The 109,735-nt window shown below is 63.5% G+C and carries 101 protein-coding genes and 1 tRNA gene (1 of these 102 cut by a window edge); 47 read left to right on the top strand and 55 right to left on the bottom strand.

Going from position 1 to position 109,735, the window contains the following annotated elements; genetic code table 11:
* The coding region (locus F2P44_RS15110; protein WP_187363323.1) for a pilin at nucleotides 1-350 on the top strand (350 nt) is incomplete at its 5' end.
* 125 nt (nucleotides 351-475) lie between these two features.
* Complete coding sequence (locus tag F2P44_RS15105; protein ID WP_223165039.1) at nucleotides 476-1,111, top strand: pilin; 636 nt, start codon at nucleotides 476-478, stop codon at nucleotides 1,109-1,111.
* 126 nt (nucleotides 1,112-1,237) lie between these two features.
* Here F2P44_RS15105 and moaC read toward each other — a convergent pair whose 3' ends face one another.
* Nucleotides 1,238-1,738, bottom strand: coding sequence for a cyclic pyranopterin monophosphate synthase MoaC (gene moaC, locus F2P44_RS15100; RefSeq protein ID WP_167087729.1), 501 nt, complete (start codon nucleotides 1,736-1,738; stop codon nucleotides 1,238-1,240).
* 146 nt (nucleotides 1,739-1,884) lie between these two features.
* On the opposite strand from moaC, the gene F2P44_RS15095 reads away from it, so the two are divergent.
* On the top strand, nucleotides 1,885-3,420 hold the full coding sequence (locus tag F2P44_RS15095; protein ID WP_167087772.1) for a M48 family metalloprotease: 1,536 nt from the start codon (nucleotides 1,885-1,887) through the stop codon (nucleotides 3,418-3,420).
* Nucleotides 3,421-3,503: 83 nt separating this feature from the next.
* Here the strand turns inward: F2P44_RS15095 and F2P44_RS15090 are convergent, their stop codons facing one another.
* From F2P44_RS15090 to F2P44_RS15070, 5 genes are all read right to left on the bottom strand, one after another.
* On the bottom strand, nucleotides 3,504-4,529 hold the full coding sequence (locus tag F2P44_RS15090; protein ID WP_167087727.1) for an Rpn family recombination-promoting nuclease/putative transposase: 1,026 nt from the start codon (nucleotides 4,527-4,529) through the stop codon (nucleotides 3,504-3,506).
* Nucleotides 4,530-4,668: 139 nt separating this feature from the next.
* Nucleotides 4,669-5,256 (bottom strand): DUF2946 family protein, encoded by a 588-nt coding sequence (locus F2P44_RS15085; protein WP_167087725.1) that lies wholly within the window; start codon nucleotides 5,254-5,256, stop codon nucleotides 4,669-4,671.
* Nucleotides 5,249-6,241 (bottom strand): YheT family hydrolase, encoded by a 993-nt coding sequence (locus tag F2P44_RS15080; RefSeq protein WP_167087770.1) that lies wholly within the window; start codon nucleotides 6,239-6,241, stop codon nucleotides 5,249-5,251. The genes F2P44_RS15085 and F2P44_RS15080 overlap by 8 nt, the downstream gene beginning before the upstream one ends.
* 62 nt (nucleotides 6,242-6,303) lie before the next feature.
* Nucleotides 6,304-6,729, bottom strand: coding sequence for a YybH family protein (locus F2P44_RS15075; RefSeq protein WP_167087723.1), 426 nt, complete (start codon nucleotides 6,727-6,729; stop codon nucleotides 6,304-6,306).
* Between the two features lie 49 nt (nucleotides 6,730-6,778).
* Nucleotides 6,779-6,973, bottom strand: a complete 195-nt coding sequence (locus F2P44_RS15070) for a zinc-finger domain-containing protein (RefSeq protein WP_099874977.1) — start codon at nucleotides 6,971-6,973, stop codon at nucleotides 6,779-6,781.
* Nucleotides 6,974-7,185: 212 nt separating this feature from the next.
* Between F2P44_RS15070 and F2P44_RS15065 the strand changes: the two genes are divergently transcribed.
* The 13 genes from F2P44_RS15065 (at nucleotide 7,186) to F2P44_RS15005 (ending at nucleotide 20,204) form a co-directional block, all read left to right on the top strand.
* Nucleotides 7,186-7,956: an AzlC family ABC transporter permease gene (locus tag F2P44_RS15065; RefSeq protein WP_167087722.1), complete on the top strand. Its 771-nt coding sequence runs from the start codon at nucleotides 7,186-7,188 to the stop codon at nucleotides 7,954-7,956.
* Entirely contained in the window at nucleotides 7,949-8,278 is a 330-nt protein-coding gene (locus F2P44_RS15060; protein ID WP_167087720.1) for an AzlD domain-containing protein, read from the top strand. The genes F2P44_RS15065 and F2P44_RS15060 overlap by 8 nt, the downstream gene beginning before the upstream one ends.
* Nucleotides 8,279-8,340: 62 nt before the next feature.
* Nucleotides 8,341-9,546 (top strand): phosphoglycerate kinase, encoded by a 1,206-nt coding sequence (locus tag F2P44_RS15055; RefSeq protein ID WP_167087718.1) that lies wholly within the window; start codon nucleotides 8,341-8,343, stop codon nucleotides 9,544-9,546.
* 48 nt (nucleotides 9,547-9,594) lie between these two features.
* Nucleotides 9,595-11,043, top strand: coding sequence for a pyruvate kinase (pyk, locus tag F2P44_RS15050; RefSeq protein WP_167087716.1), 1,449 nt, complete (start codon nucleotides 9,595-9,597; stop codon nucleotides 11,041-11,043).
* A 155-nt stretch (nucleotides 11,044-11,198) separates the two neighbouring features.
* Nucleotides 11,199-12,263 carry a class II fructose-bisphosphate aldolase gene (gene fba, locus F2P44_RS15045; RefSeq protein WP_166877905.1) on the top strand — a complete coding sequence of 355 codons (1,065 nt, stop codon included), beginning with the start codon at nucleotides 11,199-11,201 and terminating at the stop codon, nucleotides 12,261-12,263.
* Between the two features lie 107 nt (nucleotides 12,264-12,370).
* Nucleotides 12,371-12,730 carry a GFA family protein gene (locus tag F2P44_RS15040; protein WP_167087714.1) on the top strand — a complete coding sequence of 120 codons (360 nt, stop codon included), beginning with the start codon at nucleotides 12,371-12,373 and terminating at the stop codon, nucleotides 12,728-12,730.
* Between the two features lie 17 nt (nucleotides 12,731-12,747).
* Complete coding sequence (locus F2P44_RS15035) at nucleotides 12,748-13,644, top strand: phosphoribosylaminoimidazolesuccinocarboxamide synthase (RefSeq protein ID WP_167087712.1); 897 nt, start codon at nucleotides 12,748-12,750, stop codon at nucleotides 13,642-13,644.
* A 2-nt stretch (nucleotides 13,645-13,646) separates the two neighbouring features.
* Nucleotides 13,647-14,147 (top strand): 5-(carboxyamino)imidazole ribonucleotide mutase, encoded by a 501-nt coding sequence (gene purE, locus F2P44_RS15030; RefSeq protein WP_167087768.1) that lies wholly within the window; start codon nucleotides 13,647-13,649, stop codon nucleotides 14,145-14,147.
* Nucleotides 14,148-14,149: 2 nt separating this feature from the next.
* On the top strand, nucleotides 14,150-15,337 hold the full coding sequence (locus tag F2P44_RS15025; protein WP_370662696.1) for a 5-(carboxyamino)imidazole ribonucleotide synthase: 1,188 nt from the start codon (nucleotides 14,150-14,152) through the stop codon (nucleotides 15,335-15,337).
* The gene (locus tag F2P44_RS15020) at nucleotides 15,334-16,365 is read left to right on the top strand and encodes an L-threonylcarbamoyladenylate synthase (protein WP_167087709.1); all 1,032 of its coding nucleotides are present in this window, start codon (nucleotides 15,334-15,336) and stop codon (nucleotides 16,363-16,365) included. Before F2P44_RS15025 ends, F2P44_RS15020 begins: the two co-directional genes overlap by 4 nt.
* Nucleotides 16,366-16,374: 9 nt before the next feature.
* Nucleotides 16,375-17,928, top strand: coding sequence for an alpha/beta hydrolase family protein (locus tag F2P44_RS15015; protein WP_167087707.1), 1,554 nt, complete (start codon nucleotides 16,375-16,377; stop codon nucleotides 17,926-17,928).
* Between the two features lie 201 nt (nucleotides 17,929-18,129).
* Complete coding sequence (locus tag F2P44_RS15010) at nucleotides 18,130-19,488, top strand: SGNH/GDSL hydrolase family protein (RefSeq protein ID WP_167087705.1); 1,359 nt, start codon at nucleotides 18,130-18,132, stop codon at nucleotides 19,486-19,488.
* A gap of 35 nt (nucleotides 19,489-19,523) precedes the next feature.
* Complete coding sequence (locus F2P44_RS15005) at nucleotides 19,524-20,204, top strand: OmpW/AlkL family protein (RefSeq protein WP_187363322.1); 681 nt, start codon at nucleotides 19,524-19,526, stop codon at nucleotides 20,202-20,204.
* Between the two features lie 46 nt (nucleotides 20,205-20,250).
* Here F2P44_RS15005 and F2P44_RS15000 read toward each other — a convergent pair whose 3' ends face one another.
* From F2P44_RS15000 to F2P44_RS14990, 3 genes are all read right to left on the bottom strand, one after another.
* On the bottom strand, nucleotides 20,251-20,553 hold the full coding sequence (locus F2P44_RS15000) for a hypothetical protein (protein ID WP_167087703.1): 303 nt from the start codon (nucleotides 20,551-20,553) through the stop codon (nucleotides 20,251-20,253).
* A gap of 255 nt (nucleotides 20,554-20,808) precedes the next feature.
* On the bottom strand, nucleotides 20,809-22,005 hold the full coding sequence (locus tag F2P44_RS14995; RefSeq protein ID WP_167087701.1) for an acyl-CoA dehydrogenase: 1,197 nt from the start codon (nucleotides 22,003-22,005) through the stop codon (nucleotides 20,809-20,811).
* A gap of 94 nt (nucleotides 22,006-22,099) precedes the next feature.
* On the bottom strand, nucleotides 22,100-22,609 hold the full coding sequence (locus F2P44_RS14990; RefSeq protein ID WP_167087700.1) for a flavin reductase family protein: 510 nt from the start codon (nucleotides 22,607-22,609) through the stop codon (nucleotides 22,100-22,102).
* A 142-nt stretch (nucleotides 22,610-22,751) separates the two neighbouring features.
* Here F2P44_RS14990 and msrA point away from each other — a divergent pair, with 142 nt between their 5' ends.
* The 6 genes from msrA (at nucleotide 22,752) to F2P44_RS14960 (ending at nucleotide 28,880) form a co-directional block, all read left to right on the top strand.
* Complete coding sequence (gene msrA / locus F2P44_RS14985) at nucleotides 22,752-23,291, top strand: peptide-methionine (S)-S-oxide reductase MsrA (protein ID WP_167087698.1); 540 nt, start codon at nucleotides 22,752-22,754, stop codon at nucleotides 23,289-23,291.
* A 36-nt stretch (nucleotides 23,292-23,327) separates the two neighbouring features.
* A complete protein-coding gene (locus tag F2P44_RS14980; RefSeq protein ID WP_167087696.1) occupies nucleotides 23,328-24,410 on the top strand; it encodes an HD domain-containing phosphohydrolase in 1,083 nt (360 codons plus the stop codon).
* Nucleotides 24,411-24,414: 4 nt separating this feature from the next.
* A complete protein-coding gene (locus tag F2P44_RS14975) occupies nucleotides 24,415-26,691 on the top strand; it encodes a hybrid sensor histidine kinase/response regulator (protein WP_229423561.1) in 2,277 nt (758 codons plus the stop codon).
* Between the two features lie 294 nt (nucleotides 26,692-26,985).
* Nucleotides 26,986-27,774, top strand: a complete 789-nt coding sequence (locus F2P44_RS14970) for a collagen-like domain-containing protein (RefSeq protein ID WP_223165038.1) — start codon at nucleotides 26,986-26,988, stop codon at nucleotides 27,772-27,774.
* A 168-nt stretch (nucleotides 27,775-27,942) separates the two neighbouring features.
* Nucleotides 27,943-28,500, top strand: a complete 558-nt coding sequence (locus F2P44_RS14965) for a DUF6445 family protein (RefSeq protein ID WP_167087692.1) — start codon at nucleotides 27,943-27,945, stop codon at nucleotides 28,498-28,500.
* Nucleotides 28,501-28,526: 26 nt separating this feature from the next.
* Entirely contained in the window at nucleotides 28,527-28,880 is a 354-nt protein-coding gene (locus F2P44_RS14960; protein ID WP_167087690.1) for a hypothetical protein, read from the top strand.
* Between the two features lie 181 nt (nucleotides 28,881-29,061).
* On the opposite strand, the gene F2P44_RS14955 is transcribed toward F2P44_RS14960, so the two are convergent.
* Both F2P44_RS14955 and pdxH read right to left on the bottom strand, forming a co-directional pair.
* Nucleotides 29,062-30,282 carry a class I SAM-dependent methyltransferase gene (locus F2P44_RS14955; RefSeq protein WP_167087689.1) on the bottom strand — a complete coding sequence of 407 codons (1,221 nt, stop codon included), beginning with the start codon at nucleotides 30,280-30,282 and terminating at the stop codon, nucleotides 29,062-29,064.
* Between the two features lie 48 nt (nucleotides 30,283-30,330).
* Complete coding sequence (gene pdxH / locus F2P44_RS14950; RefSeq protein ID WP_167087688.1) at nucleotides 30,331-31,536, bottom strand: pyridoxamine 5'-phosphate oxidase; 1,206 nt, start codon at nucleotides 31,534-31,536, stop codon at nucleotides 30,331-30,333.
* 249 nt (nucleotides 31,537-31,785) lie between these two features.
* Between pdxH and F2P44_RS14945 the strand changes: the two genes are divergently transcribed.
* The 4 genes from F2P44_RS14945 to F2P44_RS14930 all read left to right on the top strand — a co-directional run bounded on the left by F2P44_RS14945 (nucleotide 31,786) and on the right by F2P44_RS14930 (nucleotide 35,324).
* The gene (locus tag F2P44_RS14945; protein WP_167087687.1) at nucleotides 31,786-32,640 is read left to right on the top strand and encodes a tRNA threonylcarbamoyladenosine dehydratase; all 855 of its coding nucleotides are present in this window, start codon (nucleotides 31,786-31,788) and stop codon (nucleotides 32,638-32,640) included.
* 50 nt (nucleotides 32,641-32,690) lie between these two features.
* Nucleotides 32,691-33,248 carry an FKBP-type peptidyl-prolyl cis-trans isomerase gene (locus F2P44_RS14940; RefSeq protein ID WP_229423560.1) on the top strand — a complete coding sequence of 186 codons (558 nt, stop codon included), beginning with the start codon at nucleotides 32,691-32,693 and terminating at the stop codon, nucleotides 33,246-33,248.
* 28 nt (nucleotides 33,249-33,276) lie between these two features.
* Complete coding sequence (gene cysK, locus F2P44_RS14935; RefSeq protein ID WP_167087686.1) at nucleotides 33,277-34,209, top strand: cysteine synthase A; 933 nt, start codon at nucleotides 33,277-33,279, stop codon at nucleotides 34,207-34,209.
* 362 nt (nucleotides 34,210-34,571) lie between these two features.
* Nucleotides 34,572-35,324 (top strand): substrate-binding periplasmic protein, encoded by a 753-nt coding sequence (locus F2P44_RS14930; protein WP_167087684.1) that lies wholly within the window; start codon nucleotides 34,572-34,574, stop codon nucleotides 35,322-35,324.
* 63 nt (nucleotides 35,325-35,387) lie between these two features.
* On the opposite strand, the gene F2P44_RS14925 is transcribed toward F2P44_RS14930, so the two are convergent.
* The 5 genes from F2P44_RS14925 to F2P44_RS14905 all read right to left on the bottom strand — a co-directional run bounded on the left by F2P44_RS14925 (nucleotide 35,388) and on the right by F2P44_RS14905 (nucleotide 38,643).
* Complete coding sequence (locus F2P44_RS14925; protein WP_167087682.1) at nucleotides 35,388-36,416, bottom strand: cation diffusion facilitator family transporter; 1,029 nt, start codon at nucleotides 36,414-36,416, stop codon at nucleotides 35,388-35,390.
* The gene (locus F2P44_RS14920) at nucleotides 36,413-36,730 is read right to left on the bottom strand and encodes an ArsR/SmtB family transcription factor (RefSeq protein WP_167087680.1); all 318 of its coding nucleotides are present in this window, start codon (nucleotides 36,728-36,730) and stop codon (nucleotides 36,413-36,415) included. The genes F2P44_RS14925 and F2P44_RS14920 overlap by 4 nt, the downstream gene beginning before the upstream one ends.
* A 69-nt stretch (nucleotides 36,731-36,799) precedes the next feature.
* Complete coding sequence (locus tag F2P44_RS14915; RefSeq protein WP_167087678.1) at nucleotides 36,800-37,324, bottom strand: hypothetical protein; 525 nt, start codon at nucleotides 37,322-37,324, stop codon at nucleotides 36,800-36,802.
* 6 nt (nucleotides 37,325-37,330) lie between these two features.
* The gene (locus tag F2P44_RS14910; RefSeq protein WP_167087676.1) at nucleotides 37,331-38,059 is read right to left on the bottom strand and encodes a nucleotide-binding protein; all 729 of its coding nucleotides are present in this window, start codon (nucleotides 38,057-38,059) and stop codon (nucleotides 37,331-37,333) included.
* Nucleotides 38,060-38,160: 101 nt separating this feature from the next.
* Complete coding sequence (locus F2P44_RS14905; protein WP_167087674.1) at nucleotides 38,161-38,643, bottom strand: CinA family protein; 483 nt, start codon at nucleotides 38,641-38,643, stop codon at nucleotides 38,161-38,163.
* A 324-nt stretch (nucleotides 38,644-38,967) separates the two neighbouring features.
* Between F2P44_RS14905 and F2P44_RS14900 the strand changes: the two genes are divergently transcribed.
* The 3 genes from F2P44_RS14900 to F2P44_RS14890 are packed head-to-tail and all read left to right on the top strand — an operon-like array spanning nucleotide 38,968 to nucleotide 44,158.
* On the top strand, nucleotides 38,968-39,552 hold the full coding sequence (locus tag F2P44_RS14900) for a TOL_0243 family YfiR-like periplasmic protein (protein WP_167087672.1): 585 nt from the start codon (nucleotides 38,968-38,970) through the stop codon (nucleotides 39,550-39,552).
* Nucleotides 39,549-41,576, top strand: a complete 2,028-nt coding sequence (locus F2P44_RS14895) for a sensor histidine kinase, YfiR-like protein-associated (protein ID WP_167087670.1) — start codon at nucleotides 39,549-39,551, stop codon at nucleotides 41,574-41,576. The genes F2P44_RS14900 and F2P44_RS14895 overlap by 4 nt, the downstream gene beginning before the upstream one ends.
* Entirely contained in the window at nucleotides 41,573-44,158 is a 2,586-nt protein-coding gene (locus tag F2P44_RS14890) for an EAL domain-containing protein (RefSeq protein WP_167087668.1), read from the top strand. The genes F2P44_RS14895 and F2P44_RS14890 overlap by 4 nt, the downstream gene beginning before the upstream one ends.
* Before the next feature lie 59 nt (nucleotides 44,159-44,217).
* Here the strand turns inward: F2P44_RS14890 and thiL are convergent, their stop codons facing one another.
* From thiL to F2P44_RS14875, 3 genes are read right to left on the bottom strand one after another with little or no spacing between them, the layout of a single operon-like run.
* A complete protein-coding gene (gene thiL / locus F2P44_RS14885; RefSeq protein WP_167087759.1) occupies nucleotides 44,218-45,186 on the bottom strand; it encodes a thiamine-phosphate kinase in 969 nt (322 codons plus the stop codon).
* A 38-nt stretch (nucleotides 45,187-45,224) separates the two neighbouring features.
* Nucleotides 45,225-45,836: a hypothetical protein gene (locus F2P44_RS14880; protein WP_167087666.1), complete on the bottom strand. Its 612-nt coding sequence runs from the start codon at nucleotides 45,834-45,836 to the stop codon at nucleotides 45,225-45,227.
* A 36-nt stretch (nucleotides 45,837-45,872) separates the two neighbouring features.
* Nucleotides 45,873-46,433, bottom strand: a complete 561-nt coding sequence (locus F2P44_RS14875; protein WP_167087664.1) for a hypothetical protein — start codon at nucleotides 46,431-46,433, stop codon at nucleotides 45,873-45,875.
* Nucleotides 46,434-46,753: 320 nt separating this feature from the next.
* Here F2P44_RS14875 and F2P44_RS14870 point away from each other — a divergent pair, with 320 nt between their 5' ends.
* From F2P44_RS14870 to F2P44_RS14845, 6 genes are all read left to right on the top strand, one after another.
* Nucleotides 46,754-49,066 (top strand): NADP-dependent malic enzyme, encoded by a 2,313-nt coding sequence (locus tag F2P44_RS14870; protein WP_167087662.1) that lies wholly within the window; start codon nucleotides 46,754-46,756, stop codon nucleotides 49,064-49,066.
* A 338-nt stretch (nucleotides 49,067-49,404) separates the two neighbouring features.
* On the top strand, nucleotides 49,405-50,451 hold the full coding sequence (gmd, locus tag F2P44_RS14865) for a GDP-mannose 4,6-dehydratase (RefSeq protein WP_167087660.1): 1,047 nt from the start codon (nucleotides 49,405-49,407) through the stop codon (nucleotides 50,449-50,451).
* A 10-nt stretch (nucleotides 50,452-50,461) separates the two neighbouring features.
* A complete protein-coding gene (locus F2P44_RS14860) occupies nucleotides 50,462-51,397 on the top strand; it encodes a GDP-mannose 4,6-dehydratase (RefSeq protein ID WP_370662695.1) in 936 nt (311 codons plus the stop codon).
* Nucleotides 51,394-52,527 carry a glycosyltransferase family 4 protein gene (locus F2P44_RS14855; protein WP_370662694.1) on the top strand — a complete coding sequence of 378 codons (1,134 nt, stop codon included), beginning with the start codon at nucleotides 51,394-51,396 and terminating at the stop codon, nucleotides 52,525-52,527. The genes F2P44_RS14860 and F2P44_RS14855 overlap by 4 nt, the downstream gene beginning before the upstream one ends.
* Nucleotides 52,528-52,558: 31 nt before the next feature.
* Nucleotides 52,559-53,704: a glycosyltransferase family 4 protein gene (locus F2P44_RS14850; RefSeq protein ID WP_167087656.1), complete on the top strand. Its 1,146-nt coding sequence runs from the start codon at nucleotides 52,559-52,561 to the stop codon at nucleotides 53,702-53,704.
* Between the two features lie 319 nt (nucleotides 53,705-54,023).
* Nucleotides 54,024-54,809, top strand: coding sequence for a substrate-binding periplasmic protein (locus F2P44_RS14845; RefSeq protein WP_167087654.1), 786 nt, complete (start codon nucleotides 54,024-54,026; stop codon nucleotides 54,807-54,809).
* Nucleotides 54,810-55,216: 407 nt separating this feature from the next.
* Here F2P44_RS14845 and F2P44_RS14840 read toward each other — a convergent pair whose 3' ends face one another.
* From F2P44_RS14840 to F2P44_RS14715, 26 genes are all read right to left on the bottom strand, one after another.
* A complete protein-coding gene (locus F2P44_RS14840; RefSeq protein ID WP_167087652.1) occupies nucleotides 55,217-56,257 on the bottom strand; it encodes an RNA methyltransferase in 1,041 nt (346 codons plus the stop codon).
* A gap of 84 nt (nucleotides 56,258-56,341) precedes the next feature.
* Complete coding sequence (locus tag F2P44_RS14835; protein ID WP_167087650.1) at nucleotides 56,342-57,304, bottom strand: hypothetical protein; 963 nt, start codon at nucleotides 57,302-57,304, stop codon at nucleotides 56,342-56,344.
* A 91-nt stretch (nucleotides 57,305-57,395) separates the two neighbouring features.
* Nucleotides 57,396-58,190 carry a hypothetical protein gene (locus F2P44_RS14830; protein ID WP_167087648.1) on the bottom strand — a complete coding sequence of 265 codons (795 nt, stop codon included), beginning with the start codon at nucleotides 58,188-58,190 and terminating at the stop codon, nucleotides 57,396-57,398.
* 38 nt (nucleotides 58,191-58,228) lie between these two features.
* The gene (locus F2P44_RS14825; RefSeq protein WP_167087646.1) at nucleotides 58,229-58,750 is read right to left on the bottom strand and encodes a curlin; all 522 of its coding nucleotides are present in this window, start codon (nucleotides 58,748-58,750) and stop codon (nucleotides 58,229-58,231) included.
* Nucleotides 58,747-59,631: a CsgG/HfaB family protein gene (locus tag F2P44_RS14820; protein ID WP_167087644.1), complete on the bottom strand. Its 885-nt coding sequence runs from the start codon at nucleotides 59,629-59,631 to the stop codon at nucleotides 58,747-58,749. Before F2P44_RS14820 ends, F2P44_RS14825 begins: the two co-directional genes overlap by 4 nt.
* Nucleotides 59,628-60,059, bottom strand: coding sequence for a curli assembly protein CsgF (locus F2P44_RS14815; RefSeq protein WP_167087642.1), 432 nt, complete (start codon nucleotides 60,057-60,059; stop codon nucleotides 59,628-59,630). The genes F2P44_RS14820 and F2P44_RS14815 overlap by 4 nt, the downstream gene beginning before the upstream one ends.
* 50 nt (nucleotides 60,060-60,109) lie before the next feature.
* Entirely contained in the window at nucleotides 60,110-60,568 is a 459-nt protein-coding gene (locus tag F2P44_RS14810) for a CsgE family curli-type amyloid fiber assembly protein (protein WP_167087640.1), read from the bottom strand.
* Nucleotides 60,569-61,020: 452 nt separating this feature from the next.
* A complete protein-coding gene (locus tag F2P44_RS14805; protein ID WP_167087638.1) occupies nucleotides 61,021-62,139 on the bottom strand; it encodes a PEP-CTERM sorting domain-containing protein in 1,119 nt (372 codons plus the stop codon).
* A 1,497-nt stretch (nucleotides 62,140-63,636) separates the two neighbouring features.
* A complete protein-coding gene (locus tag F2P44_RS14800) occupies nucleotides 63,637-64,437 on the bottom strand; it encodes an AP2/ERF family transcription factor (protein WP_167087636.1) in 801 nt (266 codons plus the stop codon).
* An 85-nt stretch (nucleotides 64,438-64,522) separates the two neighbouring features.
* Nucleotides 64,523-64,927, bottom strand: a complete 405-nt coding sequence (locus tag F2P44_RS14795; RefSeq protein WP_167087635.1) for a thioredoxin family protein — start codon at nucleotides 64,925-64,927, stop codon at nucleotides 64,523-64,525.
* Complete coding sequence (locus tag F2P44_RS14790; RefSeq protein ID WP_167087633.1) at nucleotides 64,924-66,267, bottom strand: HEAT repeat domain-containing protein; 1,344 nt, start codon at nucleotides 66,265-66,267, stop codon at nucleotides 64,924-64,926. Before F2P44_RS14790 ends, F2P44_RS14795 begins: the two co-directional genes overlap by 4 nt.
* A 95-nt stretch (nucleotides 66,268-66,362) precedes the next feature.
* Nucleotides 66,363-67,397: a beta propeller repeat protein gene (locus tag F2P44_RS35095; protein ID WP_223165037.1), complete on the bottom strand. Its 1,035-nt coding sequence runs from the start codon at nucleotides 67,395-67,397 to the stop codon at nucleotides 66,363-66,365.
* Nucleotides 67,398-67,407: 10 nt separating this feature from the next.
* Entirely contained in the window at nucleotides 67,408-68,664 is a 1,257-nt protein-coding gene (locus F2P44_RS14780) for an HNH/endonuclease VII fold toxin-2 domain-containing protein (RefSeq protein WP_167087631.1), read from the bottom strand.
* A gap of 10 nt (nucleotides 68,665-68,674) precedes the next feature.
* A complete protein-coding gene (locus tag F2P44_RS14775) occupies nucleotides 68,675-69,061 on the bottom strand; it encodes a DUF4150 domain-containing protein (RefSeq protein WP_167087629.1) in 387 nt (128 codons plus the stop codon).
* 1 nt (nucleotide 69,062) lies between these two features.
* Nucleotides 69,063-70,166, bottom strand: coding sequence for a hypothetical protein (locus F2P44_RS14770; RefSeq protein WP_167087627.1), 1,104 nt, complete (start codon nucleotides 70,164-70,166; stop codon nucleotides 69,063-69,065).
* Entirely contained in the window at nucleotides 70,163-71,290 is a 1,128-nt protein-coding gene (locus F2P44_RS14765; protein ID WP_167087625.1) for a DUF2169 family type VI secretion system accessory protein, read from the bottom strand. The genes F2P44_RS14770 and F2P44_RS14765 overlap by 4 nt, the downstream gene beginning before the upstream one ends.
* A gap of 14 nt (nucleotides 71,291-71,304) precedes the next feature.
* Nucleotides 71,305-71,835, bottom strand: a complete 531-nt coding sequence (locus tag F2P44_RS14760) for a DUF6484 domain-containing protein (RefSeq protein ID WP_229423559.1) — start codon at nucleotides 71,833-71,835, stop codon at nucleotides 71,305-71,307.
* Nucleotides 71,835-74,096 carry a type VI secretion system Vgr family protein gene (locus tag F2P44_RS14755; protein ID WP_167087623.1) on the bottom strand — a complete coding sequence of 754 codons (2,262 nt, stop codon included), beginning with the start codon at nucleotides 74,094-74,096 and terminating at the stop codon, nucleotides 71,835-71,837. Before F2P44_RS14755 ends, F2P44_RS14760 begins: the two co-directional genes overlap by 1 nt.
* An 879-nt stretch (nucleotides 74,097-74,975) precedes the next feature.
* The gene (locus tag F2P44_RS14750) at nucleotides 74,976-75,500 is read right to left on the bottom strand and encodes a hypothetical protein (RefSeq protein WP_167087621.1); all 525 of its coding nucleotides are present in this window, start codon (nucleotides 75,498-75,500) and stop codon (nucleotides 74,976-74,978) included.
* Entirely contained in the window at nucleotides 75,500-77,953 is a 2,454-nt protein-coding gene (locus F2P44_RS14745) for a DUF3987 domain-containing protein (protein ID WP_167087620.1), read from the bottom strand. The genes F2P44_RS14750 and F2P44_RS14745 overlap by 1 nt, the downstream gene beginning before the upstream one ends.
* Before the next feature lie 14 nt (nucleotides 77,954-77,967).
* Entirely contained in the window at nucleotides 77,968-78,258 is a 291-nt protein-coding gene (locus F2P44_RS14740) for a hypothetical protein (RefSeq protein WP_167087618.1), read from the bottom strand.
* Complete coding sequence (locus F2P44_RS14735) at nucleotides 78,255-78,527, bottom strand: hypothetical protein (protein ID WP_167087616.1); 273 nt, start codon at nucleotides 78,525-78,527, stop codon at nucleotides 78,255-78,257. The genes F2P44_RS14740 and F2P44_RS14735 overlap by 4 nt, the downstream gene beginning before the upstream one ends.
* A 422-nt stretch (nucleotides 78,528-78,949) precedes the next feature.
* A complete protein-coding gene (locus F2P44_RS14730; protein ID WP_167087614.1) occupies nucleotides 78,950-79,171 on the bottom strand; it encodes a helix-turn-helix transcriptional regulator in 222 nt (73 codons plus the stop codon).
* A gap of 169 nt (nucleotides 79,172-79,340) precedes the next feature.
* Complete coding sequence (locus tag F2P44_RS14725; RefSeq protein ID WP_167087612.1) at nucleotides 79,341-80,108, bottom strand: hypothetical protein; 768 nt, start codon at nucleotides 80,106-80,108, stop codon at nucleotides 79,341-79,343.
* 1 nt (nucleotide 80,109) lies between these two features.
* Complete coding sequence (locus F2P44_RS14720) at nucleotides 80,110-81,303, bottom strand: tyrosine-type recombinase/integrase (protein WP_167087610.1); 1,194 nt, start codon at nucleotides 81,301-81,303, stop codon at nucleotides 80,110-80,112.
* A 177-nt stretch (nucleotides 81,304-81,480) separates the two neighbouring features.
* A tRNA-Leu gene (locus F2P44_RS14715) sits at nucleotides 81,481-81,567 on the bottom strand.
* A 146-nt stretch (nucleotides 81,568-81,713) separates the two neighbouring features.
* Between F2P44_RS14715 and F2P44_RS14710 the strand changes: the two genes are divergently transcribed.
* Complete coding sequence (locus F2P44_RS14710) at nucleotides 81,714-83,678, top strand: APC family permease (RefSeq protein ID WP_167087608.1); 1,965 nt, start codon at nucleotides 81,714-81,716, stop codon at nucleotides 83,676-83,678.
* Nucleotides 83,679-83,702: 24 nt separating this feature from the next.
* Here F2P44_RS14710 and F2P44_RS14705 read toward each other — a convergent pair whose 3' ends face one another.
* Nucleotides 83,703-84,170 carry a hypothetical protein gene (locus tag F2P44_RS14705; RefSeq protein WP_167087606.1) on the bottom strand — a complete coding sequence of 156 codons (468 nt, stop codon included), beginning with the start codon at nucleotides 84,168-84,170 and terminating at the stop codon, nucleotides 83,703-83,705.
* 387 nt (nucleotides 84,171-84,557) lie between these two features.
* Here F2P44_RS14705 and F2P44_RS14700 point away from each other — a divergent pair, with 387 nt between their 5' ends.
* Complete coding sequence (locus F2P44_RS14700) at nucleotides 84,558-85,622, top strand: DUF418 domain-containing protein (protein WP_167087604.1); 1,065 nt, start codon at nucleotides 84,558-84,560, stop codon at nucleotides 85,620-85,622.
* A 233-nt stretch (nucleotides 85,623-85,855) separates the two neighbouring features.
* Here the strand turns inward: F2P44_RS14700 and F2P44_RS14695 are convergent, their stop codons facing one another.
* The 7 genes from F2P44_RS14695 to hutC form a co-directional block, all read right to left on the bottom strand.
* Nucleotides 85,856-87,577, bottom strand: a complete 1,722-nt coding sequence (locus F2P44_RS14695) for an ArnT family glycosyltransferase (protein ID WP_167087602.1) — start codon at nucleotides 87,575-87,577, stop codon at nucleotides 85,856-85,858.
* A 93-nt stretch (nucleotides 87,578-87,670) separates the two neighbouring features.
* On the bottom strand, nucleotides 87,671-87,940 hold the full coding sequence (locus tag F2P44_RS14690; protein ID WP_054268338.1) for a type B 50S ribosomal protein L31: 270 nt from the start codon (nucleotides 87,938-87,940) through the stop codon (nucleotides 87,671-87,673).
* A gap of 320 nt (nucleotides 87,941-88,260) precedes the next feature.
* On the bottom strand, nucleotides 88,261-89,523 hold the full coding sequence (gene rho / locus F2P44_RS14685) for a transcription termination factor Rho (protein WP_054268339.1): 1,263 nt from the start codon (nucleotides 89,521-89,523) through the stop codon (nucleotides 88,261-88,263).
* A 149-nt stretch (nucleotides 89,524-89,672) separates the two neighbouring features.
* Nucleotides 89,673-89,999, bottom strand: coding sequence for a thioredoxin TrxA (gene trxA / locus F2P44_RS14680; RefSeq protein WP_167087600.1), 327 nt, complete (start codon nucleotides 89,997-89,999; stop codon nucleotides 89,673-89,675).
* Between the two features lie 180 nt (nucleotides 90,000-90,179).
* Complete coding sequence (locus F2P44_RS14675; protein WP_167087597.1) at nucleotides 90,180-90,662, bottom strand: response regulator; 483 nt, start codon at nucleotides 90,660-90,662, stop codon at nucleotides 90,180-90,182.
* 108 nt (nucleotides 90,663-90,770) lie between these two features.
* On the bottom strand, nucleotides 90,771-94,628 hold the full coding sequence (locus F2P44_RS14670) for an ABC transporter substrate-binding protein (protein ID WP_167087595.1): 3,858 nt from the start codon (nucleotides 94,626-94,628) through the stop codon (nucleotides 90,771-90,773).
* Nucleotides 94,629-94,766: 138 nt separating this feature from the next.
* Entirely contained in the window at nucleotides 94,767-95,486 is a 720-nt protein-coding gene (gene hutC, locus F2P44_RS14665) for a histidine utilization transcriptional repressor HutC (protein WP_167087593.1), read from the bottom strand.
* A 156-nt stretch (nucleotides 95,487-95,642) separates the two neighbouring features.
* On the opposite strand from hutC, the gene ada reads away from it, so the two are divergent.
* Together ada and F2P44_RS14655 are read left to right on the top strand one after the other, a co-directional pair.
* Entirely contained in the window at nucleotides 95,643-96,770 is a 1,128-nt protein-coding gene (gene ada / locus F2P44_RS14660; protein ID WP_167087591.1) for a bifunctional DNA-binding transcriptional regulator/O6-methylguanine-DNA methyltransferase Ada, read from the top strand.
* Nucleotides 96,767-97,459, top strand: a complete 693-nt coding sequence (locus F2P44_RS14655) for a 2OG-Fe(II) oxygenase (RefSeq protein WP_167087589.1) — start codon at nucleotides 96,767-96,769, stop codon at nucleotides 97,457-97,459. Before ada ends, F2P44_RS14655 begins: the two co-directional genes overlap by 4 nt.
* A 113-nt stretch (nucleotides 97,460-97,572) precedes the next feature.
* Here the strand turns inward: F2P44_RS14655 and F2P44_RS14650 are convergent, their stop codons facing one another.
* Entirely contained in the window at nucleotides 97,573-98,256 is a 684-nt protein-coding gene (locus tag F2P44_RS14650) for a transposase (protein ID WP_167087587.1), read from the bottom strand.
* A gap of 392 nt (nucleotides 98,257-98,648) precedes the next feature.
* Between F2P44_RS14650 and F2P44_RS14645 the strand changes: the two genes are divergently transcribed.
* The 8 genes from F2P44_RS14645 to F2P44_RS14610 all read left to right on the top strand — a co-directional run bounded on the left by F2P44_RS14645 (nucleotide 98,649) and on the right by F2P44_RS14610 (nucleotide 109,339).
* Nucleotides 98,649-100,328 carry an amidohydrolase gene (locus F2P44_RS14645; RefSeq protein WP_229423558.1) on the top strand — a complete coding sequence of 560 codons (1,680 nt, stop codon included), beginning with the start codon at nucleotides 98,649-98,651 and terminating at the stop codon, nucleotides 100,326-100,328.
* A gap of 129 nt (nucleotides 100,329-100,457) precedes the next feature.
* Complete coding sequence (hutU, locus tag F2P44_RS14640) at nucleotides 100,458-102,170, top strand: urocanate hydratase (protein WP_167087583.1); 1,713 nt, start codon at nucleotides 100,458-100,460, stop codon at nucleotides 102,168-102,170.
* A 34-nt stretch (nucleotides 102,171-102,204) separates the two neighbouring features.
* Nucleotides 102,205-103,770: a histidine ammonia-lyase gene (hutH, locus tag F2P44_RS14635; RefSeq protein ID WP_167087581.1), complete on the top strand. Its 1,566-nt coding sequence runs from the start codon at nucleotides 102,205-102,207 to the stop codon at nucleotides 103,768-103,770.
* Between the two features lie 40 nt (nucleotides 103,771-103,810).
* Nucleotides 103,811-104,599, top strand: coding sequence for an N-formylglutamate deformylase (gene hutG, locus F2P44_RS14630; protein WP_167087579.1), 789 nt, complete (start codon nucleotides 103,811-103,813; stop codon nucleotides 104,597-104,599).
* Entirely contained in the window at nucleotides 104,596-105,969 is a 1,374-nt protein-coding gene (locus F2P44_RS14625) for a formimidoylglutamate deiminase (RefSeq protein WP_167087577.1), read from the top strand. The genes hutG and F2P44_RS14625 overlap by 4 nt, the downstream gene beginning before the upstream one ends.
* Nucleotides 105,966-106,550: a HutD/Ves family protein gene (locus F2P44_RS14620; protein WP_167087575.1), complete on the top strand. Its 585-nt coding sequence runs from the start codon at nucleotides 105,966-105,968 to the stop codon at nucleotides 106,548-106,550. Before F2P44_RS14625 ends, F2P44_RS14620 begins: the two co-directional genes overlap by 4 nt.
* A 3-nt stretch (nucleotides 106,551-106,553) precedes the next feature.
* Nucleotides 106,554-107,825, top strand: a complete 1,272-nt coding sequence (gene hutI / locus F2P44_RS14615; RefSeq protein WP_167087573.1) for an imidazolonepropionase — start codon at nucleotides 106,554-106,556, stop codon at nucleotides 107,823-107,825.
* 17 nt (nucleotides 107,826-107,842) lie between these two features.
* Nucleotides 107,843-109,339 (top strand): ABC transporter permease/substrate-binding protein, encoded by a 1,497-nt coding sequence (locus F2P44_RS14610; RefSeq protein ID WP_167087571.1) that lies wholly within the window; start codon nucleotides 107,843-107,845, stop codon nucleotides 109,337-109,339.
* A gap of 239 nt (nucleotides 109,340-109,578) precedes the next feature.
* On the opposite strand, the gene F2P44_RS14605 is transcribed toward F2P44_RS14610, so the two are convergent.
* Nucleotides 109,579-109,735, bottom strand: the 3' portion of a protein-coding gene (locus tag F2P44_RS14605) for a GNAT family N-acetyltransferase (protein WP_167087569.1). Its footprint extends 335 nt past the window's final position; only the last 157 of its 492 coding nucleotides appear in the window; its start codon lies beyond the right edge, outside the window — the gene reads right to left on this strand; it ends in the stop codon at nucleotides 109,579-109,581.

Here is a 109,735-nt window from a genome sequence, read left to right as displayed (position 1 = left end):
CGGTAGCCCTTCCGGCGTACCAGGATTACGTGGCGAAGACGAAAGTGACCGCGGCGGCAGACGAAGCAGCCGGCGGCAGAACCGGTATCGATACCGAGGTGATGCAAAGCCCCAATCTGAGTGCCGCTGCGGCCATGCAGGCCACCAAAATGCAGGCCGAATCGATCAATTGCACGATCACCACGACGGCCGCAACTGCCGGGGTTGTCGACCTCAGCTGCACCATCAAAGGCGGTCCCGCCTCGGTGACAGGGAAAACCGTCACCTGGTCGCGCGCCACGAGCGGCAACTGGACCTGCAAAGCCATCGGCATCGCTGCCGAGCATACCACCCCGTCGTGTCCACCGTGATGTAAGTAATCACGTAAGGAAGTCCAGTGCGCCATCCGGCAAGCACTGGGCTGGGCTGACCAGCCTTCGTCCTCGCGTTTGCCGCCCGGCTCCGGGCCGTTCGTATCAAACTCCCTCACTGATTGTTGAACTACCTGCGCCCGCCCCAGGTCGAACAGGTTCGCCTGTCGAGTATCGCTTGGCAGGCTGCTTTTCCTGAGCAAGTTCTCGCTCAAACGCCATCCTTTGTTTCACTGCCGGCGCTTCCGCTCGCCCAAGGCGAGTGTCGCGCCGTATCTCAATGCATGTCACTTCATTGGAGCAGCAACATGAAATCAATACACTCAGTCCATTGTCTTCCGCAACGCGGCTTCACCCTGATTGAACTGATGATTGTCGTCGCCATTCTCGCTATCCTGGCGGCCATCGCCTTGCCTATGTACCAGGACTATGTGGCCAAGGCGAAAGTGGGCGCGGCCATCGCCGAAGCGGCCGGCGGCAAAGTCGGCATCGATACCGAAATCATCATGACGCCCACCATGGACGCTACTAAAACCATGGCGGCCACCAGGTTCAGCAAACCGGAAACGCCGAACTGCACACTCAGCGTCGAGGCGGCAAATGAAGGTAAGGCTGGCATCACGTGCGTGATCAAAGGCGGTCCTGCCGGGGTGGCAGGCAAAAAAATCACCTGGTCGCGCGACGTCAAAGGCGCCTGGACATGCGAAGCGGAGGGTATCGTCGCTGAATATACCAGCGCCACCTGCCCGCTCAAAACCTAGGTCATGTGCTGGCGCCGGGGACCATGGCGGCATAGGTCAGGTTTTGTGGCGCTGTGGAATGGCGCGGCGTGAGATCGCTGAACAGTACGCCGTCAGCGAACTTTCTTTTGCCCGGTGGGACACGCGCTATTCATCAATCGCGGCATGCCAGTCGCCCGACTTGCCGCCCTGTTTTTCCAGCACCCGCACATTGGTCATCACCATGCCGCGATCGACCGCCTTGCACATGTCGTAAATCGTCAGCAGGCCGACCTGGACGGCAGTGAGCGCTTCCATCTCGACGCCCGTCTTGCCGACCGTTTCCACCTGGGCGCGGCAATGCACGCTGCTGGCCGCCTGGTCGACCTCGAAATCGACCGCGACCCGGGTAATGGCCAGCGGATGGCACAAGGGCACCAGCTCGCTGGTCTTCTTGGCGCCCATGATGGCGGCGATGCGCGCGATGCCGAGCACGTCGCCCTTTTTTGCGCTGCCCGACACCACCAGCGCCATCGTTTCCGGCTTCATGCGGATGGTGCCCGCGGCCACCGCGATGCGGTGGGTATCGCTTTTGTTGGCGACGTCGACCATATGGGCCTGGCCGGTGGCGTCGAAATGGGTAAGCTGGTCGTTCTGGGAGGTTGTCATCGGGTCGAAAGAGGGTAGTAGGGATTACAAAAAACGTCAGGCCACGCGTGCTGCTGCGGGGTGATCGCAGTTGCGGTTATCATAGCACCGTGAAATCCAAAACCGCTCCAGCCACCATGCGCCCGCCGCGCCGTCTCAAGGCGGGCATGCTGCTATCCGTCGCCCTGATGTCGGCGCTGGGCGGCCTGGCGCATCCGGCCGCCGCCCAGGCCAATCTGAACACCACCAGCCTGCCGACCCTGGGCGACACCGCGCGCGAAGACCTCTCGCCGGTGCTCGAACGGCGGCTGGGCGAAGAAATCATGCGCGACATTAAGCGCGACCACGATTTCCTCGACGACGATCCGATTCTCGAATACCTCAACGCATTCGGCGGCGGCCTGGTCGCCTCCTACCCGGGGGCGCGCGGCGAGACCAATGCCGATTTCTATTTCTTCGCCGTGCGCGATCCCATGCTGAACGCCTTCGCGCTGCCCGGCGGCTTCATTGCCGTGCACTCGGCGCTGCTGCTGGCGGCCCAGACCGAATCCGAACTGGCCTCGGTCATGTCGCACGAAATCGGCCACGTGGCCCAGCGCCACATTGCGCGCATGCTGGGCCAGCAAAAGCAGGATGCCCTGATTCCCCTGGCGGCCATGATCCTGGCCGCGCTCGCGTCCAAGGGCGGCGCGGATGCCGCGATCGGCGTGTTCATGGGCGGGCAGGGCTTGCAGATCCAGCGCCAGCTCAATTTCAGCCGCGACGCCGAGCGCGAGGCCGACCGCATCGGTTTCCAGATCATGGCCGCGGGCGGTTACGACACGTCCGGCATGGTGGCCTTCTTCGGCCGCATGCAGGCGGCCAGTCGGGTCTACAGCGACCTGATGCCGGCCTACCTGCGCAGCCACCCGCTCACTTCCGAACGCATTTCCGACATCCAGGCGCGCATCCGCGAAACGCCTTACCGCCAGCGCGTCGACAGCCTGGAGTTTCACCTGGTGCGTGCGCGCGCCCGCGTGCTGCAAGATGAAAGCACCCAGGGACGGGTGGAAGCGGCCGCGTTTTTCGACGCCCAGCTGACCCAGCAAAGCCGCCAGCAGCAAGCCGGCGCGCAGTACGGCCTGGCCTTCCTGGCGCTCAAAAAAGGCGAACTGGCCCAGGCCCAGAGCTGGCTCGACAAAGCGCGCGGCACCATGCGTCCGGCCGAAGGGGCCGTGTTTTCGACCGGGCAAGCCAGTTCCGATGGCGCCGCCATGTTCGCCAGCATGGCGCTGGAAATCAAGCTCGCGCCCGGCCAGCCGGCGCTGGTCAAACAGCAGGCGCTCAAGGATGCGGACCAGGCGCACCTGCGTTATCCGCTCTCGCGCGGCATTGCGCGCCAGTACGCCGATGCGATGATCGTCAACGGCAAGCTCGACGAGGCCGCGCGCTTCCTGCGCGACCAGGTGCAGCTGTACCGCGAAGAACCGAAATTGCATGAGCTGCTGGCCAAGACCTACGCGGCGCAGGGCAAGATCGCCTTGCAGCACCTGGCCTTGGCTGAATCGTACGCGCTCAGCGGCGGCATGCTGGCCGCGCTCGACCAATTGACCATCGCGCGCAAGGCCAGCGACGCCTCGTTCTACGACATGGCCGTGATCGATGCGCGCGAACGCGAATTGCAGGCGCGCCGGCGTGAAGAGTTAAAGGAAGCGAAGAAGTAAGGAAATACAGGCCGACGCGGGCCTGAAGCCAGGCGCCTTCAGGCTCGGCCATTCACGGGGCGGAAACGATGGCTTGTCTGGCTTCAGCCCGACTGCCCTTGAGTGGGTACCGTATCATCGCCAAATATCGCTGGCAGGCTGGGCGCGTTGACGCTGTGTTCGATCCATTGATGAAGTTCAGTTTCCGATGCTTGGTCAATGCGTTGCATGGTCAATTCCGGCAAGACGCCAAACTTGATGCGCAACAGGCTTCCCACTACCTCGCGCAGTGCTGCTATTTGCCCTTCGGCCTTACCTTCAGCCTTACCTTTCGCCATGCCTTCGGCGCTTCCTTTTTGAAAGCCGATCTCCTCGAATTCTTCGGCCCACGTTTCAAATTTACGTCCCATGTCAGCAACCTCCTTGACACTGTTACATGTGAATGCCCCCGATTTGCCGGGTCTGCGCGCCAGCAGGTGGTTCACCCATACCTCGACCGAACGCCGCAGGCTGTCTTGAGGCGCTTCGTGGAACCAGGCCGTCAACGCAGGGGCGACCTTCCTTAGGACATCGGGCGCGCTCGAAAGTTCCAGCCGAAACAGCAGCGCCAGCAAGGTCGCGTTCGTTTCCAGTGCGGTGGCCTCCAGGCGCTGCTGGTCGATCAGCACGTAGCGCTGGGCCGGCTGCAGCGCCGCCAGCTCGGCGGGCGCTTGCATGAGGAGTCCGGCCAGGTCCATGCTGGCGCTCCAGTGCGGCAGGCCGTTGTAGAACACCAGCGGCAGCACCGGCGGCAACAGCAAGCCAGGGGACAATGCGTGACGCTTGACCAGGTCCTGGTACAGCAAGCCGATATAGGTTTGCATGCGCAGCGCCATCCAGCGGTCCACGCCGGACTGGCATTCCAGGAGGATGTACACGTAGAGAAACTCGTCGCCCAGCCGCACGCGCCAGACGATATCGTCCTCGCGGGCCGACAAGCGCTCGCTCACATACGCCGGATTGACCCGCTCGAAGGCCGACAGCGGGATCTCGTCGAACAGCTTGGTGGAAGTAAAGCCGGTGATCAGTTCGCGCACCAGCTCCGGGTGGGCGAACAGCGAACGGTATCCGAGGTCGTGAGGGGCGGGCATGGCGCATTGTAGCCAGCGTCCCTGCGCTGCCTTTGCGCTGCATCAGGCGTGCGCGGCGCAGCCGCTCCACCGTCATGCCAGCATCGGCGCCACTTCCGGCAGTGGCGGGAGTAAGGGCTCGGCTATTGACGCCGCCGGCTTACGGCGCTGGCATCCTGACAAAGTGCAGCTGCGTCGCCACCTGCGCGCGCGCGATCGGTTCGACCGGCACCGCCAGGTCCTTGTAGCGCAGCGTCAGCGTGCCCGCGCCGCCTTCCAGCCAGCCCATCAGCGCTTCGTCGGACGCGCCGATGCCGTCGATGTCCAAGGCCCCCATCAACTGCGCCACGTCGCGGTCATCGACCTGCGCGATCTTGCCGGCGGAAGATACGATCAGCTCGCCACTTTCCGTCATCCACGCCTGCTCGATCGCATCGAGCGCCTCGCCCGTGTGCAGTACCAGCCCATGCGCCGGATCGGTACGCGCAATGAACGGCGTCGCTTCCAGGTTGACGAACACGCGCTGCGGCCCGTTCTGGAAATACCAGCAGCCGCGCTCGTCGGCCATGTAGTTGCGGTTGATGAAACCGAGCAGCGCCGTCTGCACCACCTTGTCGCCGGGCAGGTTCAGATGCTGGGCCCGTTCGTCGCGCATGCGCCAGGCGCCGCGCGCATCGAGTGCCAGCCAGCCGTAGCAATGCGGCACGTCCGGCCATTTGGCCATCGCTTTTTTAACAATATCATCCATGGGCGGCAGCTTCGCATAGTTCGTCCGCGTTTGGCGCGCGCGTCGCGCCATGCGACGCGCCAGGCGACGCGCTATGCGACGCGCCAGGCGAAGCCTGTACCGCGTCGAAAAAACGCAGGATGCGGCGCGGCAGCCAGTCCAGCCGTCCCGGCAGATTACCGGCCGCGAAACCCACATGCCCGCCATGCTCCGGATACTCCAGCGTCACCGCGCGCGATGCCGTCGTCGGCAGATACTTCCCCGGCAAGAACGGATCGTTGCGCGCATTGAGCACCAGGGTCGGGACCGTGATATCGCCCAGCACGTGCCTGGCGCTGGCGCGATCCCAGTAATCGTCGGTATCGCGATAGCCGTGCAGCGGCGCCGTGACCACGTTATCGAAGGCGTACAAATCACGCGCGGCCAGCAGCGCGTCGCGCTCGAACAGCCCCGGAAACTGCGCCAGCTTGGCCAGGCACTTGGGCTTGAGCGTCTTGAGGAACATGCGCGTGTAAATCATGTTCAGCCCTGACGACAGCGACTCGCCCCCGCGCGCCAGGTCGAGCGGCGCCGACACCGCCACCGCCGCATCGACGATCTCGGCCTGATGCTGCGATTCTCCCAGCCAGCGCAGCAGCGCGTTGCCGCCCAGCGAGACGCCGGCCGCGTACAGCTTGCCGGCGCCACGTTCACGCAAACGCCGCACAATCCAGTCGACTTCGCCCGCGTCGCCCGAATGATAAAAACGCGGCGCCCGGTTCGGTTCGCCCGAGCAGCCGCGAAAGTGCGGCACCGCGCCCGACCAGCCGCGCGCGGCGATGGCTGCCATCAAGGCCCGCGCATAGTGGCTGGCGGACGAGCCTTCCAGCCCGTGGAACAGCACCACCAGGGGCTTGCCCGGTTCGCCATCGACAAAATCGACATCGACGAAGTCGCCGTCCGGCGCCTCCCAGCGTTCGCGCCGGAATGCCACCGCCGGGCGCGCAATGGCCACGGCCGGATACATGGTTTGCAGATGCCCGCCGGGCAGCCAGAAGGGCGTTGTATAGGAGTTCGGCACCGGTGCAATCAGTGCAGGCTGGAAGCGGGATGCTCGTGCGCCGGCACCGCGCCGGGCGCGACCGACACATGGCGCAGCACGATGCGCCAGCCCTGCGGCGTCTTGATATACACATTGGTGGCCAGCAGATGGGCCGGCTCGCTGCCGCTCGAGGTCACGCCTTCGATGACGGTGTGCACCGAACTCATCAAATTATGCGTCTCGTGCAGCTGCGACGGCCGGATCTGCAGGGCGCCCCGCTCCAGGATCGCTTCCCACGATGCCTGGATCGCCGCATGTCCATGCAGGCGCGGCCCGCCCGGATGGATGCAGACGATCTCCTCGTCATCGGCCCACAGCTGCATCAGCGCGTCGACATCCCCGCGGTTGAGCGCTTCATAGAACGCGGCTTCGACCTCGGCCGCGCTACCGTTGAGTTGTTTGCGTCGTTTCATGCGGCCTCGGCAAAGTGTGGGGGGAGGGGGCCGGGCAGGACCGTGATGCTTAGTGGTGCGCCATCACCGTGCCCGGCTTCAGGCGGTATTCGGTGCCGCAGTACGGACACTTGGCCAGGCCATCATGGCCAAAATCGAGGAAGACGCGCGGATGCGACGACCACAGCGTCATCGCCGGATTCGGGCAATGGGCTGGCAAGTCTTTGTCGCCGAGTTCTACCGCAGGCGTTTTCGTGGCGTTCATGGATTCTCCGTCAGGCATGCAAAACCTCGATTTTAGCGGATTCGGGCAATTAGCCGAAATGATCGGTAAAATACTCCTACCAAATTACGGCCGCGTTCGCTAGTTTCCCTATGAAAACATGCATACCGGCGCTCACCCTGATTGCGCTTCATGCCAGACCGCATTGTTTCATTTCTACCCCTTGCCCGATCTAGTTGTGGCAAGAAAACCACATGAATGACGTGACTCCGCCCCCGGCCGCGCTGCGTCCTGCCGATGAGGACCGGGCCATCTGGCGCGAAGCGTTCAAGACCGGCCTGCCGACCCTGTTCGGCATCGGTGCATGGGGTTTGGTGGTCGGCATTGCGATGGTCAAGAGCGGCCTGACGGTGCCGCAAGCGCTGGGCATGACCCTGATCGTCTTCGGCGGTTCGGCCCAACTGGCCTCGCTCCCCCTGATCGCGGCCGATGCGCCGATCTGGGTGGTATTTGCCACCGCGCTGGTGGTCAACCTGCGTTTCGTCATCTTTTCCGCCTTGCTGGCGCCCCATTTTGCCCACCTGCCATGGCAAAAGCGCTTTTTGCTCGGCTATACGGCGGGCGACCTGACCGTGGCGCTGTTCCTGCAGCGCTTCCCCAGCGAAGAACCGGCCCACGGCAAAGTGTCTTATCTCAAGGGCTTGCTGTATCCCAACTGGGTCTCCTGGCAAGTCGGCTCGATCGCCGGCGTGTTCCTGGGCAGCGCGGTCCCGACCGAGTGGGGCCTGGGCTTTGCCGGCACCCTGGCCATTCTCTGCATCATGATTCCGTTGACCATCAACCGCGCGGCCCTGTGCGGCGTGCTGGTGGCGGGCGCCACCGCCGTGCTGGCTTACGAATTGCCCTACAAACTGGGCTTGCTGGCCGCCGTCCTGCTTGGCATGCTGACCGCCATGACGGTCCAGGAACTGAACGAAAAACGCACGCGGAAAGCCCTCGCCGCCAAGGGGGAACCCCATGTCTGACGTCGAAATCTGGATCACCATCGTGGCCCTGGCCTTTGCCACCGCCGCCACGCGCAGCTCGTTCTGGCTGATCGGCCACCATATCACCATCCCCAAGCGGGTCCAGGAAATGCTGCGCTTCGCCCCGGCCTGCGCGCTGGCGGCCATCATCGCGCCCGACCTGTTCCTGGGCAACACCGGCCAGTTGCAACTGGGCCTGGATAACTTCAAACTGATCGCCGGACTGGCCGCGACCGGCTATTACCTGCTGCGAAGAAATATGCTTGAAACCATCATTTTCGGCATGCTGTTCTTTACAGCCTTGCGTATCTGCTTACAGTAGGGTTTTCGGGCTGGGCTTGCGGTAAAATAGCGTTCTTTCATCATTTGACTCGTGGATCGCCAATGCACGCTGTTCTCAATTTCACCCGTTTGCAAGACCTGATCGACCAACACGCCCTGCAGGGCAAGCGCGTGTTCATCCGCGCCGACCTGAACGTGCCGCAGGACGACGCCGGCAACATCACCGAAGACACCCGCATCCGCGCCTCCGTGCCGGCGATTGCCGCCGCCATCAAGGCGGGCGCCGCCGTCATGGTCACCTCGCACCTGGGCCGTCCGACGGAAGGCGAATTCAAGCCGGAAGACAGCCTGGCGCCGGTCGCCGCGCGCCTGGCCGAACTGCTGGGCCAGCCGGTGGAGCTCAAGCAAGACTGGGTCGATGGCGTCGATGTTGCGCCGGGCCAGGTCGTGCTGCTCGAAAACTGCCGCGTCAACAAGGGTGAAAAGAAGAACGCGGATGAACTGGCCCAAAAGATGGCCAAGCTGTGCGATATCTATGTGAACGATGCCTTCGGCACCGCCCACCGCGCCGAAGCGACCACCCACGGCATCGCGAAATTTGCGCCGGTGGTGTGCGCCGGCCCGCTGCTGGCCGCCGAACTGGACGCGCTGGGCAAGGCGCTGGGCGCTCCCAACCGTCCGCTGCTGGCCATCGTGGCCGGTTCCAAGGTCTCGTCCAAGCTGTCGATCCTCAAGGCGCTGGCCGACAAGGTCGACCAGCTGATCGTCGGCGGCGGCATCGCCAACACCTTCATGAAAGCCGTCGGCCTGAACATCGGCAAGTCGCTGGCCGAAGCCGACCTGGTCGCGGAAGCGAAAGCCATCATCGACATGATGGCCGCGCGCGGCGCCCAGGTGCCGATTCCCGTGGACGTGGTGTGCGCCAAGGAATTTTCGCCAACGGCGGTGGCCACCGTCAAGGATGTGGCGGATGTGGCTGATGATGACATGATCCTCGACATCGGCCCCAAAACGGCCGCCATGCTGGCCGCACAGATCGCCAAGGCCGGCACCATCGTCTGGAACGGCCCGGTCGGCGTGTTCGAATTCGACCAGTTCGGCGAAGGCACCAAGACGCTGGCGCTGGCCATTGCCGATTCCAATGCCTTTTCGATCGCCGGCGGCGGCGACACCCTGGCCGCGATTGCAAAATACGCGATCAGCGATAAAATCGGCTATATCTCCACGGGCGGTGGCGCCTTCCTCGAATTCCTCGAAGGAAAAACCTTGCCGGCAGTTGAAATCCTGTTACAACGCAGTTCCCAGTAAGCCCACAGCGCAGCCTTCCCGGCTGCGCTTTCACTTCAAGGACACTCTATGTTTCGTGGTACCAAGATCGTCGCAACGATTGGCCCGGCTTCGACCGATTTCGATATTCTCGTCCGCATGATCGAAGCGGGTGTCGATGTCGTCCGGCTGAATTTTTCGCATGGCAAGGCGCAGGACCACATCGACCGCGCCAACCTGGTGCGGCGCGCCGCCGCCCAGTGCGGGCGCGAAGTGGCGATCATGGCGGACATGCAGGGTCCCAAGATTCGTGTAGGTAAATTTGAACAGGGCAAGATTTTCCTGGAAAACGGCGAGAAATTCATCCTCGACGCCAAGTGGGGCGAGAACGGCGAACTGGGCAACCAGGAACGCGTCGGCCTCGACTACAAAGCCTTGCCGCGCGACGTGCGTCCCGGCGACAAGCTCTTGCTCAACGATGGCTTGATCGTGCTGGTGGTCGAACGCATCCTCGGCCACGAGATTTTCACCGTGGTCAAAGTCGGCGGCGAACTGTCCAACAACAAGGGCATCAACCGCCAGGGCGGCGGCCTGACCGCGCCGGCACTGACCGCCAAGGACATGGAAGACATCAAGACGGCCATGAGTTTCCAGGCCGACTATCTCGCCATTTCCTTCCCAAAAAGCGCGACCGACATGGAAATGGCGCGCCAGCTGGCCAATATCGCCGGCGAGCCGTTCCACCACAAGCCGATGATGATCGCCAAGATCGAGCGCGCCGAAGCGATTCCTGTGCTGCAGGAAATCCTGGACGCCTCCGACGGCATCATGGTCGCCCGCGGCGACCTGGCCGTGGAAGTCGGCAACGCCGCCGTGCCGGCGCTGCAAAAACGCATGATCCGCATGGCGCGCGAATCGAACAAGCTGGCCATCACCGCCACCCAGATGATGGAATCGATGATCGTCAACGCCGTGCCGACCCGCGCCGAAGTGTCCGACGTCGCCAACGCTGTGCTCGACGGCACCGATGCGGTGATGACCTCGGCCGAAACCGCCTCCGGCCGCTACCCGATCGAAACCGTCGAAATGATGGCTGCGATCTGCCTGGAAGCCGAGCAGTCCGAGTACAACAAGCTCGACGCCGACTTCCTCAACGTCACGTTTACCCGCATCGACCAGTCGATCGCCTACGGTGCCCTGTTCACCGCGCATCACTTGCGCGTGAAAGCCATCGTGGCCCTGACCGAGTCCGGTTCGACCGCATTGTGGATGAGCCGTCACAGCATCGACACGCCGATCTACGCGCTCACGCCGAGCACTACCACGCACCGCAAGGCTTCGCTGTACCGCAATGTGCGCGCCTACAACCTGATGCAGGAAGGCGATAGCAGTGCTGTGCTGAAACAGGCGGAGGACTTGATGGTCGCCAAAGGAATCGTCAAAAAAGGTGACATGATCGTCGTCACCTGGGGCGAGCCGATGGGGCAGGTCGGCGGCACCAATGCGCTCAAGATCGTGCGCGTCGGCGAGTTTGGTTAATTGATCGCCGCGCCCCTCGTGGGCGCGGCATGCATTGAATATGCGGCCGCGGCTGAATCACAGCCCCGCCGCCGTTGCCCACCAGCGTTGCGCGCTACCCGCGCGGTCTGCGCTCCCGTGGCAGCACACCGGTTTCTATTGTTTGGAGTATTACCATGTCCCTCGTATCCATGCGTCAACTGCTGGACCATGCCGCCGAAAACGGTTATGGCCTGCCTGCGTTTAACGTCAACAACCTCGAACAGGTGCAGGCCATCATGGCTGCCGCCGACGCGGTCGGCTCGCCCGTCATCATGCAAGCGTCCGCTGGCGCCCGCAAGTATGCCGGCGAAGCGTTCCTGCGCCACCTGATCGACGCCGCTGTCGAAGCGTATCCGCACATTCCGGTCGTCATGCACCAGGATCACGGCCAGTCGCCGGCGGTCTGCATGACCGCGATCCGCTCCGGCTTCACCTCGGTGATGATGGACGGTTCGCTCGAAGCCGACGGCAAGAGCGTCGCTTCCTACGAGTACAACGTCGATGTCTCGCGTGAAGTGGTGAAATTCGCGCACTCGATCGGCGTGACCGTCGAAGCCGAACTGGGCGTGCTCGGTTCGCTCGAAACCATGAAGGGCGACAAGGAAGACGGCCACGGCGCCGACGGCCTGATGACCCGCGAACAGTTGCTGACCGACGTGGCGCAAGCCGCCGACTTCGTGCAGCGCACCCAGTGCGACGCGCTGGCGATCGCCATCGGCACCTCGCACGGCGCCTACAAGTTTACGCGCAAGCCGACCGGCGATATCCTCGCCATCGACCGCATCAAGGAAATCCACGCGCGCATCCCCAACACCCACCTGGTGATGCACGGTTCCTCGTCGGTGCCGCAAGAACTGCTGGCCATCATCCGCGAATTCGGCGGCGACATGAAGGAAACCTACGGCGTGCCGATCGAAGAAATCCAGGAAGGCATCCGTCATGGCGTTCGCAAGATCAACATCGACACCGATATCCGCCTGGCGATGACCGCGGCCGTGCGCAAGTACATGTTCGAGAACCCATCCAAGTTCGACCCGCGCGACTTCCTCAAGCCTGCGCGTGAAGCGGCGACCGAGATTTGCAAGGCGCGCTTCCTCTCGTTCGGCTGCGAAGGCCAGGCGGCAAAGATCAAGGTCATGACCATGGACCAGATGGCCGAGCGTTACAAAAAAGGCGAGCTGGCCCAGATCGTGAAGTAAACTGCAGGATGTTTTGCAGTACGAATACACCGTAACACCCGCACGCGCCTTTGGGCGCGTGTGTTTTTGTCCTGTCATTATCGCTGTTTTTTTGACCATCTTTCATCATGTACACAGGCAGCTGCCTCTGCGGCGCGGTCCGCTACGAAATCCACGGTGACGTTGACCACGCCACTATCTGCTGGTGCACCATGTGCCAGAAGCAGCATGGTGCGGCCAACGGCCCCTATGCCAACGTGGCTTCCTCGGCACTGCGCATCGTCGCCGGTGCCGCCGGGATCACGCGCTACGCCTCGTCACCCGGTGTCGAACGCGCGTTCTGCAGCGTGTGCGGCGCCAACCTGACCTGGCAGATGGCCGAGCACAGCAGCCGTATCGCCGTCACCCTCGGCACCTTCGACACGCCCTACGAAGGCCTGGTGACAGATGAATTGCATACCGATAGCAAGCCGGGCTGGCTGCCCTAACCACCTCAAGGATTCACATGTCTGGCGTTCTCGAAACAAACCTGAAGTCCCTGCCTTTCCTGCACCGTGGGAAAGTGCGCGACATTTACGCCGTCGGCGACGACAAATTGCTGGTCATCCAGACCGACCGCCTGTCCGCCTTCGACGTCATTTTGAATGAGCCGATCCCCGAAAAGGGCAAGATCCTGACGGCCATGTCCAATTTCTGGTTCGCCAAGTACAAGGACTTGATGCCCAACCACGATACCGGCATCGATCCAGTCTCGCTGGTCTCGCCTGAAGAGCGCGAGCAGGTCGAAGGACGCGCCATCGTGGTCAGGAAAATGACCCCGCTGGGCATCGAAGCCATCGTGCGCGGTTACCTGATCGGTTCCGGCTGGAAGGATTACCAGAAAACCGGCAAGGTCTGCGGCATCGACTTGCCGGCCGGCCTGCAGGAAGCGCAAAAATTGCCGAACGTGCTGTTTACGCCATCGACCAAGGCCCCGGCCGGCGCCCATGACGAAAACATTTCGTTCGACGAAGCCCAGAAGATCGTCGGCGCCGACATCGCCACCCAGGTGCGCGACTACGCGATCAAGCTCTACACCGCGGCCGCCGAATACGCCGCCACGCGCGGCATCATCATCGCCGACACCAAGTTCGAATTCGGCCTGGATGAGCACGGCACCGTGCACCTGATCGATGAAATCCTCACCCCGGACTCGTCGCGCTTCTGGCCGATGTCGAGCTACCAGGTCGGCATGTCGCCGCCGTCGTACGACAAGCAGTTCGTGCGCGATTACCTGGAAACCCTGACCGACTGGAACAAGGCCGCGCCGGCCCCGGCCGTGCCGGATGAGGTGATCGCCAACACCCGCGCCAAATACGTCGAAGCGCTCGAGCGCCTGACCGGCGAAACGCTGAAGGCTTGATGATGAGCACTCCAGAAAACAAACCGTTGGTGGGCATCGTCATGGGTTCTTCGTCGGACTGGGAAGTCATGCAGCACGCCGTCAACATGCTCAAGGACTTCGGCGTGCCGTTCGAAGCCCAGGTTGTCTCGGCCCACCGCATGCCCGATGAGATGTTCGCCTACGCCGACAGCGCCCGTGCGCGCGGCCTGCGCGCCATCATCGCCGGCGCCGGCGGCGCCGCCCATTTGCCGGGCATGATCGCGGCCAAGACCATCGTGCCGGTGCTCGGCGTGCCGGTGCCGTCGCGCTATCTGTCGGGCAAGGATTCCCTGCTGTCCATCGTGCAGATGCCAAAGGGCATTCCGGTGGCCACCTTCGCCATCGGTGAAGCGGGCGCGGCCAATGCGGCGCTGGCCGCCGTTGCCATGCTGGCTTGCACCGACGACGCCCTGGCCGCGCAGCTGGAACAATTCCGCGCGCGCCAGACCGCCGCTGCCAAGGCTTCGGTCCTGCCGGTATGACGATGCAGCATTCTCCATCGCATTCTCCTTTCCTGCCGCCGGCCCGGCTCGGCGTGATGGGCGGCGGCCAGCTCGGTCGCATGTTCGTGCACGCCGCCCAGGCCATGGGTTTCAAGGTGGCCGTGCTGGAAGCGGCGCCCGACAGTCCCGCCGGGCACGCCGCCGACAGCCTGATCGCGGCCGATTACAGCGACACAACGGCGCTGGCCCAGCTGGGCCAGTCCTGCGTGGCCGTGACTACCGAATTCGAAAACGTGCCTGCCGACAGCCTGCGCTTGCTGGCGACCCACGCCTTTGTCGCTCCGGGCGCCGACTGCGTGGCGATCGCCCAGGACCGGATTGCCGAAAAGCGTTTCCTGGCGGGTTGCGCGGCGCGTTCCGGGGTGCCCCCGGCGCCGCACAAGACCATCGCCGCCCTGGACGATATCGACAGCATCGAGGATTTGCTGCTGCCGGGCATCCTCAAGACCGTGCGCATGGGCTACGACGGCAAGGGCCAGGCCGTGGTCCGCACCCGTGACGATGTCCGCGCGGCATTCAATGCCATGGGCGGCGTCACCTGCCTGCTCGAAAAAATGCTGCCGCTGGCCTACGAAGTGTCGGTCCTGACCGCGCGCGGCGCCGATGGCGAGTCGGTGGTCTACCCGATCGCCGAAAACGTGCACCGCGACGGCATTCTGTTCACCACCACCGTACCCGGACCGAATGTGTCGTTTGATAGCGCCGCCAAAGCCCAGCATGCCGCCAAGGTCATCGTCGACGAACTGGCCTATGTGGGCGTGCTGTGCATCGAATTTTTCGTGCTCACCGACGGCTCGCTGGTGGTCAACGAAATGGCGCCGCGTCCCCACAACAGCGGCCACTACACGATGGATGCCTGCGTCACCAGCCAGTTCGCGCAGCAGGTACGCGCGATGGCGCGCTTGCCGCTGGGCGAAGTGCGCCAGCATTCGCCGGCCGTCATGCTCAATCTGCTCGGTGACATCTGGTTCGCGCCTGGTTCGGACACCCCGTCCGAACCGGCCTGGGCCGAGCTGCTGGCGCTGCCCGGCGCCTGCCTCCACCTGTACGGCAAGGAAGCGGCGCGGCGCGGCCGCAAGATGGGCCATGTGACCTTCATCGCGCCGACCCTGGCACAAGCCCAGGCCCAGCTGGCCGCCGCCTGCGCCATTCTCGGCATCGCGGCATGACGGGCGCTGCGCTCGACCTGGCCGCGATCGCGCAAGCCGCCCGCCTGCTGGAGCAGGGCCGACTGGTGGCCCTGCCGACCGAAACCGTCTACGGCCTGGGTGCCGACGCCGAGAACCCGGACGCCGTGGCCCGCATCTACCAGGCCAAGGGCCGTCCGCAAGACCACCCGGTCATCGTGCATGTCGCGCCCGGTGCCGACCTGGGCTACTGGGCGACTGACATTCCCGCCGAAGCGCAGCAATTGGCGGCCGCCTTCTGGCCCGGCCCCCTGACCATGATCCTCAAGCGCGCTCCGAATATTCCGGACGCCGTCTCGGGCGGCCAGGATACGGTCGGCCTGCGCTGCCCCTCGCACCCGGTCGCCATCGCGCTGCTGCAAGCGTTCAAGGGCGGCAGGGGAGGGGTGGCCGCGCCGTCGGCCAACAAATTCGGCCATGTCAGCCCGACCACGGCCCAGCATGTCATCGACGAGTTCGGCGCTGACGGCACGGTCGACGCCGTGCTCGACGGTGGACAGAGCGCGGTCGGGATCGAGTCGACCATCGTCGACCTGTCGCGCCTGGCGACGCACGGCCCGGTGCTGCTGCGTCCCGGCCACATCAGCGCCGAAGCGATCGCCGCCGTGATCGACGCGCTGCCGGCAGCCCCCGACGCGGCTGCCCCGCGCGCTTCCGGCACCCTGGAATCGCACTACGCGCCGCACACGCCGGTGGCCATGCAAGCCAGCGCCGAGATTGCCGGCACCCTCGCACGATTGAAGAACGCGGGAAAAAATGTCGCTTTGATACACTACTCGCACTTCCCGGATGTGTTCGCTGAGAGTCAGTTACCCACAAGCCCGGAAGGTTTCGCACACGCCCTGTACGCGGCGCTGCGCGCGATGGATACGGCCGGGGCCGACCTGATACTGGTCGAAGCACCGCCTCAGGACGATGCCTGGCTGGGCGTAAACGACCGTTTGCGCCGCGCCGCGCACGGATCGACTGGCATCGTGCACGGCCTGCTCAACCACGAACCATTTTCCTGACGGACTAATATGCGCCTCGCTTTCGCTGCCCTCCTCACCCTATCATTAACGGCTTGTGGAGGCGGCGACGACGCGCCTGCCCCGACGCCGGCCCCAACTCCCACGCCGACCCCAACTCCCACGCCGACACCTACCCCAACGCCGACGCCGGCGCCGGCGCGCGGCAGCGTGATCGGTGGCGGCGCGTCGGTGATGCCGGTCAGCGCCAACGGCGTCAACATCACGACCCTGGAGCCGGCCGTGTTCGGCAAACTGCTCGACTCGCTGGCAAGCGGCACCACCGCCCTCACGGGCGACCTCACCTGTGCCGTGACGACCTACAAGGTGCGCTACAACACCGTCGGCGGCATCAGCGAGGCGACCGACGCCAGCACCGCCATCATGGTGCCATCCGGCAGCGATCCCGCATGCAGCGGCGCGCGCCCGGTGCTGCTGTACGCGCACGGCACCAGCGCCGACCGGAACTACGACATGGCGACCTTGACCGGTACCGAATCGCGCCTGATCGCCGCCATGTTCGCCGCGCGCGGGTACATCGTGGTCGCGCCCAACTACGCCGGCTACGACAGCTCGACCCTGGCCTATCATCCCTACCTCGACGCGGCCCAGCAATCGAACGACATGATCGACGGCCTGCGCGCCGCGCGCAGCGTGTTCGGCGCCATCAAGACGGCCGACTCCGGCAAACTGTTTGTGACCGGCTACTCGCAGGGCGGTTACGTGGCCGTCGCCACCCAGCGTGCCATGCAGAGCCTGGCTGGCGAATTCAAGGTCACGGCGGCGGCCGGCATGTCCGGTCCGTATGCGCTGGGCCAGTTCGGTGACGAGATGTTCACCGGCAAGCCAGGCAAGGGCGCCACCGGCTTCCTGCCGGCGCTGATCAATGCCGGCCAGCGTGCCAACGCCGGCGTGTACGGCGCCGCCAGCGACCTGTACGAAGCCCCGTTTGCCGCCGCGGTCGACAAATTTGCCAGCGGCGCCATCAGCGTGGAAGAATTGCTCAAGTCCCCGGGCTGGCCCGACAATGCCCTGTTCGCCAAGGATTCGCTGCCGCAGGCGGATGGCTACGCCGACTACTTCGGCACTGGCAACCTGTTCAAGACCAGCTACCGCAACGCCTACCTGGCCGATCTGAAAGCCCATCCGTGCAACGTCACGGCCGGCGCGCCGCTGGCTTGCGCGCCCGAGCATCCGCTGCGCAAACTGTTCGTCAAGAACGACTTGCGCACCTTCGCCCCTGCCGCGCCGCTGCTGCTGTGCGGCGGGCATGAAGACCGCACCGTGGCGTACATGAATACGCGTGCCGCGACCGACTATTTCCGCGCCGGCAGTGGCGCTGCGCTGGTCACCGAAGTCGATGTCGACGATACCCCGGGCAGCACCGATCTCTACCGCTCGGTAAAAGTCAACTTCGCCACCGCCAAGCTGGCCGTCAAGCTCGACGCCATCAAGGAGGGCAAATCGGGCGAGCGCGCCGTGGCCGACAGCTACCACGCCGGCCTGGTGGCGCCGTTTTGCCTGAGCGCCGCGCGCGGTTTTTTCAACGCCGCGCTGGCGCCTTGAGCAGTGCGTAAATTACAGCACGCTTGCCGGAACGGTTGATATAATCCGGCAACTTTTTTACGCTGACCGTCCTGTTGCACTGAACTGATATTTTGCCAACCTGTTTTCCTATACAAGTGAGGGGAAGACTGGCATATTAGTTGGGTAGGGAAAAGCACGGGCGTTCGTTTAATAAGAATATAAATTTCACCAGGAGACACAATGCGTCACATAAATTTTGCGCTGGCTTTGCTCACCGCAGCGGTACTGAGCGCCTGCGGCGGCAGCGAGCCGGGCAATCAGGAACTGAAAACCAAATTCTCGTCCCAGGTCTCGTTCGGCGACAGCCTGTCGGATGTGGGCACCTACAACGTCGGCAAGGTCAAGGAGATCGGCGGCGGCAAATTCACGATCAATGGCGACAATACCGCCAAGAACCCTGCACTGACCGGCAAGAACTGGACCGAGTACATGGCCGCCCAGTTCGGCCTGCCCGCACCATGCCCGGCCCAGACCGGCCTGGATGGCGACGCCAGCAAAGGCTTTTCGGTCCCTGTGGTCAACAACAACGCTTGCCTGAGCTATGCCCAGGGTGGCGCGCGCGTCACCAACCCTGTCGGTCCGGGCAACAAGCTCACTGGCGACCCGATCGGCCAGCTGACGGTGCCGGTGGCGACCCAGGTGGCCAATCACCTGGCGCGCAACGGCGGCAAGTTCAAGGGCGATGAAGTGGTGCTGATGATCGGTGGCGGCAACGACGCCCTGGCCATGCTGGGCCAACTGTCCGCCACCGCCACTGCCACCGCCAAGGCCGAAGGCAACAAGGTCTTCGCCACCAGCCTGACCGGCCAGCTCGCCGCAGGCGCGACCAATCCGGCCGCGGCTGCGCAAGCCATCGGCGGCGCCATCATGGCCGAGTCGCAGCGCACCGGTTCGACCCAGCAAACCATCGTCGGCGCTGCCGTCTATGCCGCCGCAACCCAGCCGGGCAACCAGACGGTCGGCCAGGAATCCGTGTACCTCCCGATGGTCGCCAAGGCCCAGGCTGCCGCCGAAACCGAAGGCGCCAAGGCGGGTGCTGCCTACGCCGCCGAGCAAGGACCGAAAATGATTGCCGCGATGGGCGTGGCAGGCGATGAAATGGCGGCACTGGCGAAAACCCAGGTGGTCGGCAAAGGCGCCAATTTCGTCGTCGTCAACAACCTGCCGGACCTGGGCCACGCCCCGTCGTCCACCGCCAAAGGCGTGCCGCAGGCGCTGGTCATCGCCATGGTCGACAAGTTCAATGCCCAGCTGCGCGCTGGCTTGGCCGGCGAAGCCAAGATCCTGCACGTGGACCTGTATGCCATCAGCCACGACCAGATCACCAATCCGGCTCCGTATGGCCTGAGCGAAACCAAGATCGCGGCCTGCGCCGACAATGCCCTGGGACACACCTCGCTGGGCTGCAATGGCAGCAACACCATCGCTGGCGACGTCAGCCGCTACATGTTCGCCGATGGCGTCCATCCGACCCCATTCGAAAATTCGCTGATCGCGAAATACGTGGCCGAACAGATGATCATCAAAGGCTGGCTGTAAGCCGACCGTACCTATAATAAGAACCTGGAGAAAAAATGAAATTACGTATGAATAGCGTCGGCAAGGCAGTCGCCGCTGCCGCCGTGATGGCGCTGGCGTCGAGCGCATCGGCGCAGTCGGCCGGTCAATGGACCGCCAAGGTCGGCGTTGCCGAGATCACCCCGAAGGTCAAGAGCGGCGACGTCAGCGCGCCTGCGCTGCCGGGCACCAAGGCCGCCATCGGTTCCGACACCAAGCCGATCTTTTCGTTTTCCTACAGCCTGACCGATAACGTGACTGCCGAGCTGGACCTGGGCATGCCGTTCAAGCACACGCTGTACGGCGCCGGTTCGATCGAGGGCACGGGCAAGTTGGGCACGGTCAAGGCCTTGCCGCCGACTATGCTGGTCCAGTACCGTTTCTTCAAGCCGGAAGCGATGCTGCGTCCGTACCTGGGCGTGGGCATTACGTATGCTTACTTCGCCAAGGAAACCGGTTCCGGCCAAATGACCGCGATCAGCGACATCGGCGGCCCGCCGACCACCTTCAAGGTCAAGAACAAGCTGGCCGGCAGCCTGCAGGCCGGCCTGGTGTACAACATCAACGAGCGCTGGTTCGCGGACGTGGCGTACATCAAGACCTTCCTCAAGACCAAGGTCGATTTCTCGTCCGGCCAGACCCAGGACATCACGCTCGATCCGCAAGTGATCAGTTTCGGGATCGGCTACAAGTTCTGATGTAAAAAAACCCGCTTCGGCGGGTTTTTTCATGGCATGCGCGTTGCTATCCCAGGCTGGCGAAGGTGTTCGCTACCTTGACAGCGGCGCTCATGAGTTCCTCCGCATCCAGGCCGAGTTCTTCCCATGAGAAACTCAGTTCGACGACGTGGTTCACCGCCTTGCACAGGTCCGGCTTGATCCGCACAATCTCCAGCGTCGGCGCCGTCTTCGCCTTGGCAAGGCGTATCTGGAAATCGTCCTTGCCGGTGCATCCGCTCGACGTCACCCACAGGACCAGGTTTTTTCTCTCGAACCGGATGCCGTGCAAGCGTTCCAGCCGTTCTTTTCGCGCAATTGGCGTGTCCATGTGATTTTCCTCCCAAAAAATTCAAGTCAGCGGCATGGTGCGCCTGGCGGCCCGACCATGGCATGCAGCGCCGTCTGCCTTGTCGTGAAGACGGGCCGTTAACGCATGATAGAAAGGCCGGCTTGGCCGGCGCTTAATCCGGATCACGCTCCGTACGGTCAGCCATCCCCTGCGGCCCGGCCCGGCCTGTACTCGGGAAATACATGACAGACGAAAAAAAACCCGCCGCAGCGGGTTTTCTCAGTTTGCGCGTGCTTATTGGAAAGCCTGGATGCCGGTCTGCGCGCGTCCCAGGATCAGCGCATGGATATCATGCGTGCCTTCGTAGGTGTTGACCACTTCCAGGTTGACCATGTGGCGGATCACGCCGAACTCGTCCGAAATGCCGTTGCCACCCAGCATGTCGCGTGCCACGCGGGCGATGTCCAGCGACTTGCCGCAGGAATTGCGCTTCATCATCGAGGTGATTTCCACCGCCGCCGTGCCGGCATCCTTCATGCGGCCCAGTTGCAGGCAACCCTGCAAGCCGAGGGTGATTTCGGTCTGCATGTCGGCCAGTTTCTTTTGCACCAGCTGGTTGGCGGCCAGCGGACGGCCGAACTGCACCCGGTCCATGGTGTACTGGCGCGCGGTATGCCAGCACGCCTCGGCCGCGCCCAGCGCGCCCCAGGCGATGCCGTAGCGGGCCGAATTGAGGCAGGTGAACGGACCCTTCAGGCCGCGCACGTCCGGGAAGGCGTTTTCTTCCGGGCAGAACACATTGTCCATGACGATTTCGCCCGTGACCGAGGCACGCAGGCCGAACTTGCCATGAATCGCAGGTGCCGACAGGCCGGCCATGCCTTTTTCCAGCACGAAGCCGCGGATCGCGCCTTCATCGTCCTTGGCCCACACCACGAACACATCGGCCACCGGGGAATTGGTGATCCACATCTTCGAGCCGGACAGGGCGTAGCCGCCTGGAACCTTCTTGGCGCGCGTGATCATCGATCCCGGGTCGGAACCGTGGTTCGGCTCGGTCAAGCCGAAGCAGCCGATCCATTCGCCGGTCGCCAGTTTCGGCAGGTATTTCTGGCGCTGCTCTTCGGTGCCGAATTCATAAATCGGCACCATCACCAGCGACGATTGCACACTCATCATCGAGCGGTAGCCCGAATCGATGCGCTCGACTTCGCGCGCGATCAAGCCGTAGGCCACGTAATTCATGCCCGGACCGCCGTACTGCTCGGGAATGGTCGGTCCCAGCAAGCCCAGTTCGCCCATCTCGCGGAAGATGCTGGTGTCCATGCGCTCGTGGCGGAACGCTTCGAGGATGCGCGGCGCCAGCTTGTCCTGGCAGTACGCGGCGGTGGCGTCGCGCACCATGCGTTCATCGTCGGTGAGCTGAAGATTGAGCAGCAGCGGGTCGTCCCAGTGGAATTTGGCTTTGCTGGGCGCATCGGATCGGGTCATGGCGGTTCCTGTCTCTGTTTTAATTAATGACGCATGGTGGGATGGTTGGATAAACCAAACTTGTATAGACTGCTTTTTGGGGATAGTGCCGATTTTACCGCGTTTGGGTGCTGCCGAATTGCCCGCAGTGAAAAATGAGCGAGGCTTGCGGCTGCACCGCGCATTCTTCGACTTCGCCCACGAAAATCACGTGGTCGCCCTCGGGATAGCGGCTGCGGTTGTGGCACTCGAACCACGCCGACACGCCCTTCAAGATGGGCTGGCCGGTGCGCGAGAGCTCGTATTCAATGTCGCCGAACGGATTTTCGCTGCGCTTGGAAAAGCGCTGCGCCAGATGGGCCTGGTCGGCGCCGAGCACATTGATGACGTAATGCGAGTTGCCGCTGAAGATGGGCAAGCTGTTGGCGATGTTGCCAAGGCTCCACAATACCAGCGGCGGGTCGAGCGAGACCGAATTGAAGGAACTGGCCGTCAAGCCACGGAAGCTGCCGTCGGCCAGGCGCGTCGTGATCACGGTGACGCCGGTGGCAAACTGCGACAATGCCTGGCGAAATTGCGCCGTGTCGAATGCGCGCGTATCGGCGCGGGGTGAGCTAGTGTTCATTATTGCCCTGTGGTTTATGCCATTATGCCAAATTTTGGCGCTCCCGGGCTGTTCCGGCGCCTCCGGCCGGACCGATTGCAGGTGCATGCGGGAGCGCTTTGCGTTACAGTTATCCCATATCAATAAGCCAGCGGGGTGCGCCATGACCAAGCAATCTGCCACGCAAGTAGCCATTCTGGGCGGCGGCTGCTTTTGGTGCCTCGAAGCGGTGTTCCTGGAAGCGCGCGGCGTGCTCAAGGTCGAGTCCGGTTACATGGGCGGGCAGGAAGACAATCCGACCTACGAACAGGTCTGCGCCGGTGCCACCGGGCATGCCGAAGTGGTGCGCATCGTGTTCGACGCGGGCGCCATCGAGTACCACGACTTGCTTGAAATCTTCTTCACGACCCACGATCCGACCACCCTGAACCGCCAGGGCAACGATGTCGGCCCCCAATACCGCTCCATCATTTTCGTCGATTCGCCCGAGCAGGAAGCGACCGCGCGCCAGGTGATCGCCGAAATGGCTTGCGTCTGGGACGCGCCGATCGTCACCCAGGTGCAGCCGGCGGGGACCTGGCACAAGGCCGAAGACGAGCACCAGAACTATTTCAGCCGCCACCCGCTGCAGGGCTATTGCGCGCTGGTGGTGGCGCCCAAGGTCAGCAAGTTCCTGGCCACCTTCGCCGGGCGGCTCACGTGACGCCCGCCAGCACCACCTCGTAACCCGGGAATTGCCATGAAGGTAGTGATCGTCGACGACACGCACATCAATCTGGTGCTGATGTCGCGCCTGATGGAAAAGCTCCCCGGGGTCGAGACGGTGGCCTTCCAGTCGGCGCGCGAAGCGCTGGCGTGGTGCCGCGAGCATCCCTGCGATTTGCTGGTGCTCGACTACCTGATGCCGGACCTGAATGGCCTCGACTTCATCGCCGCGCTAGGCGACGCGCTAGGCGACGCGCTAGGCGACGCGCTAGGCGACGCGCGCGCGCGCCCGCCGGTGCTGATGGTCACGGCCAGCCAGGATGTGGAAATCCGCCACCGCGCGCTGGAAAACGGCGCCAACGATTTTCTGATCAAGCCGATCGACAAGGTCGAATTCCTGGCGCGCACCCGCAACATGCTCGAACTGCGGCGCGCCACCTTGGCCCTGCAAAGCCGCGCCAGCTGGCTGGCCAGCGAAGTGGGCAAGGCCACCGCAGAACTGCGCGCGCGCGAACAGGAAACCATCTTGCTGCTGTGCCGCGCCTCGGAATTTCGCGACCCCGAAACGGGCGCCCACATCCAGCGCATGGCGCATTACTCCTGCCTGATCGCGGCCGAGCTGGGCCTGTCGAGCCAGGAGCAGGAATGCATCCTCAACGCCGCGCCCATGCACGATATCGGCAAGGTCGGCACACCCGACCATATCCTGCTCAAGCCGGGCCGCCTGACGCCCGACGAGATGGTCGTCATGCGCCAGCACGCGGCGATCGGCTACAACATCCTCAAGGCCAGCGAAGCGGGCATGCTGCAGCTGGCCGCCGTGATCGCCCACACCCATCACGAGCGCTTCGACGGCGAGGGTTATCCCAACGGCCTGGCGGGCGAGGCCATTGCGCTGGAGGGGCGCATCGTCGCCGTGGCCGACGTGTTCGACGCCCTGACCAGCGTGCGCCCGTACAAGAAGGCCTGGACCCTGGACGCGGCGCGCACCTACCTGGTCGACAATAGCGGCAGCCATTTCGACCCCCGCTGCGTGGACGCGCTGCTGCGCCGCTGGCCGGCCGTGCTGGAGATCCGCGCCCGCTTCCGCGACGCCGACCGCCAGGACGCGGCCTGAGGCCATGCGCCACAAGCGACTGCTGCGCCAGCTGCGGCGCGCGCTCGGGGTCAGCAGCGAGCGGGCCTTGCAGGAGCGCCTGGGCGGCTTGCGCGCGCTCGGCGACGCCGCCCTGGCCGAAGGCCTGGCCGCCTTGTTCGACGCCGTCTCGCGCAGCTACGAGGAATCCGACCGCGATTTGCAGGTGCGCACCCGCATGCTCGAGATCAGCTCCGAGGAACTGACCGGCGCCAACGACCAGTTGCGCGCGGAAGCGGCGCGCCAGGCCGACGTGCTGCGCTCGCTGCAAGCGAGCCTGGGGCACCTGGCCAGGCCGCCCGATCCGGACGCCGGCGGCGCCGACCTGCTCGGCCTGACCCGCGCGCTCGAACACTTGGTGCAGCAGCGCGAAAGCACGCGCGAACTGACCGAACAAATTCTCGACCAGCTGCCCATTCCCGTGTTCCTCAAGGACCGCCAGGGGCGCTTCGTGCGCTGCAACCGCAAGTTCCAGCAGTTCGCGCGGCACAGCCGGGCCGAGATCGAAGGCCGCACCATCGACGACTTCGCCTCGCGCACCTGGGCCGGCCAGAGCCGCGAGGAAGACGAGCGCGCCTGGAGCACCGGGCACATGGTCACCAGCGAACGGCGCCTGGCGCATCTCGATCCGCCGCTCGAGCTGGTGGTCAACCGCATCGTGATCCACAGCGGCGGCGAATCGTACCTGCTGGGTTTTTCGATCGATGTCAGCGAACAGCGCGCCGCGCGCGACGCCATGCAGCGCGCGGTCGAATCGGCGCAGGCGGCCAGCCGCGCCAAGAGCGATTTCCTGGCCAATATGAGCCACGAAATCCGCACGCCCATGAACGGCATCCTCGGCATGACCGAACTGGTGCTCGAATCGGCGCTGGCGCCGCAGCAGCGCGAAGACATCGAACTGGTCAAGGGCTCGGCCGACGCGCTCTTGACCATCATCGACGACATCCTCGATTTTTCCAAGATCGAAGCAGGCAAGCTCGATATCGAGGACGTGCCCTTCGACCTGGGAAAACTGGTGCGCGAAACGGTGCGCTCGCTGGCCCTGCCGGCCCGCCGCAAAGGGCTGGCGCTCGCTTGCGAGCTGCCGCCCCATCTGCCGCGCGCCGTCAGGGGCGACCCCGGCAGGCTGCGCCAGGTGCTGATCAACCTGCTGGGCAATGCGATCAAGTTCACCAGCGAAGGCGGGGTGACGCTCACCGTGACGATGCGGCACGCCCTGGAGGAGCGCTGCGAGGCCGAGTTTGCGGTGTGCGATACCGGCATCGGCATCGCCCCCGGCCAGCAAACCCTGATCTTCGACCCCTTTTCCCAGGTCGACGGCTCGACCACGCGCCAGTACGGCGGCACCGGCCTGGGCCTGGCCATTTGCCGGCGCCTGGTGATCCTGATGCATGGCGATATCTCGGTCAGCAGCGCGCCGGGAAGCGGCAGCGTGTTCCGCTTCAGCGTGCCGCTCGGGCAGACCGCCGCCGCGCCGGCGCACGCGCCAGCCCTGACCCGCGAGAGCGTGGCGGCGGCGCTGCCGGCGCCCCTGCTGCCGCCGCTGCCGGCGGGCCGCCTGCACATCGTGCTGGCCGAGGACAATCCGGTCAACCAGCGCCTGGCGCTGCGCCTGCTGCAAAAATTGGGGCACCGGGTGACCCTGGCCGACAACGGCATCGATGCCATGGAATATGCGCTGCACGGCGGCGCCGACCTGGTGCTGATGGATGTGCAGATGCCGGGGCTGGACGGCATGGCGGCCACGCGCAGCATCCGCCAGTGGGAGGCGGCGCACGGCGGCCACGTGCCGGTGGTGGCGATGACGGCGCGCGCGATGCAGGGCGACCGCGAGCGCTGCCTGGAAGCCGGCATGGACGATTATCTGTCCAAGCCGGTCGACAGCATGCGCCTGCGCGAGGTACTCGCGCGCTTTCACGGACACCGGGCCGGCGCGGTACTCGATTGGGACGGCGCCTTGCTGCGCCTGGACGGCGACCGTGAGCTGCTGCGCGAACTGGCCGCCCTGTTCATTGGCGACGGTCCGCATTTGCTTGAGGCGCTTGACCAGGCGCTGGCCGCCGCCGACGGCGAGGCGGCGCAGCGTGCCGCGCACAGCCTGCAGGGCGTGCTGGTCAATTTCGGCGCGCGCCGCGCCATCGACTGCACCGAGCAGCTGGCGGCCAGCCTGCGCGATACCGCCCGGGCGCAGCACGCGCACGACCTGGGCGCCGCGCTGGACGAGGTGTACGCGGCACTGCGCACCCGCCTGGCCGACGCCTGACGCCGGCGAATTTCTCCCATCGTTGTCCGATTCATCTCCTTTTTCAACGCATGTCGCCTGTTCGATCGGATAGGGGCGGCCCTATACGAATCGTCAGGTTCCCCGGCAACGCCGGCAGCTTATTCTGACTCACGCCTACTGCTCTCGGGATTGAGCACGATGCTGTATCAGCCTCGGATCTGCTTGCCAAGGCTGCTTATCGTTGCCCGAGGCTCCGTAGGAGTTTCGGGTCACGGCCAATTTTTCTCAACGCGTCATTTTTGGTTTTTTTCAAATCTAGAGGAGTGCACGGACATGAATGAACAAGGCATGGTGTTAGCGCTGAATGAGGATCAGATTCGTCAGATTCACGCCCTCAGCGGGCAACGTATGACGTCGATCCGGATTGTCCCCGACTTCCCTGGCGTTCAGGGTGCGCAAGGCGCACAGGCGGTCCAGGGAGTGCAGGGATCGCAAGGCTTCCAGGGATTCCAGGGCGTGCAGGGACCGCAGGCGTTCCAGGGCGTGCAGGGAGCGCAGGCATACCAGGGGCCGCAATCGATGGTGGGCTACCAGGGTGCCCAGGGCTTCCTGGGCCCCTTCGGATTCCAGAGCTCGGTAGGGGCGACGGGCTTCCAGGGACCGCAGGCGGTATTCGGCTTCCAGGGATCGCAGGGCTTCCTGGGACCCTTCGGATTCCAGGGCATGCAGGGGCCGGCGGGTTTCTTTAATCCCTACGCATTCCAGGGCGTTCAAGGACAGCAAGGGTACCAGGGGCCGCAGGCATTCGTCGGCTTCCAGGGGCCGCAGGGCTTCCTGGGACCGTTAGGATTCCAGGGCGCGGTGGGACAACAGGGCTTCCAGGGGCCGCAGGCAATGGTCGGCTTCCAGGGAGCGCAGGGTTTCCAGGGGCCGCAGGCATTCCAGGGCGTGCAAGGCTTCCAGGGCGCGCAAGGCCAGGGCTTCCAGGGCTACCCGGGCTTCCAGGGTGTACAGGGCTTCCAGGGTACGCAAGGCTTCCAGGGCGCCCAGGGCTTCCAGGGTGCGCAGGGCTTCCAGGGCTACCCGGGCGTGCAAGGATATCAAGGCTACCAAGGGTATTAACAGGCGCACGGGTGCTGCTTGCCCGTTAAGCGCGTCGTGCGTGGCCTGAGTGATGCGGCATCGCCCAGGCCATTTTTGTTCCTTGACCGATACTTGCACGGAAGGATAGATCATGTCAGCCCGTACTCCGAACAGCAGCGCGATGTTGCACAGACTGTGATGTGAACCATGCGCGAATCGATCATCGTCACCGACGATTTTTATCAGGACCCACTGGGCGTGCGTGCGTTTGCCCTGCGCCAGGATTTCTCGGTCAAGGGAAATTATCCGGGTGCGCGCACGCAGGCCTTCCTGCACGACGAACTGGCGGCGGCAATTCAATCGGTGGTAGGACTGCCGATCACGTACTGGCCGCGCGATACCTACAACGGCGCGTTCCAGTTCAGTGTCGCCACCGACCGCACCTGGGTGCATGCCGATCACACGACCACCTGGTCCGGCGTGCTGTACCTGACGCCGAACGCTCCCCCGTCAGCCGGCACCGCCTTCTTCAGGCATCACCAGACCGGCAACGAGACGTATCCGGCCGATGATGCCCAGCGCCGCCAATGCGACACCGACGCGGGCGTCTGGGACCGCTGGCTGGTCACCGACCAGATCGGCAACCGCTTCAACCGCCTGATTCTGTTTCGCGGCCAGCGCTTTCACTGTAGCCGGGGCCATTTTGGCGACACCAAGGAAAACGGCCGCCTGTTCCAGACGTTCTTCTTCAATACCACCTATTAAAAACCACATAAAAAGGGAGCATCATAGTGAATACATCAGAGTTATTCTTCCCGGCCGGATGGCTGGCCCTGAGCAGCGAGCAATCGGCACACATCAAATCGGTACTGGGCAAGGATGTCAGCGTCGTTCCGGTTTATAACGTCGTATCGCTCGGCGCGAACAATGCCTACGTCCCGCTTAACGCGGTACCGGGGCTGGCCTGCCTGGTGGTTCATGACATGGCGCATGCGGCACCGCAGGCACAGGGCGAGCAGCCAAGGGCGCTGCCGGGCGAGGAGCAGGAATCGCATGAAAACCGGCCTTTCTCGTCCGATTCCAGGATGCCGGTGCGCCCGGGCGACGACGATGCCGCCAAAAACGCGAAGCTCAAACCGAAATGAGCCGGCCGGCCTGACAAGGCGGGGCTGACACAGGCCCGCTGTGGCCGGCCGCGCTCCCGGGCAAGCGAGCGCGCGTGGCCGACCTGGGCTTCATGGGCAAGCATGGCTTCGACGCACGCGCTTCGGTGGCAAGCCCCCGCACGGCGGCGCCAGGCGCGCGGCATGCAGGATCGCCGCCGCCTCACGCCTGCGCGTACATATAGCGCCGCGACCATGGTATCGCAGCCGGATCGCGCCCCGCCTTGCCGCACACCACCTGATACAAACTGATCCAGTCGTGCGTGAACGCGTGCGTGCAGCCCGCCAGATACACTTGCCAGATGCGAAAGCGCCGCGCATCGGTCAACTGCTTGATGCGCTCCGCGTGCGCCTCGAAATTGTCGCTCCACATGGCGCACGTGCGCGCATAGTGGCGCCGCAGGTTTTCCACGTCGCGCACCTCCAGCCCGCCTTCCTGCATCGCCTTGATCACCGTGCCCAGGTGCGCCAGCTCCCCGTACGGGAACACATACCGGCTGATGAATTCGCCGCCCCCGTGCGGCGCGCCATGGCTGTCCACGTCGGTCGTGGTCAGCCCGTGGTTCATCGCCACGCCGTCGGGCGCGAGCAGGGTGGCCATGCGGCGGAAATACGCGGGCAGCTGGCGCACGCCCACATGCTCGAACATGCCGACGCTGGTGATGCGGTCGAACTGCCCGCCGACGTCGCGGTAATCCTGCAGGCGGATCTCGACCAGCCCGCCCAGACCGGCGCGTTCGACCTGCTCGCGCGCCAGCCTGGCCTGGTTGTCGGACAGGGTGATGCCGACGCAGCGCGCCCCGTAGCGCTGGGCCGCCCGGATCGCCAGCGCACCCCAGCCGCAGCCGATATCGAGCAGGCGGTGGCCCGGGCGCACGCCGATTTTGGTGAGGATGTGGTCGATCTTCCTTACCTGCGCCTCGGCCAGCGTTTCGGCGCCGTTTTCGAAATAGGCGCACGAATACACCATGCCCGGATCGAGCCAGGCGGCGTAGAACGCGTTGGAGACATCGTAGTGATAGCGTATCGCCGCGGCATCGCGCTTGCGCGTGTGGCTGCGCGCCAGCGCGCCGAGCAGGCGCCCCAGCCCGAGTGCGGGCAGGGGCGCGCGCGTGTTGCCGGCCAGCGCGTTGACGACGGCAATCATGTCGCTGGCGCGTCCGCTGACATCGATCGCCCCTTCCACGTACGCGCGGCCCAGGTTGTACAGCGATGGGGAGAGCAGATAGCGCAGCGCGCGCGCGTGCGGCACATGCACCGTCACGCGCGGCGGATCGGGCGAAAAGTCCAGGCGCTGACCGTTCCACAGCTCCACCCGCAGGGGCAGGGAAGGCTGGCTGCGCAAGCCTTCGCTCCAGGCCCTCAGTCTGATCTGGTTGAACACGCACACCTCCGGCAATAGCGGCAGGCTCGTGTGCGCGCACACGTCCTGCTAAGGTTGCAAGCGCTCGCGTGCCCAGCTGCCATCGCTTTGCAGCGTGTACACGATGCGGTCGTGAAAGCGCGAGCGGCGTCCCTGCCAGAACTCGATTCGTTCAGGTACCAGGCGGAAGCCGCCCCAGTTGTCGGGACGTGGCGGCTCCTCGCCGTATTGCTTGGCTACTGCCTCGTAATGCTGTTCCAGCGCGCCACGATTGGCGATCGGCTCGCTTTGCGCCGACGCAATCGCAGCCAGCCGGCTTTTCAGCGGCCGGCTATGAAAATATTTGTCGCTTTCCTCCGCAGAAGTGCGCTCCACTCTTCCTTCGATCCGGATCTGGCGTTCTAGTTCCGTCCAAAAGAACAGTAATGCCGCATGCGGGTTGGCGGCCAGCTGGCGCCCCTTCTGGCTGTGGTAGTTGGTGTACCAGGTAAAGCCGCGCGGATCGAACTGCTTGATCAGCACGATGCGCGAGGTCGGCCGGCCCTGGTCGTCCACGGTCGCCACGCTCATCGCGTTCGGCTCGTTGACCTGGGCCTTGAGCGCTTCCTCGAACCAGGTCGTAAATTGCACGAACGGATCGTCCGCCACATCGCCCTCGTTCAGGCTGGCCTGGCCGTAATCCTTGCGCAGGCTGGCCACGGCGTCGCCGGTGGCGCTGGCGGGCGCCGCCACGGTGGCGGCCGGGACGATGCCGCGCCGCTGCTGCATCGCCTGGCCCAGCGTGGCCATCTGGTCGGGGCTGAACAGGCGCTTGGCCATCGGCGCGATATGGCCTTCCTCGCGCTCCATGTGGGCGCGGTAAGTTTCGGCGAAACGCTGCACCTCATGCGCGCGCAGCACGGCGGCGCTGCCGTCCGCAATCGCGCTCAGTTGCTCGTGCAGCGCTTGCCACATGCCATCCATCTGGCGGTGTTCGTCGAGGATGCCGGGGACGAGCTGGGCCAGCAGCTCGGCGTCGGCCCCGCTGGCGCTGGCCGTGAGCATCGGCACCAGGTTCTGTTCTTCATCTTCGTGATGCAGGGGCGCGGCCAGGTCGAAATATTTCATCACCGCGCGCGCGGCCTGGCGCGCCTCCTCGTCGGCGCCGTGGCTGGCCAGGTGCGGCACCAGTTTTTCCAGGGTCGCCAGCTGTTTGCGGATGCGGTCGTGGCAGTGTTTCAGCACCGCGATCGGCTGGTCGAAACCGGGGGCGCTGTCGGGCAGGGCGTAGCTCATGGGGATTCTCGCTTGTGGCTGGTGGCAAATACCGTATTGGCGTTGACACCAGCCCTTTCGAGCTGATCGTTGCACTCAACACCGTCGGTCCCGCGCAGGCGGGAACCCAAGTCCGTTGCGCAAGCACCGGCGGCTCGACCAACTTGGGTCCCCGCCTGCGCGGGGACGACGGAGGTGACGTCAACGCCATTGGGAACATAGCGGTCATTTTAGAGCAGTCTGTCCGGCCGCGTCCGTTAAAATGGCGGCATGACTACCATCGCTACCCCACCACTTCCTCCTGAATCGGGCGAGGTCGACTTCGAGCGCCGTTTCGGCGGCATCGGCCGCCTGTACGGCCCGGCCGCGCTGGCGCGTTTTCGCAGCGCCCACGTGTGCGTGATCGGCGTCGGCGGCGTCGGTTCCTGGATCGTCGAGGCGCTGGCCCGCAGTGCCATCGGCCAACTGACCCTGATCGACCTCGACAACGTGGCCGAATCGAACATCAACCGCCAGATCCAGGCCTTGAGCGGCACCATCGGCCAGGCCAAGATCGGCGCGCTGGCCGAACGCATCGCCCAGATCAATCCCTTCTGCAAGGTCAACCTGATCGAAGAGTTCATCGATCCCGACAACCTCGACCAGATGATCGGTGCCCACCAGTACGACTACGTGGTCGACGCCATCGACAGCGTCAAGGCCAAGGCCGCGCTGATCGCCTACTGCCGCGACCACCAGTTGCCGATGGTGATCATCGGTAGCGCCGGCGGCAAGACCGACCCGACCCGGATCGAACTGCGCGACCTGTCCAAGACCGAACAGGAGCCGCTGCTCAAGATGGTGCGCAAGCGCTTGCGCAACGAGTACGGCTTTCCGCGCAGCCTGAAAACCAGGTTCAACGTGGATGCCGTATTTTCGATGGAACCAGTGTCGCTCCCGGAAGGCGACGACAGCTGCGCCATCGATGGCGAGGGCATCACCGGCCTGAACTGCGCCGGCTTCGGATCGAGCATGGTCGTCACCGCCACCTTCGGCATGGTCGCGGCCGGACACCTGCTGCGCCGCCTTGCCGACAGTGCGATTCACGTGCCTTCTGTGCAGGCGCCCGAGGCCTTGCTATCATAGCGTTGCAGAAGTATCCAGTTTGACCATTTCTTACTGAAAGCGATTCCATCATGCGCCGTCCCTTTTCCGTATTCCTGATGTGCGCCGCGGCGGCCTCCCTGGCCCAGGCCGCCGGCCAGACGCCGCCCGCTCCAGAGACGCCGCCGGCGGCCACGACCGTGCCAGCGACCGACGTGCCACCCGCACCGCCCCCATCGGCCCAGCCGGCCGCGCAGCCTGCCACCCCGCCTGGCACCGTGGTGCTGGCCGAGCCGGTGCTCGATCCGCTCGTGGCCACCGATACCAAGGTCGGCACCGGCGCCGAAGCGACCGCCGGCAGCAAGGTATTCGTGCATTACACCGGCTGGCTGTACAAGCCGATGGCCACGCGCCAGCGCGGCCGCCAGTTCGACTCCTCGCTCACGCGCGGCGCGCCGCTCGAATTCGTGCTCGGCACCGGCCGCGTGATCAAGGGCTGGGACCAGGGCGTGATGGGCATGAAAGTGGGCGGCAAGCGCACCCTGGTCATCCCGAGCTACCTGGCCTACGGCAAGCGCGGCGCACCGGGCGGCGGCATTCCGCCCGACGCCGATCTGATCTTCGACGTGGAACTCGTGAACGTCAAATAAGTCCAACCATTACAGCGGGAGAGTGAGCATGAGAATCGCAAACGACGTCACTGAGTTAATCGGCAACACCCCGCTGGTCCGGATCCGCAAGCTGGCGCATGGCGCCGGCGCAGACATCCTGGCCAAGCTGGAGTTCTACAATCCGGCCCACAGCGTCAAGGACCGGATCGGCCTGGCCATGGTCGAAGCGGCCGAGGCGGCCGGCAAGATCGGTCCCGACACCGTCATCGTCGAGCCGACCAGCGGCAACACTGGCATCGCGCTGGCCATGGTGTGCGCGGCGCGCGGCTACCGCTGCAAGCTGGTCATGCCCGAAACCATGAGCAGCGAGCGGCGCATGCTGCTGCGCGCCTACGGCGCCGAGCTGGTGCTCACGCCGGGGCCGGAAGGCATGCTGGGCGCCATCCGCGTGGCCGAGGAACTGGTCGCGGCCAATCCCAACTATTTCATGCCGCAGCAATTCAACAATCCCGCCAATCCGGATGTGCACCGCCGCACCACGGCCGAGGAAATCTGGCGCGACACCGAAGGCAAGGTCGATATCCTGGTGGCCGGCGTCGGCACCGGCGGCACCATTACCGGCGTGGGCGAAGTGCTCAAGGCGCGCAAGCCGGGTTTCCAGGCCATCGCCGTGGAGCCGGAAGCGTCGCCCATGCTGTCCAAAGGCACCAAGGGTCCGCACCCGATCCAGGGCATCGGCGCCGGTTTCGTGCCGCAAGTGCTCAACCGCGCGGCCTTCGATGAAGTCATCTGCGTGAGCAACGAGGCCGCGTTTGAAACCGCACGCGCCGCCGCCCGCGAAGAAGGGCTGCTGGTCGGCATTTCATCGGGTGCCGCGCTGTGGGCGGCGATCGCAGTGGCACGCCGTCCCGAGAACGCGGGCAAGGTGATCGTGACGATCATCCCGTCGTTCGGCGAACGCTATCTGTCCACGCCGTTGTTCGCCAACCTGGCGGGCTGACCCGGCGCGTGCAGCGCGAGGAAATGGGTGCCGCGGTCGTCGCGAATGCGGGCGCGGCGACACCGTTGCCAGCCGGCTTGAGGGCATCGACCGCCCGCGCAGGACGACCTTACCGGCCACGCGGTGCTCGCGCTGTTCTTCGGCCTTTTTTCTCCCGCTCGACGTTGCCGTGCTGCATTGGAGAAACACCATTGATTTCTTGGTCGACAAGACGCCACGCAAGGCATGGCGGGCCTCTCGGAGCCACCGTCTACTCCACGCCACGAAGCAATTGCGCGGGATCAATTCGAGTGTAAAATGAATCGCCAGTTGGTTAAAAACAGCGGAATCGTGTGCCATCCCTTACGCCGAGGAGGACCGTCATGAAACGTCTCTTGTTTTGCCTCGCCATGCTTGCCAATGGGCATGCTGCTTTGGCTGCCGCCGAAATTATTCCAGCTTACAACTCCTATTCGGCGGTGCCGTTTGTCGTCGGCGATGGCGGACTGGCGCAGGAAACGGTCGCCTACCTGAATAACAAGCTAAAGGGAAAGTATCAACTCCAGCTTAAACAGGTTTCTCGCGATACGCTCAACAATACGGTGCTGAAGGACCCGGACTTCAAGGGTATCGTGCTGTTCCTCGGCCCATTCTTCGTTGATGACAGCGCAAAGGCGAAATATCACTGGTCGCCTGCATTGATTGGCGACTCTAATGCCGTCATCTCGCTCAAAAGCCGCAAGCTCGAATACAGCGGCCCCGAGGACTTGGCTGGTTTGAAATTCGGCGGTATCAAAGGGAACCGCTATGCCGGCCTGGAAGAACACTTCGGCAAAGACATCCAGCGCGAGGACGTGCAGGAAGAATTTTCGAATATCAAGAAAGTCGCGTCGGGCAAAGTCGACGTGACGATCATGGCGAGCAGCACCTTTCGCTTTCTGATGAAGCAAATGGGAGCCGAAGCTGCAGCCGGCAGCAATCTGTACACGTCGTCGCGTCCCCACTTCGCCTTTGAACGCCACGTCTTTTCTGCCAAAGGCGATGCTGCGTTGGCCAAGGAAATCGACGCTGCCGTTGCCGCCAGCAAGACCGATCCGGTGTGGCGGGCGCTCCTGTCCAAATACGGCCTGGAATGACTACGCCGCAGCCTGGCCGGCCCGGCGTCGGCTGAGCCAAAGCCGCCTCCGTGGCGCGCCGCGCTAGGCCGGCTTTGCTTGCTCCGCATGCAAGGTGCAGCTGTGATCGCTCGTGCCCAGTTCCACCTGCAAGGTGCAATGGTGGATCGCATAATCGGCCTTGAGGGTCGCCACGATCGTGTCGAGCGCGGCGTCGCCCGGGTAGCCATCGGGCATCACCAGGTGCGCGGTCAGGGCCGTCTCGGTCGTGCTCATGGCCCAGATATGCAAGTCGTGAATGCCGGCCACGCCCGGCCGCGCCTTCAGATAAGCGCCCACCGCAGCGGCATCCACATTGGCCGGCACCGCCGCCAGCACCAGGTCGAGCGATTCGCGCAGCAAGCCCCAGGTGGTAACTAAAATCAGCAGCACGATCACGATACTGACCGCCGGGTCGAGCCAGGTCCAGCCGCTGAACATGATCGCCACGCCCGACAGCACCACGCCCAGCGAAATCGCGGCATCGGCCGCCATGTGCTGGTAAGCGCCGCGGATGTTCAAGTCGTCCTTGCTGCCAGCCATGAACAGCCAGGCCGAAAAGCCGTTGACCAGCACGCCGATGCCGGCCACCACCGACATCGTCATTCCCTGTACCGGCGCCGGATTGGCGAAACGGTGCACCGCTTCCCAGCCGATCGCGCCGCAGGCCAGCATCAGCAGCAGGGCGTTGAGCAGGGCCGCCAGGATCGACGAGCTGCGCAAGCCGTAGGTGTAGCGCCCGTCCGGTGCGCGCTTGGTGAGCATGGCCGCGCCCCAGGCCAGCATCAGGCCCAGCACATCGGACAGGTTGTGGCCGGCGTCGGCCATCAGCGCCGTCGAGTTGGCCAGGAATCCGTAAAAGAATTCGATGCCGACAAACACCGTGTTCAGGCCGATGGCCAGCGCGAACGCGCGCCCATTGCCGTTCGGATCGAGCTGGTGATGATGGTGTCCGTGCCCGTGGTCGTGATCGTGGCCGTGGCCATGCTTGTGCGCCGCTTCGGGCGCCTTGGCGGGCGCCTGCGCGTGGCTGTGTCCGGCGTGGTCGTGATCGTGGTCGTGGGCGCTGGTCATGGGTCGATTCCATTGGTGGGTTCTGCGATGTGTTCGAGCATGTCGGTCAGCACGCCGCTGATGTGGGCGTCCGCCGTCGAATAAAACACTTGCTTGCCTTGGCGCTCGGCCTTGACGATGCGGGCCGCGCGCAGCAGGCGCAGGTGGTGGCTGACCAGGGAGCTGCTCAGTTGCAGGGTGGCGGCGATGTCGCCCACCGCAATCGGTCCCGCCAGGCAGGACAGCACGATGCGCAGCCGGGTCGGGTCGCCCAGCAGGTGGAACAGGTCGGCCAGTTGGGCAATCGAAGCGTCGTTATCGGGAGAAGGTTTCATAGTCAACATGTGAAGATATGTAGATATGATAGCGCAATTTTGCCGCGAGGCATGTTCCTCGCCGCAATTTCAGGGTTTTTGCATCTCGGCGGCGATGACGGCGCGCGTTTTTGGGTCCAGTTTGGCGACGATGGCGGCCAGCTTTTCACCCTCGCGCAGGGCGGCGCTTTGCGCGGGCGTCAATTCGTTCGCCACCACCGCCGCAGCCGGGGCGGGCGCCGGGCGCAACAACAGTGCCTGGCCGGCCAGCACCACGAAGGCGCACAGCAGCGCCGCGCCGCCGGCAATCGCGATGATGCGTTTTTCCCGCAGCGGCTGGGCGTGGATGGCCGCCGGCGGCGCCGCGACCAGTGCCGCCGGTGCCGGGCGCTCGCCCGCGGCCTTGCTGAAGTGGCACAGGCTGCCGCTCTCTTGCAGCGCCTGGACCTGGTCGGCCAGGTCGGCGGTGGCGTCGTCGAGCAGCTCCACGTGGCGCTCGACCGCTTCGGCCAGCACCGCCTCGTTCAGCGCCACCAGCGCGAAAATCGGATCGTCGATATCGATCCGCACGCCGGTTTTCTCAAAGACGAGGGTGCGCAGTTTTTGCTGGTCCATGCCGGCTTACCACTGGACGTTGTCGAGTTGCTCGAACAGGTCGCGGAACACCACCTTGATGCGCTGCTTTTCCATGACGTTGAATTTGTCGCTTTCGCGCACTTCATTGGCGGTCAGGCGCGCGATGTTCATCTTCTTGATGTCGGCGCCGAAGGTGTCGGCATTGCGCTGCGACAGCACCACCCGCCCGCACACGCGCGCGGCGTTGTCGGCATAGGTCTGCGACTCGGTAAACACCTTGCCGGTGGCCGATTGCAGCGGGCCGAAGTGTTCGTTTTCCCACAGCACCAGCGGCACGCTGGTCGACTTGGCGGTCGAGACGAACCCCATGGCCGTGTCGTGCAGGGTGTCGCCGCCGCCGACGATGGTGTGGATGTACACCTTGCGCCCCGATTCCTTGAGCAGATCGAAGCAATCATTTTCCAGCAGGTAACCCATCAGCGGCGAAAAGGTATTCGCGCCATTGTCGATCACGCAGTTGCCTTCTTCTTCCAGCAAGTCGATCATCAGCGCATCGAAGCGCTTGGGGTCGATGTTGCGCGCATCGGTCATGACCGGCACGTGTTTCACGTCCATCGCCTTGTAGCGCGAAAAGGTGGCGTTTTCCTGGTCGGTGTCGTAGCAGCGCAGCGGGCGCTCGTCCTTGCCTGCCAGCCATTGCGCCAGGATGGTCGAGACCAGGGTCTTGCCGATGCCGCCCTTGCCCTGCAGGATGAAATGAACCGTATTGTGCATCGAATTGCTCCAGAAAATGACCGGCGCCAGTGCGCGTGCCGGCCCGGCAGGTGTCAACGCAGGGGGAGAACAGGCGACGGCGCCAATCCGCCATCGCGCGTCTATTCGATGATGCGCAGCAACCCTTGCAGCGCGTGCACCACGGTCTGCTCGCGCACGGCGTGGCGGTCGCCCGCGAACACCAGGCGTTCGGTCTGGACCGCGTCGCCCCTGGCCCAGCCGAAGCAGACCGTGCCGACCGGCTTGCCCGGCACCGCGCCGCTGGGGCCGGCGATGCCGGTGGTCGACAGGGCCACGTGCGCGTTGCTGTTTGCCAACGCACCGCTGGCCATGGCGGCCGCCACTTCTTCGCTGACCGAGCCCAGCTGCGCCATCAGCGCCGCCGACACGTCCAGCAATTCGGTTTTCGAGGCATTCGAATAGGTGATGAAGCCGCAATCGAACCAGCCGGTCGAGCCGGCCACCTCGGTGACCGCCTGCGCTACCCCGCCGCCGGTGCACGATTCGGCGGTCACCAGCAGCAAGCCTTTCGCTTGCAGCGCGCGGCCGACTTTGGCGGAAAGATCGAGAATGTCGTTCGTCACGTGTTGCTCCTTTTGGACGGTAATCGGGGATCGGAAAACAGATCTGGGGAGGGCGCGCGCATGACGGCGCGGCCCTGCGATTCTACTTTACCATGCGCTCTGCAACACTGTCCGCCCACCCTGTTGCAATGTTTCAAAAGGGATATCCAAGCGAAGTAAAACAGCGTAGAGTGGTTCCGGGGAAAACGTCGTGCGCCGCCCAGGTTTGTGCCGTGCGCCGCCAGCCTGTTGCTCTGATAAGCTGGGCTTTAGCGCTGAGTTTGCTTTTCTGTCTGATTCGGATTGGAGTCCCATGTCCCCGATTCTTTTGCTTGCCGAACCGCCATGGCGGGCCTGAGCCGGTTCGCATTGCGCAGGCGTGCGGGACGCTGGCTGGCGCTGCCGGCGCTATTGGCGCTACTGGCGCTGTTCGCCTGGAGCGGCGCTGCCCAGGCCCAGCCCAGCGTCGAAAACCAGGTCAAGGCGGCTTACCTGTTCAAATTCGCCGGCTTCGTCGAGTGGCCCGAAGGCAGCTTCGCGCGCCCCGACAGCCCGCTCCAGATCGGCGTGGCCGGCAACGATGGCCTGGCCGACCAGCTCGAACAAATGGTGGCCGGGCGCACCGTCGGCGGGCACGCCATTTCGGTGCGCAAACTGCGCCGCGGCGACGCCCTGCAAGGCCTGCACATCCTGTTTGTCGGCGCCGGCGAGCGCGCCACCGTGATCGACATGCTGGCGGCCGCGCGCGGCCAGTCGGTGCTTACCGTGTCGGACGCCGACGACGGCATCGCTTTGGGGTGCATGATCGCCTTCGTGGTAGCCCAGGACCGGCTGCGCTTCGACGTCGCCCTCGGCCAGGTCACGTCGAGCCGGCTGCGCATCAGCGCGCGCATGCTGGCCGCCGCCAACCGCGTGCAGGGGGCCACATGATCGTTCGCTCGATCCGCCAGAAACTGGTCACGGTGGTGATGCTCACCACCCTGGCGGCGCTGCTGGTATCGATCGGCACCGTGATCGCCTACGACCTGCGCAACTACCACAAGGCCCTGCTGGGCGACATGGCGACCCAGGCCGAACTGCTCGGCCACATGACCTCGGCCGCGCTCACCTTCGACGATGCCCGCCTAGCCAGCGAAAACCTGGCGCTGCTGCGCATCCGCCCGTCGGTGCGGGCCGGCGCCATCTACGACGCCAAGGGCATCCTGTTCGCTTCCTACCGCGCGCCGGGCGAGCGCGCGGCGTTCCCGGTCAGCCCCCAGACCGACGACCTGCGCGTGAGCGGCGACGACCTGCTGCTGTACCGCCGGGTGGTCGAAAACGGCGAACTGCTCGGTACCGTGTACCTGCGCGCCGAATACACCCTGGTCGCGCGCGCGGTCGACTACCTGAGCATCGCCGCCGGCGTGATCGCGCTGGCGATGCTGATCGCCTGGCTGATGACGCGCCGGCTCGGGCGCATCGTCACCGCGCCGATCGTCGCGCTCACCGAAACCGCGCGCGAAGTGGTCAGCACGCGCGACTACTCGCGCCGCGCCCCGCGCATCAGCGACGACGAGGCGGGCGAACTGGTCGACTCGTTCAATGCCATGCTCGGCGAAATCGAGCAGCGCACCGGCGCGCTCGAAACGTCGCACCATGCGATTGCGCGCGAAGCCGAGGAACGCGCGCGCGCGCAGCAGGAAATCATGGACCTCAACGAGCAGCTTGAAGTGCGCGTGCACGAACGCACCATGCAGCTCGAACTGACCAATGCCGAACTGGAAGTGGCCATGGCTGCGGCCAAGAACGCCAACCAGGCCAAGTCGGCCTTCCTGTCGTCGATGAGCCACGAGCTGCGCACGCCGCTCAACGCGATTCTCGGCTTCGCCCAGATCCTCACGTCCGAATCGCTGCCGTCGACGCTGGCGCAAAAGAAGGAGTTTGCCGGCCACATTCTCAAGTCGGGGCGCCATCTGCTCACCCTGATCAACGAAATCCTCGACCTGGCCAAGGTCGAATCGGGCACCGTGACGCTGTCGATGGAACCGGTGGCGCTGGCCGACATGCTGGTCGAGTGCCGCAACATGACCGAACCGCTGGCGCAGCAGCGCAAGATCCGCATGCTGTTCCCGGACGCCCCGGACGCCGTGGTGCAGGCCGACCGCACGCGCCTGAAACAGGTGCTCTTGAATTTGCTCTCGAACGCCATCAAGTACAACCGCGAGATGGGCGCGGTGGTGTGCGACTGCAGCGTGGTCACCGCCAACCGCGTGCGCCTGTCGGTGCAGGATACCGGCATGGGCCTGCGTCCGGATCAGATCGCGTCGCTGTTCCAGCCGTTTAACCGCCTGGGCCAGGAGAACGGCAGCGAGGAAGGCACTGGCATCGGCCTGGTCGTCACGCGCCGCCTGGTGGAGCTGATGGGCGGCGAAATCGGCGTCTCGAGCAGCGTCGGCGTGGGCACCGTGTTCTGGATCGAACTGGGCCTGACCCAGCCGGTGCCCTCGGCCGTTGGCGAGGCGACCGTGCTGACGCTGGAACACAAGGCGGCGCCCGCGCCGCTGGCCGACCACAGCCTGCTGTACGTCGAAGACAACCCGGCCAACCTGAAACTGGTGCAGGAGATCGTGCGCTTCCGGCCCGACCTGCACCTCTTGACCGCGCCCGATGGCCACATCGGCATCGAACTGGCCAAGGCGCACCTGCCGGACGTGATCTTGATGGACCTCAACCTGCCATGCGTGAGCGGGGCGGACGCGCTCAAGGAATTGCGCAGCGATCCGCGCACGGCGCACATTCCGGTCATCGCGCTGACCGCCAACGCCATGCCGCGCGATATCGAGCGCGGACTGGCCAGCGGCTTTTTCCGTTACCTCACCAAACCGATCAATATCGACGAATTCAACGAGGCGATCGACAGCACCCTCGCATTCGCCGACACGCGGCAGCTTGCGCAGAAAGCGCGGAATCCATGATATCGCTTGATGACATCCATAACGCCGCCATCCTGGTCGTCGACGACCAGCTGGTCAACGTCCAGCTGCTCGAATACCTGCTCACGACCACCGGCTACACCAACGTCAGCAGCACCACCGACCCGCGCGGGGTGGCCGCGATGCACCTCAAGCACCGTTACGACCTGATCATCCTCGACCTGCACATGCCGGGCATGAATGGCTTCCAGGTGATGGAGGCGCTGGCGCCCATGGAAACCGAAGCCTACCTGCCGGTGCTGGTGGTGACGGCCGAACCGGACAAAAAGCTGGCCGCGCTCGACGCCGGCGCGCGCGACTTCGTCGGCAAGCCGTTCGACCCGGTCGAAGTGCTCACCCGCATCCGCAACATGCTCGAAGTGCGCCTGCTGCACCGCGAATCGAAGAGCTACGGCACCCTGCTCGAACAGACGGTGCGCGAGCGCACCGCTGAACTGCAGCGCTTTCGCAGCGCCATGGACGCCACCGACGACGCCATCTTCCTGATCGACACCGGCAGCATGCGCGTGGTCGACGTCAACGACGGCGCCTGCCGCATGCTCGGCTACCAGCGCGACGAGCTGCTGCGGCTCGACCCGACGGTGTTCGGCCTGGCCGGCCCCGGCCAGCTGGCGCGCCAGGCCGACCCGGAGCGCGACGCCGCGCGCTACCCCGACCTGGTCGAAGACCACCTGACGCGCGCCGACCTGCGCGAAGTGGCGGTGGAAATCTACTGGCAAACCCAGGCCGTGGGCGGCACGCGCATGCTGATCGCGGTGGCGCGCGATATCAGCGAGCGCCTGGCCGCGCGCCAGCGCCTGGCGCACCTGGCCAGCTACGACAGCCTGACCGGCCTGCCCAACCGCACCCTGTTCTACCAGACCTTGCGCGAAGCGATCGAGCTGGCCCAGGACAAGCAGTGGCGCATCGTGGTGCTGTTCATCGCGCTCGACCGCTTCAAGACCGTCAACGATTCGCTCGGCTCGGCCCTGGGCGACGAACTGCTGCGCCAGTTCAGCACGCGCCTGGTGCAGTGCGTGCGCATCCGCGACACGGTCGGGCGCCTGGGCGGCGATGAATTCGCCCTCATCCTGACCATGACGCGCAACCAGCAGGACGCCGTCAACGTCGCCAACGAAGTGCGCGATACGCTGCGCGCGCCGTTCGACCTGCAGGGCAAGCAGGCCGGCCTGACGGCCAGCATCGGCATCGCCATGTATCCGGACGACGCGCTTGACCCCGAAACGCTGATCAAGTACGCCGACACGGCCATGGGCCGCGCCAAGGAAGCGGGGCGCGACGGCTACCGCTTTTTCACCGCCGGCATGAACGTGCAGGTGCTGGAGCGGCTCGACCTCGAACTGGCGCTGCGGCACGCGCTGGAGCATGGCGAATTCCTGCTGTACTTCCAGCCCAAGGTGAATCTGCGCACGGGCCGCATCAGCGGCGCCGAAGCGCTGCTGCGCTGGAACCGGCCCGGCTACGGCCTGGTGTTTCCGGCCGAATTCGTGCCGGTGATGGAGGAAACCGGCTTGATCGTGCGGGTCGGCGGGTGGGTGATCGACGAAGCCTGCCGCCAGATTGCGCTGTGGTCGGCCAGCGAGGTGGGCGACGTGCGGGTGGCCGTCAATGTATCGAGCCGCCAGTTTGTCGAGGGCGACCTGGAAGGCGAAATCCGCGCGGCGGTCGGCCGGCACGGGATCGATGCCTCGCTGCTGGAACTGGAACTGACCGAAAGCGCGCTGATGTCCAACGCCGAGCACACCATAGCGGTGCTGGGCAATCTGAAGCAGCTTGGCATCACGATTGCGATCGACGATTTCGGCACCGGCTATTCGAGCCTGGCGTACCTGAAGCGCTTCCCGATCGACAAGCTCAAGATCGACATCGCCTTCGTGCGCGACGTGACGGTCAATCCGGACGACGCGGCCATCGCCCTGGCCATCATCGGCATGGCCCATTCGCTGCACATGCAGGTAATCGCGGAAGGGGTCGAGACGCCGGCGCAGATGGCCTACCTGCGGCGCCACCGCTGCGACGAAGTGCAGGGTTTCCATTTCAGCCGCCCGCTGCCGGCCGCGGAGTTCGGCGAGATGGTGCTGGCCAATCTGGCGCAGCCGTCCGAGCCGGAGTCGCCCGACAACCACCGCCAGACCTTGCTGATCGTGGACGACGACGTCAACGTGCTGTCGTCGCTGCACCGGCTGTTCAAGCGCGATAACTACCGGATCCTGACGGCGGTGTCGCCGGGCGAAGGCTTCGAGCTGCTGGCGCTGCACACGGTGCAGGTGATCGTGTGCGACCAGCGCATGCCGGGCATGAGCGGTACCGAGTTCCTGAGCAAGGTCAAGGAGCTGTATCCGGATACGATACGGATTATCTTGTCGGGCTACACGGGGCTCGAAGCGGTGCTCGACTCGATCAACCGTGGCGCGATTTACCGCTTCTACACCAAGCCGTGGGACGAGACGCAGCTGCGCGATAACGTGCGGCTGGCGTTTCATCATTACTGGCTGATGAATGGTCCCAAGGACGATCCGCACAATGCGCACTTTGTCGAAGCCGGGCAGGTGGAGGCGGAGTAGGGGCGGTTGGGCGCCCGCCCCCGAGACTTAAAAACCGGAGCTAGATTTATCGGAAAAAATCAAGCGCTGGCGAAGTGGTCGAAAGCGGCCAGCTGCAGGTCGAGCGCGTGCCCGGCGCCGTCGACCAGGCGCAGGCCCGGTGCGGCATCGATGGTCCCCACGCGCGTCACCGCAGTGCCACTTGCATGAGCGGCCGCCACGATGGCGTCGCGCCGTGAACGCGGGGCGGTGAAGCACAACTCGTAATCGTCGCCGCCGGCCGCGCAGAAGCTCCGCCGTAGTGCCTGCGGCTGCGCGGCCAGTACCGGTCCGGCGGGCAGCGCATCGACATCGAGCGTGGCGCCCACCTTGGAGGCGGCCAGGATGTGACCGAGGTCGCCCACCAGCCCGTCCGAGATATCGATGGCGGCGTGGGCCAGCCTGGCATCGGCCAGCGCCATGCCGAGCGCCACGCGCGGGCTGGGCGTGTGCATGCGGGCGCCTGCCGCCAGCAGCGCGGCAGCGTCCAGCGGATATTCCTTGCGGTAGCCGGCCAGCGCCAGGCGGGCGTCGCCCAGCGTGCCGGAAATCCAGAGGTCGTCGCCGGCGATGGCGGCGTCGCGCCGCAGCGCGTGGCCGGGCGCCAGTTCGCCGAAAATGGTGATGCAGATGTTGAGCGGGCCTTTGGTGGTGTCGCCGCCGATCAGCTCACAGCCATGCTGGTCGGCCAGCGCGAACAGGCCAGCCGCAAACCCGGCCAGCCAGTCGCGATTGGCCGCCGGCAGCGCCAGCGCCAGGGTGAAGGCGACCGGCCTGGCGCCCATCGCCGCCAGGTCGGACAGGTTCACCGCCAGGCACTTGTGGCCCAGCATGCGCGCATCGGCGCCGGCGAAGAAATGGCGGTCCTCGACCAGCATGTCGGATGAAATAGCCATCTGCATGCCGGGCGAGGGCGCGAGCAGCGCGCAATCGTCGCCGATGCCGAGCGCCGCCCGCCCTGGCCGGGGCCGCTTAAAGTACTGCTTGATGAGGTCGAATTCGGAGAGCATGCGCGATTGTACAGCCATGCCAGCTCCGCATCGGCAGCTTACAGGCGGCCCAGCGTGACCTCCACCAGGCGGCCTTTTTTCTTGAACTCTTCGTTGACCGTCACCAGGATGCGTCCCTGCGCATCTTCGGCAATCGAGGTGACTTCGCTGGTGGCGTCCGCAGTGGTGCGCTTGTAGCCCGGCAGCAGGGGCGACAGGTCGGTCCATTTGTCGCCGTTGTCGGCCGACCATGCCAGGTAGGGAAAGCCCTTGGCCTTGTCGAAACCGGCCGCCACGATCACATTGGGTTTGCCGGCGGGTGAGAGCAAGCGGGTGATGTAGGGATAGTTGCCGGTGCCGCCACTGAGCGGTTGCTTGAGCACGAACTTGTAGCTCTTGCCGCTGTCGTCGCTGCGCAGCAAGCCGCCTTCGACGCCGATGAAGACGCGCTCGCTCTTGCCCAGGGTGGTAATCAGATGCACGTTGCGGTTTTCCAGTTCCGGCACGCTGATCGGTACCGGAACCTTGGAAGCCAGAGCGGAATTGTCGGCGTTCATGGCGTAGGCGCGCACGTACGCCATGTCGAGCGGGCATTCGCCGCCCGTCAGCAACAGCCCGCCCACCACCTCGAACGCCTGGTGGGTGCAGCTCATGCTATCCATGGTGCCCATGATCGGACGCCAGGTGAGGCCCTGGTCGTTCGAGATTTACACGTTCTGGCCGGCGCCGCCGTTGGCGAACCAGCGCTTGCCGACCGCCTTGACGTCGCCCACCTGCATGCGCTCGCAGTAGGTCTCGTAGCAGATGCGGAAATCCTTGTCCTTGGGCAGGAAGGTCATCTTGGCCTGGTCCAGCTCGCACAACGTGTGTTCGTCGGCGCTGCCCCAGGCCGGCTGCACCAGCAGGGTCTTGCCGTCCACCTGCTTGAGGTCGGCCGCGCGCCGCACTGCGACCTGCTCGCTGGCCGGCAGCTTGCACTCGCCCAGGGCGACCGTTTGCCAGGCCGACTTGGTGCTGACCCCGCGCGCGGTGGCCAGGACGGCGGTGCCCTCGGTTTCGGTATTGGTCAGCGCGATGTAAGCATGCTTGTCGTCGATGCTGATGGCGTTCATGCCGCGCTCGTGATTGAGCAGCACGTCGACGCGCGCGACCGGGTCCGGCGCGGGAGGGGGCAAGGGTTTGCCGCCGTCACCGCCGCCACCGCCGCATCCGGTCAGCAGGGTGGCGGCGATCAGGCCGGCGGGAAGGCATTGTTGAATAGGGTTCATGGGACGCTCTTTTCACAGGGTTGGCGAAGGCTCGCGCCGCGCAGGAGCGGGTCTCCCGCCCGCAGCGCCGCGATGCCCGTGCATTGTCTGGCTGGCTCCCCGCATGGGTCTATTGCGTTTCTGTCTAGGATTTGTATCAACTGTCGGCCATGTGTACCGGGCTGTAGCGCCGAGCGAGCGATCGCTTTTTTGTCTGTTGCGATGAAATTTTCGTGTTTTGGGGCAATTGACCCGACGTTGGTGAAAATACGTAGCTTGTTGAAAGATCACGTCTGATAAAATCGTCAGTCCCCGACAGTACACAGGAAGGCCGTACCAGCATGGATTCGTCACCAGAGAAGAAGGAAGAACTGCGCCAGCAACTGCGCCTCGCCGCGCTCGAGTATCACGAGTGCCCCCGTCCCGGAAAAATCAGCGTCACGCCCACCAAGCAGCTGCTCAACCAGCGCGACCTGGCCCTGGCGTACTCGCCCGGCGTCGCGGCTCCCTGCGAAGAAATCGTCAAGGACCCGGGCAACGCCTATAAATACACGGCGCGCGGCAATCTGGTGGCCGTCATCACCAATGGCACCGCGGTGCTGGGTCTGGGCAATATCGGTCCGCTGGCTTCCAAGCCGGTGATGGAAGGCAAGGGCGTGCTGTTCAAGAAGTTCGCCGGCATCGATGTGTTCGACATCGAGATCAACGAGCAAGACCCGGACAAGCTGGTCGACATCATCGCTTCGCTGGAACCGACCTTTGGCGGCATCAACCTGGAAGATATCAAGGCGCCCGAGTGCTTCTATATCGAGCGCCAGTTGCGCGACCGCATGAAGATTCCGGTCTTCCACGATGACCAGCACGGTACCGCGATCATCGTCGGCGCCGCCATCCTGAACGGCGTCAAGGTGGTCGGCAAGGATATCCGCGAGTGCAAGCTGGTGGTGTCGGGCGCGGGCGCGGCGGCGCTGGCCTGCCTGGAACTCATCGTCGACCTCGGCTTCCCGATCGAAAATATTTACGTGACCGACCTGGCCGGCGTGGTCTACAAGGGCCGCGTCGAACTGATGGACCCGGACAAGGCACGCTTCGCGCAAGACACGCCTTACCGCACCCTGGCCGAAGTGATGCCGGGCGCTGACATTTTCCTGGGCTTGTCCGCCGGCGGCGTGCTCAAGCAGGATATGGTCAAGGAAATGGCGGCCAATCCGCTCATTCTGGCGCTGGCCAATCCGACCCCGGAAATCCTGCCGGAAGACGTCAAGGCCGTGCGCGGCGACGCCATCATCGCCACCGGCCGTTCGGATTATCCGAACCAGGTGAACAATGTGCTGTGCTTCCCGTACATTTTCCGCGGCGCCCTCGATTGCGGCGCCACCACCATCACGCGCGAGATGGAAATTGCAGTCGTGCACGCGATTGCCGACCTGGCCCACGCCGAGCAGTCGGACGTGGTGGCCACCACCTACGGCATCAGCAACCTGTCGTTCGGCCCCGAATACCTGATCCCGATGCCGTTCGATCCGCGCCTCCTGATTCACATCGCCCCGGCCGTGGCCAAGGCGGCGTTCGAGTCGGGCGTGGCGACGCGTCCGATCGCCAACCTGGAAGCCTACGCCGACAGCCTGCAGCAATTCGTGTACCGCAGCGGCACCTTCATGAAGCCGCTGTTCGCGGTGGCCAAGGCGGCCCCGCCGGAACTCAAGCGCATCGTCTACGCCGAAGGCGAAGAAGAGCGCGTGCTGCGCGCGGTGCAGGTGGTGGTCGACGAGAAACTGGCGCGCCCGATCCTGGTCGGCCGTCCGAGCGTGCTGGAGCAGCGCATCGAGAAGTTCGGCCTGCGCTTGAAGCAGGGCGAGCATTTCGACGTGATCAACCCGGACCACGAAGACCGCTACCGCGATTACTGGCAGACCTATTACGCGATGACCATGCGCAAAGGCGTGACCCAGGAATACGCCAAGCTGGAAATGCGCCGCCGCCACAGCCTGATCGGCGCGATGATGATCCACAAGGGCGACGCCGACGGCATGATCTGCGGCACTTTCGGCACCACCAATTTGCACCTGCACTATATCGACCAGGTCTTGGGCAAGCGCGAGGGCGCCAATGTGTACGCGGCCATGAATTTCCTGATATTGCCGGAACGCCAGATGGCCATCGTCGACACCCACGTCAACGAAAACCCGAGCGCCGAGCAGCTGGCCGAGATCACCATCATGGCGGCCGACGAGATGAGCCGCTTCGGCCTGATTCCGCGCGCGGCCCTGTTGTCGCACTCGAACTTCGGTTCGGCCAACAGCGCCTCGGCCCAGAAGATGCGGGCGGCGCTGGCGCTGGTGCAGCAAAAGGCGCCGCAGCTGGAAATCGATGGCGAGATGCACGGCGACGTGGCGCTCGACGCCAAGCTGCGCAAGCAGCTGATGCCGCACTCGACCCTGCAAGGCGAGGCCAACCTGCTGGTGATGCCGAATATCGACAGCGCCAACATCGCCTACAACCTGCTCAAGACTGCGGCCGGCAACGGCATCGCGATCGGCCCGGTGCTGCTCGGCTGCGCCAAGCCGGTGCACATCCTGACGCCATCAGCCACGGTGCGCCGCATCGTCAACATGACGGCCTTGTGCGTGGTCGACGCGGTCTCGGAACGCTGACCCGCGCGTAACACGGCGCGCCTGTTTCGCGCGCTAAAAACGGCCGGCATCGTCATGGATGCCGGCCTTTTTTTGGCCCTCCCCTTTGTAGTAATTTCGCCCAGGAAAAACGTGTATTACTACATTTCATTACAGTTCAAGATAGGCGTAACAATGCGTAAGCTGGCGCCGTCCCTCCGGTAAATCAGGGCATAATGTGCGCGCCAGTTGTTGTTTGTATTGCACGAGGTTCTTTTGCGTAAAGAATGATCAAATCGATTCTGTTACAATGCTGAGTTGTTAACTGCGAGTCGGACGTGCAGATTACCGCTCTCCAACTACACACGAATATCACGAATATGCAAAAAACAACAAAAAAAGCCCTGATTACGGGGATCACCGGGCAAGATGGCGCTTACCTCGCGCAATTGTTGCTTGAAAAAGGCTACGAAGTCACGGGGACCTATCGTCGCACGAGTTCGGTCAATTTCTGGCGTATCGAAGAGCTGGGCATCCAGGCTCATCCGAATTTGCGCCTGGTCGAATACGACCTGACCGACCTCTCGTCCAGCATCCGCCTGATCCAGACCGCCGAGCCGGACGAGGTGTACAACCTCGCGGCCCAGAGTTTCGTCGGCGTGTCGTTCGAGCAGCCGGTCGCCACCGCAAGCATCACGGGCCTGGGCGCGGTTCACCTGCTCGAAGCGATTCGCATCGTCAACCCGAAAGCGCGCTTCTACCAGGCATCGACCTCCGAAATGTTCGGCAAGGTCCAGGCCATCCCGCAAGTCGAAGATACCCCGTTCTACCCGCGCAGCCCGTACGGTGTGGCCAAGCTGTACGCCCACTGGATGACGGTCAATTACCGCGAGTCGTATGGCATTTTCGGTTCGAGCGGCATCTTGTTCAACCACGAATCGCCCCTGCGCGGCCGTGAATTCGTCACCCGCAAGATTACCGATTCGGTCGCCAAGATCGTGCTCAACAAGCTCGACGTGCTGGAACTGGGCAACCTCGACGCCAAGCGCGACTGGGGTTATGCCAAGGAATACGTCGAAGGCATGTGGCGCATCCTGCAGGCCGAACAGCCTGACACCTTCATCCTGGCCACCAACCGTACCGAAACCGTGCGCGACTTCGTGACCATGGCGTTCAAGGGCGCCGGCATCGATATCGACTTCACGGGCAAGGGCGAAGCCGAGACCGGCCATTGCGCCCGTACCGGCAAGCTGCTGGTGCGCATCAGTCCCAAGTTCTACCGTCCGGCCGAAGTCGAGTTGCTGATCGGTGATCCGGGCAAGGCCATGCGCGAGCTGGGCTGGGCGCCGAAGACCACGCTGGAGCAGTTGTGCCAGATGATGGTCGAGGCCGACATGCGCCGCAACGAACAAGGTTTTTCCTTCTGATATGACGGCCATGGTCACGGAAACGTCTCCCGCGCCCGGCGCCGAAGGGCAGGGCAAGCGTGCCCTGATCACCGGCCTGCACGGCTTCACGGGGCGCTACGTGGCGCGCGAACTGGCTGCTTGCGGCTATCGCGTGTTCGGCACCGTGGTGCCGGGCCATGGCGACCATCCGCTTGACGCCGATGTGTTCGCGGTCGACCTGCTTGACCGTGCCGCCGTGGCCGCCATGGTCGAACAGGTGCAGCCGGACGTCGTGGTGCACCTGGCCGGGATCGCCTTCGTGGCGCATGCCAACGCCGAACTGATTTACCGCGTCAACATCGTCGGCACCCGCAACCTGCTCGAAGCGCTCGCGGCCCAGCGCCAGCAGCCGTCGGCGGTGCTGCTGGCATCGTCCGCCAATGTCTACGGCAACGCCAGCGTCGGCCAGATCGATGAATCCCTGGCGAGCGCGCCGGCCAACGATTACGCCGTCAGCAAGCTGGCCATGGAACACATGGCGCAGTTGTGGAGTGACAAGCTGCCGATTATCATCGTGCGGCCATTCAACTATACCGGTGTGGGCCAGGATGAGAATTTCCTGTTGCCGAAGATCGTTGCGCATTTCCGCAAGGCGGCCCCGGTGATCGAACTGGGCAACCAAGCCATCGCGCGCGATTTTTCCGACGTGCGCATGGTGGCCGACAGCTACCGCCGCCTGCTGGTGGCCAACGTCGCCGGCCAGACCTTCAATATCTGCTCCGGCCAGGCGCATTCGCTGGGCGAGGTCATCGCGCTGATGGAGTCGATTGCCGGCTACCAGATCGAGGTCAGGGTCAATCCGGCTTTCGTGCGCGCCAAGGATGTCTTGGTCTTGATGGGCAACAATGAAAAACTGCGCAGCGCGATCGGGGCCATGTCCCCGATTCCGCTCGCCGACACGCTGCGCTGGATGTACCAGGCGTGAGCCGCGTGCGCGTCGGCCTGGGTACGACCATGATCGAACCGGGCCTGACCGGTGGACGGCTGGACGGGATCGGGGTGTACACCCAGGCGCTGCTGCAGCACTTGCCGCAGGCCGGCTGCGAGGTGGCCGCGTATTCGTATCCGCGCCCGCGCGGCGACGCCACGGCGATCAGCGTGGGCCAGGCCATGCCGCAATCGTTCGAGGCGGCCAGCCTTACCGATTTGCTCACGCCGCGCGCGAACCGGGTGCACATGCCGGCCGATATTTTTCACGCGACCGATTACCGCATCGTGCGCATGGATTGCCCGGTGGTGGCGACCCTGCACGATGCGCTGCCGATCAAGTATCCGCAGTGGTGCAGCCCCGGCATGCGGCGCGCCAAGAACTGGATGCAGCAAAAAGCCGCGCGCAAGGCCCAGCATGTGATCGCGGTGTCGAACTTTGCGATCGGTGAACTGGTCGAATGCTTCGGGGTCGATGAAAACAGGATCAGCGTGGTGCCCAACGGCGTCGACGCGGCGTGGCTGCAGGCGCCCGATGCGTCCGCCGTGGCGGCGACCTTGCTCCAGAGCGGCCTGCGGGCTGGCTATTTTTTGTTTGTCGGTACTTTGCAGCCGCGCAAGAACGTCGAGCGCCTGCTCAGCGCCTACCTGAGTTTGCCGGATGCGCTGCGGGCCGAGCGCCAGCTGGTGATTGTCGGCGGCGCCGGCTGGCGCTGCGAAGAGTTGATCGCGCGCATCACCGCGGCGCGGCAGGACGGCGAGCAGGTCGTGTGGCTGAACCAGCTGACCGGCGCCGATAGCCTGCGCCATGTGTATGCGGGCGCGGGCGTGTTTGTGTTTCCGTCTTTGTATGAAGGTTTCGGTATCCCCGTCGTCGAGGCGTTTGCATCGGGGGTGCCGGTGGTGGCCTCGAATAGCAGTTCCTTGCCGGAAGTAACCCGGGGCGCGGCGCTTGACGTCGATCCGGGCAACACTGGCGACATCGCCGCGGCGATGCAAGCGCTGGCGCGCGACGATGCGCTGCGCTCGCGTTGCATTGCGGCGGGCCGCGCTCGCGCAGCCCAGTTGACCTGGCACGACACCGCGCTGCAAACCGCCGCCGTGTATCGTGCTGTCCTTTCCCAATAATCTGACGTCGTACTGAGCCATTTGCGAAACTATGCGTGTCCTACATTTCTATAAAACCTATTTCCCGGAATCGGTGGGCGGCGTCGAGCAGGTCATCCGGCAGATGTGCGTCGGCACGGGTCGCCTGGGCGTACGCAATGAGGTACTGACGCTCACGCGCCAGAAGGAAAAGCGCGACGTCGACTTCGAAGGCCACAAGGTGCGCCTGCTGCCGCTTGACTTCGAGATTTCCTCGACCGGGTTTTCACTGGCCGCCTTTGGCGAACTGGCGCGCATGGCCGAGGAAGCGGACGTGGTGCACTATCACTTCCCGTGGCCCTTCATGGACCTGGCGCACTTTATTTCGCGCATCAAGAAGCCGAGCCTGGTGACCTACCACTCCGACATCGTGCGCCAGAAGCAGTTGCTGCGCCTGTACCAGCCGCTCAAGCACCGTTTCCTGCAAAGTGTCGACACCATCGTCGCCACCTCGCCCAACTACATGGCCTCGTCGGCCGTGCTGGACCGTTATCGCGACAAGACGCGCGTCATCACCTACGGCCTGGACAAGACCATTTATCCGGAACCGGACCAGGCGCGCATGGACAAATGGCGTGCCCAGATCGGCGAGCGCTTCTTCCTGTTCGTCGGCGTGCTGCGCTACTACAAGGGCTTGCATATCCTGCTCGATGCGGTCGCCAATACCGATTATCCGGTGGTGATCGTCGGCGCCGGTCCGATCGAGACCGAACTCAAGGCGCACGCCGAACGGCTCGGCCTGACCCACGTGCTGTTCGTCGGCGCGCTCGACGAGGCCGACAAGGTGGCCTTGCTGACCCTGTGCTACGCGCTGGTGTTCCCCTCGCATTTGCGTTCGGAGGCGTTCGGTATTTCGCTGCTGGAAGGGGCGATGTACGGCAAGCCGATGATTTCGAGCGAGATCGGCACCGGCACGACCTACATCAACATCGATGCTGAAACTGGTCTGGTGGTGCCGCCGAGCGATCCGCAAGCATTTGGCGACGCCATGCGCACGCTGTGGGATAACCCGGAACTGGCGCAAGCCATGGGCAAGCGCGCCGAAGCGCGCTACTGGGAATTGTTTACCGCCGAGCAGATGGCCAAGAGCTATACCGCGCTGTATCACGAGTTGGTGGCGCGTCACGCCACCGTGGCGCTGGCGCAAGTCCAGGCGTAAGTCGTCGCGGCGGCCTTGCCCGCTGCGCAGAGATTGATTGGCCTTATTGGCCCCGGACGTGACACCGTCATGCCTGTCAGTGGCTAATGCCGCTAAGTGAAGCGTTTTTGACCATACACTTCAACACCGTCATTCCTGCCACTGGCAGGCATGGCGGTGTTGAATGCCAGGGCCAAAATGACTTGCTCAACGTGCTCCTCCGCCCCCTTTTTTGCATTCCCGGATTAAATTTCCCCTGGCTGATTCGTACTCAGCAGCACGATTGCCGCCTCAACGCGGGAACTGGTATGCTTTGACGAGGGAATCGCAAGGGCCGGGTATGGTGAAGCAGTTATTACTTGTTGCGGGATTGCTGGCCGGGGCGGATGTCCAGGCCGCCGCGCCGCAGGCTGCTCCCCGGCTGTACATCACGACCGAATATTCGCCGCCGGCCAGCATGCTGGACGGGGAGCGCGTGATCGGCTATTCCACCGACAAGGTCCGCGAAATCATGGCGCGCGCATCGATCAGTTATTCGATCGACCTGCTTCCCTGGAAGCGCGCCTATACCGCGGCCGTGCAGCGGCCCAACGGCTGCGTCTACGCGACCACGCGCACGCCCGAACGCGAGCAACTGTTCAAATGGGTGGGGCCGACCGACGAGGGCGAGTGGGTGCTGCTGGGGCGGGCCGACCGCGCTTATCAGCTCACCACGCTGGAAGACGCGCGCGGGCTGCGCATCGGCACCTACAACGGCGACGCGCGCGACGACTATCTGCGCTCGCGCGGTTTCCAGGTCGATCCGGCGCCGAACGACATGCTCAATCCGCAAAAATTGCTGATGAATAGGATCGACCTGTGGGCCGCCGGTTTGCGTCCTGGCAGCAGCGTCATGGAGCAAAACGGCTGGGCGGGGAAGATTGTCCCCGTGCTGGTGTTCAACCGGATCAAGGTCTATCTCGCCTGCAACCCCGCCATTCCCGACGCCGTGATTGGCAAGATGAATGCCGCGCTCGACGCGATGGACCGCGACGGCACCTCACGCCGGCTTGAGCGCAAGTACGACAACTGGGTGCAGCGCAAGCCGACCGAAGCGGAGGCCGGGCAAGGCATTCCGGCGCGCTAAACGACGGGCCGGCCGGGGCGCGACGGCAAGGGGATGGAGTGCAACGGCCCAGATGCATAGGCGCAGGCGAGCGGCGGCGCAGGCGAGCGGCGGCACAGGCAGAGCGACGGCACAGGCAGAGCGACGGCACAGGCAGAGCGACGGCACAGGCAGAGCGATGGCACAGGCAGAGCGACGGCACAGGCAGAGCGACGGCACAGGCAGAGCGACGGCACAGGCAGAGCGACGGCACAGGCAGAGCGGCGCAAGGACGCCCCGGCTCAGACCAGGCAGCGGTTCAGGCAAGGCAACGGCTGAGACACGCATCTACACCCGCACGCAGTGGCGGGAACGGCGCAGATAGCGTCCGCACAGGCTGTCCCATCCTGGCGGTTCGGCCCCGCCATGTTCCCACCGGAACCGAACCGTCAGGATGCGTCGGCGCGACCGATCGCAATCGTCTTGCGTGCCGGCACAGCGGCGCGTGCGCGCAGTTGCCCGCAGCCGCCATCGACATCTTGCCCCGCCGAATCGCGCAGCTTGGTCAGCACTCCGCGCTGATGCAAGGTGGCGGCAATGGCACGCGCGCTCTCCCAGCTGGGCCGCTTGAACGCCAGATCCGGAATGGTGTTGTATGGAATCATGTTCAGCACGGCATACTTGCCCTTTAACAGGCGTACGATGCCGTCGATTTCGTCCTCCCCATCATTGATGCCTTCAAGCAGGGTCCACTGATACTGCACCGGATAGCCCGTCAGCCGGGCGTACTGCTCCCCCGCCTCGACCAGTTGCTCGGGCGTGATGCGCGGCGCGCGCGGCAGCAATTGCTCGCGCAGTGCGGGCTTGGTCGTGTGCAGCGACAGTGCCAATGCAGGTTTGACCACGCCCTGCGCCAAACGTTCAAACACACGCGGGTCGCCAACCGTCGAAAACACCAGGTTCTTGTGCCCGATATTGCCTTCCGTCCCCAGCAGTTCGATAGCGTCGAGCACATTGTCGAGATTGTGGGCCGGCTCGCCCATACCCATGAACACCACTTTTTTCACCGGCCGCTGGGTGCGCGCCAGCACCACCTGGGCGATGATTTCGCCGCTGCTGACCTGGCGGATCAGTCCCTCGCGTCCGGTCATGCAAAACTGGCAGCCGACCGCACAGCCGACCTGGCTGGACACGCACAGCCCGTCGCGCGGCAGCAGCACGCTTTCGACCGCCTGGCCATCGGCCAGCCCGACCAGCAAGCGGGCCGAGCCATCTTCAGCGGGATGCGAGGAAATCAGCCGTGCCATCGCGTGCAGCTCGGCGTCGAGCGCGGGCAGGGCGGTGCGCACGCCAAGGGGCAGGAAGTCGTTGGGACGGCGCCGTCCCTGATCGTAGGGGCGGCCCTGGACCCAGTCGCGCAGCACGCGCTGTTCGTGCAAGGGCAGGGCGCCCAAGGCGCGCAGGCGCTGGCGGATGGTTGATAGTTGCATCGCGCTATTTTATTGCATAACGCGATGCGGAGCGCATGAACCGGCGAAAACGGCGCAGTTGCCCGCGCCATCATGGCCATCTTTTTAATATTGAACGATGCCGGAATGGTTATTGCCGCCGTTCTGGGTCAGGGTCGCGGTATAGCCATTGCCGGTTTGCGTGATATACGAGACATTGGCCAGCGCACCGGCATTGCCGGTGCCGGTCTGGCTCACGGTAGCCTTGTTGGCGATGCCGTTTTGCGTCACCAGCGATTCGTTCGCATTGGCGTTCTGCGTCAGGGTGGTCAGGTTGTTATTGCCTTTCTGATTAATGGCGCTCTTATTCCGGATGCCAGCCTGGTCGGTGAGCGCATTGTTGCCGGTGCCATTCTGGGCAACCGTCGACTGGACGAACTGGGCGTTCTTTTGGACCGCCTTGACGTTATTGCCGGTGCCGACCTGATTGATTGTCACTTCGGCGAAGTCGGTTTGGGTCTGGGCCACCGTCACGCCGTTGGCGACGCCGTTCTGCGTGACATAGGCGCCCTGGTGGCCGGAATTGATCTGGTTGACGGCCAGCTTGTTATCCGTTCCGAACTGCTTGGCGATGATCTCGAAATCGACAACGCCCTGCTGATCGAGCGTGGCGCTGTTTTTCTGGCCGCTTTGGGACAGCGTGGCATCGGACTGCCAGGCGCCGTTCTGGCGGACCGCGGCGATATTCTGATTGCCTGTTTGCGCCACGGTCGCGCTGGCACGGACGGCCTTTTCCTGGCGGATACCGGCGTTGTTCTGGTTGCCCTGCTGCGCGATCGAGGCGTTGATATCGGTGTTCGCCCCGATCTGGACAATGCCGCCGGTTTTCGCAACGGGATCGCCCGCCTTGTTGTTATCCCCGATCTGCGTAATCGTCGCCTTGATCACCCCTGACGCGGTTTGCTGCACTGTATAGGCGCTGTTGCCAACGCCTTTTTGCGCCGTGATGGATTCGAGTTGGGCCTGGGCCGAGGTGGCGGCGAACGCCAGCGTCAGTGCGCTTGCCAGGGCGGATAAATGAAGTTTCATGAAATGCCTCCATACGTGGACGGGGTCAGGTCGGATCAGATTCAGCGACCCCGGTAGCTGAATTCTATTGGCGCACAGCGGCCATGCGCCGCTATTGCTGATTGACGCCGGCACGGTTCATCGCCCCGGTTTGCGTGAGCTGCGCCACGAAGCCGTCGCCGTTCTGGCTTACCCAGGCGGTATTCGACGCCAGGCCCAAGCCGGTCATGCCGGTCTGGTTCACGATGGCCTTGTTGTCGCTGCCGGTCTGCATGATCAGGGATTCATTGCCCACCAGGTTTTGCGTCTGCACCACGACATTGTCGATGCCGCTCTGGACGACCGTGCTCAGGTTTCGGCTGCCGGACTGGGCGCCGTCGGCGACATTACCCGCGCCGTTTTGCGTGATCTCCATGACAGTCTGGTCGGTCACGAACTGTTTCGCCGTTGCGCGGTTGCCGATGCCGAACTGCTCGATACCGAGTTGGGTAAATGCGATGTGGTTCTGATCGGCCGTTGCCGTATTGAGTCCGCCAATTTGCGTAATGCGGGCGCCGCCCATGCCGGCGTCGTGCTGGAGCACCTCGATCCGGTTGGCGCTACCGCTCTGGCGCGCGCTGGCATCCAGATTGCCCACATCGTTTTGGCGCAGCCTGGCGTAGTTGTTCGTACCGTCCTGCTCGACCAGCGCGTCGACGTAATAGATCTGGTTCTGCGCGATCTGGCCATGATTCGCATTGCCGGTCTGATTGATACTGGCGCGGCCGAGGCCGCTCGATACCTGCAGGATGCTGCCCAGATTGGCATTGCCGTGCTGGGTGGCGACAGCACTGCTGTCAGCGCGGGCGACATTGGCCGAGACGGACAAGGCGATGCCTGCCGCGAGTAGCGGGAACATGGTTTTCATGAGAATTCTCCGGGGCAGTAAAGGGGGGCGGGAATGAGTCAGCGCCCCTGGTGTTGAATCAAGGTGGCAATCTTGCCGCTGCCGGACTGGCTTAGCCGTGCGCTTCCCTCGCGGCCGTATTGTTCGATGCGCGCTGTATTCAGGTTGCCGCGCTGGTCGATATCGGCGCGGTGGTCCATGCCATCCTGGACAATGCTGGCCTGATTATCCTGCCCGGCCTGTCCCACGGCTGCCTGGTTGCCGCTACCGCTTTGCAGCAGGCTCAGCGTGTTGGCGCTGCCTTCCTGCAACAGCGTGGCCCGCTGGCGCGATCCGCGCTGCGTGATGCTGGCGCGCTGGCCGCTGCCTGCCTGGACACCCTCGAACAGGTGCTGCTGTCCGGCCTGCTCGATGGCGGCGGCGTTGCCGCTGCCTTGCTGGCGCAGCACCAGCGCATGAGCCTGTACCGGCGCGGCGTCCAGTTCGGACGGCGCCAGGTCGCCTGCTGCCGCCAACCGGGCCGCGCACAAGCCCATGACAGCGAGGCTGGTGCGCAGCCATGAGGTCGGACGCGCGTTCATGGCACACCTCCTGACCCGCTGGCGGCCGGTTTCGCTGGCGGCAGTGGCTCGCGTTCGGCCAGGTAACGTTGCAGCACCGGATTGCTCCACTGGCCCTCATCCTCCAGCGCCCAGCTGCCCTCCTTGAGTCCCGCCACGATCAGGTGGGCCACACCGGCTTCGATCGCTTCGCTGACGCACAGCTGGGTCGGCTCGTTGCGCGTCATGCCGCCTTCCAGTTCAAGTAAATTTTTCACATTCACGAACTTAAACACGCTGGGATGGATCTCATAGGAGTAGATCGTCTTGGTGGTCGAGACGCTCTGCAGTACTTGCCCGCCGCGTATATCGATGCTGCGCAGGTTGACCGTGACCTGGTCGACCCGGTATTGCGTGCTCATGCCGATGCCCAGGAAGCGCGCGCCCGCGCCGCCGGTGCGCACATTGCTTTCGTAGGCAACAATGCCGCCCTCGATCAGCACCGAGGCGGCCAGCAACGGTGGAATTTGCACCGGCGGCGTACCGGCCGGTTGCGGCATTTCCAGCGCGCGCACGATCTTGCGTTCGGTAAGCAGGTTTTGCAGGTTTTCACGCTCGACCGGGATGAACCAGCCCGACTCCTTGAGCGCCTTGACCAGCATCGACGAGGCGCCCTGGGTGACCACGGTCGAAAACGAGCTGTCCGGGGCCGGCTTGTATTGCCCGGTCTGGTCGCGGATGCCGTACACGGCGACGGCCACCTTGCCTTTCGGGGCCGGCAGCTTGAGCAGGTCGCGCGTGACGGGCGTGGCGGGCGCCAGCTGCGCAGCGCTCGTGAGCGCCGAGGGTGGATGGCGGAAGGCGCAGCCGGTCAGCAGGCTGGCCCCGGCCGTGGCGGCGAGCGCCCAGCGCAGGGCGTTCATTGCGCCACCTCGAAGGTGGTGGTGGCGCCGGTGCTGCGGTCGGTGGTCGTGATGCGCAGCATGCCGCCGCCCAGGTCGACCACGGTGATGGTGAAGTTGGCGCTGGAAAACGTCCCGGGCACCAGCTTGCCATCCGGCCCTTGCAGTTTGGAGGTGGCGGCGGAGGCGAGTTGACTTAGCACAGAACGTTCGAGCGTTTGATTGAACTGTGCGAGCGGCGACTGGTCGAACAAGGAAGTGCCACCGAGGCCCTTGTTCTCCGTGTGCTTGCTGGTGGCTGTGGCGGTGGCCAGCAGGCCGGCACCGTTGGCCGGGTAGCCGCCGAATGACGGGTTGATGGGCAAATACACCAGTTCAGTCGCGGTGGCGGCGTTCGCCAGTACGACCAGGCATAGCGCGACAGCGCGCGTGATGGAATGGAGTGGCATGGCTGATTTCCTTACTTGTACGGCGTTGACAGAGACAGCATTGGACAGGATCAGAATTCGTCGGGCGCGAGGTCGGCGTCGTTGATGCTTTGGCGCTCGGCATCAGCTTGCACGACCGCCTGGTAGGTTCTTTCGGCGGCGTCTTCGCTGAGCGCCTTGATCGCCGCCCTGGCGGCCGGCAGCCGCGTTTCAAACACGCGGCGCTGGGCGAAGTCGATGCGCACTTCACTGCCGCGGCGCGCGGACGGGCGTTCCAGGATGGCAAGGGTGTAGCGTTCGCTGCCTTCTTTCTCGCGCCAAGCGGCAATGAAGTATTGGCAAAAATCGTGGCCGGCAACGGTGACGGCCTGGCTGGTGACGACGCCGCTGTCGGTATCGGACGCGAGCACGCGACCGGCGTTATCGAGCTTGTCCTGCGCGTCTTGCGGCGGCGCTTGCCGGGCTGCCGCGGTGAACATGCAGCCGAGCGACAGCGCGCAAACGGCGAGTAGTGCGGTGTTCCTGGACATAGGGCCTCGCAGTTGTTGTTATTGTGTTGTGGCCTGAAATGCGGCGGCAGGCGAGCAGATGAGATTTGAGTTTATCGAGGGAGACCTTGCCGGCTTTGATGGCTGTCAAAAATTCAAGGCCGGGATGTCAAGCGCTTCGATTTGCTAAAAATCAATGCTGGTGAGTGGAAATTTGAACGGAACAAGCGCTGTTCCAAAAGAAATCGCGCTGCCTGGTCAGGTCAGCGCGATGGCACGGCACAGAGGAGGGGACGCAAAGGACGCGGGGTGGGTCGGGCAGCGGATTCGTCCGCCCGGACCGGGTGCCGGTCACGTGCGGATGCGGTGTGCGATAAGGCCGTTGTCATGTCGCGCACCGGGTGTGCGCGACAGGGCAGCGCCAAAGCAAGCGCCAAGGCGAGCGCCACGGTGCGGGTCGACTGTGCGCACCAGGGCGTGCGTCGTAGGGCGCATCAGGGTGCCTGGCGGCGCCGGCGCGCGGCATACAGGCCGAACAGCGACAGCGAGACCAGTGCGAGCGTCCCCGGTTCCGGCACGTCATTCCGGTCCGGTATGGCCGCGCCCGCGATAAGGAAAATGTCGCCATAGCCGCCCGTATCGCACGGACCGACCGGTATGCCATTGGCTAATGTCGGGCCAGAGGTTTTGCCGCCGGTGCCGAAGCAGCCCATCCAGACCTGCACCGACATGGTGTCGTAGCCTGCGCCCTGGAGTCCTTTCAAATCGAGGCTGGGGATGTAGTTGATGAATTCCACGGCGTTCGACGCCTGGTTGGTGTTGATCAGCTGGCCGCCAGAGGGGCAGTTGCTGCCATCGGGCGAGGGATAGGACGTGGTGCTGCTGACCACGCAGATGGCGCCGACCGTCATTGCAAAGTCGGTCGAATTGGGTGTCGTGACGCCAGTGCCGTTGAAGGTTTTTGTCGACTGAAACAGCGACGGGTCCTTGAAGATGTCGAACAGGTCGAGCTGTTGGGTTTCAAAATATTTGTTGGCCAGATTGCCCTCGCTATCGCGTATCGTCACCAGCGCCCAGACCGGCAGGCTGGCCGTTGAATTCTGCGGATTATTGAAGTCGAAGGCGATCATCATCTGGTGGTAGTCGCCGTCGAAGGTCAGCTTGCTGTTCAGTGTAGCGAGGCCCATGTCCCAGCTGAACGCCGTGTCGTTGGCCAGTGCGCCGTTATTGCTGGGGTCGTTCTGGTCGCCGGTGAAGAAATAGTCCTTCTGGCCGCCATTGTTGGTTTTGAATCCATTTTCCGACGGTAGCGCGGCGTCGCCGTTGGCGAGGATGGCACCGCCGTTCGAGGCAACCACAATCGAATCGTGCAGGGCGCCCTGCGCCGCGCTGAAGGTGTAATCGCCCGTGAATCCGGTGACGCTGCTTCCGGACAGATAGTTCAGTACGCCCGTCGAACACGAAACGAAATTGCCGTACGTTGCGCAGGCCGAATTGGGCGTGGGGTAGGTGCTGGAGTAGCTTGGCAGCGGTCCTGCCAAGGCCGCGTTGGAAGCGATGCCGGCCATTCCCAGCAACGCAAGTGCGGCGCAACGACGTGTGATCGAGTTCATTTTGGGCATCCCTCATGTGATTGTTCTTAGCATAAGGATGAGCATAGAACGTGCCAGTTTCATAACTCCTTGTTTTTGTTCAGTAGGATAAATATATTGCCCATCATGTGTAAAAAATTCCGACAGGTAAATAATCTTTGCAAATAGAAATGATTAATTTACTGTTAAACGTGCGGCTTGATTCATATTGTTTTTTAATGTCCGGTGAACGGACGGAGGGATGGCGCGCTGGCAGTACGTGCGCGGCAAGCGGAGCCGATGGTGGGCCGGGAAACGCCATGCGCGATCTGGCAGACAGGCCAGCAGTGTCAGGCGGATGAAAAATGGGGGATGTTTCATGCAAGGCCAATGCGAGGCAAAGGCCGGAGGGTCTTGATGCGCCTAAGCGCTTGAATTCATTGGTGCGGGAGCCGGAATCGAATTCTGCTAGGAAAATTGTGTAAATATTGAGTAAATACCGTCAAAAGTACCGTCAAAATGGAAAGCGTCCTCATGGTCGATTTGCGCATTGCTGATTTGATTAAAATCTACCGGGGGAAAAATTCTATGCGTGGGAGGGGATGCGGTCTAGGTCCGGGATGACTCCACACTTTCGGGTACCGCCCCTCGCGCACGCAGGCGCGCGCGTAAAGCTGCTGCTTGCCGGCCGGGCGATCGAGCACGCCGATTCGCGGGCCTGGCGTTTTGTGGGTTAGCGTTAAATTGAAGGGAGAGCGCGGTCCTGTCGGGCGGTAACTGCCATAGTTTGCCCCCTCCCTTGGCCGGGGTATCGCCAATTTCGGCGAGACTTCCCACGTCGACCAGCGGGTGTTTGTGGCGTTCTGAAAAACCGTTTTTCTATCTTGACCGTGTGAAAAAATGGCTAGGGCGCGGTCCTGTTCTGGATGGACGTGCGGAGTTTCGATGCCCCCACTCTGGGTCTGATTCTGGCGGCGGGACCGTCCCAGAAAAATATTCCCAATTCGCGGTTGTGCACGTCGAGGGAGAGTGCGGTCCTGCATAGCGCTTCCTGGGTCACTTTGAATGCCCCCCGAGCCCGGCGTGGACTCGGACTTCACTTGGTCGGGTTGCATTTCAAATGCGCCCCTTTCGCTCGCTACTTTGGCGGCAATAAAAAAACCAACTGACTAGACTGGGTCCCCTCCTGCATCAGACTTAAGGATGAAGTCCTACAGGTCTCATCGTTTGAACTTCGGGCCACTCATGAGTTACGCCGTGCTGCCACGTCATGCGACGAACACGCCCTTGATCTGCACTTCAGGACGGTTGACGGCCAGAGACACACGTTCTTCGACTAGGATCGCTTGAAGGTTGCTGGGGTCGTCTGTGCGTGCGTCAGACCATCGCAGCGCGGCTGGGCGAGATCACCTTTGCCACCGTTTTGCGTGAAGATCAGGAAGGAGATACCGTCCGGCAGCAACTGTGGGGATCGGAGGTCGAGATCAAGGATGGGCGAAGGGGCGGATCACCGTCACGATATGACCTTACCAGTTGCCGTTAGGCTACAACCGCCCCCACCGTTGCCTCAGGAGTCGCCCCCCGATTGTCCGTTGTCCGGGCGGCACGAAGTTGATGTTCGACAGCCAAGCGCTTTGCCTCATCTTCGCCGTGTTTTGCTACAGAAAAATATCTACGCTTGGGTAACCCTGCTTTATCTCGAACCATGGAAGTCCAGTATCTTGTTATGTAGGTCGTCCCATTGGCCGTAGTTGTCTTCACATTTGTAATCCCGACACCGGGTACGTCGCACTCCCTCTCCCGTGCATACGGATTTTCATCCGGCGCCAGCCTGCATGGCTGGCGCGTTACTTGACATTGCGTTGCCGGCAACGCACGTGTTTCGTTCTTAATGTCCGGGTGATGAACATGGAAACCGCTGACCATGTCGAGTAATTGCGAACGCGCTTGAATGGCGAGATCGAAGGCAACATCCTCGCCATATTTTTTGATAGAAAATTGCCTCGTGCGTTTAGTACCGTTAGCTGTCAGCAGGCCTGCCTTCCAGTATTCCTGGACACCGTCGCGCGCGCGGAAGACGCCCGGGACCCCACTTGTATTGGTGCCGCGAATCGTGGCGCAAAGCTCACGTTTGGTTAGCGGAACGCACTCTCGATTGATCTGGTCGCGAAATTCAATAGCAGCCTGCAAAGCAGTGTCCATGCTGCCGAATTCTTTAACGCTCAGCCGGCGATGTATAAGATTTCCTCGCCGCCGCATCATCACGATCCACCCGAGCTGCACCCATTCCCCATCTGCTCTCTTGCGCCGATACAGGGAGATTGCATATAGCTTAGTCATCGGTTTATTGGTCGCGAAAAGTTAATTCAAAAATTCCAATCTAGGGCGTATAACGCAACAAAGTTCCTGCAAACTTTGGACGAATCTAAAGCGCCCAATCGGAAGACATCAGCCGTCCTCGAAGGTCGGGCAAAGCGCTGTGTTCGATGCGAGACGGTTGTGCCAGCAGCTCTTCCAGCTCCGTCGCGTTCACCCGGCCAGCAATCACAGCATGCGTTAGTTGGGCGCCTTTGTACACAACGAGCAATGGCAAGCTGTCCGGAATATAGTCCCCCAGAAATTCCCCGTGCTCTTCGAGGTCGAGCCAAAGCCAGGTCTCTTGCCGGCCCGCCCGTTGGTGTGCGATGGAATCGAAAACCGGTCTGAATAAACGGCAAGTTTCGCACCAGTCTTCCGCACCGAGCATCAGCACCAAGCGCGCGAATGGCGACGCCAAGCGATCGGCGATCTCGGCGGCATCGCTCCACGGGTCCAAACAACCCGTGCTCATGCGGCCACTTTCCCGGCAAGCATATGATATAACGCATTCATCGCACTGCGTTGTGCGGACGCTGGTGCGCAGACATTCATGCGTACCAGGAACCCGTCGCCATCGAGGCTGTGGGCGGCGAGAGATCGAACCGGCTGAGATGCACTTTCGAGCAAATTGAGGGCATGTTCGAGGGCAAGTTCCTGTCCGCACAGTACGCGTTTCCCATGAAGCAAGAAGAATGGGCTTGAGGCTGTGTAAGCGCGGACGGCAGCGTGCAGTGGCCGCGCGAGGCCATTGTCGGCGTCCAGCCTTGTCTGGGTGATGACTTGGTTGCTGTCTTGGGTCGATGGTGCAGGTTCCGGGATTGTCCAGCCGGCCGCAGCGAGATCCATACCGGTCAGCGTTTCCCATATCCAGCCAGCGTAACGATCAACTTCGGGATTAGCCATGTGCTCAACGACGAATGGCAGATGGATCAGGTCCCCATGGGCCATGGCAAAGGTAAGGCCGCTGCGAGCGGGCAGAAGCGCCAGCAAGTCGTGGGCCGAGGATGTACCCGGAGCAGTCAATATGGCCAGTTTCATTGTCCAGCGATGGAGACGGCGCGCCGACTGCATCCGGTACCAACCTGTGGCGCTGGCATACAATCCAGCTTGTAATAGGACGCATGCCTTTAAGACACTCAGTGCATTCTCATATTCACCGGACGCGGCCAAGGAAATTGCGGCCTCTGCCCGCACTGCCAGGTCAGAGTCCTCCAATGCTGCTATCAATAGCGGCGCAATTCCAGATTTGTCACCTACCCCTGCTGCACGGCAAGCCGCAGCCCTAACGTGGGGTGTAGAGGACGAAAAATACGCGGCAAGGGGACTTGCGAGATGGGCCACGGCGGCCGGACCACGCACAGCCACTGCACGCAGTGCTGCGACTTGAGCTACCGGGTCTGCCTTCGGCCCCGACCAAATCTGGATGACCTCGTCGGATTGATCGCCCATCCATGCTAAAGCCGACACGAGGCCGCGTAGCAGTTCATCGGGACGCTGGCGGACGACCGTGAGGATGCTGTCCAGCCGAGCGCGATTGACGGGGCGCATCGCAAGCAGAGTACATACAAATGCCTCACCTGCCTTGCGCCAGCGTTCAAGCGCGTGTAATGCTGGAAGCCAACCGCTCGCGCCGGCAGCTCGCAATCCGTCTAAGTGAGCGTCTTGCAAACGATTGAAGTGTTGTAGCTTGTCGAACCCGACCTGCGGCGATGCGGCCGCCCGGTCCAGTTGCGACCAGTAGAACGCTGCATCTTCCGCGTGCCGCGTAACCAGCGGGCCGATCACCGGAAAATGAAAATTAGAGTTGCTCATGATTGCCAGGAAAGACGTTCGAAAAAAAGTTGCTCAAGGACCGCCCTACAGCCCGCCGGCGCGCGCCGCCGCGCTGGCGCCGCTGCCGGGCGCCATCAGTCCACCAAGGACATGCCCGAGAATAGCAAGGTCCATTTTTTGCCGTCATGCAGCGCCGCACCGTCGCCGCCACAGACGAGCATCTGCTTGCCGTCGGGCGAGACATCGATGCGGTGGCTGTGCAAGGCGACCTCGTTGGAAACCGGATCGCTCTTCGCTTTGTGCGCGGCGACCAGCTTTTTCCCTTCCAGGACATACATGCCGTAATCGTTGGCACACCACAGGCGTCCGTTAAACCAGGCGGAATCGGTGAAGGGCAGGCTCTGGTCCATTTCGCACAGCAAGGACCACTTGGTACCGCCACCTTTCCAGAGATTGCCGCGAATGTCGGTTATGTAGACGTCGCCGTTTTCTCCGCAGGCCACAGTATTGAGCTGCACATTGGTTGGAAAGGGAATCTGCTGCCAACGCTTGCCGTCGAAATGCCAAACCGTGCCGGCGTCGCCGACAGCATACATGTCGGTATTGGAAAACCCCGCCAGATCGAAAAACATCGAGTCGGCCACCGCTTCGATGATCTTTTTCCGATCGCCGCTCTCGAATGCTGCTGGAATCGGAACGCCGGCCATTTCCTTCCATTGCTGGCCCTTGGTGCGCTGGAAAATGCGGAACGGCGCTCCGATGGCATACACCGTTGTGCCGACCCGGACCACCTTAGTGACGGCGGAGCCGTAATCGTGGCCCTTCGTATCGAAAGGAATCGACCCTTCGCTTCCCTTGTATTCCTTCGGCTTGTAGCTCCAGACGCGGCGAAAAGTGTCGACCATGACGAATTCGGACTGGTCCGGCGCCCACGCCGACGACAGGGTGGACGAACCCATATTGTCGCCGCTGCGGACGAAGAAGCGCTTGTCGACCGGCAGCTCGAGCTTGACTGCGACCAAGCGCGTTTCCCACGCCTCGTCACGATTGTCCGCATCACCCTCCTCGACCAGCAAAAAGCCAAGTCGACCGTCTTCAAATCCAATAGTGCAGTCCTTGACGAAAAAACCCTTGCCGATATGCGCCCACATATTCTTATCAAAAATCATTTGTACTCCTTTATTCCTCGTTGCTCACTTCTATATCACCGTCGCGGGAACCGCCCTTGCCGGAGTTGGGAACGACGCTCGCCCCCTCACAGCCCGAGCAAGGCGGTGTCTTGCTGGCCGCCTTGCCACAATAATAGGCGTCAAGCTGGGCTTGCAGGCATCGTTTGTCACACCCGTACATTTTGCTGATACGCCCAAGCGTGAGATCGCGCGCGTCCGCATACGGCATATCGCTTTTGCCGGCGCTGCCGGACGTGGCCAGCGCAGCATCGGTGAGGTCGTGAATCGCGCCATGCGAACCGGAGTGCTGATTGGCGCCCTCCGCGCAAATGGTGGGCGCTGCCCCATCCGAATATTTTCCCCAGCATTCTTTTTTCGGCAACCCGCTGCGCTGCAGGGTTTTCAGTTTCCCATCCTGATTGTAATTGGCGGGATTGTTTTTCCAACTTTCCCTCTTGTCCGCGCTCCCTTTGGGATCGCGGAACATCGTATCGGGCAACAAATGATGCCCCGTCTGGCCTGGGCAGCAACCATTGCCGGCCCATTTTTCTGCACCGCCCTTACTATACGGGACCAGCATGCATTTACGTGCACGCAAGCAGGGATTGCTCGTCGCATAGGCCGTCTGCACGTCGACCATGACAGCGCGAGCAACCTTGTCCTGCTCGTCCTTGGACAGGTTGGGAAAATTCTTTAGTTTGTCTTCGTATTTCTTGTACGTATCGGTTATCTTGCCAGCTTGCTCCTTGAGCCTCCCGACCGTATCCTTGAGTCCCTTAACGGTGTCTTTCATATCGGACACCTTGGTGGCGACATCGACCGCCGTTACAGCCACGTCGACCGCTGTCATGATCCAGCCGACCACCGGAATCCATCCAGTCAACCCGCGCCGCACGGCCATCTTGCCGACCGCCTTGGCCCCATATTCAAGCAGTTCCTCTTCGATCTTGCCGATCACCTTGTCTTTTAACTCGGTCGCGACCTTTCTCATCATCCCATCAACGTCTTTGAAATCCTTAATCCAGTCCTCAAAGTCCTCTCCGGGCTTCATGAGCAAGGGACCACAATGATCCATCACCCAGTTCCCTTCCTTGCCGTTGGCATCATGGCGGGTTCGTGCCTTCGGCTTGCCCTTGCCGCGGTTTTGCTGGTTACGGTCGTCAGGTGCGCACTGCTTCTTCAGTTCGTCCATGTCTTTTGCGCAGAACTTCTTCGCGTCCGGCGTGTCCAGGAAATACATTGCCGGCGTGTTCGACGTGCTTGCCATACGATGCCTCTTAACTATGGTTGTGCGTCATTGGATCAGTATGGCGGCAGACATTGAGCCCCTCGAACTTGACGTCTGGTGACCAGTCGGTGAAATACGCCTTGCCATTGATAGTATGGCTTGAGACGCCCATGCCCAGGTTGCGAGTGGCCGGTTCGTTGCCGATGCTGTTGTCGAGGTAGGAGACGTCGCGCAACGCCACCGGGGTGCCGCAGATGAAAACCGTACTAGAGCCGTTGGCTAAGTCCTTGGCAAAGGCGGTGATGACGTAGGGGACCACGACCGGACCGGCACTCGGCGGCGGTGGGCTCCAGCAAGGATCGGGACCGACCACGGATTTGCCGTCGGCGGCCTTGGAACAAATTTCGTTATCGTTCGCGTACACATGGGTTTCCATCTCATCCTTCCAAATTGTGGCGCAGGATGATCGCACAGCGATCACCGTTATCGTTTGCCAGGTGTAGCAGGCCGAGCTGGCCCGGAGAGAGTGCCGGCTCCGCCATGTCGCACAACATCCAGGCCAGCATGGCCACGCCGGCGGCAGCGCCGACTTCGCCGATCTTGTCGGCGATGGTCAGTTGCGCGAGCCGTTGACCGCCGAAGGTCACACGCGTTATGGCATTGGCCGCTTCCTTCGAAAAAAACTGCTCGCCGTTCTGATCGCTGATGCGGAACGCCAACTCAGTCGGTTCGAGCTTGGCCTGCTTGCAGGCGGCGCGGATCGCCTCGGTCAATCCTTTGCCGCGCGAGGGGACGCTGCCATCGTGGCGTCCGGGTTCGTGTGCTTGGCCCACGCCCTTGATGTGCAAACCCGGCGCATCCGCAGCAGCCGGGCGCAGCACGATGGCGGCGGCCGCCTCGCCCGGGACAAAGCCGTTACTGTTGCCCGGCACGAACAGGCGTTCGTCCCGCAGCGCGGCATTGATGTCGCCCGCATTGAGGTAGCTGTCGACTCCGAGCACCACGACCTGCTCGGCTTCTTCTCCACCCAGCAGGCGCGCGCTGTGCAGGAGCGCCTCTCCCAAGCCCGTACGGTCTTGAGACAGCACCTTGATGCGGTGCGCATCGGAGGCAAGGCGGGGTGCTTCATCGTGCTCGTCACGCAGTCGTTCGAGCACGTCGCGCACGATGCCGCCGTAGGCCGCAGGATCGGCATGCGTGCGCGCCGTGCCCGGCGCAAGAACGATCACGGCGGTGCGGCGCGCACAGTAAAGCGAAGCGGGATCGGCCATGCCGGAAGCGCAATCGCGCAGTACGAACTCGACCCAGCGCGCGAGGCGCTCGGTACCGAATAGAGCGTCAGGAAGACACGCCACGTTAATCCGGTCCGAGCTCGGGGTGAAGAAACCGCTGGCCTGGAAGTGGTCCATGTTGGCGCGCATGGCATGCACGGCAGCCTGCAAATGGTAGCCTAACGAACAGCACAAACCGGCCGCATGGATGAGAAGGCTGCGCGCATGGTTTGCAGGCTGCGCGCCACTTGTTTGGTATGGTCCGTTCATGCGGCCTCCGCTGGCTGCGCGGATTCCGCAGCTGCGCCACCACAGCCGGCGCAGCCCTCGCCCAGCGCTTTTTGTTCCCAAAATGCGGCGCTGAGCGGGCCGACTGCGACCGTGGCGAACTCCTGGATCCGGCGCCTAACCGGGAAGCTGGCGCGCCAGACCACGCTAAAGCGCCCCGCATCGGGCTCGAAATACACGGTATCGGCCGGCGCCAGCAATTCGTCGCCGGTGTAGTCGGTGCGCAGGATGCGCACGCTGACGTTATCGAGCCGGGGTAGCTTGAAGCGCACATCAGGGCGGCCGGCCATCATGTTGCGCAGGATGACCTGTTCGCCGCCGGTCGGATACTCCATCTGCTGGTCGGCAGGCGCGCACTGGTTGAACTGCTCGTCAAAGTCTTCCGGCAGAAAGGGGAAAACGTCGCGCTGCCACTGTTCGTCGTAGGTGCCGGCAAAGCCGGGGCGCGGTTGCCAATGGCGCGCGATCGCGGAAAATGCCACGGGCTTTTGCTTGCCGTCGGGCTTGCGCACGGGCTCATTCAGCGCCTCCAGGCAGGGTGCCGGCAGGCCATCGACATCCTCGTCGGCGTGCGCGCCGTACCAGCCTATACCGGCTGGATTGGCCAGTTGCGCTTCAGTCAGAACGCGGGCGTTGCCGCCCCAGCCTTTTTTATAGATACGCGAACCGCCGAAGGCCATGCCGAAGTGGAGCGGCATGCGCAGGAACGGTTCCGCGTCGGAAAGCGACACCAAGCCGAGGCGCTTTTTCCAGTGACGTTTGCCATGCGCCTTCAAGCCCTTCCGCAGCGGCCCGACCTGCCACACGACCGCCAGTTCTTTAACCGGCACGCCGTCGGGCGCATGGGCGTTCGCATTGAACAGCACGTCGCAGCGCGGCTTAAAACGGGGCGTGTCAGCGCCGTACAGGATGGCGCTGTCGGCGGGGTCGCCGACGAACACGTCGGCTTGCTCCAACGCCTGCGGCGGAAGTGGACGGGGGCGCTGGCCGGCGGCTGGGATCTGCCAGGTGCCCTTGGCGACCACCACCAAGTGCTCACGACCACCGACGTCGAGCGCGTAGCTGATATCGACTACGAGATTTTTTGAACCGAGGATGACTTCCACCTTGAACCCTGCGCTTAATTAATGTTGACGGAGCCACCCAGGATGCGTTGCGTGGCACTGGCGTAACTGGTGATGTATGTGCCGCGCAGCTCGATGCGGCCGTCGGCGCTCAGGATCAGCGCCGCCTCGCCGCAGCGCAATTCGATCTCGCGTTCGGCCGTCAACGCGATCCGTTCGCCATCGAGCAGCACCTCGGCCGGCACGGACACGCGGGCTTGGGGCGCGGCCACCATGAGGCCGAGGACGATCGGCCGCAGCGGGTCGCCACCTTCAAAGCCGAGGGCTAAGGGTTGGCCCACTTGGGTGCCGTCGAGCGGGTTGATGCTGCGCGCCGGGATCTGGCTCAGACCGAAGGTGGGAATACTGACCAGCGCCCCTCCGTTTGTGTCGAATCCGTCCAAGGTACCCACGGCGATGCCGTCGGCGCGTGTGGGAAGTTGCGGAGTCAGGATCATCACGTCGTGTAGAAGCTGGTCGGAGGCAACGGCCTCGTCCCGGGCATCAGCGATGGGCGCGACAGCCCCGCTCGTCTTGAATTGGGTCATTAGTTTTCCTGGATTTTTTTGCCCTTCATGGTGATGTTGCCATCGGCCTTGAAGGTTTGTTCATCGGTGGTACCTACACTGAAGGTATGCCCATTAAACGTTATGGTGCCATCCGCCTTCATGACCAAGGTCGCCTTGCCGACCGTGATCGACAATTCTTCGCCAGCAGTGGTCGCAATTTTCTTGCCGACCTTGGTGATCTGATCTTCCCCAACCACGGTTGCCATGACCATACCGACATTCAAGTTGTAGCCCAAGCCCACGTTTTCCATGCGGCCCATACCCACGTTCTGCATATAAGCCATGCCGACAGTCTCGGTTTTGAACTTGGCCACGTTGATGGACCAGCTTTTGCCGATGGTATCCTTCTCGTTCTTCACGACCGATTTCGTGCGGTTACCGCCGATATCGATGGTTTCGTTCTTGCCCACGTCCTCAGAGCGGTTGTCGCCGATGCTGATTTTCTCGTTGTGATCCACTCGTTCAGCACGGTTGTTATGGATCGTAATGGTCTCGTTGTTGTGCACAGTTTCAGTGCGATCATGATGCACCGTAATGGTCTCGTTACGATTGACCGTCTCGGTTCTATCGCGCTTGACGAGCGTGGTCTCGTCCCTATCGATAGTTTTTCGCCGGTCGTTGCCGACCCACTTATCCTCGTCGTGCTCAACTTCAGTCAGTTGGTCTTTTTCCGCATGCAGCCAGAGCTGTTCACTACCTTTTTTGTCCTCGAAGCGCAGCGCATTGGCGTTGTCGTAACTGCCGCCCGGCGTGGAGCGCGAAAGGATGCCGCTTTGCGTCTTATTGGCCGGAAGTGTCCACGGTGGCATCGTGTCCGCATTCGGCACCATGCCGGTGATAATCGGACGGTTTGGATTCCCGTCCATGAACGCCACGAGAACCTCCCCGCCGATTCGCGGAATCGAGGTCATACCAAAATTAGCGCCGGCCCACGGCGTCGCCACGCGAAGCCATGCCGAACTCTTTTCGTCATTGGTGCCGGCGCGGTCCCAGTGGAACTGCACGCGCACGCGCCCGAATTCATCCGTGTGAATCTCTTCCCCAGCCGGCCCAACCACGGTTGCGGTCTGAATGCCGTGGATTTTCGTCTCCACGCTGTTGTGATCGCGCCCCGCGCGGTACGGAATGATCTTGCGGATTGCGCGCAGCCGGTTTTCATAGTGAGATTCGGCCGTGTCTTTGACGTGATAGTTGTTCGAGGCGCTGTGAACCACTTCAAGAATCAAGAACTCGTGCGCCTGGGTGTCGCCGCCGCTGGCGTTCACGTCGAAATGATCGGCCAGCCTGAACCAGCGCCCTGGAAGGACGTTGCGGTTATTCCCGGAGCCTTCAAACTGCTTGCCAGCGGCCTCGAATTCTTCTATGCGCAACTGCGCCAGGGATCGACCGCCACCCGTGAACCCGTACGCCCCCGTGTATTCGTAGGATTCAATTGTCGGCACATCTCCTTGCTGATTCACTGTCGGCAGCGAAGTGTGAACGGGCTTGGGCGATTTGAAGTCAAAGGCTGCGAGCGCAACTGCACCCTGCATAATTTGCCGCGACGGCGACCACTCGCCCAGGCCGTCCTCTTCCGCCGCACCGCCATGACGCTGGAAACGGATGGAAGGGCCACCGTCGATTGGCTCGACGCTGGTGGTGTCATCCGACAGCACCATCTTGTGGCCATTTTCCGAATGCTCGAACCAATACACGATGCCGTTGCCGACCCAGCGCCGTTCAAGAAAATTGCGGTCACTCTCGTCAAACTGGCAGCAGTCGGTCAACACGTCGGTCGCACCGGCCACACGCCAGTCCCACTCAGCCAGACTGCCATAGTCGCCGAAGATGCTCGCGGTCTGCTGGTACATCGTCGTGTAGTGGAACAGGTAATTATCTTTCCGCAACCCCAGGTACTTGTACCAAGGACCGAGCAAGGCTTCGTAATACGATACCCCGCCATCGACCGTTTTGAGGGCGAAGCTGAAGACAATCCCGGTGAAGTAGCGCAGCGTGCCATCCCGGCGAACCAACTGCACACAGAGCATTTTTCCCTGCATATCCTTGAGCGGGATGTCGGGATTGTCAGATAGCAGTTCGACGCGGAACTCAAAGGGCTTCGACAAACTCTCGAAGGCATCAAGCTTGTTGATGAGCAATTGACCAGTAGGGCCGTCTTGATTTGGAAATGACAAGCGCAATAGACGATGATTCTGACGGTCCCCTACGAGATCACGTAAAACGGTTAAAGCTTTGCTCATGCATTATTCCAATCGCAGATTAACGGAAGACCTCACGCCGGCACACGTTATAAGCGCGCAAGGCATCTGATAAGTTATATTTTACCGTAATATCACTATGGCAATTAACAAATGCAATTATTGTTGTGTTTTTCTTAGCCGTTTGCGTCCAGAACTTACTTGCCGAGTCAGCCTCTCACATCACTTAGACCTTGGCGCCACCTTTAGCGACCCGGTAGCCGATGATCAGACCCTAGATATCGCCAGCACGCAGGTGCTCAAAAGCTCGCTGGCCAGCGGTGGTCTTGAGGTTGATCTGCTCGGTTACCAGGGGCTCGTGTGAGTCCTCGGAGTTTTCGACCCGGCGCCAATCGGCGTGTCGGTTTTGTGCGCCCGCAGCATGTGCGGGCGGTGCCGTAGCTATGGTCGCTGGCGGGGAGGCACGGAAGACGTCCTTAGCGACTTGATCGCCATGTGAGTCGGCGCCACCGAATACAGAGGCGTAACCCGCGACGATTCCCTCGCCCTGCGAAACGTACTTCTATGAGTGGTAGAAAGTGAGATGGCGACATTATGAGGATCCTTTAGTCCTGACGAAATTAAACATCGGTGAAGATGTTGATTTGACTTCGGCAGGCGTCCTGCGCCGCTGTTGAAGTGGAGTGGGCCTGCATCCCACGGGCATGATGATGGTACGAAGTTGACGTAACTCCTGACCAATTCCCATTTCCTGTAACGTTTTGTCCGATCGTTTACACAGTCGTCAGCGTAAGCTGCCTTCCTTCATACTCAAGCCAAGGTCCATCATTAACGTGTGCATCAGCGGTCCAGACGTGCTGATCAATGCGCCACACTGGGCCACCAGGTCGGCGGCGTTTGCGGCGTGGATAAATTTGGAGGTTATTTTGTACTTTCAGTTGGGTGGACGGCCAAGGTGCGCAGTTGTACCTGGAACCATGCGGTGGACTCCGGGATGCTCGCCAGGCTCTGCGAACTGGCCGCTGCGAGCATGCGAGCCTTGGCCGTGTCGCTGATCTGGGCACTTGCGCAGTACGTGTTAATCAGAGCGTTCAGGTCGGCAATCATCGCCAGCCAGACGGCGGGCGTGCGCGGTTGGATTGAGATTTCGGCCATGGCTTCCGCTTCCTTGCGCGTCAATCCGTCAACTTCCATGAACTCAGCGACCAGATCATTACGCCACGGTTCGGGGAACCTCGATTTTGGATATTTGGAGTTTGCTACCGCTACAGTTGCTACAGTTGCTACTGAGTGGGGAGCGGCAATATCGTTCGGCGCTTTTGCTACTGCTACAGTTGCTACACTTGCTACCGGAAGCGGCTTTTGACCGGCAACTGTAGCAACTGTAGCGCCGGTAGCAGTAGCAGAAGTCAGAAACCCTTTTTTCATCAAGTCGGCAAGTGCCATCACACCCCCCCGAGAATTTGTGGGTTGATCTGGATTTCGCGCTTGCGTCCTTTCTCGATCAAGACCGCCCTGCCGTGCTCGATCAGTTCTTGGATCGCAGCATTCAGCGCCCCCTTGTCACGCATCTTGGATGGGCCGTATTGGGCCACAACACGGGTCGATACCGTATCGCCGCCATTGGTCATGCAGTAAGCGACTATCCAATCCTCCAACAGCGCAGCATTCGCCAGGCCGTCAGGTAGCGCAATCTCCCCGAAGAACCGTAGCGCCTCGTTCAGATGCCATGCGGTGACGATGCTGGCGGATTCGAAGTGCTCGACGCTGACAGGTCCGATGCCTCCCGCAACGACGTGAAACAGTGCTGCCATCCTCGCTGCGTTGTCAGCGATCTTGCTGGCGACATCGCGCACATCCTGCAACTCGCCGCCTTGGCCCAGCCCGCTTTCTATCTCGTCGTGGAACTTGACCCATGCTGCCTTCGCCTCCGGGGAGAGCGTCAGCATCGCCGGCTCAAGCCCGCCACGTTCATTGATCGGCGGCGAAACTTGCAGGATGCAGTTTATCTGCGCATGGAACCGCGCAAGCGCTGGCATGTTCTCTGGCGGCTCGGTGAAAAACCGGGTGCCCTGGGTGGACGCCGGCCGCGCTATCAGAAAGCGAGCCAAAAACCCGGTGCCGCGTGCCAGGGTGCCGGTGCGGCCGATGAAGTCCATCAGTGCCGACTCCTGCACCTGCAATGACATGGTGAGTCGTGCACCGTCGACCACGTACGATTCGCCGCGCCGGTCGAACGTCAGCTTGGACGCATCCCATAGTTGGTTCAGGTTTGCCAGAGTGCGGAGCTGTGATTCCTTGCCCATGCCATGGCTACCAAAGACGGAGCCGGCCTCCGACGATATGACGCCGCCTGATGGCCACTTCTTCGCCAAGGAGTAGGTAAGCGCCTCTGGCGTGAAGTCGCTGTAGATCAGCCTCGGCACGCGTGGAGGCTCTGGCTTCATCTCCTCATGTTTGCGCAGTGCGTTTTCGGCCTGGCCCGTGTCCTTGGCGCTTTTGGCAGCAAGTTTGATCGACTCCAGGATGCCAGACCGGATAGCGTCCCACGCGGCCTGATCCGCCTCGTATCGCTTGATATCGACCTGGGCGTCTTCCTGCTGGCGGTTTTCGTGCTCTCGCAGTACCTTGCTTAGTATGCCGTCGCAGGTTGACTTGCGCTCGCCGCTCTCGGCCACCACTAGAAAGTATAGGCTTGTCGGGCCGCTGAGCTTTTCAGCCCTTGCCACGTCATAGTGGCTCTGAGCGGCCAGACTCAGGGCGGCGAGTGCGGAGCATGCCACCATCGCTTCCGGTGCCTTGGTGAAGCCCTGGACCTCCCGTACGGCCATCAGGACCACCTCGGGGAGCGCTTCGGATGGATAAGGCACTTCCGGCGTGCTGCGAGCAAGCGGCTCCGGTTTCGGCCAGGCAGCAGCAGCTTTCACTATGGACTCCTTTACGAATTTACGGGTAGCGACCAGGTCGGGCCCGGTATCCGCTGTCATCTGCTTGGCGGCGTTGATGGCCGACATAACCGCCTTGCCTCCCTCGCGCGCTTGCATGTCATTGAAGTCAGTTGGTTGGCCCTCGCCAGATTGGAAGGCAGGAGCTGCCAGCCAGCCGCCCACAGCAGCAGCCGCGGCTTTTGCCTTTGCCATACCCACATTGCCGTGTTCATTGAATCGGTCGTCATCGGCGCACACGATGATGCGGACCCCTGGGAGCTTGCCACGAAGCGCCTTGGCTACTGGCTCCAGATTGCCCGCGTTGAAGGCGACCGCCACGGGGTAGTCCGTCACAGCAAAGAGGCTGGCGCCGGTAGCGAACCCTTCGCAGACCAGCAGCGTATTGGTTGGCTTGCCGCCGAAGCTGTAGTAACAGCCTTTGACCTTGCCGTGCGACTTGAGGCGCTTGGTACCATCCTCATAGATGAACTGCAAGCTGGTGACCGCACCGGTAGCATCGCGGATCGGGACGATCAACGTGCGCTTGTCCTTGAACTCTTTCAGGCCGTAAGGCTTGATCCCTTTGCGTACGCAATAGGGGTTGTCCTCGGTCGCCTCTTGAGCGCCAGCCAGAATGCGCACGCACGCCGCCGCCGCGTCGGCTTCGAGCTGCAAGCGCGTGTGCTCGGCCTCCTGGCGGGCCTTGTCGACCCGTGCCCGGTACTCGGCATTCTCGATCGGCGTCATTGTCTGGTCAGACTTGCCGCACCACTTCTCCGACAGGTCAGTTTTCCAGTTGCCGAATGCCCCAGCTGGCACCCCGTCGCCGTGCAGGATGTACCAGGCTGATTTTTTCCCTTTCTTGTCGTCGGCGGCATCAAAGCGGCGCCGCTTGCCGTCCGCGATGATTTCGGCCGGCGCAAGGTCGTAGACGGCCATTGCTGCGCCGAACTCGGCCTCGATGTTGGTCATGGTTATTTGCATTGCTACGCCTCCGGCCGTGGTTGGAAGCTTCGGCCGTCGATCAGCGCGTACCCGTCCATGCCGTAGTGAATCGCTGCGGCACAGAGAAGCTGGTCACGCCCGCCGCGTCCAGTCTCTTGGAACTGGTCGATGACACGCAATACCGACTCGACCGAATGTGCAAGCCACTGCTGGCCGTTCTGGTCAACAAAGTAGATCCACGGCTTTCGGCCGGTGTCGCTGTCCAGGTCCAGGTCGCCGCCAGTGAAGCGGTAAGGGGGCACAGGGAATTCCACCGCAACAGGGGCGTTCATGCTGCACCGCCGATCTTTGCAACAGCGGCGCGCCAGATAGTCTTGCCTTCCTCGATACCAGCGAAGTAGGCATCAGCCGCTGCTGTGCCTGCTTGATACGGCATGTCGAAGTCCTTTTGCTCGATGCGGTGCTCAAGCGCCATGCGTGCGCCGGCCTTGTACTCCTGGCTGCGTGGCGTACGACCGTTGTAGAACGCGGTTTGAAAAAGCTGCTCGACGGACAGGGTGCCGACGGCTAGGGAATGTTGGGATGTGGTGGTGCTAGGCATGGTTGCCTCTGTAGGTAGGGTGTTAAACCCGCCGTTCATCGCCAAATGAGGGAGGCGGGCACAAAGCGAGGTTGGCGAACCGGTACCTACAGCAACCGGCATGCCCGAAGGCATCCCCGCCCAAGCCCGCCATTGAAGGCGTACAGAGGCAGTACGGACGAAAAAAAGCCGCTTGGAAGCGGATGTCCGCTGTAAGTAAGTCGAGTCGCCAAACCCGGTCGCTTCTTTTTTCGCAACTGGGTCAGAATAGTCCTCGATCCCGGCAGGCGTCAAGGAATTTACGCCAGGACGGCGAAGAATTTCAGCGACGGCACGACGAAGGGAGCACGAAGAGTGCAGAAGGGTGCACAGAAAAAAAGCTGCTCCCTTCGCTCCCTTCGGTAATTTCCTGCTCCCTTCGTGGAAGCTCAGGAGGGGCGCAATCATCGTGCGGCTCCGGCCTGGCGCTCGATGAAAGCATCAACCTCGGCGGCATCCCAAACGGTGACGGACTCGCCCAGCTTAAATGGTTTTGGGAACTTGCCTTCACGGACCCAGCGCCAGACGGTCGTGGCGCTGACCGGCAGCTTGCCAGGTCGTGCGGGTTTGGTTTTGGTGGCCGGTGTAGTGGCCAGCTCGCTGATGCGGATAACGCGTTGGTTCATGATCTACTCCGTAGTTATTCCGTGGCATGGCACGGTACGGGGTGAATCTTGATGTACGTGATTGTTTGTTAAAACCTCTGTGCTCGGCAGAGTGATTGCCGTGCTGCATGGTGCGCACTATGCAGCAGAGTGCTCAGCGTGCGGCACGGTGCGGTGTATGCCAGCACGCCTACAACTCAAATGTTTTTTCCCATTCCCGACACCAGTCCTCGATATTTTTTGTGCTTTCCAAGTATTCGCACTTGTCGACCATCGCGCGCGCAAATGCGGCTTTGCTTCTATAGCTGTCGGGCTTTTGGCGCCATTCCTTCCAGCAGTCTAAAACGAAGAGTTTTTCACCTTGCTTTGGGTCCCTGGCGTGCTTCTCTTTTGCTCCCAGAAAAGCCAATTCGGAACGCGCTTTTTGAAGTTCACCATTGCCGGTTGCAAGGGCTTGGTAATTCCCAAACGCCCTCACCGCATTTATTACGGCATGCAAATAATCCGTTCCAGTAACTCTGCCCATTAAAGCCATGTCGATCTCTTCCAAGCACGCAAAGAGGAAGTGGCCGGAGATGGTTTCAAAAAGCTTATCTCTCGAATCCGCAAGCTGCCAGAAAACGCAAAGTATCTCCATACTGGGTGTTATGGAAAAATCAGGTTGCCAGGACACACCATCTTGATTCTTGAAATCAAGATGGGTACCTTCTTTAGTCAGTACATCTGCAAAAATTCGGATCCCGTCTTGGTGCTCCAAAAAAAGCTCTTCAAAATCAGCTTGCGTCTCAAACTCCCCGATGGCGTGGTACGCGTCACTTCCTATGCGCCATAGCTGAAGCAAATCGTCGCTTTCGTTATCTTTGAGCCATGCAGGCACTGACCCTTTCTTATCAAGGAAGCGCTGGGCATCAGTCGAGAAAGAGTTGAACGGATCAAACGTCGTGAATTTCCGCGGCATCTTAAGTCTTCCTAATTTTGATTTGGTCTAAGTAGTCGGCCCATCGCTGCATCATCTCGCGGCGGGCCGGTAGATGGGCGGTCCGGTTGTAAGCCCGCCCGTTCGGGTCTTTCACGGCGTGGGCAAGCTGGTGCTCGATCAAGTCAACGCGCTCGCCCAGCACTTCATCCAGGATCGTGCGCGCCATCGCCCGGAAGCCGTGCGCGGTCATCACGTCCTTGGAGTAGCCCATACCGCGCAGCGCCGCGTTGACGGTGTTCTCACTCATGCAGCGGTCATTAGTGCGCACGCTGGGGAAAATGTACTTGCCATCCCCGCTCATGACCTGCACGCTGCGCAAGATGGCGATGGCCTGGGTGGACAGCGGCACCAAGTGATCAGACTTCATCTTCATTTTAGCGCCAGGGATGCGCCACTCTCCAGCGTCAAGGTCGATCTCGCACCACTCTGCCGACCGTAGCTCGCCAGGACGAACAAAGAGGAGAGGTGAGAGCTTCAAGGCGGCGATTGCGTACGGGTGGCCGGAGTAGGCGTCGATCGAGCGAAGCAGGGCACCCGCCTCCTGCGGCTCGGTGATGGCGGCGTAGTGGGCTTTCGGCACCACGGACAGGGCGCCGCGCAGATCGGCAGTAACGTCCCGGTCAGCCAAGCCGGTAGCGACTGCGAAGCGGAACACCTGGCCGCATAGCTGTTTAATCTTGTGGGCCGACTCGATAGCGCCGCGCGCCTCGATCTTGTGAAGTACGGCCAGCACGTCACGCGGGCCTATGGCAGCGATAGGCAGGTTTCCGAGCCACGGGAACACGTTGCGGTCCAGCCAAGCCGCGTTCTTCTCTTGGGTGCTCTCAGCCCTATTGGCGGCCGTCTTTTCCAGCCAAGTGCGCGCCACGGTCTCAAAGGTGGCCACGGCCACAGCCTGGGCGTGCTTGCCAGCGCGCTTGGTCGCGCCTGGGTCGATGGAGTCGGCTAGCAGCTGGCGGGCCTCATCGCGCCGCTCACGCGCTTTCGCCAGGGAAACATCCTTGTAGACGCCCAGCGCCAGTGTCTTGCGCTTACCCTCGAAGCGGTAGTCCATCCGCCAGTATTTACCGGTGGACTTCACCAAGAGATACATACCGCCGCCGTCCGCGTACTTGTCGCCGCTGGGCGTGTCGGTCGCCTTTACCTTGTCTACAAACGTCGCTGTCAGTGCCATGCTTTCTCCCCGTGACGGTATCTGGCGGTGACGGTATTTCGGGATACCGTCAGAAATACCGTCAGACGCTTGCCATTCTACGCCACAACATGGCACTGCTTAGCACAACAAAAAACCCGCGCCTCCTATGAGAAGGGCGGGTCTTGGTGCTTCTTGGCACTGCTTGATATTGTCTTTTGGTGCCGGGAGCCGGAATCGAACCGGCACGCTGTTTCCAGCGCGGGATTTTGAGTCCCGTGCGTCTACCTATTCCGCCATCCCGGCAACGCGACCCGCATTATGGCTGATTTTCCCGGATCAGGCAACTCTTTCGCATTTTTGCGCCCGGCTGTCATTACGCCAGCCCGGCGAACGGCGTATGATCTCGTCTACCTTGGGCTACCACGCCGTCCATACGGGCCGCGCGCACGATGAATAATAAGAAGATCCGCGAACTCATACTCGGCAAAGCGCTCGACCCGATGAAAAGCGAAACCCGCCACTCGATGGCGCTGGTCGCCTTCCTGGCCTGGGTCGGACTGGGCGCGGACGGCCTTTCATCCTCCGCCTACGGGCCGGAAGAAACCTTCCGCGCGCTCGGCGGCCATACCCACCTCGGCCTCTACCTGGTGCTGGCCACCGCCATCACCGTGTTCGTCATCGCGCTGGCCTACAACCAGGTCATCGAGCTGTTCCCCACGGGCGGGGGCGGCTACCGCGTCGCCACCAAACTGGTTGGCCCGTATATGGGCCTGGTCTCCGGCTGCGCGCTGATCCTCGATTACGTGCTCACTATCGCCATTTCGATCGCGTCCGGCGTCGATGCCCTGGCCTCGTTCCTGCCGCTCGGCTTCCAGCCTTATAAACTCTGGGCCGAAGCGTTTTTCATCGGCCTCCTTATCGTGATGAACCTGCGCGGCCTGAAGGAAGCGATCCAGATCCTGCTGCCGATCTTCCTCGGCTTCGTGGCCACGCACCTGGTGCTGATCGTGTACGGCATCGTCGCGCATGCGTCCTACCTGCCGCAACTGGTCCCGACCACCATGGTCGAGACGCGCGAACTGGCCAGCAGCATCGGCTGGACCGGCGTGGCCGGCATGCTGCTGCTGGCCTATTCGCAGGGAGGCGGCACCTACACCGGCCTCGAAGCGGTGTCGAACAACGTCAACCTGCTGGCCGAACCGCGCGTGCGCACCGGGAAGATGACCATGCTGTACATGGCGCTGTCGCTCGCCTTCACCGCGTCCGGGATCATCCTCCTGTACCTGCTGTGGGACGCGCAGCACGTGGCCGGCCAGACCCTCAACGCGTCCACCTTCAAGGCCATCATCGACAGCATGGGCCTGGGCGGCCCGCTGCTCAACCAGATCCTGCTGGTGATCGTGCTCGCGTTCGAGGCCGGCTTGCTGTTCGTGGCCGCCAATACCGGCTTTCTCGGCGGGCCGTCGGTACTGTCGAACATGGCGGGCGACTCCTGGGTGCCGCACAAATTCCGCTACCTCTCGACGCGCCTGGTCACCCAGAATGGCATCCTGGTGATGGGCATCGCCGCGCTGGCGATCCTGTTCTGGACCGAAGGGAAGGTGACCCTGCTGGTGGTGCTGTATTCGATTTCCGTGTTCCTCACCTTCGCCATTTCGCTGTTCGGCTTGTGCCGCTACTGGTGGCAGAGCCGCAACAACGAAGGCCAGAGCTGGGTGCGCCGCTTCCTGCTGTCGCTGACCGGCTTCGTCATCTGCGCCGGCATCCTGGCGATCCTGCTGTACGAGCGCTTCACCGAAGGCGGCTGGGCGACCATCGTCATCATCGCCGCCATCGCCGCGCTGTGCGTCACGATCCGCAATCACTACCGCGAAACCAAGGCCGCGATTCACTCGGTCGACGAAGTGTTCGCCAACCAGCCCTTCGGTCCCGTGACGGAACCGGTGGAGCCGATGGCGGATGACCAGACCGCCGTGTTCATCGTCGGTTCCTCGCGCGGCGGCGGCCTGCATGCCTTGCTGTGGGTGCTGCGCATGTTCCCCGGCCACTTCAAGAACTTCCTGTTCGTGAACGCCCGCACGGTTGATTCGCATGCGTATGGCGGCATCGGCGCGCTCGAAAAAATGCGCGAGGAAGCTGCCGATACGCTCGAATATTTTGTCGATTTCTGCCAGAGCCACGGCATGGCCGCGTCGTCGTATATCAGCTTCGGGACCGATGCCGTCGACGAAGTGACCAGGCAATGCGAAGCGATCAACCGCGAATATCCGAGTTCGATTTTCTTCACCAGCAAACTGATTTTCGCGACCGATAACTGGTTCACGCGCCTGCTGCACAACCAGGCCGCGCTGGCGGTACAGCGCCGCCTGCACCTGGAAGGCTTGCAGATGGTGATCCTGCCGATGAAGGTCTAGTGCACTCGTACGGACCGGAAAGCGTTAAGCTAGCTCAAGCAATTGTTCATTGCCTTCTGCAGCACGTTGCCATGCCCACTTGCCGCCGCTCTGCGAGACGATGATCCTGCTATTGCCTATGTGGTCAATCGCCTTGAGCGTGTCGACGGCTGCCGTCACGTTGTCAGTCCCATGATGTTTTTGGGTGTAGATGAGCCGTATCAGGAAGTCTTCAGCCTTGGGAATACGGCCTTGCTTTTCCCATTTCGCCACGGATTGTTCTGTGCAGCCAAGTAACTTGCCCAAGGTCTTCTGTGAAAGCAGTAACGCGCTCCGCAGGTAACGGAACTCGGCGCCTGACAGCTTGCCAGACTTATGTGCAAGCGCAAGGCATATGGCCCGTATGAGTCCATCGAGGTCCTGATATGAGACGGCTGTCCCATATGGCGTTTCTTTCTCGACGTAGCCATTTTTGAGCCATACGTTGCGCAAGCCTGCGGTAAAGTGAAGCACGATTCGTTCTCCTATGCGTACATCGCAGTGACGACGATCAGACCCGGGTCGTCACTGACCGCGACAATGACTGCAACCCGATGTCCGGCACTAAAATACACCATTTTGCATTCGACGGAACCCTTCATCGCGTTGGGCTCGGGAGGGCGCTTGATCCGCCCCGCTCTCAAGGTTTCAAGCACGCAGGCCATCGTGATCGTCCTGGAGCGCATTTTGGATGAACAGGGGAAGGACTCCGATGACCCACCGTGCAGGCAGCATCTGCTCAGCCGGCCGTGATGGCGGTGACCGACAACACGACGATGCATAAGCCGTGCTGATCGAAACGCCGTTTTCAACAAGTGCCAATCCCCATGCTACATTGTGATTTTTTCAATGTGGCCATCCATGAAACAACGCATCGTCGGTCTCGACCTGGCCCGGGCCCTTGCCGTCATCGGCATGGTGATCGTCAATTTCAAGGTCGTCATGCACGCCAGCGCGGCCGATGCCCCGTGGTGGCTGGCGCTCTTCGATGCGCTCGACGGACGCGCTTCCGCCGTCTTCGTGGTTCTGGCAGGCGTCGGCCTGTCGCTGATCTCACAGCGCGCGCGCCAGTCCGGCGATGCCGGCGCGCTGCACGCCGCCCGTGCCGGCATCCTGAAACGCGCCGCCTTCCTGTTCGTCGCCGGCCTGCTGTATGTGCAGGTCTGGCCGGCCGACATCCTCCATTACTACGGCGCCTACATGGTGATCGGCGCTGCCGTCCTGTCGTGGCGCACCGGTGCGCTGTTCGCCGCCGCCCTTGCCATGGTGGCCGGCTTCGTCCTGCTGGCCACGGCCATCGATTACGGCGCCGGCTGGAACTGGGAAACGCTGGCCTACGCCGGCTTCTGGAGCCCGGCCGGCTTTGTCCGCAACCTGTTCTTCAATGGTTTTCACCCGGTCTTCCCGTGGGCCGGATTCCTCTTGCTCGGCATGGCCGCCGGGCGTTTCGACCTGCAGTCGCCCGCCGTGCTGCACCGGATTTTCATCACCGGCCTTGGCATGGGCATCGCGGCCGAATCGGCCATGCTGATCGGCGCCATGTACGCCACGCCAGGCGAAGGCATCTGGGCCCACCTGTGGTCATCCGGGCCGCTGCCGCCGCTGCCCCTGTACTGGATCGCTGGCGCCGGCGACGCCCTGGCGCTGATCGTGGCCTGCGTCTGGATCGGTGAACGCTGGCGCAACGCGCGCCTGCTGGCGCCCCTGGTCCACACCGGCCAGCTGGCGCTGACCCTGTACATCGCCCACGTCGTGGTCGGCATGGGCGTGCTCGAAGCGCTTGGCTTGCTCAATGGCCGCACGCTCGCCTTCGCGGTGACCAGCGCGCTGCTGTTCTCGGCCGGCGCGGTGCTGTGCGCGCACCTGTGGCGCCGGCGTTTCGCGCTAGGCCCGGTCGAGTGGCTGATGCGGCGCTGCACCGGGTAAGCGCGTGCTCACTACGCCAGGGCGCCGTTGGCGCGCAAGACCTGGCCGTTGACTCAGGCCGCATCCGGCCCCGCCAGAAAACCCGCCACCTTGGCGATGTCGTCCTGGCTGGCCGAGGCGTCCCAGCGGCGCCAGCGTGCTGTATCCGCACCACCGGCAGCTGTCGGCGCGTGCGCACCTTTGCCGGATGGCTGAAGGAGGTTGTCGCCGCCGCCCGAACGGCGGCGCGGGGTTCAGGGCGCGCGCTGATACAGGCGGAAGCGCTCGTCGCGGTCGGCCGCGCGCCGGCCTTCCCACAGCAGGCGCCATTCCGCGCCCGGCGGCGGCTTGACCAGTTCGCGCTCGTCGTGCACTTTCACGCTGTCTTGCAGCAGGATCAGATCGCACTTGGCCGAGCCGATTTTATCGAACGGCAGCTTGCCGTAAAACGCCAGCGACGCGCGCTGCGGCGCGCCCACGTTGGAATTGATGCAGCCCGAATCGAGCGGCAGCGAGCTGGCGATCTGGCGCGCCACGCTGGCGTAGCTCTTGCTGTAATTGAAGTCCGGCAGGAACAGCGTCATGAGCAGCACCCACAGCAAAATCAGTCCGCCCGAGGACAGCACCACCGCGCGCCACAGCACCGCCGGCTGGCGCGAAATGCGCCAGTGAACCAGCGCGATCCAGCCGATGGTGGCACCCGCCGCCACCACGAACGCCAGCACCTCGACCTCGGGCCGGAAGCCCGGCAGCAGCTTGAGCGCATTCTTGGCCAGCTGCGCCGGCCAGCCGGTCAGCTTGGCGATCCAGAACAGCCACACGACCGCGCCCAGCATGGTCAGCACCATCACCGAAAACCAGTCGATGGCATTGATGGCGCCGCGCTTCATGGTCGGCAGCCCGAACGCGGCCATGATGGCCAGCGGCGGTAGCAGCTTGAGCAGGTCGCCGTTTTCCGGCAGCGGGTCGCACAGGATCAGCAAGGTGAGCGCGCCGACGAAAAACAGTGGCAGTACGATGTGTAGCAGATGGTCCTGGCGGCGCCAGGCGTAAATGGCCCAGCCGGCGAACGGCCAGGCCGGCCAGAAGAACCAGATCCCGACGCGGAAAAAGGTCTTGATCGAGACCCAGCTTGGCAGCCCGATCTGGCGCGCGGTCCAGCCCAGCCAGGCGCCGACCGGATTCAAGCCGTACGGCGCCACCAGCCAGGCCGGCAGTACCCAGACCATCGCGATCAGCGCGGCCGTCAGGACCGCCAGGCCGAGGTGGCGCAAGGTCGGCGCCAAAGGCACCGACAGGAAACGCGTGCACAGGAACAGGGCCAGCAGCAAGGTCACTGGCGTGAGTACGCCGCGCGTAAGCACCAGCGCGCCCAGCGACAGGCCGATCAGGACCGCATTGCGCACCGTCTGCGCTTCCACGTAGCGCACCGCGCGGTACAGGAAATAGGCGACCAGGCCGCCCTGCAGGGTCACGGCCAGGGTTTCGTGGCTGAACATCAGCAAGCCGAGGCAGCCGAGATAGATCAGCGCGGCGGTATCGGCCAGGGTCCGGCCATAGTCGTCCGGCTCGGGCTGGCCGCCGAAGGCCAGCCGCAGTGGTTGCGCATCCTGGCGCCGTCCCAGGTGGAAGGCGGTCCACCAGACCGAGGCCGTGCCGGCCAAAAAGATGCCGATGGTCGACATGCGCGCCGCCATCATGTCGCCCATCAGCCAGCCGAACAGCTTGATGCACAGCGCGCCCAGCCAGAAGGCCAGGGGGCCGTCGTCCGGCACCGGCATGCCGGCGATATTCGGCAGCAGCCAGTCGGCGCCGCTGCCGTGGGCCATGGTCCACATGATGCCGAAACTGCCAGCATCATCTTTCCAGTCGGCGCGCCCGATCAGGCCGGGCAGGATGTACAACAGGCCCAGCGCAAACAAGGCCCAGCGCGGGAGGGCGAGGGTGGCGGCGGCGGAAAGACGGACGGGTTTCATCGATAACGGGGGCATCGGGAATTGGGGTAGGACGTAGTATCAACGAAAAAAAAGCAGCCGGGGGCTGCTTTTTTGGGTATGCATGGCAAAAACTTAGCCGTTTGCAACCGCGGTTTTGGAGCCGACGGCGCCAAATTTCTGACGGAACTTCTCGACGCGACCGGCGGTGTCGACGATTTTGTGCTTGCCGGTGTAGAACGGGTGCGATTCAGCCGACACCTCGATTTTCACCAGTGGGTATTCTGCGCCCTCGTGGGTGATTTTTTCGCGGGTCTGGATGGTCGAACGGGTAACGAATTTGAAATCGCACGACAGGTCGTGGAAAACAACGTCGCGGTATTCTGGATGGATATCTTTACGCATGGTCTTGCCTCGGTTAGTTTGGTAGCCAAACTGCACTTCGTCGGTCGTCTTGCCTCGTGACCCGATTGCCGCTCACTTGCCAGGGGTTAAATACTGCAACCGGCGATTATACAGCGATTTTTGCCCGCAGGGGTCAGACCCCGGTTTTTCCGTTGGGGGTCTGACCCCGGTGTCGCCGATAATGCCCGCAGGGGTCAGACCCCTGCCCGCAGGGGTCTGACCCCGGTTTTTCCGTTGGGGGTCTGACCCCGGTGTGGCCGATGTTGCCCAGAACGAAAAAAGGACGGCCGCAGCCGTCCTTTCGCGATGCTTTCGGGGTGTTAGCCGCCGCGGCGCATCATGTCGAAGAACTCATTATTGTTCTTCGTGGCCTTCATCTTGTCGAGGATGAACTCCATCGCTTCGATCTCGTCCATCGAGTACAGCAGCTTGCGCAAGATCCAGATTTTCTGCAGCTGGTCGGCCTTGATCAGCAGCTCTTCGCGGCGGGTACCCGATTTATTCAGGTTAATCGCCGGATAAACGCGCTTCTCGGCCAGACGGCGTTCGAGGTGGACTTCCATGTTGCCGGTGCCCTTGAATTCCTCGTAAATCACGTCATCCATGCGCGAACCGGTTTCGATCAGGGCGGTGGCGATGATGGTCAGCGAGCCGCCTTCTTCGATATTGCGTGCCGCACCGAAGAAACGCTTCGGACGCTGCAGCGCATTCGCATCCACACCGCCGGTCAGCACCTTGCCCGAGGCAGGGATCACGGTATTGTAGGCGCGCGCCAGGCGGGTGATCGAGTCCAGCAGGATGATCACGTCCTTCTTCATTTCGACCAGGCGCTTGGCCTTTTCCAGCACCATCTCGGCCACTTGCACGTGGCGCGTGGCGGGTTCGTCGAAGGTCGAGGCAACCACTTCGCCGCGCACCGAGCGCTGCATCTCGGTCACTTCTTCCGGACGTTCGTCGATCAGCAGCACGATCAGGGTGCAGTCAGGGTGATTGGCCGTGATCGCGTGGGCGATGTGCTGCAAGATGACCGACTTGCCCGATTTCGGGGACGCCACCAGCAAGCCGCGCTGGCCCTTGCCGATCGGGGCGATCAAGTCGATGATGCGGCCGGTGATGTTTTCCTGGCCATTCATTTCGCGCTCGAGGCGCAGCGGCTCGTTCGGGTGCAGCGGGGTCAGGTTCTCGAACAGAATGCGGTGCTTGCTCGCTTCCGGAGATTCGCCATTGACCTTGTCGACCTTGACCAGCGCGAAATAGCGCTCGCCGTCTTTCGGGGTGCGCACTTCGCCTTCGATCGAATCGCCCGTATGCAGGTTGAAACGGCGGATTTGCGATGGCGAGATATAGATATCGTCGGTCGACGCCATATAGCTGGCATCGGGCGAGCGCAGGAAGCCGAAGCCGTCCGGCAGCACTTCGAGAGCGCCGTCGCCAAAAATCTGTTCGCCTGATTTCGCGCGCTTCTTGAGAATGGCGAACATCAGTTCTTGTTTGCGCAGGCGGGCTGCGTTGTCGATATCGAGGCCAATCGCCATCTCCAACAGAGCGGAGACGTGCATGGCCTTCAGTTCAGATAAGTGCATGAGTTGAGTCCCGTGACGGGAAGTAAAGGTAGGGGAGGGAACTGCGTGGGTTAATCATCTGGGAAGAAATCAGTCGAGGCCAAACGCTTCCCGGCCGGACAAGACGGCAGCGCGGGCGCGCTGCGGTCACGTTGTAATTTTACTCAGTCTTAAATATTGCTGTCGATGAAGGCGGTCAACTGCCCCTTGGTCACCATGCCGATTTTCTTGGCAGCGACAACACCGTTCTTGAACAGAATCAGGGTCGGAATGCCGCGGATCTCGAACTTGGGCGGAATGCCCTGGTTGGCGTCCACGTCCATCTTGGCGATCTGCAGCTTGCCTTCGTATTCCTTGGCAACTTCTTCCAGGATCGGGGCGATCGCCTTGCAAGGACCGCACCACTCGGCCCAGAAATCGACCAGCACCGGACGGTCCGACTTGAGGACATCCGCTTCAAAAGATGCATCGCTAACGTGTTTAATATTTTCGCTCATGTTTTCCTCTAAATGAGGTAGGGGGTCAATAACGCCTGGGGGATAAGCCGACCCTGCTTAAAGATCGCCAGCCAGTTTCCTTTTTCATCTTGCAACACCATGGTGGTGACGATGTGTGCAAATGCAATATAGGGAAGGGCGGCAGAGGGTGTCAGGCGGGGATTTAGCCGAAATAATAACCTATTTTCCCGAAAGGGGAGAAAGATTGTACGAATTCTCGTGTCCGGGGCTGTCCGGCACCAGCAGCGGGGCCAGCGCCGCCTGCAATTCCTGGGCGCTGATCGGCTTCTTGAAGGCGCCCAGCACGTTCAGGCCGTGCGCCTTGGCCAGCCGCTCGGCCGCCTTGCGCACCCCGCTGTCCATGCCCGAGAGCAGCATCACGCCACCGCCGAAGCCACCCGCGGCGGCGGCCTGCATGAATTCGATGCCATCCATGTCCGGCATCGACAGGTCGCAGATCAGCAGGTCCGGCGCATCTTGCGCCAGGCTGGCCAGGGCGCGCCGCGCGTCCGATTCGGCGCGCACCTCGAATCCGGGCGCCGGGCCGGCCGCGCTGCCGATATCGGCCAGCATCTCGGTCAGCAGTTCCAGCATGAAATGATCATCGTCCAGCAGCAGCACGCGGATGCGTGCGGCCGGGGCCTTTTTGGCGGGCTCGTCCATGGTTGTCTTTAGCGGCTGTTATTGTCGTTATTCACGTCACGCTTTCTCGCGCGTGCGCGGCCATTATCCCGGAAGTCGCCCCCGAAAGGCAGGTGTGCGCGGGTTTTTTTAGGCGTCGCTGGCAAATGTCGTGTTCTGCATGATTTGCTCGGTGATCTGCGCCAGCAGCGGCCACAGCTGGGCGACCAGGGCCCTGGCCTCGGCCCGTTCGCTGGCCGGGCTGCCATGGGCCAGGTTTTCCAGGCGCAGGCACAGCTCGCCCATGCCCATCGCCCCCACCGTGCGCGCCGACGACTTGATGCGGTGGCCCAGCTCGCGCACGCGCCCGATGTCGCCGGCCGCCAGCGCCGTTTCCATCTCGTCGAAGCCGGCCTGGGTGGTTTGCAGGAACTTGAAGGCAAACTTGCGCACCTTGTCCTGGTTGTAGCTGAGCAGCTTGGCCAGCACCGTCAGGTCGATCACTTCCGGGTCGCCCGCCACCGTGCGAAAGCCGGGCTGGGACGGCGCGGCCGGCGGCGCCGCCGCCGGCGGCAGGCGCAGCGGCAGCCAGCGCGCCACCGCCTCGCACAGCACCGCCGGCTGGATCGGTTTGCTGATGAAGTCATCCATGCCCGCCTGCATGCAGCGCTCCCGGTCCTCGCTGGTGGCGTTGGCGGTCATGGCCAGCACACGCAAGCCGGCCAGGCGCGGATCGAGGCGGATCAGGCGCGTGGCCTGCAAGCCATCCATGACCGGCATCTGCACATCCATCAGCACGCAGTCGAAACCGGTCTTGGCCAGCAGGTCGAGCGCTTCCAGGCCGTTCTGCGCCAGGCACACCACGCAGCCGGCTTCCTCCAGCATTTCGAGGGCGATCTGCTGGTTGAAGACATTGTCCTCGACCAGCAGGATGCGGGCCCCGCGCAGCAGCGCATCCTGGCCCGGCGGGCGCGCGCCGGCGGCGCTCCCATCCCGGCCGCGGCCACCGTGGTCGCCGACGGCGGCCGGATCGAGCTTGCCCACGCGCGCGGTGAACCAGAAGCAGCTGCCGCTGCCCGGATGGCTCTCGACCCCGACGTCGCCTCCCATCAGCTGCGCCAGCTGCTTGCAGATCGCCAGTCCCAGGCCGGTGCCGCCGTACTCGCGCGTGGTCGAGGTGTCGGCCTGCTGGAACGACTGGAACAGCTTGGCCGTCTGCTCGGGCGTCAGGCCAATGCCGTTGTCGCACACCTGGAAACGCAGCAGGCAATCGTCGGCGCGGTCGTCGATATTGTCGATCCGGATCGTGATGCTGCCGCTGTCGGAAAACTTGATCGCATTGTGGGTGTAGTTGATCAGCACCTGGCCCAGGCGCAGCGGATCGCCCTGCAGCGCCGGCGGCAGCGCCGGATCGAGCTCGAACACCAGCGCCAGGTCCTTGGTGGCCGCCTTCGGCGCGACCACCGTCGACAGGGTCTGGATCACATGGTCGAGCGTAAAGCCCACCATTTCCACTTCCAGCTTGCCGGCCTCGATCTTGGAAAAGTCGAGGATATCGTCGATGATGCCCAGCAGGTGCTCGCCGGCGAAGCGGATCTTTTCGATATAGTCGCGCTGGCGCGGATTCAGGTCGGTCTTGAGCGCCAGGTAAGCCATGCCGATCACGCCATTCATGGGGGTACGGATTTCGTGGCTCATATTGGCCAGGAACTGGCCCTTGGCCAGGCTGGCCTCCTCGGCCACCTTCTTGGCCTGGTCCAGCTGCGCGGTGCGCTGCTGCACGCGCTCTTCCAGGTGCTCGTTCAATTCGCGCAACTGCTGCTCGGTGCCCATGCTGGCGCTGATATCGACCATCATCGCGATCAGGTACTCGCTCTGGCCCTGCTCATTGCGCACCGGCTTCTGGATGGTGCGCACATGCAGCTCGCGGCCCAGGCGCGCGTTGTACACCGTCTCGACATCGTCGAGCATCACGCCGCCGGCAAAGGCTTCCTGTTCGCGCGCGCTGAGCATGCCGTGCCCGCCCTTGTCGTCCCCGCTCAACTGGGCAAAGGTCAGGCCGAACTGGCTCTCGCAGGCGCTGTTCATCAGCGTCACGCGGCCCTCGGTATCCTTGATGTACAGGCCGATCGGCATCATCTGCAAAATCTCGTGCAGGCGCGCCGCCAGCGCCTTGAGCGCCTGCTCGGCGCGCTGGCGCTCGCTGATGTCGCGCAGCGACACGATGGTCAGCGTATGGCCCTGCAACTGGATTGGCGTGCGATTGACCTCGGCCGGGAACTGGCTGGCGTCGCGCCGCTGCGCCGTGAGCACCTGGTTTGGCGGGCCCGGCGTGCGCACGCCCGGCGCCAGCTGCTCGGCCTGCATTCCGGCCAGGGTCTCGAGCGCATAACCGAAGCTGCTCGCGCACAGATGGTTGGCGTGGCGGATGCGGCCCTCGGCATCGAGCACCAGCATCGCTTCCGGCGACGCTTCCAGCACCGCGCGCACGCGCGCCTCCTCGGCCTGCTTGCGGTCGGCGATATCGGCCATGGTGCCGCTCACGCCCAAGGCGCGCTCCCGGTCATCGCGTTCGACCACGATGCCGCGTCCCAGCATCCACTTCCAGCGCCCATCCTTGCAGCGCATGCGGAACTCGCACGCCAGCACGTTGCCGCTGCCGGCCCCCTGCGACCTGAGGCAGGCGGACAGGTCATCCTTCAGGCGCGCCACGTCCTCCGGGTGCACATGCAGCAGCCAGGCATTGAAATCGACCGTGAATTCGTCCGGCCCATAGCCCAGCAACTCCTTGTAGCGCGCCGACAACACCAGCTCGCCGCTGTGCTGGATCCACTCCCAGGTGCCGTGGCCGGAGCCGTCCAGCGCGAAGCGCAGCAGGTTCTCGCTGCTGGCCAGCTGCGCGCGCGTGGCGGCCAGCACGCCGCGTTCGGCGCGCAGGGTGGCCCCCAGGTGCCGCAGGCGCCACAGGGCCACGCCCGCCACCAGCAGCAGCGCCGCCAGCGCCAGCGCGGCCAGGTAGGCCGGCGGCCCGTTCGCCTGCGGCGCCTGGTACAGGAAGCCATCGAGCGAAAACCCGGCCGGCAGCAGGCCAAGGCTGGCGTAGGCGGCCGCGATGGCGCGCCAGCGCTCCGGATTGCTGTAGCCAGGCTCGAGCATGTCGGCCTCCATCAGCGGCACGATGCCGCGCGCCTCGTACAGCAAGTGCTCGCGGCTGAGACGATGCGGATAGCGCGCCCGGATCAGGTCCACGAGATCGGCCTGGTGCGCCAGCGCATAGCTCCAGCCGCGCAGGGTGGCGGCGCGCATGGCGGCCGCGCGCGCCGGATGCTCGCGCAGTTCGGTCTCGCTGGTAAACAACAGGTCGCCGTAAAAATCGATGCCGGCCGTGCGCGGCGTGAGCATGGTAAAGCGGGTGTGCTCGCGTTCGAGCAGGTAGGGCTGGTCGGTGCTGAAGGCCGACATGGCCGCCACCCGGCCGCTGGCCAGGTCGCCCACGTTATAACTGTGGCGCATCTGGGCATAATTGGCCAGCGGCGCGCCGCTCTTCTTCATGAACACCAGCAGCTCCACGCTGTTGGGCGAAATCATCACCGTGCCGCTGGCGGGCAGCTGCGGCTTGCCGTCGGCGCCGGCGCGCACCAGCAGCACCGCCGGCGAATGCTGGAACACCGACGCCAGCACCACCACCGGCTTGCCGCGCGCGCGCGCCACCAGCAGATTCGAATTGGCCACCCCGTACTCGGCCGCGCCCGAGGTCACCGCCGACACCGCGTCGTCGCCGCGCTCGGCCTCGCGCAAGGTCACGTCCAGCCCCGCCTCGCGGTAAAAGCCCTGTTCCTGGGCCGCGTAATAGCCGGCGAACTGGAACTGGTGCTGCCACTTGAGCTGCACCACGACCTTTTCCAGGGCCAGCGCGTCGGCGCCGGTCAGCGCGGCCGCCAGCAGCGCGCATGCGCGCAGCCAGCGCACGGCCGCGTGGGAACGGGTGGACAAGATCGGAACGGGCATGGCGGGGCCATCGGAAGTGGAGTTAGGCTACCTCCATAGTAGCCATTTTTTGACTCTGGGAATTTACCGACAGGAATCTTTGCCTATCGTGCGGGCAAAAGTGTCGTATTTCTGCTCTGGATGAGAGCTGCGCCCCGTTCAGCCGACCTTGCCGGTGAACTGGTATAACTGGCCGGGATGCCACATTGTCACCACCGACGCGACCTGGCCCAGCGCATGCGTCTTGCGCTTGAGCACCAGACAACACTGGCGCGGCCCGATCGCCAGCATGGTGGCGATATCGCGCGGGGCGGGCAGGGCCTCGATGCTGTAGCTCGCGCTTTGCAGGGGCGCGGCCTTCATCAGATGTTCGTTGGGCGTGATGGCCGCAAAATCCTGGGCCAGGTAGTCCGGCGCGCAGGCTGGGTTGACCCAGCGGTCCTCGACCTGGATCGGCACCTCGTTCTCGAAGTGCACGATCACCGAATGGAACAGCGGCTGGCCGGGCGCCAGCGCGAACTGCAGCGCCAGCAGCTCGCTCGCGCGCGCCGTGTCGAGCAAGTGCAGGCTGCTGCGGTGACGGTGGCCGCGCGCGCGGATTTCATCGGCGATGCTGCGGATTTCCACCAGCGTGGCCTGGTACTTCTGCGGCGCCACGTAGGTGCCCGAGCCCTGGCGGCGCGTCAGCACCTGTTCCGCCGTCAGCTCGCGCACGGCGCGGTTGACGGTCATGCGCGAGACCCCGAACTGGCGCACCAGGGCCTGTTCGGACGGCACCACATCGCCCTCCTTCCAGCGGCCGGCGGCGATTTCGCCGAGCAGATAATCCTTGATGCGCTGGAAAATCGGCGTCGTGTCTTGCACAATCTGCTGTTCCAAACTACTCTCCGAAGGCCGGCTTAAAACCGGATTTTAGCACCGTGGGCGCGGCGCCGGATTCAAAAGCAAGCAGCGGGATGACTGCTGCCGCCGCGCCGTCTACGATGGGGGCATGCGAACAGGATCGCGAACGGGAGCAGCGCCATGAAAGCAGCAATGAACACAAGCAGCAGCACCAGCAGCAGCACTAGCGCCAGCAGCACCATCGGCACTGGCACCGGCTACGACAACGACGACGCGCGCTGGGCCGCGGTCCAGCGGCGCGACGGCGGCGCCGACGGCGTCTTTTATTACTCGGTACGCAGCACGGGCGTCTACTGCCGGCCCTCGTGCGGCGCGCGCGCCGCCCTGCGCGCCAACGTCGCCTTCCACGCCAGCGGCGCCGAGGCCGAGCAGGCCGGGTTTCGGCCCTGCCTGCGCTGCAAGCCGGACCAGCCGCCGCTGGCCGAGCGCCACGCCAGGATGGTGGCGCAAGCGTGCAGGCTGATCGACGCCAGCGAGGCCGGGCTGGACCTCGACAGCCTGGCGGAGGCCTGCGGCATGAGCCGCTTTCATTTTCACCGCGTGTTCAAGCAGCACACCGGCATTACCCCCAAGGCCTACGCCGCCGCGCGCCGCGCCGGCAAGGTCGACGCCGGCCTGGCCACGGCAGGCAGCGTCACCGAAGCCATTTACGCGGCCGGCTACAACTCCAGCGCACGCTTTTACGCCAGCGCCCCCGCGCGGCTCGGCATGACCCCCACCGCCTGGCGCGCCGGCGGCAGCGGCGCCGTGATCCGCTTCGCGATCGGCGCCTGCTCGCTCGGCGCGATTTTGGTGGCGTCGACCGACAAAGGCATCTGCGCCATTCTGATCGGCGACGACCCCGACCTGCTGGCGCGCGACCTGCAGGACCGCTTCCCCGCAGCCGACCTGCGCGGCGCCGACGCCGGTTTCGAAGCCACGGTGGCGCGCGTGGTCGGGCTGGTCGAAGCGCCCGGCGTGGGGCTCGACCTGCCGCTCGACGTGCGCGGCACCGCCTTCCAGCAGCGCGTATGGCAAGCGTTGCGCGAGATCCCGGCCGGGCAGACCGTCAGCTACGCCGAACTGGCCGCGCGCATCGGCTTGCCGTCCGGTGCGCGCGCGATTGCCGGGGCCTGCGCCGCCAATCCGGTCGCGGTGGCGATTCCCTGTCACCGCGTCGTGCGCACCGACGGTGCGCTGTCCGGCTACCGCTGGGGCGTCGAGCGCAAGCGCATTTTGCTTGATCGCGAACGTGACGGCGGCGAGGGTGGTGCGGCATGAATGTGGCGATCGACTGGGACCGCATCGGCGCCGACCTCGATGCGCACGGGTGCGCCGTGGTGGCGGGCTTGCTCGATGCGCAGCAATGCCGCGCCTATGCCGGTGCCTACGACGACGAAGCGCGCTACCGCAGCCGCGTGGTGATGGAGCGGCACGGCTTCGGGCGCGGCGAGTACCGCTATTTCGGGTACCCGCTGCCCGGGCACCTGGCGGCGCTGCGCGAAGGGCTGTATGGGCCGCTGGCGCGCATCGCCAACCGCTGGCATGGCGCGATGGGGATAGCCACGCGGTTTCCGGCGCGGCATGACGAGTTTCTGGCGCGCTGCCATGCGGCGGGGCAAGAGCGGCCCACGCCCCTGATCCTGCGCTATGGCGAAGGCGACTACAACTGCCTGCACCAGGACCTGTACGGCGAACACGTATTCCCCTTGCAGGTAGCGGTGCTGCTGTCGCAGCCGCGTGACGATTTCACGGGTGGCGAATTCGTGCTGACCGAACAGCGCCCGCGGATGCAGTCGCGGGCCGAGGTCGTGGGGCTGGGGCGGGGCGACGCCGTGATCTTCACGGTGAATCAGCGGCCGGTGAACGGCACGCGCGGCGCCTACCGTGTCACGATGCGGCACGGCGTCAGCCGCGTGCGCTCCGGGCAGCGCCACACCCTCGGCATCATCTTCCACGACGCCGAATAGTCCTACAACCGGGGTCTGACCTCTGATTAGCAATTTTTTGCTTGGGGCATATTTATTCTTGCTCCAGCGCCAAACCGGTGTCTGACCTCTGACTCGAAATTATTGCAATGGGTCTAGTCTCGATGCCTACCTTGACGTCGCGGCATCACATCTGTAGCGCTGGCAATCGCCATTTGTGCGATAAATTCTTCGCTTCCAAGAACGGCGTTGCCGTTGGTGGCTTTGCGCACTTGCTCGAGCATTGCCTGCGGCATTTCCTCTTGGAACAATGCGCGATAGTTGCACTCGCGCTCAGACTGTTCTGCTCCAAGCGCAGAATACAGCGCGTGTGGCTTGACGATGTTGTCCGCTTCTCCGTATGCGTTTGCTTGATAACTCGACCATCGGTAGTCCAGGGGATGAGCCACCATGCCGGCTCGTACTGGATTAAGCTCAATATAGCGTTGACACACGAAAAAATACTTCTCGTCCTGCACCAGGCACGAGCGATACCGTCCCTGCCACAGCGTTCCAATGCGTTGATGGCGCCGGTTGACGTATTGAACGTAGCGCTCTCCCAGCGACTTCATCATTACAGCCGGCGACGAGCAGGACTCGGGCGATATCAGCAAATGGATGTGGTTCGTCATCAGTACATATGCGTGCACGCTGCAGCTTGCTTGTTCAGCGGCGATACGCAACAGATCAAGATAGACGAGATAGTCTGCCTGGACGAAAAAACAGGGTAAGCGATTGTTACCTCGTTGGATGATGTGAAGGGGAACCTCGGGAATAATCAGACGATTTCGGCGTGGCATAAGGCACTCTGAAAAAAGGGGTAGGGGGCTAACAAGCTGCGTCAGCGTAACGCCTTATGCGACGTCGTCTTGTGCCTGCGTCAATCGCGCGCGTTTCGTTGCTAATCAGAGGTCATGCTAATCAGAGGTCAGACCCCGGTGGTGCCCTGTGGGGGCAATAGCTTGCGAACTGGAATTTAATTGCTAATCAGAGGTCAGACCCCGGTTGAAGAGGTCTGGTGCTGCATCAATCGCGCGCGTTTTATTGCTAATCAGAGCTCTGGCCCCGGTATTGCAACAGCGTGCGACCGGGAATTTAATTGCTAGTCAGAGCTCTGACCCCGGTTAAGCAACAAGTTGACGAGGAGGCAAAGCGCGCTACACTTTGGGCTTGCCCACCGAATGGAGACATGATGCGTCCGATCCCTCTGCAGTGCTGCCTCGCCATCCTCGCCGCCCTCGGGGCGGCCGCGCCGGCGCAGGCGGACACCGTCCTCGATAACGCCAACGGCTATACCCTCAACAGCCGCAACGAGCTGCTGCGCTTCACTTCCCTGGCGTTCGACGACAAGGGCCGCATCCTGGCCGTCGGCAGCGCCACCCAGACCCGCGCCAAAGCGCCCAAGGCGCGCCACATCGACCTGCAGGGCAAAACCGTTCTCCCCGGCCTGATCGACGCCCACGGCCACGTGTTCGGCCTGGGCGAGATGCTCACCCAGCTCGACCTGGCCGGCAGCGCCACCCTGGCCGACGCCCTCACATCAGCTTCCGACTACGCGCGCGCCAATCCCTCGCACCCCTGGCTGCGCGGACGCGGCTGGAACCAGGAGATCTGGAAACTGGGCCGTTTCCCCACCGCCGCCGAACTCGATGGCGCCGTCGCCGACCGCCCCATCTGGCTTGAACGCGTCGACGGCCACGCCGGCTGGGCCAACACGCGCGCTCTCCAGCTGGCCGGCATCACCAGGGACACCCCCGACCCGGCCGGCGGCAAGATCGTGCGCGACGCCGATGGCAACGCCACCGGCGTCCTGATCGACGCCGCCCAGGAGCTGGTCGCCAACGTCCTGCCCAGGCAGTCCGAGGCCCAGGCGAAAGTCGTCCTCGACCGCGCCCTCAAGCAGATCGCGCACATGGGCCTGACCGGCGTGCACGATGCGGGCATCAACGTCGGCCAGGATGCCCTCTACCGCAGCTACGCCGACCAGGGCAAACTGACCGCGCGCGTGTACGCCATGATCGGCGACGTCGGCGCCGACTTCGACCAGCTTTCGGCCAAGGGCCCGCTCAAGACCTACGCCAACGACCTGTATGCGCTGCGCGCGGTCAAGCTGTATGCGGACGGCGCCTTGGGCAGCCGCGGCGCCGCGCTCATCGCGCCCTACAGCGACGAACCCACATCGCACGGCCTGCTGTTCCGCCAGAACGCCGATATCCACGCCATGATGGACAAGGCCATGCGGCGCGGCTACCAGGTCAATGTGCACGCCATCGGCGACGCCGGCAACCGCCAGATCCTCGACGGCTACCAGCAGCTGATCCCGCGCTATCAAAGCAAAGGCGGCGCCGCGCTGCGCCACCGCATCGAGCATGCGCAAGTCGTGGCACCCGCCGATATCGCGCGCTTCAAGACCATCGGCATCGTACCGTCGATGCAGCCGACCCACGCCACGTCCGACATGAACATGGCCGAACAGCGCGTCGGCCCGCAGCGCATCAAGGGCGCCTACGCCTGGCGCACGTTTCTCAAGCAAGGCTCGCGCATCGCCTGCGGCTCGGACTTCCCGGTGGAGTCGTCCAAGCCCTTCTTCGGCATCCACGCGGCCGTCACGCGCCAGGATGCGGCGGGCCGGCCGGCCGCCGGCTGGTACGCCAACGAGGCCATGACGCTCAAGGAAGCGCTGCGCTGCTTCACCCTGGACGCGGCATGGGCCGGCCACCAGGAAAAATCCACCGGCTCGCTGGAAAAGGGCAAGTGGGCCGATTTCATCGTCGTCGACCAGGACCTGTTCACCATGCCTGTAGCCGATATCCACAAGGTCGGCGTGCTGCAAACCTGGGTCGGCGGGCGCCAGGTGTTCAAGAAAGAGTGAACAGGAAGGAGGAAACAGCGGGCGCATAAATGATTTGACTTGGTTGTATATACAACTTAGACTTTGAAGCTGCACGGGGCGCGTGCCGCCTGCGTACGCGCCTGCCCCTAAACTCTTGAAGGAGATGCCATGACCACCGATCCGACCAGTTTCGATGATGATCCCCGCTTCGACGCCAGCCGCACGATCCGCGCCCCGCGCGGCACTGAACTGGCTTGCAAAAGCTGGCTGACGGAGGCGGCCTACCGCATGATCCAGAATAATCTGGATGCGGAGGTGGCGGAAAATCCCAAGCACCTGGTGGTCTACGGCGGCATCGGCCGGGCCGCGCGCAACTGGGCCTGCTACGACCAGATCCTGGCCTCCCTGCGCGAACTGGAAGACGACCAGACCTTGCTGATCCAGTCCGGCAAACCGGTCGGCGTGTTCCAGACCCACCCGGACGCGCCGCGCGTCCTGATCGCCAACTCGAACCTGGTGCCCAAGTGGGCCAACTGGGAACACTTCAATGAACTCGACCGCAAGGGCCTGTTCATGTACGGGCAAATGACGGCCGGCAGCTGGATCTACATCGGTACCCAGGGCATCGTGCAGGGCACCTACGAAACCTTCGCCGAGGCGGGGCGCCAGCATTTCGGCGGCGACTGGGGCGGACGCTGGATTCTCACCGCGGGCCTGGGCGGCATGGGTGGCGCGCAGCCACTGGCGGCCACCTTCGCCGGCGCGGTCTCGCTCAATATCGAGTGCCAGCAAAGCAGCATCGACTTCCGCCTGCGCACGCGCTACCTGGACAAGCAGGCCAAGGACATTGACGACGCCATCGCCCTGATCAAGCAGCACACGGCCGCGCGCGAAGCGGTGTCGATCGGATTGCTGGGCAACGCGGCCGACGTGCTGCCGGAGCTGGTGCGGCGCGCCAGGGCGGGCGGCCTGGTGCCGGACATGGTGACCGACCAGACCTCGGCGCATGACCTGATCAACGGCTACCTGCCGCGCGGCTGGACCGTGGAGCAGTGGAAGGCGGCGCAAAAAGACCCGGCGCAGCACGCGCGCCTGACCGCCGACGCGGCGGCATCGTGCGCGGTGCATGTGCAGGCCATCCTCGATTTCCACGCCATGGGCGTGCAAGCGGTCGACTACGGCAACAACATCCGCCAGGTGGCCAAGGACCAGGGCGTGCTCGATGCCTTCGCTTTCCCGGGCTTCGTGCCGGCCTACATCCGGCCGCAGTTCTGCGAGGGCCGCGGCCCGTTCCGCTGGGTGGCGCTGTCGGGCGACCCGGAAGATATCTACAAGACCGATGCCAAGATCAAGGAACTGTTCCCGGAGCAGAAGCAGGTGCACCACTGGCTCGACATGGCGCGCGAGCGGATCGCCTTCCAGGGCCTGCCGGCGCGGATCTGCTGGCTGGGCCTGGGCGAGCGCCACATCGCCGGCCTGGCCTTCAACGAGATGGTGCGCACGGGCGAACTGAAAGCGCCGATCGTCATCGGCCGCGACCACCTCGATACCGGCTCGGTCGCCAGCCCGAACCGCGAAACGGAAGCCATGCGTGACGGTACCGATGCGGTGTCCGACTGGCCGCTTCTGAACGCGCTGCTCAATACCGCCGGTGGCGCCACCTGGGTGTCGCTGCATCACGGCGGCGGCGTCGGCATGGGCTACTCGCAGCATTCGGGCGTGGTCATCGTGGCCGACGGCACCGATGCCGCCGCCAAACGGCTGGCGCGGGTGCTGGTCAACGACAGCGGCTCGGGCGTCATGCGCCACGCCGACGCCGGCTACGAGACGGCCGTCGCCTGCGCCAAGCGCAATGGCCTGAACCTGCCGATGGTTCCCTAACTCCGCCAATCACGCATATCTGAACAGAGCAAACATGAACACGACTTCGAACCAAGGCTGGACCCTCACTCCCGGCGCAATGAGCATGGCCGACCTGCGCGCTGTGTGGGCCGCGCCAGGCGCGCTGACGCTGGCGCCATCGGCTTACCCCGTCATCAGGGCCTCGGCCGCGGCGGTGGACGCCATCGTCGCCAAGGGCGACGCCGCCTACGGCATCAATACCGGTTTCGGCATCCTGGCCAAGACCCGCATCCCGGACGAAAAGCTGGAAGAATTGCAGCGCAACCTGATCCTGTCGCACTCGGTCGGCACCGGCGCGCTGCTGTCGGACGCGGTGGTGCGCCTGATCATGCTGATGAAAATCGGCAGCCTGGCGCGCGGCTTTTCGGGCGTGCGGCCGCTCATCATCGATACCCTGATCGCGCTGTACAACGCCGGCATCATGCCGGCCATTCCGGCCAAGGGCTCGGTCGGCGCCTCGGGCGACCTGGCGCCGCTGGCGCACATGACGCTGGCCATGCTGGGCGTGGGCCAGGTGCGCGTGAACGGCGAGCTGCTCGAAGCGCTTGACGCGCTCAAGGCGGCCGGCATCGAGCCGGTGGTGCTCGGTCCCAAGGAAGGGCTGGCGCTGATCAACGGCACCCAGGTTTCGACCGCGCTGGCGCTGCATGGCCTGTTCATGACCGAACGCCTGCTGGAAGCGGCCATGGTGGCCGGTTCCCTGTCGCTGGATGCGGCCAAGGGCAGCGATGCGCCGTTCGACGCGCGCGTGCATGAAGTGCGCGGCCAGCCGGGCCAGATCGCGGCGGCCGCCATTTATCGGCAACTGGTGGCGTCGAGCGCGATCCGCGCCTCGCACCTGGTCGGCGACGAGCGCGTGCAGGACCCGTACAGCCTGCGCTGCCAGCCGCAAGTCATGGGCGCGATCATGGACCTGATCGCGAACGTGTCGCGCACCCTGCTGATCGAGGCGAATGCCGTCACCGACAATCCGCTGATCTTCGCCGACACCGGCGAGATCATCTCGGGCGGGAACTTCCACGCCGAGCCGGTCGCCTTCGCGGCCGACACGCTGGCGCTGGCGATCGCCGAAATCGGCGGCCTGGCCGAACGCCGCATCGCGCTGCTGATCGACGCCACCTTGTCGGGTCTTCCGCCGTTCCTGGTGCGCGAACCGGGCGTCAATTCGGGTTTCATGATCGCTCACGTCACCGCCGCCGCGCTGGCGTCGGAAAACAAGTCGCTGGCCCACCCGGCCAGCGTGGACAGCCTGCCCACCTCGGCCAACCAGGAAGACCATGTGAGCATGGCGACCTTCGCGGCGCGCCGCCTGGACGAGATGGCGCACAATACGGCGGTGATTGTCGCCATCGAGCTGCTGGCGGCGGCGCAGGGGATCGATTTCCACCGTCCGCTCACGTCTTCGCCGCACCTGGAGCACGTGCACCAGCAACTGCGCCAGAAGGTGCCGTTCTTTGATGCCGACCGCTTTTTTGCCCCGGATATCGAGGCGGCGCGCCAGATGGTGCTGGACGGCGAGTTGAGTGCTTCCTGCAAGCCGCTGTTCGCGGCGCTGTACAGCGCTGTGCCGTCGAATTGATAATCAGGCCATAATGCAAAAAAGGTAAAGGTGGGCGATCATGGATTTTGACTTCAAGGCGGGCAGTATTGCTTTGCTGGTGTCGATGCCGCACGTGGGCACCGACATCCCGGACGACATCGCGGCGCGCTTCTCGCCTGACGCGCTGGCTCGTCCCGACACCGACTGGCACCTGGCGCAGCTGTACGGTTTTTTGAAGGAGATGGGCGCGTCGACCCTGGCGGCGCGCTGGTCGCGCTATGTGATCGACCTGAATCGCCCGCCGGAAGACACCAACCTGTATCCGGGCATGGATACGACCGGGCTTTGTCCGGTCGACACCTTCGGCAACGCCGCCTTGTACAGGGACGGCCAGGCGCCAGATGAACATGACGTGCGCGGACGGCTGGTGCGTTACTGGCAGCCGTACCACCGCCAACTGCGTTCCGAAATCGACCGCCTGCTGGCGCTGCACGGCAGGGTCGTGCTGTGGGATGCGCATTCGATCGCCTCGGTGGTGCCGCGCTTTTTCGAGGGGCGCCTGCCGGACCTCAATTTCGGCAGCGCCCAGGGCACGTCGTGCGCGCCGGGGCTGGAACAGGCCGTGGTAGGCGTGGCGCAGGCGCAGGACCGTTTTTCGGTCGCTGTCAACGGGCGCTTCAAGGGGGGCTACATCACGCGCCACTACGGCCAGCCCGACGCGAACGTGCATGCGATCCAGCTGGAGATGTGCCAGGACCTGTACATGGATGAACACGCGCCGTTCGCTTACCGGGCGCAGGTCGCGGCCGAGGTCCAGCCGCTGCTGCGTCAACTTACCGAAGCGGCGCTGGACTGGGTGCGCTCATGAGCGAGCCGTGCACCCTGTTTGCGCGCCAGGCCTTGCTGGCGCACGGCTGGGAGGCCAACGTCCTGCTCGAATGGGATGCCGGCGGCACCCTGCTGACGGTTGCGCCGGGCGCCGTGCATGCCGGCGAGCCAATCGCCGACCTGGTCTTGCCGGGCATGGTCAACCTCCATTCGCACGCTTTCCAGCGCGCCCTTGGCGGCCTGACCGAAACCGCTGGCGAGGGGCCGGACAGCTTCTGGACCTGGCGCCAGCTGATGTATCGCTTCGCGCGCAATATCACGCCGCAGCATATCGAGGCCATCGCCGCGCAGCTGTTCTCGGAATGCCTGCGCCACGGTTACACATCGGTGTGCGAATTCCATTACGTGCAGCGCGACCAGGATGGCGCGCTGTACGCGCGGCCGGCGGAAACGGCCGAACGCGTGGTCGCCGCGGCGCACCTGGCCGGCATTGGCGTGACCATGCTGCCGGTGTTGTACAGCTACGCGGGCTTTGGCGAAAAACCGCTGGCGCCGGAGCAGCAGCGCTTCCGCACCGATGCCGCCGACGTGCTGCGCATCGTCGACGCGCTCGAACCTTTGCGTAGTAGCCAGGTCGAAGTCGGCGTGGCCCCGCATTCGCTGCGCGCGGCGTCGGCGGGCCAGATCCGCGAGGTGCTGGCGGCGCTGCCAGCGGCCCGTCCGCTGCATATCCACATCGCCGAGCAGCAGGGCGAGGTGGAACAGTGTTTGGCGTTGACCGGACAGCGCCCGGTACGCTATTTGATGGAGCAGGTGGCGCTCGATGCGCGCTGGTGCCTGGTGCATGCCACCCATCTGGACCAAGGCGAAACCGCCGCGCTGGCAGCCAGCGGCGCGGTGGCGGGCCTGTGCCCGACCACGGAAGCGAACCTGGGCGACGGCCTGTTTCCGCTCGCGCCTTATCTGGCGGCCGGCGGGCGCATCGGCATCGGCAGCGACAGCCACGTGTCGCAGTCGCCGGTGGAGGAATTGCGCTGGCTCGAATACGGCCAGCGCCTGCTGCACCAGAAGCGCAATGTGGCGGCCTCTCCAACGCAGCGCCGCGTCGGCGACTTTTTGTGGCAAAGTGCCTTGCATGGCGGAGCCCAGGCCAGCGGGCGCCCGGTGGGCGTGCTGGCGGCCGGCAAACGGGCCGACCTGCTGGTGCTCGACAGCGAGCATCCCAACCTGGCCGGCATCGGTCCGGAGGATGTGCTGGGCAGCTTCCTCTTCTGCGGTAACGACAATCTTGTCAGGGATGTGATGGTGGGCGGCCGCTGGGTCGTGCGCAATCACGAGCACATTGCGCAAACGGCGATTGCGCAGCGCTACAAACAGACCATCGCCGAACTGCGCAAGCTACGACCATGACCATCCTGATTCCCTATGCCAGCCTGGAAGCGTCCCCGTGGAAGAACGGCGGCGGCAGCACCACCGAAATCGCCATTTCGCCGCCGCTGGCGGGGCTCGACACGTTTGATTGGCGCATCAGTCTCGCTACCATCGCCAGCAGCGGACCGTTTTCGGTCTTTGCCGGCATCGACCGCACCCTGGCGCTGGTCGACGGCCCGGGCGTGACGCTCGATATCGATGGTGACAGCCGCTTTGTGCTGGGCGACGACGATCCGGTGCTGGAGTTTGCCGGCGAAGCGCAAGTCATCGCCACCGTCGGCGAGCGGCCGACCACGGACTTCAACGTCATGACGCGGCGCGCGCGCTGTTCGCACCAGCTGGGCAAGCGCAGCCTGTCGGGCACGTCCGGCTTTGCCACCCGCGCCGATGTGACGATCTTGTTCCTGGCCGAAGGCGACAGCCTGGAAGTGAGCGGCGACGATGAGCGGATCGGCATGGTGCGCTACGACGCGGTGCTGTTCGAGGGCGAATCCATCTGGACGCTCGAAGCGGGCCAGGCGACAATTTTCATTGTCGATATTTACTTCCATGAGGACTAGCCGATGACATCCTGCGACGCGCGATGCGACGCGCTATGCGACGCGCTATGCGACGCGCTATGCGACGCGCTCTTTACCAATGTGCACCTGGCCACCATGGAGCAGGGCTACGGCGAACTGCGCGACGGCGCGATTGCGGTAAAGGATGGACGCATCGCCTGGCTCGGGCCGCGCGCCGAGGCGCCGCCGGCCGCCAGCGTGCACGATGGCGGCGGCTGCTGGCTCACGCCCGGCCTGGTCGACTGCCACACGCATATTGTCCACGCGGGCAACCGCAGCGACGAATTCGAGGCGCGCCTCAATGGCGCCACCTATGAAGATATTGCCAAGTCAGGTGGCGGCATCATGTCGACCGTGCGCGCCACCCGCGCCGCATCGGAAGATGAGCTGCTGCGCCAGAGCCTTGCGCGCGTGGCCAGCCTGCTGGCCGAAGGCGTGACCACGCTCGAAATCAAGTCCGGCTATGGCCTGACCCTGGACGACGAGGCCAAGATGCTGCGCGTGGCGCGCCGCGTGGGGCAGGTGCTGCCGGTGAGCGTGTCCACCACCTTCCTCGGCGCGCATGCGCTGCCGCCGGAATTTGCCGGCCGCGCCGACGACTATGTCGACGAGATCTGCCAGCGCATGCTGCCGCAACTGGCGGCCCTGGGCCTGGCCGATGCGGTCGACGCTTTTTGCGAGCGCATCGGCTTTTCCAGCGCCCAGACCGAGCGCATTTTCGAGGCGGCGCGGCGCCACGGCCTGCCGGTCAAGCTGCATGCGGAGCAGCTGTCGGACCAGGGTGGGGCCGAACTGGTGGCGCGCTTCGGCGGACTGTCGGCCGACCACCTCGAACACCTCAGCCTGGCCGGCATCGATGCGATGGCGGCATCCGGCACGGTGGCGGTGCTGCTGCCGGGTGCTTACTACTTCCTGCGCGATACCGTGCAGCCGCCGGTGGCGGCCCTGCGCGCCTCCGGCGTGCCGATGGCGGTGGCCACCGACTGCAATCCCGGCACCTCGCCGATGACGTCGATCCTGCTGGCGATGAACATGGCCTGCACCCTGTGGCGGGTGACGCCGCAGGAAGCGCTGGCCGGCGCCACCATCCACGCCGCGCGCGCGCTCGGGCGCGATGCCGACATCGGCTCGCTGGCGGTCGGCAAGCGCGCCGACTTCGCGCTGTGGGATATCGCGCGGCCGGCCGACCTGTCGTACGCGATCGGTTTCAATCCCTGCCGCGCGGTGGTCAATGCGGGCGTGCTGCGCAAACCGGTGGTAAGCTTGCCCGGTTAAATTTTCGGGAGAGTGCCGTGCGCACCTTTTTTGCCACGGCCTTGCGCTGGCTATCTGTCTTTACGCTGGTCCTTGGAGGCGCCGCCACGGCGGCCGATGGCGAACCCCTGCGCGTCGGTTCCAAGCGCTTTACCGAGTCGTACATCCTGGGCGAAGTGCTGACCCAGGCTGCGGCCGCCCACGGCGCCAGGGCCGAACACCGCCAGGGCCTGGGCAATACGGCGATCGTGCTGGCCGCCCTGCAGGCCGGCAGCATCGACGTGTATCCCGAATATAGGGGCACGATCGATCTCGAAATCCTCAAGAACACGTCCGCCAGTTCGCTCGACCAGATGCGCGCGGCCCTGAAACCCATGGGCCTGGGCGTGGCGCTGCCGCTGGGTTTTAACAATACCTATGCGCTGGCCATGCGCGCCGACAGCAAGGGCATCGACAGCCTGTCGGACCTGGCGCGCCAGCCGGCGCTCAAGCTCGGCCTGTCGCACGAATTCATCGGCCGCGCCGATGGCTGGCCGGGCCTCAAGCAGCGCTACGGCTTGCCGCACACGCCGCGCGGCCTCGATCACGGCATCGCCTACGAGGCCCTGGCGCAGCGCCAGGTCGACGTGATCGACATTTACTCGACCGACGCCAAGATTCGCCAGTACGGCCTGCGCGTGCTCAAGGACGACCTGGGTTATTTTCCGCGTTACGACGCCATGCTGCTGTACCGGCTCGATGCGCCGCAGCGCTTTCCGGCCGCGTGGGCGGCCATCGCGCAACTGGAAGGGCGCATCACGGCCGAACAGATGATCGCCATGAACGCGCAAGTGGAACTGGAAGGGAAGAGTTTCGCCGCCGTGGCCAAAAACTGGCTGACTCCCGCCAAGGGCGCCCAAGGGGCGGCGCGCGCTGGCCTGATGGGCAAGATGTTCGATGCCAGCCTGTGGACCCTGACGCGCCAGCACGTGGTGCTGGTGCTGGCATCGGTGCTGCTGGCCTGCCTGGCCGGCATTCCGCTGGGGATCGTGGCCGCGTTCGCGCCGCGCCTGCGGCAAACGGTGCTGGCGCTGGCCGGCATGCTGCAGACGGTGCCGTCGCTGGCCTTGCTGGCGATCCTGATCCCGCTGCTGGGCATGATCGGCACCGTGCCGGCGCTGGTGGCGCTGTTCGTGTACGCGCTGCTGCCGATCGTGCGCAATACCTGCACCGGCCTGTTGGGCGTGCCGCAGGGCTTGCGCACGGCGGCGCTGGCGCTGGGGCTGGACCGGCGCGCGACGCTGGTCCATGTCGAGCTGCCGCTGGCCTTGCCGGTGATTTTGGCGGGCATCAAGACGGCGGCGGTGATGAGCGTGGGAACGGCCACGATTGCGGCCTTCATCGGCGCCGGCGGTTTCGGCGAGCGCATCACGATTGGCCTGGCGCTCAACGATAACGATATGTTGCTGGCCGGCGCGATTCCGGCGGCGCTGCTGGCTTTGCTGACACAGGGGCTGTTTGAAGCAGGGGAACGCTTGATAGCGCGCCGCCGCTAGCGTTGCGTGGCGCGCACGCTGGCGCACGCGTTTGCGCGGCGTCAAGCACGCCGTTTTCGGGAGGATAATAATTGCTTACACCAAGTTACCGCTCTAAACAGAGGTAAGCAATTGTAAAGGCTAAAGAATTACCGGCAGCCGCCCACTATAGTGAAGCCGTAGATTGACTCCAGTCTCCCCTCCCCATTCGAAAAAAATGGGTTTGCCCACGGTGATTTTAGCCCGTGGGCTTTTTCTTTTCAGGACGCTGCAAGCTTGCCGAGGGCGTCGCCGTCGACGCGGCAGATACGCCAGTCCGGCAAGAGTTGCGCACCCACGCTTTTGTAAAAGTTGATGGCGTTTTCATTCCAGTCGAGCACCGACCATTCGAAGCGGCCGCACTGGCGTTCCACCGCC

The sequence above is a fragment of the Massilia frigida genome (genome assembly GCF_011682175.1).
GTDB lineage: Bacteria > Pseudomonadota > Gammaproteobacteria > Burkholderiales > Burkholderiaceae_D > Telluria_A > Telluria_A frigida.
Note: the sequence above shows the minus strand (reverse complement) of the source record. Positions and strands in the feature narration are given on the sequence as shown.

What these genes read in the sequence shown, in the direction of transcription:
- moaC (WP_167087729.1), bottom strand. Translation starts at nt 1,738, where the DNA reads ATGACAACCTCCCAGAACGACCAGCTTACCCATTTCGACGCCACCGGC.
- F2P44_RS15095 (WP_167087772.1), top strand. Translation starts at nt 1,885, where the DNA reads ATGCTGCTATCCGTCGCCCTGATGTCGGCGCTGGGCGGCCTGGCGCAT.
- F2P44_RS15090 (WP_167087727.1), bottom strand. Translation starts at nt 4,529, where the DNA reads ATGCCCGCCCCTCACGACCTCGGATACCGTTCGCTGTTCGCCCACCCG.
- F2P44_RS15085 (WP_167087725.1), bottom strand. Translation starts at nt 5,256, where the DNA reads ATGGATGATATTGTTAAAAAAGCGATGGCCAAATGGCCGGACGTGCCG.
- F2P44_RS15080 (WP_167087770.1), bottom strand. Translation starts at nt 6,241, where the DNA reads ATGTATCCGGCCGTGGCCATTGCGCGCCCGGCGGTGGCATTCCGGCGC.
- F2P44_RS15075 (WP_167087723.1), bottom strand. Translation starts at nt 6,729, where the DNA reads ATGAAACGACGCAAACAACTCAACGGTAGCGCGGCCGAGGTCGAAGCC.
- F2P44_RS15070 (WP_099874977.1), bottom strand. Translation starts at nt 6,973, where the DNA reads ATGAACGCCACGAAAACGCCTGCGGTAGAACTCGGCGACAAAGACTTG.
- F2P44_RS15065 (WP_167087722.1), top strand. Translation starts at nt 7,186, where the DNA reads ATGAATGACGTGACTCCGCCCCCGGCCGCGCTGCGTCCTGCCGATGAG.
- F2P44_RS15060 (WP_167087720.1), top strand. Translation starts at nt 7,949, where the DNA reads ATGTCTGACGTCGAAATCTGGATCACCATCGTGGCCCTGGCCTTTGCC.
- F2P44_RS15055 (WP_167087718.1), top strand. Translation starts at nt 8,341, where the DNA reads ATGCACGCTGTTCTCAATTTCACCCGTTTGCAAGACCTGATCGACCAA.
- pyk (WP_167087716.1), top strand. Translation starts at nt 9,595, where the DNA reads ATGTTTCGTGGTACCAAGATCGTCGCAACGATTGGCCCGGCTTCGACC.
- fba (WP_166877905.1), top strand. Translation starts at nt 11,199, where the DNA reads ATGTCCCTCGTATCCATGCGTCAACTGCTGGACCATGCCGCCGAAAAC.
- F2P44_RS15040 (WP_167087714.1), top strand. Translation starts at nt 12,371, where the DNA reads ATGTACACAGGCAGCTGCCTCTGCGGCGCGGTCCGCTACGAAATCCAC.
- F2P44_RS15035 (WP_167087712.1), top strand. Translation starts at nt 12,748, where the DNA reads ATGTCTGGCGTTCTCGAAACAAACCTGAAGTCCCTGCCTTTCCTGCAC.
- purE (WP_167087768.1), top strand. Translation starts at nt 13,647, where the DNA reads ATGAGCACTCCAGAAAACAAACCGTTGGTGGGCATCGTCATGGGTTCT.
- F2P44_RS15025 (WP_370662696.1), top strand. Translation starts at nt 14,150, where the DNA reads ATGCAGCATTCTCCATCGCATTCTCCTTTCCTGCCGCCGGCCCGGCTC.
- F2P44_RS15020 (WP_167087709.1), top strand. Translation starts at nt 15,334, where the DNA reads ATGACGGGCGCTGCGCTCGACCTGGCCGCGATCGCGCAAGCCGCCCGC.
- F2P44_RS15015 (WP_167087707.1), top strand. Translation starts at nt 16,375, where the DNA reads ATGCGCCTCGCTTTCGCTGCCCTCCTCACCCTATCATTAACGGCTTGT.
- F2P44_RS15010 (WP_167087705.1), top strand. Translation starts at nt 18,130, where the DNA reads ATGCGTCACATAAATTTTGCGCTGGCTTTGCTCACCGCAGCGGTACTG.
- F2P44_RS15005 (WP_187363322.1), top strand. Translation starts at nt 19,524, where the DNA reads ATGAAATTACGTATGAATAGCGTCGGCAAGGCAGTCGCCGCTGCCGCC.
- F2P44_RS15000 (WP_167087703.1), bottom strand. Translation starts at nt 20,553, where the DNA reads ATGGACACGCCAATTGCGCGAAAAGAACGGCTGGAACGCTTGCACGGC.
- F2P44_RS14995 (WP_167087701.1), bottom strand. Translation starts at nt 22,005, where the DNA reads ATGACCCGATCCGATGCGCCCAGCAAAGCCAAATTCCACTGGGACGAC.
- F2P44_RS14990 (WP_167087700.1), bottom strand. Translation starts at nt 22,609, where the DNA reads ATGAACACTAGCTCACCCCGCGCCGATACGCGCGCATTCGACACGGCG.
- msrA (WP_167087698.1), top strand. Translation starts at nt 22,752, where the DNA reads ATGACCAAGCAATCTGCCACGCAAGTAGCCATTCTGGGCGGCGGCTGC.
- F2P44_RS14980 (WP_167087696.1), top strand. Translation starts at nt 23,328, where the DNA reads ATGAAGGTAGTGATCGTCGACGACACGCACATCAATCTGGTGCTGATG.
- F2P44_RS14975 (WP_229423561.1), top strand. Translation starts at nt 24,415, where the DNA reads ATGCGCCACAAGCGACTGCTGCGCCAGCTGCGGCGCGCGCTCGGGGTC.
- F2P44_RS14970 (WP_223165038.1), top strand. Translation starts at nt 26,986, where the DNA reads ATGAATGAACAAGGCATGGTGTTAGCGCTGAATGAGGATCAGATTCGT.
- F2P44_RS14965 (WP_167087692.1), top strand. Translation starts at nt 27,943, where the DNA reads ATGCGCGAATCGATCATCGTCACCGACGATTTTTATCAGGACCCACTG.
- pdxH (WP_167087688.1), bottom strand. Translation starts at nt 31,536, where the DNA reads ATGAGCTACGCCCTGCCCGACAGCGCCCCCGGTTTCGACCAGCCGATC.
- F2P44_RS14945 (WP_167087687.1), top strand. Translation starts at nt 31,786, where the DNA reads ATGACTACCATCGCTACCCCACCACTTCCTCCTGAATCGGGCGAGGTC.
- F2P44_RS14940 (WP_229423560.1), top strand. Translation starts at nt 32,691, where the DNA reads ATGCGCCGTCCCTTTTCCGTATTCCTGATGTGCGCCGCGGCGGCCTCC.
- cysK (WP_167087686.1), top strand. Translation starts at nt 33,277, where the DNA reads ATGAGAATCGCAAACGACGTCACTGAGTTAATCGGCAACACCCCGCTG.
- F2P44_RS14930 (WP_167087684.1), top strand. Translation starts at nt 34,572, where the DNA reads ATGAAACGTCTCTTGTTTTGCCTCGCCATGCTTGCCAATGGGCATGCT.
- F2P44_RS14925 (WP_167087682.1), bottom strand. Translation starts at nt 36,416, where the DNA reads ATGACCAGCGCCCACGACCACGATCACGACCACGCCGGACACAGCCAC.
- F2P44_RS14920 (WP_167087680.1), bottom strand. Translation starts at nt 36,730, where the DNA reads ATGAAACCTTCTCCCGATAACGACGCTTCGATTGCCCAACTGGCCGAC.
- F2P44_RS14915 (WP_167087678.1), bottom strand. Translation starts at nt 37,324, where the DNA reads ATGGACCAGCAAAAACTGCGCACCCTCGTCTTTGAGAAAACCGGCGTG.
- F2P44_RS14910 (WP_167087676.1), bottom strand. Translation starts at nt 38,059, where the DNA reads ATGCACAATACGGTTCATTTCATCCTGCAGGGCAAGGGCGGCATCGGC.
- F2P44_RS14900 (WP_167087672.1), top strand. Translation starts at nt 38,968, where the DNA reads ATGGCGGGCCTGAGCCGGTTCGCATTGCGCAGGCGTGCGGGACGCTGG.
- F2P44_RS14895 (WP_167087670.1), top strand. Translation starts at nt 39,549, where the DNA reads ATGATCGTTCGCTCGATCCGCCAGAAACTGGTCACGGTGGTGATGCTC.
- F2P44_RS14890 (WP_167087668.1), top strand. Translation starts at nt 41,573, where the DNA reads ATGATATCGCTTGATGACATCCATAACGCCGCCATCCTGGTCGTCGAC.
- thiL (WP_167087759.1), bottom strand. Translation starts at nt 45,186, where the DNA reads ATGCTCTCCGAATTCGACCTCATCAAGCAGTACTTTAAGCGGCCCCGG.
- F2P44_RS14880 (WP_167087666.1), bottom strand. Translation starts at nt 45,836, where the DNA reads ATGGGCACCATGGATAGCATGAGCTGCACCCACCAGGCGTTCGAGGTG.
- F2P44_RS14875 (WP_167087664.1), bottom strand. Translation starts at nt 46,433, where the DNA reads ATGAACCCTATTCAACAATGCCTTCCCGCCGGCCTGATCGCCGCCACC.
- F2P44_RS14870 (WP_167087662.1), top strand. Translation starts at nt 46,754, where the DNA reads ATGGATTCGTCACCAGAGAAGAAGGAAGAACTGCGCCAGCAACTGCGC.
- gmd (WP_167087660.1), top strand. Translation starts at nt 49,405, where the DNA reads ATGCAAAAAACAACAAAAAAAGCCCTGATTACGGGGATCACCGGGCAA.
- F2P44_RS14860 (WP_370662695.1), top strand. Translation starts at nt 50,462, where the DNA reads ATGGTCACGGAAACGTCTCCCGCGCCCGGCGCCGAAGGGCAGGGCAAG.
- F2P44_RS14850 (WP_167087656.1), top strand. Translation starts at nt 52,559, where the DNA reads ATGCGTGTCCTACATTTCTATAAAACCTATTTCCCGGAATCGGTGGGC.
- F2P44_RS14845 (WP_167087654.1), top strand. Translation starts at nt 54,024, where the DNA reads ATGGTGAAGCAGTTATTACTTGTTGCGGGATTGCTGGCCGGGGCGGAT.
- F2P44_RS14840 (WP_167087652.1), bottom strand. Translation starts at nt 56,257, where the DNA reads ATGCAACTATCAACCATCCGCCAGCGCCTGCGCGCCTTGGGCGCCCTG.
- F2P44_RS14835 (WP_167087650.1), bottom strand. Translation starts at nt 57,304, where the DNA reads ATGAAACTTCATTTATCCGCCCTGGCAAGCGCACTGACGCTGGCGTTC.
- F2P44_RS14830 (WP_167087648.1), bottom strand. Translation starts at nt 58,190, where the DNA reads ATGAAAACCATGTTCCCGCTACTCGCGGCAGGCATCGCCTTGTCCGTC.
- F2P44_RS14825 (WP_167087646.1), bottom strand. Translation starts at nt 58,750, where the DNA reads ATGAACGCGCGTCCGACCTCATGGCTGCGCACCAGCCTCGCTGTCATG.
- F2P44_RS14820 (WP_167087644.1), bottom strand. Translation starts at nt 59,631, where the DNA reads ATGAACGCCCTGCGCTGGGCGCTCGCCGCCACGGCCGGGGCCAGCCTG.
- F2P44_RS14815 (WP_167087642.1), bottom strand. Translation starts at nt 60,059, where the DNA reads ATGCCACTCCATTCCATCACGCGCGCTGTCGCGCTATGCCTGGTCGTA.
- F2P44_RS14810 (WP_167087640.1), bottom strand. Translation starts at nt 60,568, where the DNA reads ATGTCCAGGAACACCGCACTACTCGCCGTTTGCGCGCTGTCGCTCGGC.
- F2P44_RS14805 (WP_167087638.1), bottom strand. Translation starts at nt 62,139, where the DNA reads ATGAACTCGATCACACGTCGTTGCGCCGCACTTGCGTTGCTGGGAATG.
- F2P44_RS14800 (WP_167087636.1), bottom strand. Translation starts at nt 64,437, where the DNA reads ATGACTAAGCTATATGCAATCTCCCTGTATCGGCGCAAGAGAGCAGAT.
- F2P44_RS14795 (WP_167087635.1), bottom strand. Translation starts at nt 64,927, where the DNA reads ATGAGCACGGGTTGTTTGGACCCGTGGAGCGATGCCGCCGAGATCGCC.
- F2P44_RS14790 (WP_167087633.1), bottom strand. Translation starts at nt 66,267, where the DNA reads ATGAGCAACTCTAATTTTCATTTTCCGGTGATCGGCCCGCTGGTTACG.
- F2P44_RS35095 (WP_223165037.1), bottom strand. Translation starts at nt 67,397, where the DNA reads ATGATTTTTGATAAGAATATGTGGGCGCATATCGGCAAGGGTTTTTTC.
- F2P44_RS14780 (WP_167087631.1), bottom strand. Translation starts at nt 68,664, where the DNA reads ATGGCAAGCACGTCGAACACGCCGGCAATGTATTTCCTGGACACGCCG.
- F2P44_RS14775 (WP_167087629.1), bottom strand. Translation starts at nt 69,061, where the DNA reads ATGGAAACCCATGTGTACGCGAACGATAACGAAATTTGTTCCAAGGCC.
- F2P44_RS14770 (WP_167087627.1), bottom strand. Translation starts at nt 70,166, where the DNA reads ATGAACGGACCATACCAAACAAGTGGCGCGCAGCCTGCAAACCATGCG.
- F2P44_RS14760 (WP_229423559.1), bottom strand. Translation starts at nt 71,835, where the DNA reads ATGACCCAATTCAAGACGAGCGGGGCTGTCGCGCCCATCGCTGATGCC.
- F2P44_RS14755 (WP_167087623.1), bottom strand. Translation starts at nt 74,096, where the DNA reads ATGAGCAAAGCTTTAACCGTTTTACGTGATCTCGTAGGGGACCGTCAG.
- F2P44_RS14750 (WP_167087621.1), bottom strand. Translation starts at nt 75,500, where the DNA reads ATGGCACTTGCCGACTTGATGAAAAAAGGGTTTCTGACTTCTGCTACT.
- F2P44_RS14745 (WP_167087620.1), bottom strand. Translation starts at nt 77,953, where the DNA reads ATGACCAACATCGAGGCCGAGTTCGGCGCAGCAATGGCCGTCTACGAC.
- F2P44_RS14740 (WP_167087618.1), bottom strand. Translation starts at nt 78,258, where the DNA reads ATGAACGCCCCTGTTGCGGTGGAATTCCCTGTGCCCCCTTACCGCTTC.
- F2P44_RS14735 (WP_167087616.1), bottom strand. Translation starts at nt 78,527, where the DNA reads ATGCCTAGCACCACCACATCCCAACATTCCCTAGCCGTCGGCACCCTG.
- F2P44_RS14730 (WP_167087614.1), bottom strand. Translation starts at nt 79,171, where the DNA reads ATGAACCAACGCGTTATCCGCATCAGCGAGCTGGCCACTACACCGGCC.
- F2P44_RS14725 (WP_167087612.1), bottom strand. Translation starts at nt 80,108, where the DNA reads ATGCCGCGGAAATTCACGACGTTTGATCCGTTCAACTCTTTCTCGACT.
- F2P44_RS14720 (WP_167087610.1), bottom strand. Translation starts at nt 81,303, where the DNA reads ATGGCACTGACAGCGACGTTTGTAGACAAGGTAAAGGCGACCGACACG.
- F2P44_RS14710 (WP_167087608.1), top strand. Translation starts at nt 81,714, where the DNA reads ATGAATAATAAGAAGATCCGCGAACTCATACTCGGCAAAGCGCTCGAC.
- F2P44_RS14700 (WP_167087604.1), top strand. Translation starts at nt 84,558, where the DNA reads ATGAAACAACGCATCGTCGGTCTCGACCTGGCCCGGGCCCTTGCCGTC.
- F2P44_RS14695 (WP_167087602.1), bottom strand. Translation starts at nt 87,577, where the DNA reads ATGAAACCCGTCCGTCTTTCCGCCGCCGCCACCCTCGCCCTCCCGCGC.
- F2P44_RS14690 (WP_054268338.1), bottom strand. Translation starts at nt 87,940, where the DNA reads ATGCGTAAAGATATCCATCCAGAATACCGCGACGTTGTTTTCCACGAC.
- rho (WP_054268339.1), bottom strand. Translation starts at nt 89,523, where the DNA reads ATGCACTTATCTGAACTGAAGGCCATGCACGTCTCCGCTCTGTTGGAG.
- trxA (WP_167087600.1), bottom strand. Translation starts at nt 89,999, where the DNA reads ATGAGCGAAAATATTAAACACGTTAGCGATGCATCTTTTGAAGCGGAT.
- F2P44_RS14675 (WP_167087597.1), bottom strand. Translation starts at nt 90,662, where the DNA reads ATGGACGAGCCCGCCAAAAAGGCCCCGGCCGCACGCATCCGCGTGCTG.
- F2P44_RS14670 (WP_167087595.1), bottom strand. Translation starts at nt 94,628, where the DNA reads ATGCCCGTTCCGATCTTGTCCACCCGTTCCCACGCGGCCGTGCGCTGG.
- ada (WP_167087591.1), top strand. Translation starts at nt 95,643, where the DNA reads ATGAACACAAGCAGCAGCACCAGCAGCAGCACTAGCGCCAGCAGCACC.
- F2P44_RS14655 (WP_167087589.1), top strand. Translation starts at nt 96,767, where the DNA reads ATGAATGTGGCGATCGACTGGGACCGCATCGGCGCCGACCTCGATGCG.
- F2P44_RS14650 (WP_167087587.1), bottom strand. Translation starts at nt 98,256, where the DNA reads ATGCCACGCCGAAATCGTCTGATTATTCCCGAGGTTCCCCTTCACATC.
- F2P44_RS14645 (WP_229423558.1), top strand. Translation starts at nt 98,649, where the DNA reads ATGCGTCCGATCCCTCTGCAGTGCTGCCTCGCCATCCTCGCCGCCCTC.
- hutU (WP_167087583.1), top strand. Translation starts at nt 100,458, where the DNA reads ATGACCACCGATCCGACCAGTTTCGATGATGATCCCCGCTTCGACGCC.
- hutH (WP_167087581.1), top strand. Translation starts at nt 102,205, where the DNA reads ATGAACACGACTTCGAACCAAGGCTGGACCCTCACTCCCGGCGCAATG.
- hutG (WP_167087579.1), top strand. Translation starts at nt 103,811, where the DNA reads ATGGATTTTGACTTCAAGGCGGGCAGTATTGCTTTGCTGGTGTCGATG.
- F2P44_RS14625 (WP_167087577.1), top strand. Translation starts at nt 104,596, where the DNA reads ATGAGCGAGCCGTGCACCCTGTTTGCGCGCCAGGCCTTGCTGGCGCAC.
- F2P44_RS14620 (WP_167087575.1), top strand. Translation starts at nt 105,966, where the DNA reads ATGACCATCCTGATTCCCTATGCCAGCCTGGAAGCGTCCCCGTGGAAG.
- hutI (WP_167087573.1), top strand. Translation starts at nt 106,554, where the DNA reads ATGACATCCTGCGACGCGCGATGCGACGCGCTATGCGACGCGCTATGC.